At 42.7% G+C, this 115,343-nt stretch carries 86 protein-coding genes and 1 pseudogene (1 of these 87 cut by a window edge); 62 read left to right on the top strand and 25 right to left on the bottom strand.

Annotated elements, in window-relative coordinates:
• Positions 1-105 precede the first annotated feature (105 nt).
• Both GW828_RS04655 and GW828_RS04650 read left to right on the top strand, forming a co-directional pair.
• Positions 106-4,569 (top strand): EAL domain-containing protein, encoded by a 4,464-nt coding sequence (locus tag GW828_RS04655; RefSeq protein ID WP_273057784.1) that lies wholly within the window; start codon positions 106-108, stop codon positions 4,567-4,569.
• A 107-nt stretch (positions 4,570-4,676) separates the two neighbouring features.
• Entirely contained in the window at positions 4,677-6,941 is a 2,265-nt protein-coding gene (locus tag GW828_RS04650; protein ID WP_182723557.1) for a patatin-like phospholipase family protein, read from the top strand.
• A gap of 143 nt (positions 6,942-7,084) precedes the next feature.
• On the opposite strand, the gene hxpB is transcribed toward GW828_RS04650, so the two are convergent.
• Positions 7,085-7,777 carry a hexitol phosphatase HxpB gene (gene hxpB / locus GW828_RS04645; RefSeq protein WP_273057944.1) on the bottom strand — a complete coding sequence of 231 codons (693 nt, stop codon included), beginning with the start codon at positions 7,775-7,777 and terminating at the stop codon, positions 7,085-7,087.
• Positions 7,778-8,179: 402 nt separating this feature from the next.
• Here hxpB and acnB point away from each other — a divergent pair, with 402 nt between their 5' ends.
• On the top strand, positions 8,180-10,777 hold the full coding sequence (acnB, locus tag GW828_RS04640) for a bifunctional aconitate hydratase 2/2-methylisocitrate dehydratase (RefSeq protein WP_124015341.1): 2,598 nt from the start codon (positions 8,180-8,182) through the stop codon (positions 10,775-10,777).
• Between the two features lie 1,422 nt (positions 10,778-12,199).
• On the opposite strand, the gene GW828_RS04635 is transcribed toward acnB, so the two are convergent.
• From GW828_RS04635 to priA, 6 genes are all read right to left on the bottom strand, one after another.
• Entirely contained in the window at positions 12,200-12,586 is a 387-nt protein-coding gene (locus tag GW828_RS04635) for a gamma-butyrobetaine hydroxylase family protein (protein ID WP_124015340.1), read from the bottom strand.
• 172 nt (positions 12,587-12,758) lie between these two features.
• The gene (gene hslU, locus GW828_RS04630) at positions 12,759-14,084 is read right to left on the bottom strand and encodes an HslU--HslV peptidase ATPase subunit (RefSeq protein WP_124015339.1); all 1,326 of its coding nucleotides are present in this window, start codon (positions 14,082-14,084) and stop codon (positions 12,759-12,761) included.
• Between the two features lie 25 nt (positions 14,085-14,109).
• Complete coding sequence (gene hslV, locus GW828_RS04625; RefSeq protein ID WP_124015338.1) at positions 14,110-14,634, bottom strand: ATP-dependent protease subunit HslV; 525 nt, start codon at positions 14,632-14,634, stop codon at positions 14,110-14,112.
• Between the two features lie 169 nt (positions 14,635-14,803).
• Positions 14,804-15,403, bottom strand: a complete 600-nt coding sequence (locus tag GW828_RS04620; RefSeq protein WP_182723554.1) for an SPOR domain-containing protein — start codon at positions 15,401-15,403, stop codon at positions 14,804-14,806.
• Between the two features lie 2 nt (positions 15,404-15,405).
• A complete protein-coding gene (gene argS, locus GW828_RS04615; RefSeq protein WP_124015336.1) occupies positions 15,406-17,151 on the bottom strand; it encodes an arginine--tRNA ligase in 1,746 nt (581 codons plus the stop codon).
• A 180-nt stretch (positions 17,152-17,331) separates the two neighbouring features.
• A complete protein-coding gene (gene priA / locus GW828_RS04610) occupies positions 17,332-19,527 on the bottom strand; it encodes a primosomal protein N' (RefSeq protein WP_182755585.1) in 2,196 nt (731 codons plus the stop codon).
• Positions 19,528-19,608: 81 nt separating this feature from the next.
• Between priA and GW828_RS04605 the strand changes: the two genes are divergently transcribed.
• The 34 genes from GW828_RS04605 (at position 19,609) to GW828_RS04440 (ending at position 61,439) form a co-directional block, all read left to right on the top strand.
• Positions 19,609-20,400 carry a FimV/HubP family polar landmark protein gene (locus GW828_RS04605; protein ID WP_182698938.1) on the top strand — a complete coding sequence of 264 codons (792 nt, stop codon included), beginning with the start codon at positions 19,609-19,611 and terminating at the stop codon, positions 20,398-20,400.
• Positions 20,401-20,689: 289 nt separating this feature from the next.
• Positions 20,690-21,940 (top strand): FimV/HubP family polar landmark protein, encoded by a 1,251-nt coding sequence (locus GW828_RS04600; RefSeq protein ID WP_273057785.1) that lies wholly within the window; start codon positions 20,690-20,692, stop codon positions 21,938-21,940.
• Positions 21,941-22,078: 138 nt separating this feature from the next.
• Positions 22,079-22,291 carry a 50S ribosomal protein L31 gene (gene rpmE, locus GW828_RS04595; RefSeq protein WP_011639173.1) on the top strand — a complete coding sequence of 71 codons (213 nt, stop codon included), beginning with the start codon at positions 22,079-22,081 and terminating at the stop codon, positions 22,289-22,291.
• 466 nt (positions 22,292-22,757) lie between these two features.
• Positions 22,758-24,005 (top strand): malic enzyme-like NAD(P)-binding protein, encoded by a 1,248-nt coding sequence (locus GW828_RS04590; RefSeq protein ID WP_182741426.1) that lies wholly within the window; start codon positions 22,758-22,760, stop codon positions 24,003-24,005.
• A gap of 201 nt (positions 24,006-24,206) precedes the next feature.
• A complete protein-coding gene (csrD, locus tag GW828_RS04585) occupies positions 24,207-26,117 on the top strand; it encodes an RNase E specificity factor CsrD (protein ID WP_182723549.1) in 1,911 nt (636 codons plus the stop codon).
• Between the two features lie 318 nt (positions 26,118-26,435).
• Positions 26,436-27,317, top strand: coding sequence for a biogenesis protein MshI (locus GW828_RS04580; RefSeq protein WP_259395326.1), 882 nt, complete (start codon positions 26,436-26,438; stop codon positions 27,315-27,317).
• Positions 27,314-27,934, top strand: a complete 621-nt coding sequence (locus GW828_RS04575) for a fimbrial assembly protein (RefSeq protein WP_182723547.1) — start codon at positions 27,314-27,316, stop codon at positions 27,932-27,934. Before GW828_RS04580 ends, GW828_RS04575 begins: the two co-directional genes overlap by 4 nt.
• Positions 27,931-28,587: an MSHA biogenesis protein MshJ gene (locus GW828_RS04570; RefSeq protein WP_182698942.1), complete on the top strand. Its 657-nt coding sequence runs from the start codon at positions 27,931-27,933 to the stop codon at positions 28,585-28,587. The genes GW828_RS04575 and GW828_RS04570 overlap by 4 nt, the downstream gene beginning before the upstream one ends.
• Positions 28,568-28,894 carry an MSHA biogenesis protein MshK gene (locus GW828_RS04565; protein WP_404717048.1) on the top strand — a complete coding sequence of 109 codons (327 nt, stop codon included), beginning with the start codon at positions 28,568-28,570 and terminating at the stop codon, positions 28,892-28,894. The genes GW828_RS04570 and GW828_RS04565 overlap by 20 nt, the downstream gene beginning before the upstream one ends.
• A gap of 13 nt (positions 28,895-28,907) precedes the next feature.
• Complete coding sequence (mshL, locus tag GW828_RS04560) at positions 28,908-30,590, top strand: pilus (MSHA type) biogenesis protein MshL (RefSeq protein ID WP_273057786.1); 1,683 nt, start codon at positions 28,908-28,910, stop codon at positions 30,588-30,590.
• Positions 30,591-30,637: 47 nt separating this feature from the next.
• Positions 30,638-31,582 (top strand): ExeA family protein, encoded by a 945-nt coding sequence (locus tag GW828_RS04555; RefSeq protein WP_273057787.1) that lies wholly within the window; start codon positions 30,638-30,640, stop codon positions 31,580-31,582.
• The gene (locus tag GW828_RS04550; RefSeq protein WP_273057788.1) at positions 31,579-32,952 is read left to right on the top strand and encodes a tetratricopeptide repeat protein; all 1,374 of its coding nucleotides are present in this window, start codon (positions 31,579-31,581) and stop codon (positions 32,950-32,952) included. Before GW828_RS04555 ends, GW828_RS04550 begins: the two co-directional genes overlap by 4 nt.
• Positions 32,949-34,709 (top strand): GspE/PulE family protein, encoded by a 1,761-nt coding sequence (locus GW828_RS04545; RefSeq protein WP_273057789.1) that lies wholly within the window; start codon positions 32,949-32,951, stop codon positions 34,707-34,709. Before GW828_RS04550 ends, GW828_RS04545 begins: the two co-directional genes overlap by 4 nt.
• Before the next feature lie 2 nt (positions 34,710-34,711).
• Positions 34,712-35,926 (top strand): type II secretion system F family protein, encoded by a 1,215-nt coding sequence (locus GW828_RS04540; RefSeq protein WP_124015322.1) that lies wholly within the window; start codon positions 34,712-34,714, stop codon positions 35,924-35,926.
• 32 nt (positions 35,927-35,958) lie between these two features.
• Entirely contained in the window at positions 35,959-36,549 is a 591-nt protein-coding gene (locus GW828_RS04535; RefSeq protein WP_124015321.1) for a hypothetical protein, read from the top strand.
• Between the two features lie 109 nt (positions 36,550-36,658).
• Positions 36,659-37,264, top strand: a complete 606-nt coding sequence (locus tag GW828_RS04530; RefSeq protein WP_182741436.1) for a prepilin-type N-terminal cleavage/methylation domain-containing protein — start codon at positions 36,659-36,661, stop codon at positions 37,262-37,264.
• 39 nt (positions 37,265-37,303) lie between these two features.
• Complete coding sequence (locus GW828_RS04525) at positions 37,304-37,810, top strand: type II secretion system protein (RefSeq protein ID WP_273057790.1); 507 nt, start codon at positions 37,304-37,306, stop codon at positions 37,808-37,810.
• A gap of 235 nt (positions 37,811-38,045) precedes the next feature.
• Complete coding sequence (locus GW828_RS04520) at positions 38,046-38,525, top strand: pilus assembly FimT family protein (protein WP_273057791.1); 480 nt, start codon at positions 38,046-38,048, stop codon at positions 38,523-38,525.
• Entirely contained in the window at positions 38,515-39,078 is a 564-nt protein-coding gene (locus GW828_RS04515; protein WP_273057792.1) for a type IV pilus modification PilV family protein, read from the top strand. Before GW828_RS04520 ends, GW828_RS04515 begins: the two co-directional genes overlap by 11 nt.
• Positions 39,078-39,905 carry a PilW family protein gene (locus GW828_RS04510; protein WP_273057793.1) on the top strand — a complete coding sequence of 276 codons (828 nt, stop codon included), beginning with the start codon at positions 39,078-39,080 and terminating at the stop codon, positions 39,903-39,905. Before GW828_RS04515 ends, GW828_RS04510 begins: the two co-directional genes overlap by 1 nt.
• Positions 39,895-40,350 carry an MSHA biogenesis protein MshP gene (locus GW828_RS04505; protein ID WP_273057794.1) on the top strand — a complete coding sequence of 152 codons (456 nt, stop codon included), beginning with the start codon at positions 39,895-39,897 and terminating at the stop codon, positions 40,348-40,350. The genes GW828_RS04510 and GW828_RS04505 overlap by 11 nt, the downstream gene beginning before the upstream one ends.
• A gap of 52 nt (positions 40,351-40,402) precedes the next feature.
• Entirely contained in the window at positions 40,403-44,947 is a 4,545-nt protein-coding gene (locus GW828_RS04500; protein ID WP_273057795.1) for a DUF6701 domain-containing protein, read from the top strand.
• A gap of 192 nt (positions 44,948-45,139) precedes the next feature.
• Positions 45,140-46,189 carry a rod shape-determining protein gene (locus GW828_RS04495; RefSeq protein ID WP_011639153.1) on the top strand — a complete coding sequence of 350 codons (1,050 nt, stop codon included), beginning with the start codon at positions 45,140-45,142 and terminating at the stop codon, positions 46,187-46,189.
• 63 nt (positions 46,190-46,252) lie between these two features.
• A complete protein-coding gene (gene mreC / locus GW828_RS04490) occupies positions 46,253-47,248 on the top strand; it encodes a rod shape-determining protein MreC (RefSeq protein ID WP_273057796.1) in 996 nt (331 codons plus the stop codon).
• Entirely contained in the window at positions 47,245-47,736 is a 492-nt protein-coding gene (mreD, locus tag GW828_RS04485) for a rod shape-determining protein MreD (RefSeq protein WP_124015312.1), read from the top strand. The genes mreC and mreD overlap by 4 nt, the downstream gene beginning before the upstream one ends.
• Before the next feature lie 55 nt (positions 47,737-47,791).
• Positions 47,792-48,379, top strand: coding sequence for a Maf family protein (locus GW828_RS04480; protein ID WP_273057797.1), 588 nt, complete (start codon positions 47,792-47,794; stop codon positions 48,377-48,379).
• Between the two features lie 81 nt (positions 48,380-48,460).
• Positions 48,461-49,951, top strand: coding sequence for a ribonuclease G (gene rng / locus GW828_RS04475; RefSeq protein ID WP_124015310.1), 1,491 nt, complete (start codon positions 48,461-48,463; stop codon positions 49,949-49,951).
• Entirely contained in the window at positions 49,951-54,231 is a 4,281-nt protein-coding gene (locus GW828_RS04470) for a YhdP family protein (protein ID WP_273057798.1), read from the top strand. The genes rng and GW828_RS04470 overlap by 1 nt, the downstream gene beginning before the upstream one ends.
• The gene (locus GW828_RS04465) at positions 54,155-54,985 is read left to right on the top strand and encodes a carbon-nitrogen hydrolase family protein (RefSeq protein ID WP_182696892.1); all 831 of its coding nucleotides are present in this window, start codon (positions 54,155-54,157) and stop codon (positions 54,983-54,985) included. Before GW828_RS04470 ends, GW828_RS04465 begins: the two co-directional genes overlap by 77 nt.
• A gap of 66 nt (positions 54,986-55,051) precedes the next feature.
• Positions 55,052-56,500: a metalloprotease TldD gene (gene tldD, locus GW828_RS04460; RefSeq protein WP_124015307.1), complete on the top strand. Its 1,449-nt coding sequence runs from the start codon at positions 55,052-55,054 to the stop codon at positions 56,498-56,500.
• Positions 56,501-56,699: 199 nt separating this feature from the next.
• On the top strand, positions 56,700-58,133 hold the full coding sequence (locus tag GW828_RS04455; RefSeq protein ID WP_273057799.1) for a TolC family protein: 1,434 nt from the start codon (positions 56,700-56,702) through the stop codon (positions 58,131-58,133).
• Positions 58,123-59,112 carry an HlyD family secretion protein gene (locus GW828_RS04450; RefSeq protein ID WP_124015306.1) on the top strand — a complete coding sequence of 330 codons (990 nt, stop codon included), beginning with the start codon at positions 58,123-58,125 and terminating at the stop codon, positions 59,110-59,112. The genes GW828_RS04455 and GW828_RS04450 overlap by 11 nt, the downstream gene beginning before the upstream one ends.
• Before the next feature lie 12 nt (positions 59,113-59,124).
• Positions 59,125-60,294 carry an ABC transporter permease gene (locus GW828_RS04445; RefSeq protein ID WP_124015305.1) on the top strand — a complete coding sequence of 390 codons (1,170 nt, stop codon included), beginning with the start codon at positions 59,125-59,127 and terminating at the stop codon, positions 60,292-60,294.
• Positions 60,294-61,439 (top strand): ABC transporter permease, encoded by a 1,146-nt coding sequence (locus GW828_RS04440; protein WP_182696890.1) that lies wholly within the window; start codon positions 60,294-60,296, stop codon positions 61,437-61,439. The genes GW828_RS04445 and GW828_RS04440 overlap by 1 nt, the downstream gene beginning before the upstream one ends.
• Before the next feature lie 202 nt (positions 61,440-61,641).
• Here the strand turns inward: GW828_RS04440 and GW828_RS04435 are convergent, their stop codons facing one another.
• The gene (locus tag GW828_RS04435) at positions 61,642-62,154 is read right to left on the bottom strand and encodes a hypothetical protein (protein WP_124015303.1); all 513 of its coding nucleotides are present in this window, start codon (positions 62,152-62,154) and stop codon (positions 61,642-61,644) included.
• A gap of 533 nt (positions 62,155-62,687) precedes the next feature.
• Between GW828_RS04435 and GW828_RS04430 the strand changes: the two genes are divergently transcribed.
• Positions 62,688-63,041, top strand: coding sequence for a hypothetical protein (locus GW828_RS04430; protein WP_182755545.1), 354 nt, complete (start codon positions 62,688-62,690; stop codon positions 63,039-63,041).
• Positions 63,042-63,213: 172 nt separating this feature from the next.
• Here GW828_RS04430 and GW828_RS04425 read toward each other — a convergent pair whose 3' ends face one another.
• The 4 genes from GW828_RS04425 to yjgA form a co-directional block, all read right to left on the bottom strand.
• Positions 63,214-64,104 (bottom strand): LysR substrate-binding domain-containing protein, encoded by an 891-nt coding sequence (locus GW828_RS04425; RefSeq protein WP_124015301.1) that lies wholly within the window; start codon positions 64,102-64,104, stop codon positions 63,214-63,216.
• A 267-nt stretch (positions 64,105-64,371) separates the two neighbouring features.
• Positions 64,372-64,773, bottom strand: a complete 402-nt coding sequence (locus GW828_RS04420) for a YajG family lipoprotein (protein ID WP_124015300.1) — start codon at positions 64,771-64,773, stop codon at positions 64,372-64,374.
• 203 nt (positions 64,774-64,976) lie between these two features.
• Positions 64,977-67,454 carry an Ig-like domain-containing protein gene (locus GW828_RS04415; RefSeq protein ID WP_273057800.1) on the bottom strand — a complete coding sequence of 826 codons (2,478 nt, stop codon included), beginning with the start codon at positions 67,452-67,454 and terminating at the stop codon, positions 64,977-64,979.
• 45 nt (positions 67,455-67,499) lie between these two features.
• Positions 67,500-68,033: a ribosome biogenesis factor YjgA gene (gene yjgA / locus GW828_RS04410; RefSeq protein ID WP_273057801.1), complete on the bottom strand. Its 534-nt coding sequence runs from the start codon at positions 68,031-68,033 to the stop codon at positions 67,500-67,502.
• A gap of 159 nt (positions 68,034-68,192) precedes the next feature.
• Between yjgA and pmbA the strand changes: the two genes are divergently transcribed.
• Positions 68,193-69,572: a metalloprotease PmbA gene (pmbA, locus tag GW828_RS04405; RefSeq protein ID WP_182696886.1), complete on the top strand. Its 1,380-nt coding sequence runs from the start codon at positions 68,193-68,195 to the stop codon at positions 69,570-69,572.
• A gap of 381 nt (positions 69,573-69,953) precedes the next feature.
• Here pmbA and rimO read toward each other — a convergent pair whose 3' ends face one another.
• Together rimO and GW828_RS04395 are read right to left on the bottom strand one after the other, a co-directional pair.
• On the bottom strand, positions 69,954-71,360 hold the full coding sequence (rimO, locus tag GW828_RS04400; protein ID WP_182696885.1) for a 30S ribosomal protein S12 methylthiotransferase RimO: 1,407 nt from the start codon (positions 71,358-71,360) through the stop codon (positions 69,954-69,956).
• Between the two features lie 241 nt (positions 71,361-71,601).
• Positions 71,602-73,041 (bottom strand): methyl-accepting chemotaxis protein, encoded by a 1,440-nt coding sequence (locus GW828_RS04395; protein ID WP_273057802.1) that lies wholly within the window; start codon positions 73,039-73,041, stop codon positions 71,602-71,604.
• Between the two features lie 572 nt (positions 73,042-73,613).
• Between GW828_RS04395 and exeM the strand changes: the two genes are divergently transcribed.
• Entirely contained in the window at positions 73,614-76,229 is a 2,616-nt protein-coding gene (gene exeM, locus GW828_RS04390) for an extracellular exonuclease ExeM (RefSeq protein WP_273057803.1), read from the top strand.
• Positions 76,230-76,400: 171 nt separating this feature from the next.
• On the opposite strand, the gene GW828_RS04385 is transcribed toward exeM, so the two are convergent.
• On the bottom strand, positions 76,401-77,510 hold the full coding sequence (locus GW828_RS04385; protein ID WP_182696882.1) for a phosphoribosylaminoimidazolesuccinocarboxamide synthase: 1,110 nt from the start codon (positions 77,508-77,510) through the stop codon (positions 76,401-76,403).
• A 210-nt stretch (positions 77,511-77,720) separates the two neighbouring features.
• Between GW828_RS04385 and GW828_RS04380 the strand changes: the two genes are divergently transcribed.
• A complete protein-coding gene (locus GW828_RS04380) occupies positions 77,721-78,689 on the top strand; it encodes a DMT family transporter (RefSeq protein ID WP_182741188.1) in 969 nt (322 codons plus the stop codon).
• A gap of 14 nt (positions 78,690-78,703) precedes the next feature.
• Here GW828_RS04380 and GW828_RS04375 read toward each other — a convergent pair whose 3' ends face one another.
• The 4 genes and pseudogenes from GW828_RS04375 to uvrA form a co-directional block, all read right to left on the bottom strand.
• Complete coding sequence (locus GW828_RS04375; protein WP_182696880.1) at positions 78,704-78,865, bottom strand: hypothetical protein; 162 nt, start codon at positions 78,863-78,865, stop codon at positions 78,704-78,706.
• 168 nt (positions 78,866-79,033) lie between these two features.
• Complete coding sequence (locus tag GW828_RS04370) at positions 79,034-80,923, bottom strand: DEAD/DEAH box helicase (RefSeq protein WP_124015291.1); 1,890 nt, start codon at positions 80,921-80,923, stop codon at positions 79,034-79,036.
• Between the two features lie 254 nt (positions 80,924-81,177).
• Positions 81,178-81,909, bottom strand: a pseudogene (locus GW828_RS04365) (M20/M25/M40 family metallo-hydrolase).
• A 292-nt stretch (positions 81,910-82,201) separates the two neighbouring features.
• On the bottom strand, positions 82,202-85,054 hold the full coding sequence (gene uvrA, locus GW828_RS04360; RefSeq protein WP_182741186.1) for an excinuclease ABC subunit UvrA: 2,853 nt from the start codon (positions 85,052-85,054) through the stop codon (positions 82,202-82,204).
• Between the two features lie 255 nt (positions 85,055-85,309).
• Here uvrA and GW828_RS04355 point away from each other — a divergent pair, with 255 nt between their 5' ends.
• Entirely contained in the window at positions 85,310-86,677 is a 1,368-nt protein-coding gene (locus GW828_RS04355) for an MFS transporter (protein WP_182723523.1), read from the top strand.
• 65 nt (positions 86,678-86,742) lie between these two features.
• Complete coding sequence (gene ssb, locus GW828_RS04350; protein WP_124015287.1) at positions 86,743-87,453, top strand: single-stranded DNA-binding protein; 711 nt, start codon at positions 86,743-86,745, stop codon at positions 87,451-87,453.
• A 137-nt stretch (positions 87,454-87,590) separates the two neighbouring features.
• Here the strand turns inward: ssb and GW828_RS04345 are convergent, their stop codons facing one another.
• Entirely contained in the window at positions 87,591-88,337 is a 747-nt protein-coding gene (locus tag GW828_RS04345) for a phosphatase (RefSeq protein WP_182741185.1), read from the bottom strand.
• Positions 88,338-88,654: 317 nt separating this feature from the next.
• Between GW828_RS04345 and GW828_RS04340 the strand changes: the two genes are divergently transcribed.
• The 9 genes from GW828_RS04340 (at position 88,655) to GW828_RS04300 (ending at position 94,471) form a co-directional block, all read left to right on the top strand.
• Positions 88,655-88,873 (top strand): DUF6500 family protein, encoded by a 219-nt coding sequence (locus GW828_RS04340; RefSeq protein ID WP_124015285.1) that lies wholly within the window; start codon positions 88,655-88,657, stop codon positions 88,871-88,873.
• Between the two features lie 294 nt (positions 88,874-89,167).
• On the top strand, positions 89,168-89,941 hold the full coding sequence (locus GW828_RS04335; RefSeq protein ID WP_182696874.1) for an MlaA family lipoprotein: 774 nt from the start codon (positions 89,168-89,170) through the stop codon (positions 89,939-89,941).
• Positions 89,942-89,944: 3 nt separating this feature from the next.
• Positions 89,945-90,346: an ATP-binding protein gene (locus GW828_RS04330; RefSeq protein WP_124015283.1), complete on the top strand. Its 402-nt coding sequence runs from the start codon at positions 89,945-89,947 to the stop codon at positions 90,344-90,346.
• A 6-nt stretch (positions 90,347-90,352) separates the two neighbouring features.
• Positions 90,353-90,682, top strand: coding sequence for an STAS domain-containing protein (locus GW828_RS04325; RefSeq protein ID WP_124015282.1), 330 nt, complete (start codon positions 90,353-90,355; stop codon positions 90,680-90,682).
• Positions 90,675-91,472, top strand: a complete 798-nt coding sequence (locus GW828_RS04320) for an ABC transporter ATP-binding protein (RefSeq protein ID WP_182723522.1) — start codon at positions 90,675-90,677, stop codon at positions 91,470-91,472. Before GW828_RS04325 ends, GW828_RS04320 begins: the two co-directional genes overlap by 8 nt.
• Entirely contained in the window at positions 91,472-92,266 is a 795-nt protein-coding gene (locus tag GW828_RS04315; protein WP_182696872.1) for an MlaE family ABC transporter permease, read from the top strand. Before GW828_RS04320 ends, GW828_RS04315 begins: the two co-directional genes overlap by 1 nt.
• Positions 92,267-92,278: 12 nt before the next feature.
• Entirely contained in the window at positions 92,279-92,728 is a 450-nt protein-coding gene (gene mlaD, locus GW828_RS04310; RefSeq protein WP_273057804.1) for an outer membrane lipid asymmetry maintenance protein MlaD, read from the top strand.
• A complete protein-coding gene (locus GW828_RS04305; RefSeq protein WP_182723520.1) occupies positions 92,728-93,303 on the top strand; it encodes an MlaC/ttg2D family ABC transporter substrate-binding protein in 576 nt (191 codons plus the stop codon). Before mlaD ends, GW828_RS04305 begins: the two co-directional genes overlap by 1 nt.
• Positions 93,304-93,313: 10 nt before the next feature.
• Positions 93,314-94,471, top strand: a complete 1,158-nt coding sequence (locus tag GW828_RS04300; RefSeq protein WP_182696870.1) for a PP2C family protein-serine/threonine phosphatase — start codon at positions 93,314-93,316, stop codon at positions 94,469-94,471.
• A gap of 157 nt (positions 94,472-94,628) precedes the next feature.
• On the opposite strand, the gene hmpA is transcribed toward GW828_RS04300, so the two are convergent.
• Positions 94,629-95,810: an NO-inducible flavohemoprotein gene (gene hmpA, locus GW828_RS04295; RefSeq protein ID WP_273057805.1), complete on the bottom strand. Its 1,182-nt coding sequence runs from the start codon at positions 95,808-95,810 to the stop codon at positions 94,629-94,631.
• Positions 95,811-95,996: 186 nt separating this feature from the next.
• Here hmpA and norR point away from each other — a divergent pair, with 186 nt between their 5' ends.
• Together norR and GW828_RS04285 are read left to right on the top strand one after the other, a co-directional pair.
• On the top strand, positions 95,997-97,577 hold the full coding sequence (gene norR / locus GW828_RS04290; protein ID WP_273057806.1) for a nitric oxide reductase transcriptional regulator NorR: 1,581 nt from the start codon (positions 95,997-95,999) through the stop codon (positions 97,575-97,577).
• 149 nt (positions 97,578-97,726) lie between these two features.
• A complete protein-coding gene (locus GW828_RS04285; RefSeq protein ID WP_235781718.1) occupies positions 97,727-98,473 on the top strand; it encodes a DUF1499 domain-containing protein in 747 nt (248 codons plus the stop codon).
• A 144-nt stretch (positions 98,474-98,617) separates the two neighbouring features.
• Here the strand turns inward: GW828_RS04285 and GW828_RS04280 are convergent, their stop codons facing one another.
• Both GW828_RS04280 and GW828_RS04275 read right to left on the bottom strand, forming a co-directional pair.
• Positions 98,618-100,354, bottom strand: coding sequence for a tannase/feruloyl esterase family alpha/beta hydrolase (locus tag GW828_RS04280; RefSeq protein WP_273057807.1), 1,737 nt, complete (start codon positions 100,352-100,354; stop codon positions 98,618-98,620).
• A 335-nt stretch (positions 100,355-100,689) separates the two neighbouring features.
• Positions 100,690-101,409 carry a FadR/GntR family transcriptional regulator gene (locus tag GW828_RS04275; protein ID WP_310736175.1) on the bottom strand — a complete coding sequence of 240 codons (720 nt, stop codon included), beginning with the start codon at positions 101,407-101,409 and terminating at the stop codon, positions 100,690-100,692.
• A 481-nt stretch (positions 101,410-101,890) separates the two neighbouring features.
• Here GW828_RS04275 and GW828_RS04270 point away from each other — a divergent pair, with 481 nt between their 5' ends.
• From GW828_RS04270 to GW828_RS04260, 3 genes are all read left to right on the top strand, one after another.
• Complete coding sequence (locus tag GW828_RS04270) at positions 101,891-103,570, top strand: FAD-dependent oxidoreductase (RefSeq protein WP_124015271.1); 1,680 nt, start codon at positions 101,891-101,893, stop codon at positions 103,568-103,570.
• A 67-nt stretch (positions 103,571-103,637) separates the two neighbouring features.
• Positions 103,638-103,994 (top strand): cytochrome c3 family protein, encoded by a 357-nt coding sequence (locus tag GW828_RS04265; protein ID WP_124015270.1) that lies wholly within the window; start codon positions 103,638-103,640, stop codon positions 103,992-103,994.
• A gap of 65 nt (positions 103,995-104,059) precedes the next feature.
• Entirely contained in the window at positions 104,060-105,313 is a 1,254-nt protein-coding gene (locus GW828_RS04260; RefSeq protein WP_273057808.1) for an OprD family outer membrane porin, read from the top strand.
• A 204-nt stretch (positions 105,314-105,517) separates the two neighbouring features.
• Here GW828_RS04260 and GW828_RS04255 read toward each other — a convergent pair whose 3' ends face one another.
• Both GW828_RS04255 and GW828_RS04250 read right to left on the bottom strand, forming a co-directional pair.
• A complete protein-coding gene (locus GW828_RS04255; protein WP_124015268.1) occupies positions 105,518-105,925 on the bottom strand; it encodes a VOC family protein in 408 nt (135 codons plus the stop codon).
• Positions 105,926-106,214: 289 nt separating this feature from the next.
• On the bottom strand, positions 106,215-108,005 hold the full coding sequence (locus GW828_RS04250) for a flavocytochrome c (protein WP_273057809.1): 1,791 nt from the start codon (positions 108,003-108,005) through the stop codon (positions 106,215-106,217).
• A gap of 401 nt (positions 108,006-108,406) precedes the next feature.
• On the opposite strand from GW828_RS04250, the gene GW828_RS04245 reads away from it, so the two are divergent.
• The 5 genes from GW828_RS04245 to GW828_RS04225 all read left to right on the top strand — a co-directional run.
• A complete protein-coding gene (locus tag GW828_RS04245; protein WP_273057810.1) occupies positions 108,407-110,374 on the top strand; it encodes an ATP-binding protein in 1,968 nt (655 codons plus the stop codon).
• On the top strand, positions 110,371-111,750 hold the full coding sequence (locus tag GW828_RS04240; protein ID WP_273057811.1) for a sigma-54-dependent transcriptional regulator: 1,380 nt from the start codon (positions 110,371-110,373) through the stop codon (positions 111,748-111,750). Before GW828_RS04245 ends, GW828_RS04240 begins: the two co-directional genes overlap by 4 nt.
• Positions 111,751-111,928: 178 nt before the next feature.
• Positions 111,929-113,332: a TolC family protein gene (locus tag GW828_RS04235; protein WP_273057812.1), complete on the top strand. Its 1,404-nt coding sequence runs from the start codon at positions 111,929-111,931 to the stop codon at positions 113,330-113,332.
• Positions 113,322-114,530 carry an efflux RND transporter periplasmic adaptor subunit gene (locus tag GW828_RS04230; RefSeq protein ID WP_124015263.1) on the top strand — a complete coding sequence of 403 codons (1,209 nt, stop codon included), beginning with the start codon at positions 113,322-113,324 and terminating at the stop codon, positions 114,528-114,530. Before GW828_RS04235 ends, GW828_RS04230 begins: the two co-directional genes overlap by 11 nt.
• A 3-nt stretch (positions 114,531-114,533) precedes the next feature.
• Positions 114,534-115,343, top strand: the 5' portion of a protein-coding gene (locus GW828_RS04225; RefSeq protein WP_273057813.1) for an efflux RND transporter permease subunit. It continues 2,352 nt past the right edge of the window; only the first 810 of its 3,162 coding nucleotides appear in the window; its start codon is at positions 114,534-114,536; its stop codon lies off the right edge, out of view.

Raw genomic sequence — 115,343 nt, 5'->3', positions numbered from 1 at the left:
CTTTTATCTACAGCGTGACTAAACAAGAATATCAGTTTGTATCGGTTTAGGGGACGCTATAACGATGAGTATCAATATTATCTTTTTGAGGTATAGGCTTAATTTATGATCAGAGCGGTAATTTTTGGGGCTGTTAGTCTGATTCTATGTTCGTTAGCCGCTGCGCCTGTGAATGCCGCAGATATTGTTCAGCGAGTCTTTAATGCGCAAGATGGTTTAGCTAATGCCACGATTCAAGATATTAGCTTTGACCATTATGGATTTGTTTGGCTGGCGACTCAGCAAGGTCTGTACCGGGTGAGTAACAGTAAAGTTAGACGCATCGATAAAGTCGGTTTTGATTCAGTTCTGGATGACGAGTTCATTTCTACTGTGGTTAACTCTGGTCAAGATCATTTACTGGTTGGCACCAATTCCTCGTTATATTTATACAGTATTTTAGATAATCACTTTAGTTTGATCCTTAGACCTGAAGATAATGATGCAACCAATATCAATAACAGTATTCACGTAGCGGCCACTCAGCGTCAGCTTGATGGGCGCTTACTCATATTGGCCTTTTCAGGGCAGGTTTATTATTTTGATGACATCACTCAGCAGCTTTCCTTATCCCCAAGCCATACATTAGATCGCAATTTGCCTTGGCGAAATGCGCTTGAGTTACATAATACTAATTATTTGTTTTCGACTAATCATGAGGTACAGCTTCATCATGCCGATGGGACTTTCATTGGGCAATTTCCATGGTCTGATAAAAATGGCACCATTAATAAGTTGTTTCAAGATAAACAACAACGAGTATGGATGTTGACATCAAAAGGAGTCTTTAAGCTTAATATTGATGCGCTTACAGTACAGGCTGTAGCAGAGATCCCTTATTATGTTGAGCAAATGGAGCAAGATCTTAACGGTGATTTATGGATTTCAAGTCGAGCAGGATTGATTTTTTGGAGTCAAGAAAACAATAAGTTAATTATATACCGTGACGAACTTAAGCAACGTGCAAATATTGATTACATCCATGATATGGCAGTCGATTCCGATGGTTTGTTATGGATTGGTGGCTCTGGAGATGGGCTTGCGGTCATTGCCGGTAAGCCTAGTTTTTTAATTGATGATTATTCTAAAAAGCCGCCTTATCAGCTTGATAATGAAATGGTGTGGTCGATATACAGTGAGGGTGACACCGTCTGGTTAGGTACTGATGGTGGTTTGTCAGTAGTGAATACCCATGACCAAACATCAATTATGCTGATCCCTAAGGGTTTTGAACTTAATGACAGTATTTATAAAATTAGTTCTCTAGATGAGCAGCACCTTGTTTTAGCGACGACCAGCGGCTTATATGTGGTCAATAAATTAACTAATATTAGTTCTCGCTTTGCTGATTGGAGTGGTGGCAAAACGTCGCTGGTTGATCGCGTAATCATTAATATTTATCGTGATCAATTGTTTAGTGACGTCATTTGGTTTGCGACCACGAAAGGCTTGTATTATTGGCAAGATGGTAAGGATGAGCTGACGCTACAAGAGATCAATGACGGTCAGCAGTCACTGACTAATGCTCGCTATAGTGCCCTATTAAGAGATACTGAACATCATCTATGGTTAGCTGGAAATAAACATTTTGGCTATTTAACCACAGAGGGTGAATATGTTTCTAAATTAAATCTATTTGCCAATTTTACTATTCTTCCAACGATTACCAGTGTTATGCAAGTGGCGCCAAGTGTGCTCTGGTTTGGTTCATCCCAACAAGGTATTTATCAATACAATACGCAAACTAATAAGATAATCTCACTGGATCAACAGTGGAAAATAGATTGTAAAGTGGTGTACTTTTTACAGGATACTGCAACCGATCATATTGTTGGCTGTGCCAGTGCCATTATCAAGATAAATAAGACGACAGGTAAAGTCAGTTCGTTTAGTCATAAAGACGGTTTTATTTCCGATGAATTTAATGAGTCGGCAAAATTTTATGATCCTGCTAAAGGCTTTTTTATCGGTACCCCAGATGGCGCTATGCTCATCGATCTTGATAAGTTAGCGCCACGAACGGTCAATGATAAGGCGATACTTGAATCTGTATCTGTATTTTATGAGGATAAAACAGCGGTTTATCTTGTTCCAAGCCAGTTATCGCAAGTTGAACCGGGTGCGAGCCTAATTAGCTTCCAAATAGCCATACTGGATTACCTTGATGATAAACCCATGACCATCCAATATCGTTTGGTTGAGAATGGCTCCGATGCGGGAAATTACGTGTTACTGGAAGGGCAGTCACAAATTAATATTACCGGTTTAAGTGCTGGGGAATATGTGCTTGAACTCTTGTATAAAAAAAATGGTGTGTGGACGAATGAGCCATTTCAATATCGATTTACGGTAAAGCAGTTTTGGTGGCGATCACAACAATTTAAAGGTGCATTAATACTGATCATATTGCTAACTGGATTGGCACTATTGATCTTTAGGCAGCGACAGGTTAGCCGCTTTAAACAAATGAATACTGCATTACTGCAAAGTGATGATCGCTTACGCCAGGCACTAAAAGGTAGCGATTCAGATTTATGGCAATGGCATGAGCATACTCGAATGTTTTCATTAGACAATCGCGGTGGTGTACTGGGACCTGAGCCTCATATCGACATAAAGCTAGAAGACATTCCCATTCATCAAGATGATATTGAGCAGATTTCCAAAGCCTGGAATGAATTGATCACATGTGCAACAGACGTGATTGACATCGAGTATCGCTATCACAATCAATATGATCAGCAATGGCATTGGCTGCGAATTAAAGGTCGTGCCACTGATGTCGATCACAGTGGTGGAAAGTTAATACATATTGCTGGTATGTATACCGATATTACCCAGCAAAGAGCGCTTGAAAGTGAGGTCAATTTATTAGCTCAAGCGTTTGAAAATACCTCAGAGGGTATGCTGATCTTAGATAGCGATAAGCACATCAAAATTAGCAATGCTGCGGCCAATTTAATTCTTGCAGCTCAAAAGAGCGATTTAGTCGGAAAACCGTTTGCCAAATTAGTGTTTGAGACGCTAGAACCTTTCGACATGGATGATGTGTTTGACAAGGAGGGCTTTTGGACTGGAGAGTGCGAGTTTAATTGTAACGATGGTAGCCGATGTCCGGTATGGATAAATATCTCAACTATGTTCAACGTGAGCGGCTCAGCATTACATTATGTGGTGGTATTTTCAGATATCACTGAGCGCAAACATAATGAACTCCATCTGCGCCGTTTAGCCAACAATGACATGTTAACTGGCTTAGCGAATCGGGCGATGTTTTCTCGCCGTCTGGGACAAGTCATAGAAACAGCAAAGCAGCATCATGAAAACTTAGCACTGTTATTTTTAGATTTGGACAGATTTAAACATGTGAATGACTCTTATGGCCACAGTATGGGTGATGCCTTATTGGTTGAAGCCGCAAGTCGGTTACAGTCTTGCTTGTCTGAAGAACATTTGTTGTGTCGTTTTGGTGGCGATGAATTTGTTATTTTGCTGCGTGATGCCAAAGACGTCGATACCATCAACCACATAGCCAAACAACTGTTACAACAAATAGAAATGCCATTTAAATTATACGGTCGGGAATTTTTCATTTCGACTAGTATAGGCATCAGTATGTGGTCTGATGATGACCAAACCCCCGAAACCTTGATTAAAAATGCTGATTTAGCCATGTATCACGCTAAAGAAGAGGGACGAGGTAATTTTCAATATTATTCCGCGGAGCGAAATGCTGAAGCCTTATACCATTTACGCTTAGAAGCTGATTTACATCAAGCGATACTTTGCAATGAGTTTGAGCTGTATTATCAGCCGCAGATTGATGTGAATAAGCATAATAGTATTGTCGGCGTTGAAGCCTTGATCCGTTGGAAACACCCAAAAGATGGCATGATCCGGCCTGATGTGTTTATTGGGATAGCCGAATCTTGTGGCCTCATCGTGGAAATTGATCGCTGGGTGCTCACTCAAGCTTGTCTCGACGGTGCGAGCTGGCATCAGCAGTACCAAAGTAAAATAAAAGTGTCGGTTAACGTGTCGGCAATGCATTTTAGGCAGCCAGACTTTATCGACTTTTTAACTGCGACATTACATAAAACTGGCATGCCTGCAAAATATTTGTCGGTAGAAATTACTGAAGGTGTATTGATGAAAGAAGTCGATATTGCCAGCCAACATTTACTCGCGTTAAAGCAGTTAGGCATTGATGTTGCGATCGATGATTTTGGCACCGGTTATTCTTCGCTCGCGTATTTGCGTTCATTCCAAGTCAATATTCTGAAAATTGATCGCTCATTTTTAATCCATATTGACACCCATCAAGCTGACCAAGCTATTGTAAGCAGTGTGATTGAATTAGCACGAAATCTCTCGCTTGAAGTCATTGCTGAAGGTGTTGAAACCGCTGAGCAACTTGCACAAGTTGTCCAACGAGGCTGCCATATTATTCAGGGCTATTATTTTGCCAAGCCGATGCCCAAAGCTGATCTTGAACAAAATATTAAGCGACAAATCAGCATTGAACACTAATGGGTTCTCTGTGATACCACTATCATTCTATAGCGGCTATCCATTTGTATGGCTATTGGTTAAATGTTGTTAGAATGCGTTGTTTTTACTTACTTTCGGAATGATTTATGCAATCAACCTTACGCCTTAACTTATTAATATGGTTTTTGGCTAGCAGTATGTGCCTTTGCCTGGCGGTGCAACCTGCCTATGCAGCAAAAAAAGCGTCTAAAGAAAGGCCCACCATTGGTTTAGTGCTCAGTGGTGGCGGAGCCAAGGGCGCTGCACATATTGGTGTGTTGAAAGTACTTGAAAAATATCATATTCCTGTTGATTACATTGCAGGTACCAGTATTGGTGCCTATGTTGCTGGCATGTATGCATTAGGCTATAACGCCGACCAAATTGAAAAAATTATGCTCAGTGGAGAATGGTCTAAAGGCTACTCAGACACTATTCCGCGCGATAAATTAAGCTACCGTGATAAACAGCAACGTGATCAGTTTAATATTCCACTCACAGTGGGCTATAACAATAACAGTTTAACTTCTCCTAGTGGTTTGTTACGTGGCCAAAGTATGTCGCAATTATTGCGCCACTCGACGGGTTTAGTTGAGCAGTTTGGTGATTTTGATGAACTTGCTATTCCCTATCGAGCAGTGGCGACGGATTTAGCCACTAGTGAAGCCGTGGTGTTATCTAGCGGCAGTGTTGTGCAAGCAATGCAAGCATCGGCAACGGTACCAGGTGCATTGCAACCAGCATTGATTAATGGCCGCTTATTAGTTGATGGTGGCATTGCCAATAATATGCCGATTGATGTGGTCAAAGCCATGGGCGCAGACATCATCATAGCTGTTGATATCGGTTCGCCATTAACTAAGCAAGAAAACTTAGACAGCACCATTGCTGTATTAGAGCAGCTATCAACTATGTTGACTCAAGCTAGCACTGCACGGCAAAAAACCTTGCTGACATCGAGCGATATCTTAATTCGTCCTGCCATTGATAATTTAAGTACCACTGATTTTTCAATTATGCCATTGGCACTAAAATTAGGTGAAGATGCCGCTAAGTTAGAATTAGTGAAGTTACAACCTCTTGGCATTAGTGAACAAGATTACTTAGCCTATCAAGCAAGTAAATTACAACAAAGTTTACTGTGGAACGACCCGCTTAAAAAACCCATTTATAAAATTGCTTTTGATAATCAATCAAAAGTCAGTGAGAAATTACTGCGTGAGCGTTTAGGGATCACTGAAGGTATTATTCTGAGTAAAGAGGAACTCGATTCTGCTCTAAATCGGGTGTACTCATTGAATAAATTTGAGCGTGTTGATGCTGAGTTTGAAGATGTTGATCAAGGGCGAATACTGACCATTACCACTAAGGCCAAATCATGGGGACCAAACTATTTTCAAGCGGGATTTAATTGGGAAGATGATTTCACCTTAGATTCGGCGATTACCTTAAGTTTGGCGTATACCATGACTGACTTAACTGAAAATGGTGGTGAGTGGCGTAACGAATTAGAACTTGGCTTTAAAAAGCGCGTGGCGACTGAGTTTTATCAACCCTTAGATCGTGATCAAACATTTTACAGCTTAGCGAGATTTCAATATGAAATGAAAAACTGGGATCTGTACGATCAAGATATCCGTTATTTTCAACTCGAGAATAAAGTCGCACAAATTGTATTAGGTATCGGTTATAACTTTAATTCTGATGGCATTATGGAATTTGGTGTTATCGCCGAAGATGGCCGTGTTACCAGTGAATTTGGCTTGGTTGATTCAATTAATTTTCATTCAACCGGCGGCTATTTTAAGGTTGCCTACGATAATCTCAACAGCATTAGTTTCCCAACAGAAGGCAATAGACTGACTTTTACCAGCTATTTAAGAGATGAGTCATATAAAGGCTTAAGCAATGTCAGTAATACTGACAGCGATGATTTAGCCTGGCAATTTGAGGCCGATTGGAAAGGCGCATTAAAGCTCGGTAATCATGCCATTGTGGGTAAAATGGAATTGGCAACCACCCAGAATGATGGCGACTTTACTTTGCATGTTGCCGATTTAGGAGGTTTCTTAAACTTATCTGGTTTCCGCAAAGATACCTTGGTCGGCGCCCATAAAGTCTTTGGTGCTGTGATTTACCAGTACGATCTTGGCCGCGATGTGCTGATCACCGATTTGCCTTTGTACTTAGGCACTAGCCTTGAAGCTGGTAATGCATGGTTTAATCGTGATGATGTCGATTTAGGTGATTTGATTTTCGGTAGTAGTTTATATTTAGGTACCGATACCGATTGGGGACCCGCGGCATTAGGTTTTGGATTTAATGACAGCGGCCAGTCTGCATTTTATTTATTTGTCGGCAAAAACTTTTAGGCAGTTATTATTCAATCTAAGCCAAAAACTTAGAGGTTAGAGGTTAGAGGCTAGAGGCTATACAAGCTTACAGCCTAGAAGCTAGGACACTGCAGATGCTATTAAATCTTAGCAGTGTCCCTAGTAGCGCAGCGACCTATAACCTAGCAGGACGCAGTCCGCTCTAGCAGCGCAGCGACCTTGTTAAGCAATGCGGGTAATAATCCTGCGTGCGCCAATTGATGATGCGCAATAACCCATTTGGTTTGTGTCGCGGTGTGAGGCGCAGGAATTGCCACCGTTTGCATGCTGGCAGCACGGGCAGCAATTAAGCCATTAAATGAATCTTCAATCGCAATACATTGGCTTGGTGCTATGTCCAAGCCTTTAGCACAATTCAAATATACCTCGGGATGAGGCTTACCATAGTCTAAATTTTCAGCAGATTCTATAGCATCAAAATAATGACTTATGGCGAGTTTATGCAGCACTGCTTTGATAATTAATGACGATGAAGAGGTGGCTAAACCTATTTTAAGCCCTAAACGTTTGCACGCCTCTAGCGACTCAATCACACCTAACATGGGTTGACCATGTGCGTTTATTTGGCTTACTACTTCATTAACTATGGTATTCGCCGTCGCTGTATTGTCGTAATTTGGCCATGGAAAACGTTGGTGCCAATAGCTAACAACATGATCAATACGCAAGCCTGTGGTTTGCTCCACGTCTTCAAGGCTGAGGTTAAGCCCAAAACTATTCAGCACAGTTTGCTCAGCTAACTGCCAAGCGGGTTCGGAATCAATTAAAATTCCATCCATATCAAAAATAACGGCTTTTATTTGGGTAGACACAATTCAGACTCCATAAACAGCATAACCTTAAGCGCTAATTATTGCTTTGATGCTGTTATGGCGCAATCAAAATAGACTTTTTAAAAAATATTTCATTCAAAAAACAAGATATCTTTTTGTATATAGTTTAATCAGCGGGTACCGCATAAGCTAATGTATTTAAATATTTTTTTAGCTGTTTCAAACTATTGTCTAATTTTAATTTATTGAACTTGGGTTTAAATTGATTTTTAGGTTGATAAATCGCATTGATTTCATACCTCTGGTAGTGTGAGCTGATTCATACTTTTATAAAGCTGTAGTATACTGGTGGTCGGATTTCAAGCCCGAACCAGTGGAATTATCAGCGTAATCATAATGACGCTGAGTTTCGCCGTTAGGCGTCAAACAAAGAGGAATGTTGCCGTGCTAGAAGCATATCGTAAACACGTCGCAGAACGTGCTGCAGAGGGTGTAGTCCCTAAGCCATTAGATGCACAACAAGTGGCTGAACTGGTTAAGTTAATTGAAACACCTCCAGCAGGTGAAGAGGCATTCGTCCTCGACTTGCTCGAAAATCGTATTCCACCAGGAGTAGATGAAGCCGCTTATGTTAAAGCCGCTTTCCTTGATGCAGTCGCTAAAGGCACTGTGTCATCTCCTATTTTAAGCGCAGAACACGCTGTTAAACTGCTTGGCACCATGCAAGGCGGTTACAACATTGAGCCGTTAATTGACCAACTAGATAATGCAGCATTAGCACCTCTATCGGTTACCGCACTTTCAAATACATTGTTGATGTTTGATTCATACCACGATGTTGTTGAAAAAATGCAAGCGGGTAATGATTTTGCTAAGCAGGTTGTTGAGGCTTGGGCTAATGCAGATTGGTTCTTAAACCGTCCAAAAATGGCTGACAAAGTTACCTTAACAGTGTTTAAAGTGTCTGGTGAAACCAACACTGATGATTTGTCTCCTGCGCCAGATGCATGGTCTCGTCCAGATATTCCACTACACGCATTAGCAATGCTAAAAAATGCCCGTGACGGTATTGTGCCTGATCAATCAGGTGTAGTGGGTCCAATCAAAGAAATCGAAGCGTTAAAAGGTAAAGGTCATCCTTTAGTTTACGTTGGTGATGTGGTTGGTACGGGTTCTTCACGTAAATCTGCCACTAACTCAGTGTTATGGTTTATGGGTGATGATATTCCTTATGTGCCTAACAAGCGTGCTGGTGGCTTCTGTTTAGGTAACAAAATTGCGCCAATTTTCTTCAACACAATGGAAGATGCGGGTGCATTACCGATCGAACTAAACGTTGATCAAATGGATACTGGTGATGTGATCGATATCTACCCTTATGAAGGTGTAGTTAAGCGTCACGGCACTGATGAAGTTATCTCTACATTTGAGCTTAAAACCGAAGTATTGTTAGATGAAGTTCGTGCTGGTGGTCGTATTCCGTTGATCATTGGTCGTGGCCTTACTGACCGTGCGCGTGAAACCTTAGGACTTGAAGCATCAAAAGTGTTTGTTCGTCCACAAGACATCGCCGCTTCTAACAATGGCTATACTTTAGCTCAGAAAATGGTTGGTAAAGCATGTGGCGTATCAGGCGTTCGTCCTGGCCAATACTGCGAACCTAAGATGACCTCAGTCGGTTCACAAGACACTACCGGCCCTATGACACGTGATGAGTTAAAAGACTTAGCATGTTTAGGCTTTAGTGCTGATTTAACCATGCAGTCATTCTGTCACACTGCCGCTTATCCAAAGCCAGTTGATGTTACCACTCACCACACACTCCCAGATTTCATTATGAACCGTGGTGGTGTTGCTTTACGTCCAGGTGACGGGGTTATTCACTCTTGGTTAAACCGTATGTTGTTACCCGATACCGTAGGTACTGGTGGTGATTCACATACTCGTTTCCCGATTGGTATTTCGTTCCCAGCAGGTTCTGGTCTAGTAGCATTTGCTGCAGCAACAGGTGTTATGCCTCTTGATATGCCTGAATCAGTGCTAGTGCGCTTTAAAGGCGAAATGCAACCTGGTATTACCTTACGTGATTTAGTTCATGCTATCCCACTAAAAGCAATTGAAATGGGTCTGCTAACGGTTGAGAAGAAAGGCAAAATTAATGCTTTCTCTGGCCGCGTATTAGAAATTGAAGGTCTTGAAAAACTTAAAGTTGAACAAGCATTCGAATTATCTGATGCATCTGCTGAGCGTTCAGCTGCAGGTTGTAGCATTAAGCTAGACAAAGAGCCAATCATTGAATATCTGACCTCTAACATCGTGATGTTAAAGTGGATGATTGCAGAAGGTTATGGCGATCGTCGTACGATTGAGCGTCGTATTACTGCGATGCAAGAATGGATTGCTAACCCACAGTTGATGGAAGCAGATAAAGATGCAGAATATGCTGAAATTATCGAAATCAACCTAAACGACATCAAAGAGCCAATCCTTTGTGCACCAAACGATCCTGATGATGCAGTATTATTATCAAGCGTTGCACAAACTAAGATTGACGAAGTGTTTGTGGGTTCTTGTATGACTAACATCGGTCACTTCCGTGCTACCGGTAAGATGTTAGAAAAGTTTGCTACCACGCTACCAACTCGTTTATGGATTGCACCACCGACTAAGATGGACCGCGATCAATTAACGGAAGAAGGTTACTACTCAATCTTCGGTCGTGTTGGTGCTCGCATCGAGATCCCTGGTTGTTCTCTATGTATGGGTAACCAAGCACGTGTTGCAGAAGGTGCGACTGTAGTATCAACGTCTACACGTAACTTCCCTAACCGTTTAGGTACTGGCGCAAACGTTTACTTAGCATCAGCTGAATTAGCCGCAGTAGCAGCGCTACTGGGTCGTTTACCTTCAGTTGAAGAGTATCAAGAATACGCCAAAGAATTAGATGCAACAGCAGCTGATACTTACCGTTACTTGAACTTCGACCAAATCGATTCTTACACTAAGAAAGCCGACAGCGTGATTTTCCAAGCCGCAGTTTAAGCTTAAACTAGTTAACAATTGATCAAAAATGCCAGCAGAAATGCTGGCATTTTTATTTGGATGGCAGAATTTTTTTTATTATTGAATAGACTTATACCATTAGACATCTAATAAAAGTAATACTGATTAATATTGGGAATTATTTTCAATATTTAAAGTAAACTCTGTGAGTTTAATACTAAAGTGAATTACAATTTTATGGACTACTTTTAAGTAATTATTTTCCTTACTTATTTCGTTATACAAGTTAACATTAAAGCCTCTTCAAACGACTTATTAATTACATTAATATAAGTTCAAAACTTCATTTCAACTAATTGCCTGCCGCAGGCTATCGTGCAGATAATCCAGCGAGACGCCGCAAGCACTTCCATGTGGGCTTAACCAAAACATCCATGTTTTGGATACTCGCTGACTCATCTACACCTGTAATTTTTATCTCTTCGATTTAGCTCTATTTGTGACGATGGCTAAAAAGCAAAAGCAAAAGGCTGGATCCCCGATAAAAGATCTCGGGGATGACGGTTTGAGTGTGGTGATTCAATTCACCTAAATAAAGCGGACTTTATTACAAATAAGGTTAAATCGAAGAGATCGAATATCGGGTGTAAGCGCGGCTGTGACCGTCCATGACATGGACGTCATGGCCGAGCTACAGGGATTTTTTTGTATATAAAAAGTGTGGCGTGTCACAGAAGTGCTTGCACTAAGGCCTGCGGCAGGCAATTGATAACAGTCATGGTATGAACTACAGCAAGTTTTCCAATACGAAAGATAAATGGATATTCGTTGCTGACTTATCTACACCTGTAATTATGCTCTCTTCGATTTAGCTCTATTTGTGACTATGGCTAAAAAGCAAAATCTGGATCCCCGATAAAAGATCTCGGGGATGACGGTTTGAAGGTTTAATTATTAACTCGGACGAGATGATTTTTATTACCTATGAGGTTAAATCGAAGAGATCGAATATCGGGTGTAAGCGCGGCTGTGACCGTCCATGACATGGACGTCATGGCCGAGCTACAGGGGGTTTTTGTATATAAAAAGTGTAACGTGTCACAGAAGTGCTTGCACTAAGGCCTGCGGCAGGCAATTGATAACAGTCATGGTATGAATTAAAACAAGCTTTCCAATACCGAAAAGGTAAGGGTTCGTTTGTTTTCGGGTAAACATTATCAAGGATGTACATTGCAAGGTGTTGCAGAAGTGTTTGCGCTAAACGTCACTCGCACACATCGATAACTTGGGATGTGTTATCACCCAATTTGAAACCTTGTGATGTTGCTCCGGATGGGCGAAGCGCCACGACGTTAGTGGCCGCAGGTCATATCTTAAAAAGTGCAGGGTGGAACCTTGCGATGTTAATTCAAACGAAGTTTGAAAAAGCTGGTGTGGCCGTAGGCCATTGTAAAACAAAGTCTATGAATACTTAATATTCATAGAAATCAGTGGTTCTCGTGAGCCATTCTCTGCCCGCAATCTGGCAAGATATTGCTGCCATAGCTCAGTTTGATTACTGCATAAGTTATGCAGTACCTGCCAAGAATATAAGCCGGTATCGTGGCCATCATCAAAGATGATTTTAACCGCATAATGACCAACCGGTTCGAGCGCTTTGATATTAACGGCTTTCTTATGGGTAACCAATATTGGATTACCATGACGCTGCACTTCTGCAGACGGCGAGAATACCCGTAACATTTCACAGCTGATATTGTAGGTTTGGCCGTTATCGAACGTCACTTCGAGTAACTTAGATTGGCGCTTAAGTTTAATGCCAGTGACAGTCGGCGTTGATTGAGTCATGGGAATACCTATAAAAAAAGGATTAACACTAAATCGCAGATTATCATCATACGCGACTTTGCTGTTAATCCTATTGTTGAAACGTGCATTCGTGATGTTTATTCATATAGAAAAGGTCACGAGCCTCCCATCTGTCATAATCAAATGGGAGGACGCTTGATTCAAATAATGATTATAAAATGAAGCGACTTAAGTCTTCATCTTGTACCAAGGTATCAAGGTGGTCATTGACATAGTCAGCGTCAATCACAAAGGTGGAACCTGATTTTTCAGAAGCATCATAGGAGATATCTTCCATCAGCTTTTCCATCACAGTATGTAAACGGCGAGCACCAATATTTTCAGTACGCTCGTTCACTTGCCATGCGGCTTCAGCAATACGTTCAATACCTGACTCAGTAAACTCTATGGTGACACCTTCAGTGTTCATGAGGGCAATACTTTGCTCAGTAAGTGACGCAAATGGCTCGGTTAAAATACGTTTAAAATCGGCGGCAGTTAGGGCATCTAACTCAACTCGAATCGGTAAACGGCCCTGAAGCTCTGGAATGAGATCAGAGGGTTTAGACATCTGGAATGCACCAGAGGCGATAAACAAAATATGGTCGGTTTTGACCATGCCGTGCTTAGTCGACACAGTACAACCTTCAACTAATGGCAGTAAGTCACGTTGCACACCTTCGCGAGACACGTCGGGGCCTGAGCTTTCGCCGCGTTTACAAATTTTGTCGATTTCGTCTAAAAACACAATGCCATTTTGCTCAACGAGTTCTATCGCTTGCTCTTTCAAGTCTTCTTGATTGACCAGCTTAGCGGCTTCATCTTCAACGAGCTGCTTGTAAGCATCTTTAATTTTAAGCTTTTTGCGCTTAGAGGTGCTTTGACCAAGATTTTGAAATAACCCTTGTAACTGGTTGGTCATTTCTTCCATGCCTGGAGGCGCCATAATCTCAACACCTACTTGAGGTGCCGCTATGTCGATTTCAATTTCTTTGTCGTCTAATAAGCCTTCACGCAGCTTTTTACGGAAAACCTGACGGGTGCTCGAGTCATCTTTTTTGTCGGTATCCCAGTCATCTTTCGGCTTAGGCAATAACGCATCTAAAATGCGTTCTTCGGCAAGCTCTTCGGCACGATAACGGCATTTTTTCATTTGCTGTTCGCGAGTCATTTTAACGGCAGAATCGGTCAAATCACGGATGATTTGTTCCACTTCTTTACCGACATAACCGACTTCAGTAAATTTTGTTGCTTCAACTTTGATGAACGGCGCGTTAGCCAATTTGGCTAAACGACGGGCAATTTCTGTTTTACCCACACCGGTTGGGCCGATCATTAAAATATTCTTTGGCGTGACTTCATGGCGCAATGCAGGCTCAAGCTGCATGCGGCGCCAGCGATTTCGCAGTGCAACGGCTACCGAGCGTTTGGCATTTTGTTGGCCAATAATGTGTGCATCTAGTTCGTGAACAATTTCACGTGGAGTCATTTCAGACATAACTGTTCCTTTATTAACGCTCGAATTAGTAGTCTAACTTTTCGATAGTTTTGAATTGGTTGGTGAATACACAAATGTCACCTGCAATTGTCAGTGATTTCTCTGCAATATCTTCTGCACTTAACTCGGTATTTTGCAGTAGTGCTAAGGCCGATGCATGGGCATAGTTGCCACCAGAACCGATAGCAATAAGATCGTACTCAGGTTGTACCACATCACCGTTACCGGTAATAATGAGTGATTCTTGAGCATCGGCTACCACTAGCATAGCTTCGAGTTTACGTAGCATTTTGTCGGTGCGCCAATCTTTGGCTAATTCGACAGCAGACTTTAATAAATGGCCTTGATGCATTTCGAGCTTAGCTTCAAAGCGCTCAAAAAGAGTAAATGCATCGGCAGTACCGCCAGCAAAACCTGCTAGTACTTTATTGTGGTATAGGCGGCGCACTTTACGGGCATTGCCTTTCATCACGGTATTGCCTAGAGACACTTGGCCATCACCAGCGATGACGACTTGATTATTGCGGCGAACGGATACGATAGTAGTCACGGTAAATCCTCTTCCTAATACATCAACGGCTCATTAGGGTGAATGCAATTGTTGATTGTTAAAATGGATATGGGGCCAAAATGCTAAATATCAAGCGATGGTTAACAAAAAGCCCTGTTCGAATGAACAGGGCTAATATGAGATAAATGTTATCAGCAGACTTGTGGTGTTATTCCCATAACCAAATAATGCAGCCATTTAAACCTGCGCTTTGCATCTTATGCCGGTTATGTTCCGCCTCGCGTTTGTTTGGATAAGGCCCTAACACTACCCGATACCATATTCCGTTGGTGCCTTCACTACGACGAACCTGCGCTTCAGCACCTTGGAAGGCGATTCTGGCTTTCATTTCATTTGCTTGTGATTCTTGTCTAAACGATCCGCATTGCATTTGATAGATACCGCTTGAAACCACTCCAGACTGAGGCAAGTCAATTTCAACTTGCTTGTTTTCAAGCTCCTCCAGATAAGTCCATTCTTCTTGTGGCTTAGGTGGTAATGCATTTGGATCTTTCTTAACCACTTTTTTTGGCGCTTCTACGGTCGCGGTAGATACCGTTTTCTTTTTCGGTTGCTGAACCGGCTCACTTGTTACTGGTGAGTCAGAGCTACCATTAATCGACCATAAAAAGTAACCAAAGCCGCTCAATAATGTGAGTATCACAAACACAGCAAAATAAGGAAAAGAGCGTTTAGGTGCTTTTTTTCGTTGTGGCGCGCGGGCTTTTGCGCCCGCCCGAGGTTTGCGATTTGCGTAGTCACGACTCATGATTACATCCGCTCTAGGGTTTCAATGCCAAGTAGTGACAAGCCCGTTTTTAAGGTCTTTGCGGTTAATTGCGACAACAATAAACGGCTTTGTTTTTCGGCTTCTGTTTCGGCCGCCAGTACTGGACAAGCTTCATAAAAACTCGAAAATTCGCTAGCAAGCTCATAAAGATATCCACATAGTACATGTGGTAAGCCTTTGTCTGTCATGCGAGTTAATACTTCACCAAACTGGGCTAATTTAGTGCCTAAGTCTTTTTCTTTTTCATGTTCGAGCACAATCTTAGCTTGGCTAAGGTCAATATCTGCCGCACGCTTGAAAATACCGGCAACACGTGTGTAGGCATATAATAGATAAGGTGCGGTATTGCCTTCAAAACTGAGCATTTGCTCAAAGCTGAAAATATAATCGCTGGTTCTGTTTTTAGATAAGTCTGCATACTTAACCGAGCTGATCCCAACCACGCGAGCAATTTCAGTAAGGGTCGCTTCATCCATATCAGGGTTTTTGCTACGAACAAGTTCAAGTGCTCGCACATCGGCTTCATCAAGTAAATCAACTAATTTAACTACACCACCAGAACGAGTTTTAAAAGGGCGTCCATCAGCACCGTTCATGGTGCCAAAGCCTGTGTGCTCTAGTGACATTTCTGGGCGAACAAATTTAGCTAATTTGGCGAGACTAAACACTTGCTGAAAATGCAGTGCTTGGCGTAAGTCAACAAAGTACAACGCGCGATCTGCTTTTAGTACGTTTGAGCGATAACGCATGGCAGCAAGGTCTGAAGTGGCATATAAATAGCCACCATCAGCTTTTTGGATGATAACAGGAAGAGGTTCGCCCTCTTTGGTACGAAATGCTTCTTGGAACACCACTTTAGCGCCATTACTTTCGTCCAACAAACCTTGGGCATCAAGATCGCTAACTACTTGAGCAAGGTCGGCATTATAGGCGCTTTCGCCGTGCACATCGGCGCGGGTTAAGCTAACCCCTAAACGTTTATAAACATCATGGCAGTGGCTTAATGAAATATCGTTAAACTCGCGCCATAATTTATTACAGTATTCGTCACCAGATTGTAAAGCGACCACGAGTTGACGAGCACGAGTGGCAAATTCAGTCGACTCATCAAAACGGACTTTAGCTGCGCGATAAAAACTTTCTAAGTCAGACAATTCCATTTTGGCTTGTTCGCCATTGGCTGCGCGTAACTCTTCCATTAGTGCCAGTAGCATACCAAACTGAGTTCCCCAGTCGCCTACGTGGTTTTGACGGATCACTTTATGGCCTAAAAACTCAAGCGCGCGCACTACGCTGTCACCAATAATGGTTGAGCGTAAGTGACCAACGTGCATTTCTTTGGCTAAGTTTGGCGAAGAATAATCAACCACGATCGTTTGCTTAGGCGGTAATATCACGCCTAGGTGGTCACTGTTTAGCGCTTGTTGTAGCTGATTAGCTAATGCATTGTCATCAATAAAGAAATTAATAAACCCTGGACCAGCAATTTCTACTTTGGCCACATAAGATGATGCAGGCAAAGTATCAATGATCAGCTGCGCTAACTCACGAGGGTTCTTTTTAGCTACTTTGGTTAGCATCATTGCCAGGTTAGTCGCTAAGTCACCATGACTTTTATCTTTAGTGCGATCGACCTGAATGCGGGCTTGAAAATCAGCCGGCACAATCCCTTGCTGTTTGAAGGATTCGATGGTTTGTTCTAGTAAAGATTCAATATGTGATTTCATGGGCTTTTGCTTGCACTAATTCGTTAAATGAATGACATGACGGAACCGCATATTTTAGCCGTTTATAGGGGGTGATTGCTATCTGCTTTAACGGAAATATTGGTTTTTTTATGTTGATTATGAACCTAAGTGAAGTTTATCACCGGTATAAGGTCGGTTTACTTCCCGTACAGCAGGCGATTACATCAAATCCTGTGGGTCACGATCGATACTCCAGCGACAACGTTTACTTTCTGGTATTTGTTCAATAAGCGCTAAAACCCGTTCAAATTCGGTTTGTAAACGCTGCCGACTTTTGGCTTGCAGTATTAATTGGCGGCGGTATTTGCCTGCTTTACGATCAAGCGGTGCCGGAATCGGACCAATAATTTCAAAGTCTTTATCTTGGGGGAGTAGTTCGCTAGTGCGTGTTAAAAAAGCATCAGCATCTTCAGCTAAATGTGCTTCAGCGCGAATTAATACCATGTGCCATGCCGGTGGTAATAATGCTTGTTGACGTTCTTTTAGCTGACTACGAGCAAACTCACCATAACCGCGCTTCAACAGGTCGCGCAAAATTGGGTTATCACTTTGATGGGTTTGCAGGAGTACTTTACCGGGTTTATCAGCGCGGCCAGCACGGCCCGATACTTGGGTGTATAGCTGGCCAAATCGTTCTGGTGCGCGAAAGTCTGCACTAAACAGGGCGCCATCAACATCAAGTAAACCCACTAAGGTGACATCAGGAAAGTGATGACCTTTTGCCAGCATTTGTGTGCCAACGAGGATTTTATATTTACCCATGTGTATGCCTTGCAACTGCTGCTCAAGTGAACCTTTACGCCGCGTGGTGTCGCGGTCTATTCGCACTACAGGATATTTGGGAAACAGTTTTACGATTTCTTGTTCCAGTTGCTCGGTACCTAAACCATGGCCCATTAGCATAGTGCTGCCGCATTGGTGGCATTGGCGCGGAATAGCGTATTGATTACCGCAATGATGACAACATATTTCGTTTAAGCCCTGATGGACGGTAAAAAAGGCATCACAGCGATCACATTCATGTAAATGACCACATTCATGACACAGTAGCGCGGGCGCAAAACCACGGCGGTTTAAAAATAGCAGCACCTGATTACCCGCATCAAGGTGCATGCGCATTTCGTTAATTAATGATGCTGACATCCCCGCTTTTAGGGGTTGCGAAGTAATATCAATAATACCTTGTTTCACTTTTTGCGCTGCGCCAGCGCGCTCACTTAATTCAAGGTGATGATAGCGTCCGGATAAGGCATTTTGTAAGGTTTCTAATGATGGCGTTGCTGAACCTAAAACCACCTGAATATCTTCAAGGTGTCCCCGCATTACGGCTAAATCTCGGGCGTGGTAGCGCACACCTTCTTGTTGTTTAAAGCTACTGTCATGCTCTTCATCAAGAATAATTAACCCAGGAAAAGCCATAGGAGTAAAGAGTGCTGAGCGAGTGCCAATAATAATTGCCGCTTCACCGACACGAGCCTGACGCCAAGCTTCTAGGCGTTGATTATCGGTTAGGCCCGAATGGATCACGGCGACATTGACTTCGAAACGGCGTTTGAAGCGATTAATGGTTTGCGGGGTTAAGCCTATTTCAGGCACAAGAATGAGCGCTTGTTTACCTTGTTGTAAAATAGTCTCAAGCAAGGCTAAGTAAACTTCAGTTTTGCCTGAGCCAGTAATCCCTTCTAATAAAGTGCAATGAAAACCTTGCTGCTGAGTGAGTACAGATACTGCGACAGCTTGCTGTTTGTTAAGCTTGTGGGGTGATTCATTCATGATCAGTTGTTGACGCCAACTTAGATCATGGCAGAGCACTTTTTCTTGCCGTTCAATCCAGTGTTTTTGTTCTAATGCTTTTAATGCCGCCTTGCTTAATTGTTGAGTGGTGAACTCATCATGGCTGATGGGATTTGCCAGCAATAACTCGTGCAGTTTTTTCTGTGCCGGAGCGCGTGTTAATACGCTAGGGTCAGCATTGCGTCCTTGCGGGCTTAAATGATATTCAACCACGGCTTGTGGCGTTGCTTCTAAGCCTTTTCTCAATGCCACTGGCAGCGCTTGACTGAGCATTTGCCCTTGAGTGGTAAAGTAATATCGGGCGGCCCACAGGGTTAATTTATATAGCGAATCAGGTAGCAATGGGGCATCATCTAACACAGCTGTAACAGATTTTATTTGATGGGGTGCCAAGTCACAGCTGTCTGTAATTGCGGTTATTAAGCCAATGAGTTGTTGAGAGCCAAACGGTACTTTTACCCTAAGTCCTATTTGTAATCCCGCTTGCTGCTGGTCTTTTACGCGGTAACTAAAGTTTCTGCGTAATGGGACGGGTAAGGCAACTTCAACAAACACGGGCATAAGGTTTCATCATTTTCAATTCTGTAGTGGATTGCGGATCAGTTTACCTCTAAGTGTCATCAAAGAGATAGGGCAACATATATGCGTAAAGGACTTATTGAGGCTATTATCCTAGGGTTTGGATTATTGAGCTATATTGCTACTGCAATGGCTCAAGTTAATCATGTCAGTATTAATAGTCGTCAATTTGAAGTAAATCATTTACCGCAATTAAAAGTTAATGTGGTGGCACAAAATGATGATGTGTCGCGATTAGGATTTTATATCCGCCAGTTAGAGAATAACAAGGTTGAGCAGCAAAAGTTAACGGTGCAGGCCATTAATCGCTTTTTACTTCAACTTAATGGTAGCGAGATCATCAGTGACTCAAATGCGCAGTTAATTATTACTGAAGCCACTTCGACAGGAGCGGTCACCTTGGCTGTTGTGGCTATTTTTGATGCGCCATATTCGCTCAATGGTGCAAAGATAGCGGTCAACAGTGAACATCGGCCAATACCTGACGCTAATCTGCCAGTAATGAGTACTTCCAAACATCAGCAAGTTGATCATCGCGTGGCTCAAGTGCCATCGGTGCCATCATCAACTATTGTACCTACTCAACAAGTTAACTGTTTGCTTGAACGTGATAATAGTGACACCTTATGGCGAATAGCTAATCGTTATAAACAACAGTGGAATACGAGCGTTTACGGTGCGATGTTAGCTATATTTGAGGCGAATTTATTGGCATTCTCTAAGCAAAAAATCCACTTGTTACTTAAAGATGTGCCATTGAATTGCCCATCAACAATGATTTTGGCGCAATATGATAATAAAGCGGTCGACAAAAAAGTATTCGAGGCGATTGAGGCAAAACATGCCAATCAATAAGTTTGATGCTGATCATCTGTGATAAAAACGCTTATGTAGTCGAGTATTTGCTCTTTCTGTCAGTAATTAGTTGCAGCAGATTATGTTAGTTTATATAGTTGCACATGTTAATATTTGTGATGTTAGGCATTTTAAAAATTAAAAAAGTAAACAATAATAATAAATTACAGCGTGATAAACGTAGCATTAACACTTTAACAATCAGTGTATAAATGCACAAAGTATCATGGTTTTTACAGCGTAACTGTATGCTGTATGGAAGCGGTTTATAATCGAAAGGATTGTATTGATGAAACGCGTTAAGATGCTAACAATATTAGCATTACTTGCATTTAACAGTATTTCAACTGTGATCGCTGAAGTCAGTCATATCAGTATTGATACCATTCCATTTGAAAGTGGCCAAACACCTAAATTAACCGTGAATGTTATAACCGATCACCATGATTTATCGCGGCTGACGTTTTACTTACGCCAAATTTATAAAGATAATATCGTGCTAGAAAAGCTCGATGTTGAGCGACGTGATAATGATGTTTTTGTATTAACAGGCACTGAAAAAGTTCGCGATCAAGATGCGGCATTAATTGTATCGGAATTTCGTAATGCTAAATGGCTGCAATATTCCCCTGTAGCTTTATTTTCTCAATCTGTTGTCCAGAGTAAACACCAGCCGGTAGCCATTAAAACGATGAAGTCGTCTGCGACATTATCGACATTAAAACCTACGCCAATAAGTCACCAGACCAGCGTTACACCTCAAGTCGCGACAACGCAAAGAAATCTGAGTGATTGCCAGATTAATCATTTAGCGAGTGATACCTTATGGAAAATAGCGGTGCGCTATCGTAAGCAATGGAATTCAAATATCTACGGCGCAATGCTTGCCCTTTATGAAACCAATCCATCTGCATTCTACCAAGATAAAATTAGCCAATTAAAAGTCGGGAGCGCATTACGTTGCCCATCAGTAGAGATGCTATCGCGCTATCAAAATGTTGCTGCAGATAAAGTAACATTTGATAATGTAGTGGCCAGCCAAGGCGATAAGTCTCAACAAGTATCACCTTCAGATTTGCCTGTTACTGCATCCATGGAGATGCCGCAAGCAACACAGATCGATGATTCGCTTAATGCCGACAGTAAAGAATTAGAGAGTAAGCAACTGCTGGCTGCCATTCATGAAACTCAAACGCTGCCTCAGCCAATTCTGGTTAATGTTGAAACCAAGATGACACTAGCCGAAACCGATCGGCAAAGTCCTGCACTGAACAAGTCCTGCTTACTTGATAAATTGCCTCAAGATACCTTATGGCGGGTTGCTGATCGTTATTACCGACAATGGCAAATCAGCGTATTTGGTGCGATGCTGGCGATTTATGATGCCAACCCCAATGCGTTTGCTAATCAGAAAATATACTTACTGATGTCTGATAGCCGTTTAAAGTGCCCATCTGAGGAGATTGTGCAGCAATATCAAAATTCATCTAATGCCCAAGCTACTTATGATGAGCTAGTGTTGTCGCACAAGTCTTCCTAGTACTGTGTAGAAATTCTACTTGTTTGTGTACCTGAGACCCTGTATTATTCCGCGCCTAAAACATATTGTTATTAACTGCATGTGGTGCTCAACTTCGGGTTGGGAGAGCGACATGGCCTTCAATTTAAGGTACTCCAAATGAAAACAGGTATACACCCAAATTACGCTGAAATTACTGCAACTTGTACTTGTGGTAACATCATCAAAGTGAACTCAACTGCAGGTAAAAACCTACACTTGGACGTATGTGGTGCATGTCACCCATTCTACACTGGTACTCAGAAAGTTGTTGATACTGGTGGTCGTATTGACAAGTTCAACAAGCGTTTTGGTATGCTTGGTAAAAAGTAATTGCATTGCAATTGACTTGAATAAGGCGCCTTCGGCGCCTTTTTTATTTTCTACAACTAGCATAATTCCATTTCTTAACCTGAGTTATCCTAAAATAGTGTTGTGCTGAGGCGGAAACTAATTTTTTAGTAGTAAACAATGTAAAAAAGCATAAACAGAGCTTTATTGTTATTTAGACAAAATAAACTGCAAATATCGTCGTCTTTATCCGTTTATTATCGTAAATCTTGTTATTTTCCTACACTTTTAACTTATTGATTTATATATATTCATATTCAATTAGTTAGATTAATAAAACCTAGCCTCTATTCTTACTCACAACACCTCCTATCATTGAGTTTTTGATTTATATCGTTTGAGTATTAGCGTATTGTTATTAAAATTTTAGAGGGTTAGCAAGGTGCTAATTGATGGGCTCCCTACATCATCCTCTCCGTCATATATAGCGTATTTCAGGATGTATACAATGTCAGATATTCGTCAACAAGCTCTGGATTATCATGAATTTCCAGTACCAGGAAAAACGGCTATTTGCCTAACTAAACCTGCTCAATCAAGTCACGATCTTGCTTTAGCATACAGTCCCGGTGTTGCAGAGCCTGTTAGAGAGATCGCTTCTAATCCTGAAAATGCTTATCGATATACCAATAAAGGTAATACCGTTGCGGTTATAACCAACGGCACTGCTATTTTAGGGCTAGGGAATTTAGGTCCATTGGCGTCAAAACCTGTGATGGAAGGCAAATCATTACTATTTAAACGTTTTGCGAATATTGATTCGGTTGATATTGAAGTGAAACATCGCACCACTGAAGACTTTATCAATACTGTTGAGTCGATTGCCGATACGTTTGGTGGCATTAATTTAGAAGACATCAAGGCGCCTGAATGTTTTGAAATTGAACAAGAGCTGATTAAGCGCTGTAATATTCCTGTGTTTCATGATGATCAACATGGCACCGCTATTGTTACGGCTGCAGGTATGTTGAATGCCCTCGAAATTCAGGGCAAAAAAATTGACGATGCTATCTTTGTTTGTTTAGGTGCCGGTGCTGCTGCCATTGCGTGTATGACAATGATCGTTAAATGTGGTGCATTACGTGAAAATGTTTATATGCTCGACAGACAAGGCGTTATCCATACCCGCCGTGAAGATTTAAATGAATATAAAGCCTTATTTGCCAATAATACCGATAAACGCACTCTGCAGGATGTAATAAAAGATGCCGATGTATTTTTAGGGTTATCGGGGGCGGATTTATTAACCGCGGATGATATTGCGTTAATGGCACCTAATCCGGTGATTTTTGCCTGTTCAAATCCTGATCCTGAAATTAAACCTGAATTAGCTCATAACATTCGTAAAGACCTCATTATGGGTACGGGTCGAAGTGACTATCCAAATCAAGTCAATAATGTATTGTGCTTCCCGTTTATCTTTAGAGGTGCACTTGATGTGCGCGCTGCGGTCATTAACGATGAGATGAAGTTAGCGGCTGTTTATGCTATCGCAAACCTCGCGAAAGAGCCGGTTCCAGTAGAGGTATTGGCTGCTTATCCCAATGTGTCATCGTTGAGCTTTGGTGCTCAATATGTGCTGCCAAAACCAATGGACCCAAGATTATTGCCGCTGGTTGCTCGAGCAGTATCGCAAGCTGCGATTGATTCTGGTGTGGCTAAAATCACCACATTACCGACAGAATATAAGGTATAAGCTGCTCGGGACTGGGTATCTGCTGCTGCTCTGAGTCTGAATGAATTCATCGCATGATTAACGTAAGGGGCTTGGCCCCTTTTTTTTAGCTATCATACCCGTATAAGTAAAAACGATTAGTGAACTTGTTGGCACAATGGTTATACTGGATGAAAATTAACTTGTTAATAAAATAAGTAAATCCAGCAGGATAGCGGATAAATGAAGCTTACCAAGATCCTTACCAAAAAACTGACTAGCTTTTGGCTGCTTTCATTGGCTGCGGTGGCCTTTGTGTTTTTACTGTGCGCGGTAATGGGTTTTACTCAGTTAACCTATACTTTTCAGCAGCAGAAGGTGGCTGAATTAGAGACCATGTTAGTTGCTGACTATCAACAACATGGCAATAAACAATTTTCTACTTGGTTACCCCCTTTACTGACTGCTTATAAGGCGGTTGATTTTTCCTTGTCGCATAACAGTCAATTAATTTATCAATTTCATCATGAGCAACCCTCTGCATCTAAAAGCAGTTTAACTCTTTATAAAAGCTCGCTAAGTAAAGGGCAGTTACTCATGACGATGACTTTACCGCCACCATTTTCGTTACGTAATTTTGGCTGGCATGAGCTCGTTATTCTGCTTATTGGTTTTACTAGCATCGGTTTTTTTGTCCGCTTTGGTTACGGTTGGTATTCCAGAGAGCTAGATGGGATAGAGCAACTCGCCCAGCGCAGTAAGCTCATTCTCGATGGTCATTTAAAACAAGCTGCCGATGTACCTACTAACGGTAAGCCTCGAATGATTAATCGTGCCATCAGTAAATTACTTGCAGAACTCGATGATGCTCATAAAGAACGCGGCCGTTTAGATCAATTTATCCGTAAAGATACTTTTTTAGACAAACAAACCCAAATTGGTAATCCTATATTTTTTCAAAACCGTCTTGATGGATTAAGTCACCACCAGAAAATGGTTGCCCATGGTGTATTGATGCTCATTGAGTTTGATGATGTTGATTTAGTGGAAGACCAATTCGGTGAAGGTGGCGTTAAGGCCATGCTTTCATTGACTACAGAAGCCATTACAGCGGTATTAATGCAATATGAAGACAGTATTTTTGCGCGGCGTAGCTACTCACAATTAGCCATTGTTGTACCACAGTTATCTTTGCTTGAAGCCGATCAGTTAGCACAGCGAATACTCAAAACCTGCATCGCATTGCCTTTTTATGGCATTGGTAATCCTGATAATTTCTTTCATTTAGGGTGTGCTTTTTTTAAAGCTGGCGATCTACAGTTACAGCTTGTTGAAGAAGCTGAGATGGCCCTCCGAGCGGCACAACTTCAACGAGTTAATAACTGGTTCATGTACGATAAAGGTGCACTCGATGAGCAAATCGCCAAAGGCTCTGTTCGATGGCGCAGTTTTATTGAAAATGCATTGGTATCAAAACGATTTTTCACCTTACAACAAGCCATTGTAGATAGTGATAATCAAATTATGCACTATGAGATTTTTAGTCGTGCCCGAGATTTACAGGGTAATGATGTGCGCGCCACTCTGTTTATTCCAATGGCTAATAAATGTGGATTGATGCCGCAGATTGAGCGACAAGTATTGGAACAAGTACTTTTTAGGCTAATGTCTGACAATACATCAAGCTACAGTATCAACTTGAGTCTTGATAGTTTGACCAGTAGAGCATTTGTTCGCTGGTTACAATCGACTTTATTAGAGCATCGACCCTTAGCCGCGCGACTGATTTTTGAGGTGTCTGAAGACATTATTGTTAAAAATCAGGAAAATATCTCACTAGTTAAGACTCTGGATATGCTGAGGAAAATGGGCGCTAAATTGGCTGTAGATAATGTTGGACAATCTGTTGTCGGGACTCACTATATTCAGGAGTACCATTTTGATTTAGTGAAATTACATCGCTCTATTGTACGCCGAGTCCATCAACGTTCCGAGAATCAATTATTCATCCGTAGCCTGATTGGCGGCCTTTATCGAGCCGAAGTGAAAGTGATTGCTGAAGGCGTTGAATGTTTCGAAGAATGGCAAACGTTAAAAATTCTCGGTGTAAGTGCTGCACAAGGCGAGTTTTTAGAGCAAAGATCTGAAGTTTAGGTGTTAAAATGCTATGTTTGCTGTAATTGATTGGCCTTATACCTTGTTTATCAAAAGATTACTCTCTATCTTAAACGTATATACACTTTGTTAATATATGGCTTAGTTGTTATTTATTTGTTGTTTTTGCGTTATTATAGCTTGATTTTTTATCGATGTGACTGGTGACACTGGCAATCAAGGTTAAGCAGATTGCCTTAACGTTAGATGCTTAAATAGTAGAGTTATCGTGTCGTTTTTTGATGACATGTCTCTAATACCAATTCTATGAATGAGTGATGTTACACACTTAATATGTTAGCGAATATGGGCAACGCAATGAACAATGGTTTTTTGAGTAAACTCGCCTTTTGGCAAACATCAGAGTTGATGGGTAGTGTCGGCGTATTTATCGCTGATAATTCATTGTGGGCTTGTAAACTCCAACAAGGCCAATTAGCACCTGTTATTAGCCAGTTTTCAGTACCAAAAAATAATTGGTCTCAAGCCTTTGAAGCACTAAAAAGCCAGTTTGGTCGAGTTCGAGTGCAATTAGTGCTGTCACATCAGTATTATCAATTGTTACAAGCTGAAAAACCGAATGTTGAGCCAGATGAAGTGACTCAAGCGTTGATCTGGTCTGTGAAAGATATGGTGTCAGAACCTGTGGCCAATATCCATTTAGATTATTTTGAGTCTAGTTTTATTGTCAGTTCAAAAGTGAATGTCGTGGTCAGCAGTCGACAGTTTCTAGCTCAATTAGCCAGTGCTTGTGATGCCAATGGATTAGACGTTGCTGGTATCAGCATTGAAGAGTTGGCATTAAGCCATGTTTTAGTTAACGACAATATGGCCCACATGCTGGTGGCTCATTTGCCTGAGCAAGAATTGTTGTTATTAATTGTTAAAGCTGGCGAAGTATTGATGCAACGTCGCGTCAGAGGCTTTAATCATCTGAATAAAGCAACTTTAGAAGAGTTGAAACATGGCTTAGCCGATAATCTCAGTTTGGAGATCCAACGGTCTATGGATTATTTTGAAAGCCAATTACGTCAGGCACCTGTGGGATCCATTAGCATATTGGCAGATGGTGACAATTCATCATTAGCTAATCTCGTTGGTGCTAACTTTAATCAAAAAGTGCTTGCCGTTGCCCACGACGGCGTATCGAACTTACTCGCTCAGTTAGCGTTACAGGAATTAACGCGAGGTGAAGTGTGATAAAAACCGCGGTTAATTTATATAGCACTGATCTACTGCCTAAAAAACAAAAGCTAACCTTTGCAAGAATGATGTTGGCTTTGGGCTTATTCTCAGGATGCTGTGCACTACTTTATGCAATTGGTCTGTGGCATAGCCATGATTTGCAAACCTTAAGTGAGCAGGTAAGCAGAGAGAGAAATCGTTTAAATGATCAAAAGACTCAGCTAGAACTACAAATCGCTGCTCGTCAGCCTGATGCGAACTTAGTTGCAAAGGTCGAGCTTGAACAACAGCGCTTAGATCTTAAAAAACTGTTAAAAGATGAGCTAAGTCAGCGCAATACTCTGATTAGTCAAGGTTACTCCCCAATGTTAACCGACTTGGCAGCAGTGGCGGATGCCAATGTATGGTTGAGCCATATTACCATTGAACAACAAGATACTGATGTTCAGCGCATTGAGTTTGAAGGTTATGGGCGTAATCCACAGAGCATTCCACTGTGGATAGATAAACTAAAAACCACTTCAACGCTTAAGGGGTATGCGTTTTCAGCGATGACAATGGATCGCGGCGAAGCACAACCACTGGCGTTTAAATTAATCAGCCAGCCCATTGCTAAGGAGCTCGCACAATGAAGCAGCAATGGCTTGTATGGTCGTCAAAATTTAATGAGTTAAGTCAACGTGAGCGTACATTGATTATGTTCGCTTTATTTGTTGTGGTCGGCATGCTGTTGTTTATGCCATTAGAGTCGGTTTGGAAGCAGCAGCAAAGCTTGCAAACTCAGCTTAAAGGATTAGCACAAGAAAATTCAATTTCCTTACAACAAGTGGCTCTCTATGAAGAGCGTTTACAACTTGACCCTAATCAAGATTATCATCAACGGCTAAAGTTGATTACTGAACAAATGCAATTAGTTGATGCTGATCTTACTGAACAAATGGTTGATATGGTTCCTGCGGACTACATGCCAACAGTATTAGCTAACCTGCTGGGTAATGTTAAAGGTGTATCGCTGATTTCATTTGCTTCCATAGCGCCTAAAGCCTTATTACAAGTGGGCGATGGCAGTAAAGTTAACCTTTACAGCCACGGTATTAAGCTGACGTTACAAGGCGACTACTTCGCGATTTTAGCGTTTATTAAAGCCGTTGAAAGTATGCCTGATAAATTGTACTGGAAACGTTTAGATTATCGTGTTGAATCTCATCCAGATGCGTTAGTTGAATTAGAACTTTACACACTGAGTGTGAATAAGGACTTTATCAGTGTTGCAAAACAAGATTAATGCCATGGCGTATGCATCCTGCCTAATGATGCTATTAATGTCAGCGGCGAATGCACAAACATTACGTGATCCGACCCTACCGGGTCAGGGGTTTGTGGCTGCGATAACCAAAACCGATAATCAATCTTTAGTGTTAAACAGTATTGTCAGCGGCCAGAATACCTATGCGGTGATTAATAACATCATTCTGTCGGTGGGTGACACAGTTAGTGGCAGTGGCTTACGAGTATCAAAGATTAATAAAGACTACGTCACCTTGTCAGATGGACGAAAACTTCAACTATTTAAGTCGATAACAGAGCGATAGGATAAGAATAAAAATGAATGTGATTAAATACGTTACTCCTCTGATGTCGCTGTGCTTAGTTGCTTGTCAAACGACGGATAGACCTGATCCACAAACCGCAAAAGCAGCCTTGAATGAGTCAAGACAACAAGCTGCAGCGGGTCAAACTATTATGCCACCCCCAGCGGCAATGCCTGAAGATGTTCAGCGTGAGCTTAATGGCGATAATACACTGGGCCAAGCGGCAAGAGCCCTTCCCGCTGAGCGTCGTATTGACGTATCAGCAAACGAAGTTGATGCCAGAGTATTTTTCCCCAGCTTAGTCAAAGACACCCCATTAAGTGTGGCGGTTCATCCGGATGTGCAAGGCAACATTTCATTATCATTAAAAGCAGTCACCTTGGCAGAGGTTATTCAAGTCGTTGAAGATATTTACGGTTATGAAGTTAAGCGTGAAGGGCGTATTTTACGTGTTTATCCCGCGGGAATGAGAACCGAAACTTTTCCCTTAAATTATATCTATATGCAGCGTGAAGGTTTGTCATTAACCTCCGTGAGCTCAGGGCGCATTTCAGACCAAAATAATAATTCAAGCAATGGCAGTAATGGCAGTAACAATAGTAATAGCAGCAGTAACAGTAGTAATAGTTCAAATAGTAATAGTGGCAATGGTAATGCTAATAGCAGTGATAATACTAATGGTACTTTTATTCGCTCAACCACTAAGACGGATTTCTGGGGTGAATTACAAGCCACATTAATGTCTATCATGGGTGAAACCGGTGGCGGGCGACAAGTTGTAGTCACTCCTCAAGCCGGTCTGGTTACCGTTCGAGCTTTTCCTGATGAGTTACGACAAATTCGAAGTTTCTTACAAATAGCAGAAAGCCATCTGCAGCGCCAAGTCATTTTAGAAGCAAAAATTATTGAAGTAACCTTATCGGATGGTTATCAGCAAGGGATCCAGTGGGAGAATGTCTTAGGTCACGCTGGTAATACCAACATTAACTTTAGTACTTCAGCAGGACAGGGGCTAAGTAATGCGATTACGTCTGCCATTGGCGGAGTAACATCGATTAATTTCACTGGAAGTGATTTTAGTTCCATCATTAATTTGCTCGATACTCAAGGTGATGTAGATGTGCTGTCAAGTCCTCGAGTCACCGCATCGAATAACCAAAAAGCAGTGATTAAAGTCGGTAATGATGAATACTTTGTCACGGACGTTTCATCCACCACAGTGGCAGGTACTACTCCGGTGACCACGCCACAGGTTGAACTCACGCCATTTTTCTCTGGTATTGCTTTGGATGTGACCCCGCAGATTGATGAAGATGGCAATGTCATACTGCATGTTCATCCTTCGGTGATTGATGTGACCTCACAAACCAAAGAGATTAAAATCAGTGATTCAACCTTGGAGTTGCCATTAGCGCAAAGTGAGATCCGCGAATCGGATACCGTTATCCGCGCAGCATCTGGTGATGTGGTCGTGATTGGCGGGTTAATGAAGAGTGAGAATATTGAAACTGTGTCTAAAGTACCATTTTTAGGTGATATTCCTTTTCTGGGTGAAGCATTCACCAGCCGCAGTAAATCTAAAAAGAAAACTGAATTGATTATTATGTTAAAACCAACCGTGGTCGGTGGTGACACATGGAAGGACGAGTTAAAGCGCTCACAAGATTTGATTGAGCGTTGGTATCCTTCAAAGTAGTGATCGTTCACGTTTGGCTTAACATTAACAAGGGATAGCCGGTAATTATGTATTTGCAGCATTTTGGCTTAAGTCAGTTGCCCTTTACGCTGACCCCTAATACCGGTTTCTTTTTTGGGTTGGCGCCGCATGTGGAAGCGTTGCAAGTGCTGCAAACAGCATTAGAAACAGGTGAGGGTTTTATCAAGGTCACTGGAGAAGTGGGTACAGGTAAAACCTTAGTGTGTCGTAAATTGTTGAACGATTTACCCGCTCAATACCATTGTGCATATTTACCCAATCCTTATTTAAATCCTAAGGAGTTACGTTGGGCTGTGGCAGCTGAACTTGGTTTGTCTTTGCCAAATAAAGTCGATCAACAACAACTGACAAGACTTATCCATGAGCGTTTGTTAGCGTTAAATCATCAAGGATTTCATGTGGTATTAGTGTTGGATGAGGCGCAATCGTTACCGGATGAAAGTATTGAAGCATTACGGTTATTTACTAATTTAGAAACCGAAAATCGTAAGTTATTGCAAGTGGTGCTGTTTGGTCAGCCTGAATTAGATCAACGTTTAGCGCAATCTAAGTTTAGGCAGTTACGACAACGTATTACCTTTAGCTATGGTTTACGTCCGTTAACATGGGACGAAATACACGCTTATATTCGATACCGGCTAGCGATTGCGGGTTACCAAGGGCCAGAGTTATTTACTGCCGCGGATATTAAGCGTATTGCCAAAGCTGCTCGTGGCATTCCGCGTTTGGTGAATATTTTGGCACATAAAAGTTTATTGCTATGCTACGGCCAAGGTGAAAAAAAGGTCCGAACTCGGCATTGTTTGGCTGCGATAACCGATACGGAAGATATTAATTTACAACATAAAGTGAGTGTATCTCGGCTCAACATCTTGCTTGTTGTGCTCCTTGCTGCAGTGGTGTTGGTTATTGGGTTAAATAGTGACAGTTGTTGTGGTGAATGGGTGACACAAATAAGTGAGATTAAATGAGCGTTATTATCAATATGCTGAAAGATTTAGAACAGCGTCAGCAGCCTGAAACCGATAATCCTTCGACACAAGCTGTGGGTGAATTTGTGCGTCCTCAAATTCAATATCAAACTGTTGCTAAATCACGTTCACCGCTTATTAGTCTCATTGTTGTTGCAGTACTATTGATACCTACTTTGTGGTTTGGTGTGTCAATGTATCGCCAAGCCAATATGCAAATCGCAAATCAACCTAAAGCAATCAGTGACGCTGCTAGCACAGACACTGAATCGCTAACGCTAAGCCAAGCACTTAATCATAACGACCTTGTGACTGAACCCTCTGAGTTAGCCTTAAATGCCAGCTCGACAATGACGCCTAAATCTATTGAAGCGTCAAGGCAGCCCGTCAGAGCCGATACGACTCAAGACAATATGCCTGTTACAAATGAAACATCATTAACCGATTTGACTCAAGTGGACATAGCATCAAAGGGTGACGCTGAGCAGATTGATACTTCTTCACCCTCGGCACAACAAGCTAGCGTGCAAGAGCCTGAAACGGTCAATAGTCACACCGTAGTCGCCGCCACAGTTGCTAGCAAAACCTCGTTAGATAAGATCAGTGTATCCAGCGCGAGTGAGCCGATACCTGATCAAATTGCATCCAACCAGACGGCACAGAACAATCCTGCATCAAATAATGCTGACACCGCTAAAGCCATCACTGCAACTCAATCATCTGGCTCGTCTGAAGCCGCTGTTGTTGAGAAAAAACCTGCGCAGATGTCGGTAAAAGAGGTCGTTATTAGTAAGGCACAAATGGCACAGTTGCAATACCGTAAAGGAATGGATGCCGAGCAGGCACGGCGACTTGATGATGCGGCTGGTTACTATTTAGAAGCGATCATTTTACAACCGAGCTTACACAAAGCGCGTATCCAATTGGTTGAAATTTATTATGCGCAAAATAATATGACTACTGCGATGGGATTACTCGAAAGTGGCATCAGTATGTTTCCGCAACAATGGGAGTTTTATGTGATTTTGTCGCGGATTCAAACCGAAATTAAAGCTTATGATGCTGCATTAGCGACATTAGCGATGATCCCCGATAATTCAACGTGGGCTCGAGATAAGTGGATAGCGCAAACCGATTTGGCCCAAACTTCGAAGAACTTTACCCTAGCTGAAGCGGCTTATCGTAACCTATTGGTATCCGAATCGACTCAATCTCGCTGGTGGATGGGGTTAGCTTATGCGCTCGACTCACAAACAAAATACTCGCAAGCCGCTCAGGCTTATCGTTCAGCATTAAGCTATGAAGGGTTATCGACTTCAGCTATGACATTTATTGAAAAGCGTTTAGATCAGCTAGGAGAAAACCGATGAAGCCTAAGTTAAAGATGCGGTTGGGAGATCTTCTTGTTCAAGAGCTGATTATTACTGATGTACAGCTACAACAAGCATTAGCGGAGCAGCGCAATTCAGGTAAAAAGCTTGGCCGTACACTGATTGATTTAAACAGTATTACTGAAGATCAGTTACTTAAGTTTTTATCTCAACAACTTAATTTACCGTATTTGGATATTAGTCGTCGCCCAATTACTGCCGACGTGGTCAATATTCTTCCTGAAGTACAAGCTAGGCGTTATCGTGCCTTAGTGGTAGAAAGTCATGCTGATCATGTGTTAGTGGCCATGAGCGATCCAGCCGACTTACAGGCTATCGATAATATTGAAGTGTTGGTTGCGCCTAAACAGTTAATGATTGCCGTAGCACCAGAACAACAATTACTCGATGCATTTGATAACCTCTACCGCCGCACCGGACAAATCGCCGAAATAGCCGGTAAGCTCGATGAAGAATATGCCGCTGATGACATGTTCGATTTGGCTAATTTAACCCAAAGTGATAGTGATAACGAAACCACAGTGGTCAAGTTATTACAGTCTATTTTCGAAGATGCGGTGCAAATGCGTGCGTCAGATATTCACATTGAACCCGGCGATAAAGTCTTGCGCATCCGCCAACGTATTGATGGTCAATTGCATGAAAATACCCTAAGTGAAGTTAATATTGCATCGGCCCTGGTATTACGACTGAAACTGATGGCTGGGTTAGATATTTCAGAGAAACGTATGCCACAAGATGGTCGTTTTCATATGGAAATCAAAGGTCATAAAATCGACGTGCGGATGTCGACCATGCCAATTTATCACGGCGAATCTGTGGTGATGCGTTTATTAGATCAAACAACTGGACTGCGCACCTTAGATGAAACTGGCATGCCACCGCATATTGTGGCTCGAATTCGTAAACAGATTAAACGCCCTCACGGTATGTTGTTAGTGACCGGGCCAACGGGTAGCGGTAAAACCACCACTTTATACGGTATTTTAAGTGAGCTTAATACGGCTGACAGAAAGATTATCACCGTAGAAGATCCGGTGGAATATCAATTACCACGCATTAACCAAGTTCAAGTTAACCATAAGATTGGTTTAAATTTTTCCAATGTGCTGCGTACCACTCTTCGCCAAGATCCCGACATTATCATGGTGGGCGAAATGCGTGACCAAGAAACCGTTGAAATTGGTCTTCGAGGCGCATTAACCGGTCACTTTGTATTGTCGACCTTGCATACCAATGACGCGGTGACCAGTGCGTTACGATTACTCGATATGGGCGCAGCCAGCTATTTGGTGGCGAGTGCACTGCGCGTTATTATTGCTCAGCGTCTTGTTAGGCGTGTTTGTCATAATTGCGCCATTGATTATCAGCCTTCCGCCGCGGAGCGCAGTTGGCTTAGTAGTGTGACTAAAAAAGATATTAGCAGCGCGACATTTAAAGTAGGCCGTGGTTGTCAAACCTGCAATGGTTCGGGGTATCGTGGCCGAATCGGTATTTTTGAAATACTTGAGCTTGATGACAACATGATTGACGCCATGCGTACTGGTAATCCTCAAGATTTTGCTCGTGCAGCGCTGCGCAGTCCTAATTTTATCCCACTGGCCCATTCTGCGATGGAGTATTTATTCCTTGGTACGACAACACTCGAAGAAGTATCAAAACTGGTTGAAGATGTTAGTGAGTCGACAGTGCCGTTGTCGGAAGATTTGGTTAGTCAACAAGATATTGGTGCATAACAATGCCAATATATCAATATCGAGGTCGTAACTCACAAGGGCTGGCTGTTAGTGCACAGCTTGAATCTGCTAATGAAAGTGCCGCTGCCGACGCTTTACTTTCTCGTGGAATTATTCCACTGGAATTACGTGAAGTAAAAAATAAGCAGTCATTTTCAATGAGCTTATTTCGCAGTAAAGTGTCATTAGAAGAGTTACAAATTTTTAGTCGACAAATGTACTCATTAACTCGTTCGGGTATTCCCATTTTAAGAGCTATTGCTGGTTTATCTGAAACCACTCATTCCGATCGAATGAAAACAGCCTTAGATGATATTTCAGTTCAGCTTACTTCAGGTCGACCACTTTCTTCGGCAATGAATCTTCATCCAGATATATTTGATTCATTGTTTGTGTCGATGATCCATGTCGGTGAAAATACCGGTAAGTTAGAAGATGCCTTTATCCAGCTATCTGGCTATATCGAGCGTGAGCAAGAAACACGTCGACGGATTAAAGCGGCAATGCGTTATCCCATGTTTGTGTTAATTGCCATTACCATCGCAATGATTATTCTCAACATTATGGTTATCCCTAAATTTGCCGATATGTTCTCTCGTTTCGGCGCAGAGTTGCCATGGGCGACAAAAATATTAATTGGTACGTCTAATCTGTTTGTTAATTTCTGGCCTCATATGATAGTGCTGTTAATTGCTGTGGTAGTGGCGATTCGGTATTGGCATCATTCGGAAAAGGGTGAGAAGCAATGGGATTTATGGAAACTGCATATTCCTGTGGTGGGTTCCATTATTGAGCGCTCAACGTTATCGCGTTATTGTCGCTGTTTTTCGATGATGCTCAGTGCTGGTGTGCCTATGACTCAAGCATTAAGTTTGGTTGCTGATGCGGTCGATAATGCTTATATGCATGATAAAATTGTCTCGATGCGCCACGGTATTGAATCAGGCGAATCAATGCTCAGGGTATCTAATAGCAGTCAATTATTCACTCCGTTAGTATTGCAAATGGTGGCGGTGGGCGAAGAGACGGGGCAAATCGATCAACTATTAAATGACGCTGCTGATTTTTATGAAGGTGAGGTCGATTATGATTTAAAAAATCTGACGGCTAAATTAGAGCCTATTCTTATTGCGTTTGTCGCTGGCATTGTCTTGATACTGGCACTGGGTATTTATCTGCCTATGTGGGATATGCTTAATGTGGTCAAAGGCGGTTAGCATATAATGCAAGTTATTCATTGGGTTCCGGTATGTTGAGCCAACAAAAAGCAGATGATGACCTGATTAAAGTGTATGGGCGAGTCATTGCTATTGTGGTGGTGTTAGTACTGTTGAGTATTGTTGGCATACGTTCTTTTAATTCCACCTCCAATATAGGTGGCCGTGGTTTAGAGTTTGAACATAATCGTTTTTTAAATGTCTTAGCTATGGTGCGCAGTCAATGGTTAGCTTCTGGCAGGCCACACCGGATGCAATTATCTTGGCATAACAAGGTGCCTAATGTGACACCAAGTAAGGTCGCAGATGACAATCTTGATTCAGACTCTCAAGCTGACACTATTAGAAATGATAAGATTAACGACGATTTTGATGCCGATTTAGTCGGTACCGATAATTGGGTGTCTTTATCTAACCAAGGTTGGCCAATTATTGATACCAATGATGTACAAGGTTGTGCACAGTTGTGGGCGCAGTTATTGGCCAATAATGTTCAAGAGCTCAATATTGCGGTAGATTATCAGTCTGATGATCATGTGTGTCGCTACTATTCAAATAACAAAGCCAGTTTGAGTTATCAGCTCCAGACGGGCAGAGTCATTTTTTTGATGAGTGACAGATAAAATTTGTATCATCCATGTTAAAATTTAAATAAGCTGCTAATATCAGTGAAGTTATCGCTGAACCAGTATGTTTCCCTGTTGTAGGCACTATAGAGAAGAGTAAGATATTATGAAATTGAAACAACAAGGTTTTTCATTGATCGAGTTGGTCATTGTTATTGTTATTCTCGGTTTATTGGCTGCAACGGCAATTCCGCGTTTTTTGAATGTCACCGATGATGCTGAAGACGCCAGTGTTGATGGTGTTGCTGGCGGTTTAGCCACAGCGGTGAGTTTTGTGCGTGCACAATGGGAAGTTGATGGTCGCCGGAATAGTAATGTGATTTTAGACGGGACGAATGTGTCGTTAGATACGCGGTTTGGTTTTCCTACCGGGACCACCAACACCGATGCAACAGCCATGACAAATGAAACATGTCAGGAAGTATTTAATGCAGTGTTACAAAACGCACCTAGAAATGTGCTTTTTAACCAAGATGCTCGTCAACAACGTTACACCGTAAGAATGCAAAACGGTGTCGGTGGCTCATCTACGAGTATTGATGGCCAAATCGTTGCAGGGCTTGATTTGTGCGTTTATCATCAAGTTGCGACGTTAGCGCTTAATCAAACATCGGGAGTCGCAACACCCACTCCAGATTTAGATACCGTCGGTGCAAACGGAATTACATACAATGCCGGTACGGGTCAGGTCGTATCATTTACTAACAACTAATTTGATTTACTTATTTATTTTCTATAGAGGTTATTTAATATGCAAAAACAACAAGGTTTTACATTAATCGAATTAGTGGTTGTGATCATTATTCTCGGTATTTTAGCGGTAACAGCAGCGCCTAAGTTTATAAATCTTCAAGGTGATGCTCGCGCGTCGGCGTTACAAGGTTTGAAAGCCTCTATTCAAGGTGCAAATACGCTTATTTATTCTAAAGCAGCTTTAGCTGGTGTTGAAAGAAATACTAGCGCTACTAATGTGACAATTGGAACTGGTACTAATGACAATGTATCAACAATTTTTGGATACATGGATTCTACAACGACAAACTTTACCAGAGCTTTGGATATAAGTGCTGAAGTTTTAACTGCTGTTCCAGCAAGCGGTAATGTAACATCAACAGGTGATTGGGCTATTGCTGTTAATACTGGAGTTGTAAGTTTTTGGCAAAATGGTGCGCCATTAGCTTGTACCTTTACTTATACCCCAGCAACAGCAACGACTCTTCCTTCGTACAGTCCAATGCCTGCTGCATCAGATTGTTAATGAGTGTTAATAGAAAAAACCTGCTTAGGCAGGTTTTTTTTTGAATATTTTGAGTTAAAAAAGAGATTAATTGACTCACTTGGTTTTTCTGTAAAACGGTACAAGGTAATAAATAAACAGACAGTATTGGCTGTATTTGCCATACTAGATAAACTAGTATAAGTCTATGACACTACTACGGTTTAATGCTGTTAGGTGTCGAAGTGTTCAACGGATACAATGAGGACATCACTCTGTGAGTCAACAACGCAACATTCAGCTTGGGTTTACCTTGGTTGAATTGGTTACCACCATGATTGTGATTGGTATTATTGCCGTGACTGTGTTGCCACGTCTGTTGTCTGACTCTTCTTATAGCGCCTACAGTTTACGTAATGAATTTATCAGCGAATTACGCCAAGTCCAGCTTAAAGCAATGCAAAATACCGATCAGTGTTATCAAATTGATGTGATAGCAAGCGGGTATACTTTGCGCCATTTTAGCGGAAGAACCGCTAGCTTATGCACAAACCAAGTTCGCATAGAGCAATCACAAATCTTCAGCGGTGGTGCCTATATCGCGTTAGCCAGTAATGCGAGTCAGGCTTTTTCAATCACCTTTGACGAGCAGGGCCGTATGGTATCTCCAGCGTGTTCAGGTAATTGCTTTAATGCTGTTGCAGATGAAACATTAGCTATTGCGGTTGAGTCAGAGGGGTATATTTATGCTCAGTAAGTCGCAATTGTGTCAACATGATCAACATCAACAACGCTTGCAACTATCTCGACGTCAGCGTGGCTTTACCCTGATTGAACTCGTTATCGGTATGATAGTGATTGGCATCGCGATTGTAATGATCACTAGCATGTTGTTCCCTCAAGCAGATAGAGCTGCGACGACATTACAAAGAGTGCGCTCTGCTGAGTTGGCGCATTCGGTTATGAATGAGATTTGGGGCAAGCGTTATGATCAAAAGACCAATCCCAATGGTGGTGTTCCGGCGTGCAATGCTCCTACTGGGGAAGTTTGTACCGCGGCCAGTTCCCTAGGCCCTGATGGTGAAGACCGCGACGATTTCAACGATGTTGATGATTATGATGAGTTAGATCAAACACAAAACATGCTCAATTCAAGCCAAACCTATGCCCAAGCTTATCCCAATTATCGCTTGAACGTGTCAGTAGCCTATCTTGACTCGTCAACGCAGGCGCAAAAATTAATTACTGTAGATGTTACAACCCCTGCTGGTGAAGTGATCACTTACCAAGCGGTAAGGAGTAACTACTAATGCAGCAGTATCGCCATCCAAAAATAGCGGGATTTACCTTAATTGAAATGGTTACGGTTATTTTAATTTTAGGGATTATTGTGGTTGGAATAAGCAGTTTTGTTGTTTTTGGTACTCGCATTTTTGTTGAATCAAGCGCAGTTGATCAGGTACTCAGTCAAAGCCGTTTTGGCATTGAACGGATGACCCGCGATATTCGCCGCGCAGTTCCCAATAGTATGCGAGTGCTAACAGCGACTGATGGCAGTTATCAATGCCTGGAATTATTACCTATTAGTGCCAGTACATCGTATATTGATGCGCCGTTTTTCCCGCAACCAGTGCAAAATACGTTAACCGCGATTAAAAGTGTTCGTTCAATTAATGCTGCTCAATCAGTGCTGATTTACCCTTTAACCGCTAGCGAGGTTTATAACCCTCAAGGATTAACAGCAAAGCGTTTTCTGGTGCAAAGTGTGGCTGAAAGCGGAGATCTCCTGACGATTAGCTTAACCCAAAGTATTCGCTTTACCGAAGCGTCGCCATTAAAACGCTTGTATGTTGCCCAGAGCCCACTCAGTTACTGTTTTATTAACACCGCGGGTAATGTTGATTTACGCTTATACCAACAATATGGCTATAAGGCTGTGCAGCCCTCTCCAGCGGATATGGGGAATGGCGTCTTGATGGCACAAAATATTACTAATACTTTAACCATTAATCCGGCAATCATTTTAACGCCAGCAACATTAGTGACTAATGCTATAGTGCATTTACAGCCTAGATTTAGGGTGAATGGCGAAACATTTCAATATCAACATCAAGTGCAGGTGATGAATGTACCCTAAACTGAAATTGCCGCAACATTCTCAACAAGGCAGTGCATTAATCATTGGTATTTTTGTGCTGACAGTGATGTTTTTGCTGGCGGCGAGTTTAATCCGCATTGTTAGCGATGCCGATGAGTCGGTTAATATGGAAGTCTGGGGGACTCGAGCTTTATTTAGTGCCAATAGTGGCGCTGATGCTGCTCTGTCTCAGTTGTTCCCCCTTAGTGGTGTTAATGGAAGTTGTAGCAATGTGAGTTCAACTTGGTCGCCGCCAACAGGAGGAAATGGATTTCATAACTGTACTGTGTTGGTTAGCTGTAATGCTACAACTGTGGCCAGTGTTACTCAGTATCGAATTAACAGTTTAGCGGTATGCGAGACAGGTAACTGTGCTGGTAACTCAGATAGCTCAACATGTTTGCGAGTGAGTCGCCAAGTAGAGGTAGAAGCCCGTGGTAATTAGACTACAAAAAATATTTTGTGTGCTTACCTTGATGCTAATAAGTAACCACTGTATGGCTTTTAGTGTTATTGATGAGTCGGTTACATGGGCAAATGTTGCGCAAGGTCATCATCAATATGGTAATCCTAGACCTTCATCTTGTTCAGGTATTACATCTACTCAATTGGTATTAAATAACAGTGCCAAAATTCGCGGTACTCTTGGAGTGTCACTCGAATATTGCTCTGTAAATGATGGTGCAGGGCTTCCAAATGATAGCTGTGATGACATAAATGGCGGGGGACATAAGTGTAGTGTTACTGGGGCTGATGTTATTGGTTTAAACCTTACAGGGGGAAATGCCTTTAAAACGAGTACAGGTGCAGATGGTGGCATTGGTTATTGCAATAAAGATGACCGTTTAACGTTAGGTCAAGACGGTAAGAGCCAATTTAATAGTGTTAGTTTATATTCGGCATGTACATTAACTATGTCTGCCAGCCAAGGTGAATATCGTTTTAAATCTTTAGCTATCGGTGGAGGGGCAACATTAGTTTTAACCACAGGAGATTATTTTTTTGAATCGTTAACTCTCAATGATAGTTCAAAAGTAGAATTAGTAGGTGATGTTCGGATATTTATTAAAGACAATAGCCTTTTTAATGGGACATCGGTTAACTCAGCCAATCTGTATAAATTACTGATAGTGGGTTACAGCAATATTAGTTTGACGGGCGCGGCTAATATTAGTGCAAATATTTATAGTAATGAAACCTTATCACTGAGTAATAGTTCGGTCATCAATGGGCGAGTTTCTTCTCGTTATTTAGAAATGAACTCTTCTTCTTCCATTATTGATTCCAAGTCATCCGGATTGGCTTTTCATATTCAATATGGCAAGTCATCTGTGAGTTCAGGTGTTACATCCAAAAGTGTGGTGTTTGATGAGCCATTTCAAACTGGCGTTGTACCGTTAGTCTTTGTGATGCCGACTGTGTCAGAAAATAACCCTGTTGCCAACGATGGCCCTCAAAGTGTGTTTTTATCTTCAATCAGTGAAAGCGGTTTTACTTGGGAGCGAAAATCGCCTGCTGGTAATAATGTCCCTGTGGCCGATATACCAGAAGTGCACTGGATTGCAGTGACCCAGGGGCAATTTGATTTAACCAATGGCACTAAATTAATGGCTGGTTCAGTGTTGCAGAATAAGGCCTTAGTTGGCTCGAACAATCAATATATCAGCGTATCTTTACCCAGTACCCAAGATGTGGTGCTTAACCAACTACAAACCCAAAATAATAATTGCTGGTTAACCAGCACATCGCAATTTACCTCAAGTGGTGTCGAACTTGCGATGGATACTTCTGAAGTGACCAGTAACTCAGGGAAATGCGAGCCGAGTAAATTAAATGCCAATAATTTACAATATGAAAAAATTGCCTACTTATCAGTAACGTCTGGCAGTGGCCCGCTAGTGCTGGAAGGTAAAAATGTCAATTATCATTTTGGTCGTTCGACCACCTTTAAGACAAATGTGAACAATACCCAAGACGTCAATTTTCAATGTACTAATTTACTCACACCATTAAATGGTTTTACTAGTGTGCCAACATTGGTAGCCAGTAAAAACAGTCGTTTGGGTGGTGATGGTGGTTGGTTAAGACGCTGTAAATTGACCAGTAACTCAGTCAGTATGGTTAATGATGAAGATACCTTCAGTGATAGTGACCGTAGTCACGTGTGGGAAAACTATAGTTTTATTGCCATAGAAAAACTCGCCCCTGTGCGCCAGTGTTTTACTGATAATTTTGAACGGGCAAGCTTAGGCAGTGACTGGGTTGTGGCTCAAAGTTCGGGTAACTTTACCCCTTCAATAGTTAACGGCCGCTTACGACAAACTGAAGCGAGAACTAACCAAGCAACATCGACAACTTATCAGCGTTTATTTCCTGCGGTTAATAATAAAGTCGAAATTGAGTTTGATCATTATGCCTATGGTGGTAACGGTGCCGACGGTATTGCTTTTGTATTATCCGATGCTTCTATTACCCCGCAGCCTGGCTCTGCTGGTGGTCCAATGGGATATGGTGCACGTTCTAATGTGAATGGTTTTGCTGGTGGCTGGCTAGGTTTCGGGATTGACGAGTACGGTAACTTTTCTGCTGAAGGTGGTCCTAGCGGTCCAGGCCGACGTCCACAATCGGTATCGATTCGAGGTTCAGGTTCTGGTACTTCTGGTTACCCTTATTTACGCGGGACTTGTAGTAATGGCACCACTAATACCGGTAGTTGCTTATCTCCGAAAGTGGATAACAATAATGTTTCACCTGCGCATCGGTACCGTATTACTGTTGACTCATTACTCCCTAATCAATCAATCGTTAAGGTTGAACGCAATAGTGGTAGCGGTTTTGTTGAAATTATTCCCGCATTTAATGCTGCCGGCATCTCTTCACAAGCTGCGATACCTGAGAACTTTTTGTTGTCGTTAACGGGATCAACTGGCGGATCCACTAATAATCATGAAATTGATAATGTTGAGATTTGTGCGCTCAACTCTAGCCCTATTGGAGTACAAATTGATCATTTTGAGTATTCCTATTCTGGTCAAGGGATCACTTGTGCACCCAAAACATTATCGATTAAAGCCTGTGCTAACGCAGATTGCAGTGCGACTGTGCCTGATACTGTCACGGCGACGCTCAGCCCTGCAACAGTGACAGGCGGTGGCGGTTGGGTTGGTGGCAATGTAGTAACGTTTACTGGGGGGCAAAAATCAGATTTACAGCTAAGACATAATACTCCCGGCACTGTGACTTTAGGTGTCACCGGGTCTACGCCAAGCACTAAAGCATTCAGTAAAACCTTGTGCCGTGTTAATGGCAGTGTCGCAAGCGAGGCTAACTGTAATTTAGTTTTTGCCGATAGCGGTTTTATTTTTGAGGTACCGGATAAGTTGGCCAACAAACCAACAGGTAATATTTCTATTAGTGCAGTGAAAAAATCGGATAGTACTCTGCAATGTATCCCAACGTTTGCTAGCATCACCAAAAACGTCGGTTTTTGGAGTACCTATATTGAGCCGACGACTCCAATTAGTGGTCAATCAGTAACAGTGAATAATACCGTGGTAGGTAAGCAGAGTAGCGCCGCAACCACGCTTGCGTTGGCATTTGATGCACAAGGAAAAGCCAATATTAACGTCAACTATCCAGATGCAGGAAAAATGCAGCTAGATGCAAAGTATACTGGTACAGGTGATGAACAAGGCTTGGTAATGGTTGGTTCCGATCCGTTTGTTAGCTTTCCGGTAGGTTTATGCGTTACCCCCAAAGAGAGTGTTGCAGAGTGTTCTGCAAGTATTAGTAGTACGTGTAATCGATATAAAAAAGCTGGCGAGCCATTTGAGTTAATTATTCAAGGTAAAGCATGGCAAGCGGATGATGATACAAACTACTGCGATAATATAAATACCCCTAATTATGTCCATAACAATATAGCATTAGGCAATCAAATTATTTCACCATCGGATGGTGTGCTAGGTGCTGTAGGTACGACGGCATATAATCATGTTGCGCAAACCACGAGCAGTAATACCGTGTCGCAGACAGTGACTGAAGTGGGCGTGTTTAAGTTTACCGCTGATCCACCGAGCGAATATTTAGGCTCAAGCTTTTATAATATTCCACAGGCGGCATCGCCTAATATAGGGCGCTTTGTACCCGACCGCTTTGTTGTGAGTAGCTCGAGTGTGCTGCCATCTTGCGGCAGCTTTAGCTATATGGATCAACCTTTTGCTCTCGCCTTAACCTTAGATGCAGTCAATACTGGCACTTATGTCACTCAGAACTATCAAGGCGCCTTTGCTAAAGCGAGTGCAAGCTTAGTGGGTGAAGATGCCAATAATGGCATTGATTTAAGCAGCCGATTAAGTGCTTTACCGGTTAATGCTGGCTCTTGGGTTTTGGGCCAAGCAAACGTAGGATTATCTTATCAAGCTAATTTCAATCGTACAGTGGCCCCTGGTGTGGATGGCCCATTTAGTCAATTAGCTATCGGTGTACAAGCCTTTGATAACGATGGTAGTGTGTCGTTTATTGCATCAGCTGATATGCGCGCAGACAGCAGTGGTATTTGCGCCGACAGCAACAACTGCAACGCCAAACGATTATCGACGCAAGACTTACGCCACGGCAGAGTTGTAATGGATAATACTTATGGTCCTGAAAATGAAGTATTAGACATGCCAACCTATGCCCAGTATTGGAATGGCAGTAGCTGGGTAACGAATACTGGCGATAGCTGTACTCAAGTTATCGTTCCGCTTGACGGCAGTGAAATATACGCGCCATTATTAGCGTCTGATCAGTTCGTTACTCGTACCAATAATGGCGCATTAGTTAACAACGGCCAGTCAACCTTGTTATGGCAAAATAAAGGTTCTACAGCATATCGAGGTCAGGTGACTGCCCCGTTAAAAGTAGAGCCATGGCTTCAGTGGTATTGGAATTGGGACCAAACAAGTCCGGCCCAGCTTTATGACCCAAGAGCAAGTGCCTTCTTTGGTCGTTACCGAGGCCATGATAGGATCATTTATTGGCGTGAGGTGGGGCAATAATATGCATGAAAAAGCATCAAATTTGGGCTTTTTTGATTTAAAACTGCGCGGATGTTGATTTTTTAACAGCTTTTACAAAAAAAAACGCTAGATTAGCAATTGTTAACCTGTTCGGTATTGTAGAATGGGGGTGTCATTGATAAAGTTAGCTGATTTTTCTTCTTCTGACTCAACAGAATACAGGCCTGATACATGTTCAAAAAGTTGCGCGGCATTTTTTCTAACGACCTATCGATCGATTTAGGTACGGCAAACACTCTTATTTATGTTCGCGATGAAGGTATCGTGTTGAACGAACCCTCAGTGGTTGCCATTCGTGGCGAACGCAATAGCAATGGGCCAAAGTCAGTTGCTGCAGTTGGCAGAGAAGCAAAACAAATGCTAGGCCGAACGCCTGGTAATATTCAAGCTATTCGGCCGATGAAAGACGGCGTAATTGCTGATTTCTATGTGACTGAAAAAATGCTTCAGCACTTTATTAAGCAAGTGCATAACAACAGTTTCTTTCGTCCAAGTCCTCGTGTTCTGGTGTGTGTGCCAGTGGGCGCAACTCAAGTTGAACGCCGCGCCATCCGCGAGTCCGCTATGGGTGCAGGTGCTCGTGAAGTGTACTTGATCGAAGAGCCTATGGCAGCAGCAATTGGTGCTGGTTTACCGGTATCTGAAGCAACAGGTTCAATGGTTGTTGATATCGGTGGCGGTACTACCGAAGTGGCGATTATTTCGTTAAACGGTGTAGTGTATTCTTCATCGGTACGTATTGGTGGTGACAAGTTTGACGATGCGATTATTAATTATGTTCGCCGTAATTACGGTAGCTTAATTGGTGAAGCAACGGCTGAGCGTATTAAGCATACCATAGGCACTGCATACCCAGGTGACGAAGTACTTGAGATTGAAGTGCGTGGTCGTAACCTTGCTGAAGGTGTACCAAGAAGCTTCACCTTAAACAGCAATGAAATTTTAGAAGCATTACAAGAGCCATTATCTGGTATTGTCAGTGCGGTAATGGTTGCCCTTGAGCAATCACCACCAGAACTGGCCTCAGACATCTCTGAGCGTGGCATGGTATTGACTGGTGGTGGTGCATTACTACGTGACTTAGACCGTTTATTAATGCAAGAGACAGGAATCCCGGTGATGGTTGCCGACGACCCATTAACCTGCGTTGCTCGTGGTGGCGGTAAAGCCCTTGAAATGATTGATATGCACGGTGGTGATTTGTTCTCTGAAGAGAACTAATTATCATCTGCTGAGCGGCTTTGTTAATGGCATTTTATGGGTTAACAGAGTTGCGAACACTTTATGAAACCAATTTTCGTTCGTGGCGTCTCTAGTCAATTCCGACTGACACTGGCAATTATTTTGTCGGTGGCATTGCTGATGACTAATTACCGTCTTGATCCTGTTCGCCAGTCTTTATCCTCATTATTAAGTCCACTGCAGTTTTTGGCCAATGTGCCAGGTATGATGCTCGACTGGTCTGCCGAAGCCTTTGCCACGCGTAATATGCTCGAACTGCAAAACAAAGAACTCTTACGCCAACAACTGGTGATGTCAGAACGTTTACAGCGTTTTGAACATGTCCGCCAAGAAAATGAGCGTTTACGCGCATTACTTGGTTCTCCTGTGCACATGGATTCTCGTAAAATGGTCGCTGAAGTCATGGAAGTTGCCAGCGATCCTTTTCGGCAGTTTGTAGTGTTAAATCATGGTTTACAGAACGGCGTTTATGTCGGTCAGCCAGTGGTGGATGCCAAAGGTGTTGTAGGGCAGGTGACTGAAGTGAGTGAGTTTACTAGTCGCGTGTTGATGGTGTCAGATAGCACTCATGGTATTCCGGTGCGTGTTACTCGTAACGATGTGCGGGCAATTGCCAACGGTACCGGTGATATCGACCAAATTGAATTACGCAATGTGGCTAAAAGTACTGACATTATTGTGGGTGATTTATTGGTAACGTCAGGTTTGGGAAATCGTTTTCCTGAGGGATATCCCGTCGCTCGTGTTATCAGTGTATCGCGTGATGATGGTCAGAGTTATGCCGTTATTAATGCCCAGCCCTTAGCTGCGCTTGATCGTATTCGGTATGTTTTGCTTATTTGGCCTGATGAAACCAAACCTTTTACGTTGCCTGCTGAGGTCCAAGGGCTGATGAACGAGGCGGCTGATAGTGCTGCAACGAATGGTGAAACGGAAACCATACCTAACCAGACTAGTGATAATGCATCGTCATCTCAAGTTGGTACTCCGCCTTCACAAACAACGACTTCACCAACAGTAAGCGAGGAAAACCAATGAGCGCGCACATTGCTAATGGTCGCTTAGTGGTATGGCTGACTTTATTTATTGGTATGATGTTTCAGATCATGCCGCTACCGGAAGTGGTCGAAGCATGGCGACCAGACTGGCTCCTTATGGTCATGATGTATTGGGCGATGGCGTTACCGCATCGTTACAGTATTCTCACTGCGTGGTTGCTAGGGGTCATGCTTGATGTGTTATTGGGGGCCCATTTAGGCATCCGTTCACTCGCATTGTCGTTAGTGATTTATATTGTCGTGTTGTTGTCTCAACAGTTACGTAACTATCCTCGCTGGCAACAATCATTACTCCTAGCATGTTTTATCTGTATTTATCATTTGGTGATATTTTGGATTCAGTTTGTTGTTGTCGGTGCGACACCATTTGATGTTGAGATGTTTTTACCCGCTATTTCGAGTTTATTTATTTGGTGGTGGGTGTTCTGGGTTCTGCGTAACATGCGCCGCCATTACAAAGTACGTTAATCAATCTGATAACGTAAGAATTGTTTTAATGTACACTAATAAGAGTAACTAACCGATGGCATGGGTACTGGCTTCAACATCACCAAGAAGAAAAGAATTACTGGCGCAAGCTGGCTTTAGTCAGGCAGATTTCTCATTTCAGCTAGTCGCACCCGATATCGATGAAACCCCCCGGTTAACTGAAACAGCGCAACAATATGTGTGCCGTTTAGCCGTTGAAAAAGCCCAAGCGGGTTTAGCCCTGAGTGGCCATATTATCGCCCCAAAAGTACTCGGTTCAGATACAATAGTGGTATTGAACGATCAAATCCTCGGTAAGCCAATAGACCAAGATGATGCCAAGCGTATGTTGACATTATTATCTGGTAAAACTCATGAAGTGATGACCGCGGTGGCGTTAACAGATGGTGAGCAAACCTTTAGCCGCCTGTGTCGAACCCAAGTCAGCTTTTGTGACTTATCTGTTGCCGACATAGACGCTTATGTGGCATCAGGCGAACCAATGGATAAAGCTGGCGCATATGGCATACAAGCTTTGGGTGGCTGTTTTGTTCAATCAATTAGTGGCAGTTATTCAGCCGTCGTTGGTTTACCGCTAGTAGAAACGCGTGAATTATTAGCCTGCATGATGCAGCAAACTTAACTTTTGCTTTAATCGGTCATCTACGGTGGTGCAACTGCTGTCAACATTACGATTGGAGCATGACCCAGATACTGGTGGCCTATGAACATAAAAACTCAACGTAAAAAAGGCACAGAATTACTCATTAATGTGACGCCAACAGAAGCGCGTGTAGCATTAGTCGAGCATGGTGTTTTACAAGAAGTGCATATTGAACGTCGCATGAAGCGAGGTTTGGTCGGCAATATCTATAAAGGTAAAATCAGCCGTGTACTTCCAGGCATGCAAGCCGCATTTGTTGATATTGGCTTAGACAAAGCCGCCTTTTTACATGCTTCCGATATTGTTCCGCATACTGAATGTGTTGCCGATGTTGAAAAAGGTAACTTTGTGGTGCGCGATATTGCCGAGCTTGTTCGTCAGGGCCAAGACATTATGGTGCAAGTGGTCAAAGACCCGCTTGGCACTAAAGGCGCCCGCCTCACTACCGACATTACTTTACCTTCCCGCTATTTAGTTTTTATGCCTGGTTCTAGCCATGTTGGGGTATCGCAACGCATTGAACTGGAAGAAGAGCGCCAACGCCTCAAAAATATTACCCTTCCTTATGTTGATGATGATGGCGGTTTTATTATTCGCACAGCCGCTGAAAATATTGGTGAAGATGAGCTGGCTCAAGATGCAGCATTTTTGCGCCGAGTGTGGGCCAAAGTCAGCGAACGTCGCAAGCGCAAAGGGGTGATATTACTCTATCAAGACTTAGCGTTACCGGTACGGATTATTCGTGACTTTGTGGGAACAGAGCTTGATCATATTCAAGTTGACTCACGCCGTACATATGCTGAACTTCAACAGTTTGTGCAAGAGTTTATGCCTGAGATTGCTAACAAAATTGAGCATTATGCCGGCCCAGCGCCTATTTTTGAATTGTATGATGTTGAAAATGAAGTTCAACGCGCTTTAGGTCGCAAAGTTGAACTCAAATCGGGTGGATATTTAATTATTGATCAAACCGAAGCTATGACCACAGTCGACATTAATACCGGTGCATTTGTTGGTCATCGTAATTTAGAAGAAACCATATTTAATACTAACCTTGAAGCCACTCAAGCGATTGCAAGACAGCTGCGATTACGTAATTTGGGTGGGATTATCATTATCGATTTTATTGATATGTTAAGTAAGGAACACCAAGCACGGGTGTTAGAAAGTTTAAATGCGGCCTTGGCGTTAGATAGAGTCAAAACCAGCGTGAGTGGATTTTCTGGCTTGGGTTTAGTTGAAATGACCCGTAAACGTACCCGCGAAAGTTTAGAGCATGTGGTATGTGGTGAGTGTCCATCTTGTAAAGGCACTGGCACCATGAAAACGATTGAAACTGTGTCGTATGAGATTTTTCGCGAAATTATTCGATTAGATCGAGCTTATAAAGCCGATGAGTTTTTATTGTATTGCTCACCGGCTGTGTACATGAGTTTTAGCGGCGATGAATCACATTTGTTGGCAGAATTAGAAGTCTACATTGGTAAACGTATTCGTTTGCAAAATGAACCGTTATACATTCAAAGTAAATATGATGTGGTGATGATGTAGTGTCGACAACTCGTACGGGAACGATCAACAGAGTATTTTGGCAGATTTTGGCTATTACACTGGTGCTTTTTGCATTGGCGGTGAGCCTTATTCGTGGTTTATTGCCTCATATTCCTGAAGTCCGTACTGAGTTAATTGATTATCTTGATAGTGAGTACCAACTGCATGTGCAGATGGATAAGCTCAGTGCTGAATGGCAAGCATTTGGGCCTGCATTGACCATTAACAATTTAGTCCTACCGCCACAGGATAATCTGCCAATTACAGTTGTCAGCAACAATGTGCATATCAAACTCGATTTTTGGCAGTCGCTACTAACCTTGAGCCCGCAGGTTGAAACCGTTGTATTTGATGGTCTTAAGGTGGCGCTCAATCTCGATCAGTTAACTGCTACTGACGATAATACCAAGCCTAGCGATAAAGCCACTCTTGACTGGTTATATGCCCTGTTATTGGAGCAATTAGGTCATTTTTCAATAACCGATGCTTCCCTGCAACTGGTGAGTAAACAGCATGATTATCGGCCGATTTTTATCGATAATTTATTGTGGCAAAACAGTACTAATCGTCACCAAGCACAAGGCATCATCTATGTTGATCCACAGCAGTCAAAGCAAGAACAGTTAACGTTACGTATTGATCTTAGCGGTGATGGTTATCAAGCGGATTCTATAGCTGGTCAACTTTACGTGGCCGCAGACTCATTAGACTTAGGAAAATGGGCTTCTAGACAACATAATGCGCAAACCGACGCCGATAATATTGAGTTTCAAGGGGTCATAAATCTTGATGCATGGATGACGTTTGCACATCGTCAAATTGAAGATGGCATACTGGTTTTTAAACCTAGCTGGTTACAATGGCAAGATGCGGACAGCCAGCAAAAGTTTGCAATCAATTCAGGTTCATTGCAATGGATCCCACAACCTGATGGTTGGCGAATCGACAGTCACAATTTAGATTTATCCACCAATGATCAAACTTGGCCATTACTCACCTTGGCTATTGGCAGTGGTGATGGTGATTTTTTTGGATATGCGAATCAAATTATCCCGACCTTGCTTAAGCCTATGTTGCCATTAGTGCCAGGTTTAGGCATGCAGCAAGTACGCAGTTGGCAGCAGCTTAATCCTCAAGGAAAAATTGGCCCTATTCGGCTGTATAAACAGGCAGAAAAAGCCCTTATCGCTAAAGTTGAAGCACAGCAATTACAATGGCAGCCCTATGAGTCTATACCAGGTATCAGCCCTTTCGATGCCCAATTAACCTGGGCAAATAATCAACTTGAATTTAGCTTGCCTGAGCAAAAATACCAGCTCGATTTTAGCGATAATTTTAGTCAGCCAATAATACTTAATAGCAGTGCCGTCATGGGCCGATATGATGTTGGCCAGCAGCGCTTGACCGTGGCTAATATTGAATTGAGTAATAGTGATCTTACTCTGCAAGCGGGCCTTAATCTTGAGTTTGCTGAACAGACTCATATGGGATTAGCTGCTCACGTGACCATTAATGATGTGGCTCATCTTGGGCGATATTTTCCATTAATGGCGATGAGTCCAAACTTAATTAGCTACCTTAATGACGGCTTAGTCGCTGGGCAAGTGAATGATGCGCAGTTAGTCTGGCATGGGGATTTAGGTGGCTACCCCTATCAAGACAGCAGCGGAGTCTTTCAAGCCGCTTTTACTCTTAATAATGGCAATTTTAAGTTCCAACCTGATTGGCCTGCTGTGAGCGATCTTACTTTATCAGCCTTGTTTGAAAATGCGATGATGGATTTACATATTGATCAGGGCAAACTTGATGACGTTACGGTAGACGGCGCGCGAGTGTCTATTCCACATTTGGGGGAAGCGTCGTTGTTAAAGGTTGAAGCCGATATTAATACTGATGCTCAAGCTGCAACTAAAGTAATTAATGCTTCACCGTTACATGATTCTGTCGGGTCTACGTTAGACGTAGTGCAAATCCAACAACATATTAATACTCGATTGGATCTGGCGATTCCCTTATATGAAGGCGGCGAGCAACTCATTAAAGGTCAAGTCACATTTAATAATAACCCAGTGTTTATTGATACTCCCGGTTTAGATTTACAGGGGGTGACAGGGCAAGTGAGTTTTGTTAATCAAGTAATTGAAGGTAAAAATATTAAGGCTCGATTATTTCAACAGCCTCTCACGTTTAGCTTGAGTACCGGTAAGCGCAACAACAATATTGCATTAAATGTTGCGCTGAAAGGACGCTGGGATCTTGATGCCCTACCTGACAGTTTAGACAATCCACTGACTGAAACCTATCACGGAAACATGGACTGGAATGGCCAGTTAACTATGATTTTTGATCCTAGTGGCTACAGTTTACAAGTTTCTGCAAATTCCGATCTTGTTGGAACATCATTAGATTTACCTATCCCTTATGAAAAATCGGCAGCGGAACCGAAAACGCTCAGTGCAGAACTGATTGGCGATAACAAACAATCATCACTGAGCATTAAACTGGGTAATGATGTGGAGTTTTGGGGAGGATTTAATGCCGATAATGGCAGTCAACTGGCTTTTTATGATGTGATGATAGGTCGCCATTTTAGATTGGGTGACAGATTAAATAAGCAGTATGGGCACATACATGTAGATCTGCCTAAAGTCGACTTAGCGCAGTGGCTACCACTGATTAATCGCTTTAGTGCGACAGCAGAACCTGAAGTCGTGACCTCTTTGATACGAGACCGTATTTTAACTGTCGCCGAGTTGCCTGATACTGAGTTGCAACAACCCATTTCGCCTGCGGTTGATGCTAACCTTGCGACTCCGGCATTTCCACCATTAGCCGGTATTCATGCCAATATTGGCCAATTAACGGTACTTGGGCAATCATTCGATAAATTGCATTTCGATGCTAAGCCAACCGAACATGTATGGCGCTTTGATGCTCAGTCACAACAGTTTGATGGCCGTATCGATTTTTATGCTAATTGGCGCGATCAAGGCATTAAAGTTGTAGCAAGCAAACTGCATTTATTGCCAACAGCCAGTGCAACAAAAAGTGATGATTTATCCCCGACTGTTATGCTACAAAATCTGCCTACGTTAGCGATAGATGTGGATGATTTTAGTGTAAATAATTTATCGCTCGGTCATTTAGTATTGCAAGGATTACCCGTAGAACAAGGCTACCAATTCCAGACTCTTTCACTGACTAAGCCAACGGTAATATTGCAGGCAAATGGCTTATGGTCAGTTGATAATGGCACTGAAAAAACCTCGTTTGAGGTCAATTTACAGGCCGATAAGTTTGATGACCTCTCGACGATATTGAACATCAACCCTGGGCTAGAAGATGCGCCATTAGATCTCAATGGTCAGTTATCATGGCAAGGTGCACCTTATCATTTCATGCTCGATACACTTAACGGCCAGCTAAAATTTGAGTTAGGTAAAGGCCATTTATCGGAAATAAGCGATAAAGGTGCACGGGTATTTTCATTATTTAGTTTAGATTCATTATTACGCAAATTATCATTAGATTTCTCGGATGTGTTCGGTGAAGGCTTATACTTTAATCGCTTCAACGGCAACCTTGCGATTGATGATGGTGTAGTGAAAACCACAGATTCAGAAATGGATGCTATTGCGGGCAATATGCGCATACGCGGTTATACCGATCTCACCAGTCAAAGCTTAAATTATGATATTCGGTTTGTGCCGCAGCTTGCGTCGAGTGTACCAACCGTGGTGTTATTGAGCACCAGTGCATGGACTTTAGGTTTAGGGGCATTTGCCCTGACAAAAGTGTTAGAGCCCGTGATTGAAGTCATTTCTGAAATTCGTTTTCGAGTGACCGGCACCATGGACAATCCACAACTTGAAGAGCTTGAGCGTAAGAGTAAAGAAATTGAAATTCCACAAGCTATTTTACCGCAAGCCAATGAGTCGAGTGTTGAAACTCAGATTAAAACTGGAGTTGATTCTAATATCGAGCCCAAGCTTAAAAGTGATACCAAGGGCGAAAATGAAACTCAAGCCCCAGAGCAGAATAGGCAAGATAATGTACCGCCCAAAACCACAGGGGCAATTAGCTCAATACCAACTAATCAGGTTTCTCGAATGATAAAGGCGCAAATGTACACTGACGCTTTATCAAGGGGCCAACACGCAGGTGAGCCATTGGCTCATGTCGTTTCGCTACCAGGAGTGAGAGATGCAAATCAGCTTATTACAATGCCAAAGCAGTCGCGATGTCCAAGCCAATCTCGCGTTTGTCGACTCGCAGCTTAAAGACTTACCCCGAGAAGCCAATGAACCACAATTAGTGGTGTTACCTGAGTGTTGTTTATTGTTTGGTGGTCACGAAAGCCAGCAGCTTGAATATGCAGGTAGCCAGCATCAAAGCGAACTTAAAAACGCGTTAGCTTCGATGGCTAAAAAGTATCAAGTGTATTTTATTGCCGGCACTATTCCTATGCGTGCCGATGATGGTCGAGTCTTCAGCCGTTGTTATTTTTTTGATGATCATGGCGTCACCCTAGGTCATTACGATAAACTGCATTTATTCGACGTTGAGGTGAGTGATAACACCAAAACCTATCGTGAAAGTGATACCTTTCATCCAGGCGATCATATTAGTGTGATTGATACTCCGTTTGGCAAAGTCGGCTTAGCCATTTGTTATGATATTCGCTTTGGCGACATGTTTCGGGCTTTACGTTTAGCTGGAGCAGATTATATTGCTCTACCTTCTGCATTTACCAAAGTGACTGGGGAAGCGCATTGGCAAGTGTTATTGCAAGCCAGAGCGATTGAAACTCAATGTTATTTATTGGGCGCAGGCCAATGGGGACAGCATAATCAAGGCAGTCGAGAAACATGGGGGCACAGTATGATTGTTGATCCATGGGGCAGAGTTATTGCTGAACGAGCGACGGAATGTGGCTGGGTACAGGCTAAAGTCGATTTAGCGGAATTACAGCGCATTCGTCAACAAATGCCGCTGATGGGCCATAATCGATTTAGAGAGCCACAGCTGAAATAATACTGGCTGAGCCACGACTAACACTGAATTCGCAGTACGCGTTACCAATTAATAAAGAGAATTTTAATGCCATTTTTAACCCAAGTAGAGCAGAGTTTATTGCAAGATGGATTAACCTTAGACGGATTGCAAGGTTACTTAAATACCATTCATCAACACAATATCGATTTTTCAGACCTGTATTTCCAAGGTAGCCGTCATGAGTCTTGGGTTTTAGAAGATGGCATAGTCAAAGAAGGCAGTTTCCACATTGAGCGTGGTGTGGGTGTACGTGCTATTAGCGGTGAAAAAACCGGTTTTGCTTATGCCGACGAGATTACTCCAGCCGCTCTTGATGCCGCAGCAAAAGCCGCTCGCGGCATTGCTAGTGCCGGTGAGCAGCACAAGGTACAAGCCTTTAAGCGTCAAGCGGCACATAAACTCTATGACAGTGCCGATCCAATTGCGGCTATGGACGAAGTGAAGAAAATCGACTTGTTAAAGCAAGCCGATGCGTATATCCGTAGTTTAGACAGCCGTATTATTCAGGTTGTGGTGAGTTTATCTGGCGTACATGAGGAAATATTGATCGCTGCCAGTGACGGTACATTGGCCGCAGATATTCGTCCATTAGTGCGTTTTAACTGTAGTGTTATTTTAGAAGACAACGGCAAGCGTGAACGCGGTAGTGCCGGTGGTGGTGGTCGTCACGATTACAGTGCCTTCTTAGCCACAGATGAAACTGGCTTACCACAGAGTTTTGAATTTGCTCGTGAAGCAGTGCGCCAAGCTCAAGTGAATGTTAATGCCATTGATGCTCCAGCAGGTGAAATGACCGTAGTGTTAGGTAACGGTTGGCCTGGTGTGTTATTGCACGAAGCGGTAGGTCATGGCTTAGAAGGTGACTTTAATCGCAAAGGCAGCAGCGCCTTTAGCGGTAAAATGGGCCAGCAAGTGGCATCGACATTAGTCACCATAGTCGATGATGGTACATTGGAAAATCGTCGTGGTTCATTAAGTATCGATGATGAAGGCGTGCCAACTCAAAAAACCACTTTGATTGAAAATGGTATTTTAACCGGCTACATGCAAGATAAGTTAAATGCGCGCTTAATGGGACAATTGCCTACGGGTAATGGTCGCCGCGAATCTTATGCTCATTTACCTATGCCACGGATGACGAATACTTATATGAATGCCGGTGAATCAGACCCTGCAGACATTATCAAGTCAGTGAAGAAAGGCATCTATGCGCCCAACTTTGGTGGCGGTCAAGTCGATATCACTTCAGGTAAGTTTGTGTTCTCAGCTTCTGAAGCTTATTTGATTGAAGACGGTGAGGTAACTCAGGCAATTAAAGGTGCAACTTTAATTGGTAATGGCCCTGAAGCCATGGGATTAATTTCCATGGTTGGTAATGACTTAGCTCTAGATAAAGGCGTAGGCGTGTGCGGTAAAGACGGACAAAGCGTGCCTGTTGGCGTGGGGCAACCAACATTGAAAATTGATCGTCTAACGGTTGGCGGTACAGCTTAAACGTTAGCCTATTTAGCCGTAAGTAGCCGGCTTACTGAGTGTTATGACTTGGTAAGCCGTTGTATATTTAAGGCTTATTTTGATAGTCTTGTTTATTTAAGGATATGTATAGTCAGGTTAATAATCTATGTGGCTGTGAAAATAACTGTTTTAAGTTATACTTCATCAAGGAATTAGAGTATTAACTCTAGAGGTGTTTATGGTTGCAAAGCGTCATAGTAGTCCACATAGCCAGAGGCGATTGAGCTTGGTGTTGTGTTCGAGTGTTTTTTTTGTTCATCTTAGTGTTTTCGCTGAGCCCATTACGTTTAGCAATGCTTGGCAGCAATTAACCCAAGTAAGCGATCATCTGCAAGCCAAAACCCAGCATGTTAACCGCGCCAAAGCCGAAGAAGACGCTGGTGATGCACTGAATTTCCCATCGTTGAATATTGCCGGTAGTTATACCCGTCTTGAAAAACCGATTGAACTTGACCTCAATGATCTTAATCCACTTGCCTCGCTTGATAGCAGTACCTTACCGCCAGCGCTTGGCGGTGCCCTAGCCAGTATTCCTAGTTCATTGTTTGTTACCCCTTTTACTGAGCAAGATGTATTTCGTGCCAGTTTGCAAGCCATGTGGCCGATTTACACTGGTGGTAAAATTACTGCTGCGCAAGGGATACATGCAGCACAAGTTTCTGAAACTGAACAAGAGTTGGCCCTAGCTCGGCGGGAGTTATTTCTGCAGTTAGTTGATCGTTACTATGCGGTGTCGGTGACAAAAACCTTAGTTGATACTCAAAATCAGTTGGTAGATTCGTTAGCGTTACATGTCAGCCATGCACAAAAATTGGAGCAACAAGGGCAAATAGCCAAAGTTGAACGCTTAAATGCCCAAGTCGCGTTAGAAAATGCCAAGGTCAATAGGGGTAAAAGCCAGCGTCAATATGAGATGGCCGAAATAGCTTTAGCGCGGATGTTGCATATTCCCTCAGTCGATCCTATTTCAGCGCTGTTTTTACTGGAACAGCAACCGTCATTGCCACAACTTAGCCAGCTGACGTTAACTCAGCATCCGGCATTAAAACTGCTTGAGGCTAAAGAAGCTCAAGCCAATGGCTTAGTGGACCTAGAAAAGGGCAGTTATTACCCCACAGTGTATTTATACGGTAACTATACCTTGTATGAAGATGACAGCTTATTTTCACAAGTGGAACCTGATTGGATGGTAGGTGTGGGTATGAGCATACCGCTGATAAGCCGTGATGGGCACAGTGGTAAAGTACAAGCCGCCAAAAGTGCTTTATTGCAAGCTCGATACACTAAAGCACAAACAAAACAGGATTTAAGTTTACTGATCGATCAAAGTTATCGGCAAATGCTGCAAGCTAAAGAAGAAGCCGATGCGCTGAATACGTCGTTAGCGTTAGCGACTGAAAATTTACGTTTACGAGAGTTATCTTTCAATCAAGGCTTATCCACATCAATTGATAGGATCGATGCAGAGTTAAGCTTAACGGCGGTTAAAACTCAGCAATTAGGGGCTAAATATCGCTATATTCAAGCCTATGCCAAAGTGATGGCCATTAGTGGTCAAGTCGATGAATTTATTAACCGAACTCAACTTCAGGGGGCTGCTTATGCGGGCTAACAAGATCATCGCGGTCATTGCATTCGTGTTACTTATATTACTGTTGGGCTATGGCGTCATGCTGGCCTTTACGCCGCAACCTAGCGTGTTACAAGGGCAAATAGAAGCTCGTGAATACAACATCTCTTCTAAAGTGCCAGGGCGGGTAGAGCAGGTCTTAGTGCGCAAAGGCGATCAGGTTGATGTGGGCGATATTTTGTTTGCCATCAGCAGTCCTGAATTGGATGCTAAGCTAGTGCAGGCTCAAGGTGGTCTAGAAGCCGCAACCGCAATGCAGCAACAAGCGAATAATGGCGCAAGACAACAACAAGTCACAGCCGCTAAAGAGCAATGGTTAAAAGCTCAAGCTGCCACCGAGCTTAGTCTAAAAACATATCAGCGCATTGAAAATCTATTTGATGAAGGTGTTGTCGCAAGGCAAAAGCGCGATGAAGCTTATACCCAATGGCAGGCCGCTAAATATACTGAACAGGCAGCTTATGCCATGTATCAAATGACCGACGAAGGCGCACGCGATGAAACCAAAGCGGCTGCGGCAGGCAAGACTCGTATGGCAGAAGGCGCAGTTAACGAGGTGAATGCCATTTTAGCTGATAGCCAAATGCGTTCACCTAAAAAAGCTGAGGTGAGTGAAGTACTGTTACAAGCGGGTGAGTTAGCACCGAGTGGCTTTCCGGTAGTGAGCATTATTGATATGAGTGATGCTTGGGCTGTATTACAAGTGCGAGAAGATCAATTATTGCAATTTAAACAAGATCAAAGCGTGATGTTAGATATCCCTGCATTGCAGCAGCAAGTTGAATTTACCGTGTCGCACATCAGTGTGATGGGCAATTTTGCCACTTGGCGCTCCACTGAAAGTGGCCATGATTTTGATATGCGTACATTCGAGGTGGAACTGACACCGAAGCAGAAAATAGCCGATTTACGCGTTGGGATGTCGGTATTATTTCGCGCCGACAAGCTCAACGAACATTAATAAGGCTTGCTGATGAGGCATCTATTTCGGCGTGAATGGACAGTGTTATGGCATTCGCCTTGGCAACTCGCCTTGGTGAGCTATATTCCGCTCATCGGCGTACTTGCGCTGTGGTGGTTGTTCAGTGCAGGTTTGCCAAGACAGCTTCCGGTTGCCGTAGTTGACTTAGATAATAGCCAAATTAGTCGTATGCTTACCCGGCAATTATCGGCAAATGCCGTAGTTGCTCCTCGCGCATATGCTAATGAAGCATCAGCGATTGACGCTATGCGTAAAGTGGAAGTTTATGGTTTAGTTATTTTGCCTTATCAGCTTAACAAAGACCTATTAACATCCAAACAACCCACGATTGATATTCGCTATAACAGTCAATTTTTATTAGTTGGCAAGTTACTCTCTAGCCAACTACAACTCAGCCTTGCTGAGGGCTTAACGCATATTGGTGAAGTAAATTTATTGCTCAAAGGAGCCAATAAAGCCACAGTCGATGTGAGTTTAACGCCTATTAGTAATCAAACCACGGCACTATTTAATCGCAATAATAACTATGTCGGATTTCTGGTTCCTCCTATATTGATTGCATTGTGGCAGTTGCTGTCGATGCTGGTTTTTGTCAATAGTGTCAATGCGGAGCTGCTCCCGCAGGGTGAGCGTAACTATTTAGCCAAAGATTTTTGGGCTAAGGTGTGGGTTAAAATCCTGTTCTACAGTCCCATTATGCTTATTCATGGTGGCTTTATTCTGCTGTGGTTATACCATTATTTGGCGATGCCGATAGCGGGTTCGTTATGGCTTTTGGTATTGGCGCAGATGTTCATGCTCATGGCGTTGTGGTTGATCGTGTTATTTATTTTTATGCTGATGCGTGACAGTGCGCGGGTGGTCAGCTTTTGTACTGCCTTATTTGCTCCTGCGTTTGCGTTTATGGGGATTACCTTTCCAGTTAATGATATGCCTTTATTGGCTAAATGGTGGCGCTTGATTATGCCATCAAGTCATTATATCGACTCTCATGTCAGTGTGGTGAGCTACGGGGTGAACTTGCCACAAGTGTTACTGCAAATCAGTTCATATTGGGGCTTTTTACTATTAATCCCTTTGCTTTATGTGTTGGGGCGTCATGCTCAGAAAATACCGCCTCAAGTTCCCGTGAGCAAGTCAATTAGTCTGGGAGTCAAGTGATGAACTTCTGGCAGTTAATGGTTGCAGAATGCAAAGCGATACTGGCTGATAAAGCCATAGTCGTGACCTTATTTGGTGGCGTGTTATTTTACTCAGTACTTTATCCGTTACCGTATCTGCATCAGGTGCCGACAGAGCAGCAGATTGTGGTCGTTGATCATGATAATTCATCTCTCAGCCGATTGGTGACACGTCATGCCGATGCCAGTGCCAAGATAAAAGTACTCGCTAATGTAAACAGTATTGACCAAGCCCAAGCTTGGATTGATGCTGGTAAAGCGCACGGTTTATTGGTTATCCCAGCAGATTTTAGGCGTAATTTGTTATTGGGCAAAGGCGCGACATTAAGTTACGGCGGTGATGCGAGTTACTTTTTAATTTATTCTGCGATTGTTGAAGGCTTAGTTTCTGCAGGTATTGATGCCAGTAAACACGTGCAAATGATAGGTTTGCTCGCCCGTGGACAAAACCCAGAGTTAGCGCAGCAAGCTGTTAATTCTATCCATATTAATTCGGTGCCGGCTTTTAACCCCAGTTTGGGTTATACCCCCTATGTGGTACCGGGTTTATTTTTATTAATTTTGCATCAAACCTTATTAATTGGCACAGGTATTTTGGGCGCAGGCCAATGGGGTAAACAGGGCTACTGGCAGCAAGTCCGGCCAGTGACCTTAGTGCTTGCAAGGCTTAGTGTGTTTATGATGATTTATGCATTATTCAGTAGTTTCTACTTAGGCGCTTGTTTTTATTGGTATAAAGTCAGCGTGGTTGCCTCTGTGATTGAAGTAGGCTTATTTATGTTGCCCTTTTTATTGGCTACGGGTTCGTTAGGTATTTATCTCAGTAGTTTGTTCCGCCGGCGTGAATTACCCACCCAATTGTATTTACTTGTCTCTATGCCAATTTTATTTGTGGCAGGATTTGTGTGGCCAATTGCGTTGATTCCACAGCCATTGGTAGTGGCATCGCAAGTTATTCCTGCTGTGCCAGCAATTATGGGGATGCTCGAGTTAAATCAATTAGGGGCAGGTTGGTCGGCCGTGTTGCCTAAATGGCTGCAACTATGGGGCCTATTCGCCATTTTTGTCACTATGGCAATAGTGGCCATTGCACGTAAACAGCAAGATGTTAATACTCCATCATAGTATCGTGTGTAAACTTAGTATCGAGTGTAAACGACAAAAAGGCTGTAGCAGTCTCACGTTCGGTCAATAAATTCTGCTAACAAAAATAGACAGGTATCGTATTGATTGACCTGTCTATTACTGCACATTCAGCAAGATGTACTAACAAAAAACTGTTTGGCTGATTGCATTGAACCGTGACGGTTTTTTGGTCGGGGTCCAATTACATCATTCCGTCTTGTGTGCTGGTTAATGATGCTTGTAAACGTTCAACGTTATGCTGATAAATACTGCTGTTATCCACTTTTGCCGCATATTTAAAATCAGCTAATGCACCTAATTTGTCATTATTGATTAACTTCATTATGCCGCGATTATTGTAGGCATAAGCACGCTCTACCATTGATGCAATTGCGACTTGAGTACGGGCACTTTTCACTGCAGCATCACAGGCTTTTTCGGCATTTTCCATGTCAGATAATTGTACGTAACCTGCACATAAGTTCACATTGCGAGAATAGTCATCCACTGTGTATTTACTTGCAGACAATGTTGCTGTGAGCCCTTGCTGAACATCACCAGATTGCAATGCGTTAACACCTGGTACATCTTCAATTAATACCATTTTGTAGGCATTGCTATTGATGTGATGGCCTTGTTCGTCAGCCATAACACTTGTCGATGCTGTCAGTATTAATGTGGCACTCATTAGGCCGTTAACTATGCTTTTTTTCATGATGTCGCTCCCTTAAACGTTTACGTAGCGCCGCGCTACAGATGAACTTTAGTCAAAAGGACTAAAGCCGACAAACGATAAAAAACGCATTAATAGATTAAAAAAATTCACTTATATCGACAAGTTAATCGAGCTTAGTGCAGTGATGGTGAGCGACTTAGGTATTTTATCGTGTTTATCTTGATTGATTGTTGCGATGCTTTATTTAACATCACTCAATAGATACTGCTGATCGGTGGCCCGTACTTTTGTTTATGACTTGATGCCACAGTCAAGTTGTTGGCAAAAATAGTCATTTATGCTGAGGTTTGCTTTTTTGGAGTGAATCTTAGATTATCAAACTAGACATGTTGCTCCTCTCGCTTTCTTTTTGCGCTGACCATTTTTAAATATCAAGCATGATATTGACCGCCAAAAAATTGCTAGACTTTGCCATACAAAAGAAAAACAAGAAGGACGAGACAGACGATGTTCGCTGCCTCTTCACTATATTTAGCCACTGCATACAGCGGTATTTTATCAGCGGAAACATAATGAAACTTTTGTATAAAATTGTATTTTCGGTAACTGTTTTTTTGGTTGTGCTCTATTACTCGAGTTTTTATATTTTACCGAGTATCACAATAGTAAATAATTCGGGAGCCGAGATCACTCTGGCTGAAATTGATTTACCCAGTACTCATTTGGATTTTGGCTCAATTGAACAAGGCACGAGTAATACGCTTCATTATGCTCTAACGCAACAACGAGATGGGGTCTATACCTATAGAATCGACGCTAAAGATTTAGCGGTGTATCACGGTAGTTGTGGTTACGTTACCAATAACGAACTTCATAAGCGTGTTGTGATTTATATCGCCAGTGATGCGCAAGTTGTGTGTAAATAGGTATAAAAAAGTCACATTACTGCGAGTTTTAATCGCTAGGATTGCTTAATTCAACCTATGACAAGCCGTTATTTTAGCTGCACCACGATTTTTAATCATTTTCATGGCTCATGTGAAAACTGCTTTTATCTCAATCTGAGCCAGATATCCTAAGCCCTTCAACTTTTGACACCTAACGGCTTTCATCGTGAAAGCTTTTAAGGATCCAGTCTATTAGCAATTGCACTTCTGGGCGCTGCTGTTCATTGGAATGGCGGGTGAGGTAATAGCGGTCATGGCTATAAAGTGGCTGGGGGAATAATGGAATCAGGATTTTGTTATCAAACCACGCTTGGCTGATAGGCAGGGGTATTAATGCTACACCAAGCCCTTGCTCTGCTGCTCGCGCGACACTGAACATACTGTCTAATTGAATAATTTGTTTGGGTTTGAATTGCTCAAAGCCGATATTGTCAGCCCATTGATGCCATGCGTAGGGTCTGGCTTTATGTAATATCAACGGCACCTTGGTTAACGCTTTAAAGCCTTGTGATGATAGCTCAGAGTGGAGCTGTGCATTACATGCTGGCATATACGTTATTGGAAATAGGTCATATACATTATCGCTAGGCTGCTGTTTACCCGAAAGCATAATCGATACATCAGTGTGTTTTATCACATCACTGCGCGATTTAATCGTTTCGAGTTTAAGGTTGATATTGGGGTATTTGGATGACCAGCCAATAAGTTTAGGCATAAACAGCTCGCTAGCGAAAAACTCAGGCATTGAAATACTGACTTCGAGCATTCTGTCTGATTGATTAAATTCACTGACAGTGTTGACCAGTTGCTGCATCACTGGCTCGATCGCTTGGTAAAACCGTGCACCAACTTCAGTTAATGCAACCGAGCGGGTTTGACGGATAAACAAGCTTAGATTGAGGGTTTCTTCCAATTGCTTAATTTGGTGGCTAACGGCAGATGGTGTGAGGTACAGCTTTTTAGCCGTCTCTTTAAAACTTAAGCATTCAGCTGCGACGCAAAAGCAACGTAGGCCACGCATTGAGGTGTGTAAAGGAAGCATTTAATTCTCAGCAAGGACTAATTAAGTCATTTAATGGAGTAACAGTGTCGACTAAGCAGTAGTGCATTTTTATTATCATTATTGTGAAAGCAAAGATCAGACCATGCTTTAAAGTCTTATTTAAACAAAGTACTAACACATGTGGTATTTATATTTTGAGTTGCTTTAGTGCTTAAACTAATAAACATCGCACCATCTCAGTGCAATGTTTTTAGCACTTTGGTCATCAGGAGGTAAGCAGGGCTAGGGCTTATGGCTGCTACTCGATTAGAAGTACAATGTTTCTAGCTTAGTGCCATCAATAAAGATATCGCACTTATCAGCGGTGCTTGATTTTGCAGATTGGATAATACTCGCTACCACGCCAAAGCTACCGCCTTGATCGCCTAATACCGAACCGAAATAGCAATCACCTTTTACAGCCATGCCTTTGAACTTAGCGTTAAGATGCTGGGTTGGGGTCATTGGTGGGAATCGACCTTGCATGATCGTGTCACCATTAGCGATTAACTGTAGCTTGTTTTTTTCTTTGTCGTATATGCCACCAAAAATGATGGTTTGGTCATTCACTACCACAGTTTTGTTTTGTGCAACGATAGGGGGTTTAGCGGCACAAGCGCTAAGAAGCACGCCTGCGGTCAAAGTAGAAAGTATAAAAAGTTTGCGCATTATTATTCCTTAGTATGCGTCGAGAGGCGTATTCTGGCCCTCGAATGAGTAAACTAGCCCTGTTTACCTATTTGGATTCAACGTTATGCACAGTGGAGTTCCATAGTGCACAACGTGCTTATTGTAACAACTTATCAACGAATTCCAATAATAAAAACAGCCTGCTAAAAGAGCAGGCTGTTTAGTCACTCTAGAGCAGTCTTTTATAACAAGCTGACATAAAACTTCAGTTCAGTGACCACACCTTTAGGCGTCGTTGCTGTCAGTGTTACTTGGCTGGTGCCAGGTGTACCGATATTTTTGAGGGTAAAGGTGGTTGATGTTCCCCCCGCCGATGTTGCGTTCGGTACGCTGTAGCCAGAGAACTGCAACTCACCTTCAGTGCTGGCAACGGTTAAGATGGTACCTGAAGGTAATATTTGCTTGGCACTATCTGTTAACACCACAGTAAACGTCGATATTGCATTTAATCCGATAGGTTGAATATCACTGGTGTAATCGTTAATCACAGCGTCATCTTGACTCACAACAAACGTCGCATTAGAGCCTGACATAGTTAACACCAATGCTTTACGAATATAGGTGGTCGTGGCAGTGCTATCACATAAGCTGCCTTCACACTGAGGGCCGTTAAATTTACCATCAGCCGCTTGATACGCAGTACTGGCTTGAATATTAAAATATGGCTCACCTAAGTCATGGGTGCGAGACTCATTGTCATCCCTAAAGGCATCAGGTAAATCAACAAAGCCACTGTTATGGTAAGTTTCAACATCCATACCATCACCATTACACGCAATTGACGTTGTGCCATTTAAACAACCATTAACCACGCCGCCATCAGCAGCATCAAACACATTGTTACCGTTGGTATCGAAAAAAGTTTCGTGTCCTAAGGCATAAGCCATAATCGTGACACGGTGATCGCTTACTCGTGGCGATGCCGATGTCCAAATAACTGAACAGCGACCATCTGCAATAGTACACGATGGCTCAATTTGTCCACCTTCAGCGGTGAAGTTGATGGTCGTGTCATCTGGTGCCGGGTTACCAAAACTGTCAGAGGCATAAGCGGTAATGGTCACTTGCTCGCCATTGTAGTCACCCGCTTCAGGATTACCGTTTGACCTTGAAATACTAAAGCCTAGTTGCTGTGGTATTCCGGTATTGACGGTGAGTTGCTCTGATTGGCTGGTAATGGTTTTATTCGTGTCAGCATCAGTTGTTGATGCCATTACCCGAACCGGTGTTGGAATCGTACCGGCTTGAACGCGAACGCTGACCAAGCCTTGGGCGTTAGTAATACTGCTATCTGTTACTGCGCCATTAGCAAACTGTAAACCGCCAACGGTAGTATCTAGACTAAAGTTTACTTGTTGTTGAGCAGCAGGTTGACCATTCGCACTAGAAACTAAAAAGGTGACTAAAGATGATTCAGTTGAGCCTGTGCCGCCTGAACCTTTGATACGGATTTGGCTTGGGTCAGCTGACACAAAACTCACGTTAGATAAGGTCTGGCGGGCTAAGATAAAAGGTAAGCTTGCGCGTAAACTACTGCCATTAACAGTAGTGGTCGCGATGATAGTGTCATTGCGTTCACTATTACCACTGCAACTAACATCAGAAAATGTTGAGCTTGCTGAGCCAGATAAGCTGGTGATAGGTGAATCGAGTGAGGCATTATCATTGAAGGAACAGTCTGAACTAAAGCTAATACTGGTCGGGCTTTGTAAGCGAGTCATATTGCCAGCTATGTCTTCGCTGACGAGCGTCGCGGTAACCCCAAAAGTGCCACCGGCGCTAATGGTATAACTACCATCCGCTGCTGTTAGTGTTGTGGCTAATTCTCCTTCGACAAACTCACCATTAGCATCAATGGATCCCATTTTTACGATGCCGGCAGTGGCAATGTCGTCAGTCGCTAACACTTCATAAGCGCTAGTACTGCTGAGGGTTACCCCTTGATATTCTGTTGTGGCTGTTAATAAACTGGCGCCTAACTCTGATGCTGACGGAGTATAATTAAGAGTGGCGATACCTGAAGCTTTAGTCAGAGCAGTCGCGGGCGTTAACGTCGCACTACCGGCATTGAATGTGACAATTTGGTTAGCAATACCTTGGTTATTGCTGTCGGTAAGTAACGCGCTAAGTTGCACTGTTTTATCAAGATTAAAGCGGGTAATTGGACCTGTAGCATCTGTAATTGAAGCTGTTAATTGAATCGCTTCAGCAGGAATACTTGTGGTGTATTCTTTAAATTGATAATTGCGACTCGCGCTAACTGAGTCAGCATCGCTTGGTGAATAAGTTGCGCTAAGAATGCCAGCCTCGATGCCGCCAGACGTGACAATCGTAGTCGCAAGGCCGGAAGATAATGTTAATGCGCTAGCGGGTGTGACTGTGGCAGTGCTAGTACTGAATGTAATCAGGGCTCCGCTGACGTTAGCATTACCGAGTTTGAGATGTGCAACGGCACAAAAACTGCCATCGATATCAAAAATCAGAGATTCAGTACTGGCATCACATTGGCCATTGACGACATTTTGATAGCCTACAGTAATACTGTAACTGCCATTTGACGTGTCAGCATCGGTGCCATCCGCAGCACCGTTGCAACCTGTAAATAGCAACACTGAAGTTAATAGTAACATTAGTGTGCGAGTCATCATTTTTAGCCGCATTAGCAATATCCTTATTCTATTAAACAGACTATTTTTGAAATGGCCCTAGTCTTTGATTTCAGCTCTTAAATACTTATATAGCTCTTTAGACGATTTTGATTCTGGGCCTTTAGCCAGTTCTTTATTCGTTTGGCGGATCAGTTGACGCAGTTTTTGACGATCAAGTTGTGGATGTAAATTCAGAAGTACTTGAACCTCGTCATCACCATTTGCTAATAAACGCTCGCGCATCTTTTCAAAAATCTGTATTTGAGCAGCTTCATTATTGTTTTTGTTCAACACTTTATCGAGTGCTGCTTCAATAGGTTCATGCTCGTATCCACGCATCAATTTACCAATGTATTGCAAGTGGCGGCGATAGGCTTCGGTTTTTTGCTTAATCAGTTTTGATTTTAGAATCGCATCATATAAGAATTCATCTAAACCCATTTTGTCTAATTGAGTTTTGCTCAGGGCCACTAAACGCATGCCAAGTGCTTGAGCATCCTCACTTTCTTTTTTAACGCCTGTTCTGCTGACATAGTTGTCATCATTATCATAGGGCTGCTGAAACAGTTCAGAATCGCCAACAATTTTCATAGTCATAAACCTCAAGTCAATATGCGTTAATGATAGCATTTATTTGGCCTAGAATATGCAGAATTTATTGATGATAGTGAGCGATATAAATGCACGGTTATCAATCGCCAATTGAATTTGATATGCTAGCGGCAACTAGACTAATCAAAGAGTAATTTTGTGGCTTCTCATCCTTCTTCAGCGCCTAGCGCAACTGAACCAACACCTAGAATTGATTCTGAATTATCTGCGTTAAAAGATGCTGTCGCTGTCGCGTTAGAATACGCAAAAGTGTTAGGCACTTCGGCCGCTGAAGTGGCTATTAGTAAGCAGCAAGGTTTGTCGGTTTCTACCCGTGAAAAAGAAGTTGAAACCGTTGAGTTTAATAAAGACGGTGCGTTAGGCATTACCATTTACCGCGATGGTCGCAAAGGCAGCTCATCAACCTCGGACTTAAGCCCAGAGGCGATTCGCCAAGCGGTAAAAGCCGCCGATGGTATTGCAAAATATACTTCAGAGGATCCTTTTAGTGGCTTGGCTGATCCCGCTTTGATGGCGCAAGATATTCGCGATTTAGAGTTATACCATCCACACGATATCGATGCAGAAGAGCTGGCACAGCTGGCTATTCGCGCTGAAGAAGCCAGTTTATCAGTTGATAGTCGTATCCGAAATTCAGACGGCGCCAGCGCTAATGCGCATACAGCTGCCAGAGTGTATGGCAATAGCCATGGGTTTCTTAATGGCTATTGCAGCTCTCGCTACAGTTTGAGCTGTGTGGTGATAGGCGAAGAGTCTGATGGCAATTTACAGCGTGACTATGACTATACCGTTGCGCGTAAGTACAGTGATTTATTGTCTCCAGAAGCCGTTGGTTTGCAAGCGGCAAACAAAACTTTAAGCCGTTTAGATGCACGTAAAATTGCCACCGCGAAAATGCCGGTGCTATTTGCGCCAGAAATTGCTACCGGCCTGATGGGCCATTTAATTGGTGCGATCAGTGGCAGCAGTATTTACCGCAAGTCGAGCTTCTTAATGGAGGCATTGAATACCCAAATATTCCCAGACTGGTTTAGCATCGAAGAGCAGCCACATTTGTTAGGTGCTTTAGCCAGCGCTAATTATGACAGCGAAGGTGTCGCTACCCAAGATCGGCGTATTATTGATCGCGGCCAATTAGCAACTTACTTATTAACCAGTTATTCTGCACGTAAGCTAGGTATGACCAATACTGGTCATGCTGGTGGTATTTATAACTGGACCTTAAGCCATTCAAACCAAACATTTGATGACTTGGTCAAAACCATGAATACTGGCTTAATTGTTACCGAAGTAATGGGCCAAGGCGTTAATGGCGTTACGGGTGATTATTCTCGCGGCGCGGCTGGCTTCTATGTTGAAAATGGCGAAGTGCTATACCCAGTAGAAGAGATCACCATAGCGGGTAATTTAAAAGACATGTTTATGGGAATACAAGGTGTAGGTAAAGATCGCGATTTACGTTCATCAATCCGTACCGGTGGAATTTTACTGAGCGAGATGAAAATTGCGGGGAATTAACCCCTTTTGCTGATCAACGCATTTATGGTTTAAATGCAAACAATAAAAGCCTCTTATCTAATTGATTAAGAGGCTTTTTTTAACTTCAACTTGGCTCTTGACGCTTTATATCTTTACTTTACCTTTCCTGATAGTCGTTTACAGGCAAGGGGTGTCATAACTCTTGCAAATGTAACTAGATGGTTAATAGAGTAAATATGTTTAACAAAAAAATAAGTCGATTGATGACAATGTCTGCAATGGGGGCCTTGTTATTAGGCTGTGGCTTAGACAGTGAAGAGAGTAGTGATGATATTGCTTGATGAGTAAATAAGCTCAAACAAAAAGCCGATATCAATGATATCGGCTTTTATGTAGAGCATGTATTACAACTGAGGAGGATTAATCTTCGACTTTCACGCCCCACACGTCGTGCTCATCGGCATGAATAATCTGTACCCATACTTGATCACCTGGCTGGACGTCAAACTCGTCGGTTAAATAGACCTTTCCGTCAATTTCTGGCGCGTCCATGTATGAGCGGCCTACTGCGCCTTCGGTGTTTACTTCATCAATTAGAATGAGATATTCTTGCCCAATTCGAGCTTGCAATTTGTCGGCACTAATTTGTGCTTGCACAGCCATAAAGCGCTGTAATCTGTCTTCCATAACATCATCAGGGACATGGTCTGGTAAGTCGTTGGCCTTAGCACCTTTAACCGGCGAGTATTTAAAACAACCGACGCGATCAAGTTGTGCGGCTTCTAAAAAGTCGAGTAACTCTTCAAACTCTGCTTCAGTTTCACCCGGGAAGCCAACAATAAAGGTCGAACGAATCACTAATTCTGGGCAAATCTCGCGCCATTTAGCAATGCGTTCTAATACTTTGTCTGAACTACCAGGACGTTTCATTAGTTTAAGTATGCGTTTATTAGCATGCTGAAACGGAATGTCTAAATACGGTAAAATACTACCTTGTGCCATAAGTGGAATGATGTCATCCACATGTGGGTAAGGGTAAACATAATGCAAACGAACCCACACACCTTGTTTGGCTAACTGCTCACAAAGCTGCTGCATATGGGTTTTAACTGGCATACCATCCCAAAAAGCAGTTTTATGTTTTACATCAACGCCATAAGCCGAGGTGTCTTGTGAAATAATCAGTAATTCTTTCACGCCAGCATTCACGAGACGCTGCGCTTCACCTAATACGTCACCAATAGGGCGAGAGTCTAAATCACCGCGCATTGAAGGGATAATGCAGAAAGTACAGCGGTGATTACAGCCTTCGGATATTTTCAAATAGGCGTAATGTTTAGGGGTCAGTTTGATGCCGTGATCAGGCACTAAATCAATTAATGGATTATGTTTTGGTTTCTCAACATGCAGGTGAACTTGCTTTAACACTTCATCATAAGCATGAGGGCCAGTCACCCCTAAAACATTAGGATGAAGTTCGATAATTTCGTCTTTCTTTACCCCTAAACAACCCGTCACTAACACTTTACCGTTTGCCGCTAATGCTTCACCTATGGTCTCTAAAGACTCTTGTACTGCACTATCGATAAAGCCACATGTATTGACAATTACCAGATCGGCATCATCGTAACTGTTGGTGACATCATAACCTTCAGTGCGCAACTGTGTCAGGATCCGTTCAGAGTCGACAAGGTTTTTGGGGCAACCCAATGAAACAAATCCAATACGATTACCGGTGGTTTCTGTGTTCAGGCTATTGGCCTTAAGTGTTTTTACCGGAATGTCTAACGTGGTGGTTTGCTTGGGTTTAAAAGTTTCAACTGTCATATGATCTCACACATAAAGTTAACGATATTGGTGGGGATGTCAAAGTGGGCGGATTATACCTGAACGGGCTAAAAGGTATAGATCCATTTAGCGTGAAAAGTATACTCATAAACAGTATGTAAAGTATAGGTAATAGCGGACGTTAGCTGATGGCAGAATAAAAAAACGACGGATAATGTTAACCATTACCCGTCGTTTTTAATCTTGCATAGATATAGGAGTAAACCTATTTGTAAATAAGTTAATTTGTGCGGTATTGGCTTAAAATCTTACCTAAATCACTTGATGCTTTTGATAGTTCTTTAACACCACTTGAAGACTGTTGCGATAAACCTCTAATAATATTTGATTTCTGTCTTATTTCAGTCAGTTCTTTAGCAATATCATTGGCTACGGCACTTTGTTCTTCTGATGACGTTGAAATTTGGAAGCTCATGTCCATAATCGATTTCGATGATTCTGAAATGGCATTAATATCGGTACCAATATTGGTAATTAGATCGCTACTGGTCTGTGCTTGCTTGACGGTATCGCGAGTAATACTGTCGATATTAAGTGTTTCAGTTTGCAGTAATTCGATCATTTTATGAATTTCAACCGTTGCTGCTTGAGTACGACCGGCAAGGGTTCTTACTTCGTCTGCAACCACAGCAAAACCACGACCCATTTCACCAGCGCGCGCCGCTTCAATGGCTGCGTTTAATGCCAGTAAGTTGGTTTGATCTGAAATGGCATTAATCGTGGTAATGACTTCATTAATATTGGTGGCATTGACTTTTAAGGTCGTGACCGAGTTTGAAGTTTGTTCAATGTAGCTAGATAACTGCTTAATCTCATTAATGGCACGTTTTGCTCGGTCATAACTCTGGCGTGTATATTCTGAATCTTGTTCCACTCTTTGGGTCGAATTACGGGCAATATTCGACACTTCTGCCGCAGATGCGGTCATTTCTTCCATTGCCGTAGCGACTGAGTCGAGCGAAGCATACTGTAAGTCAATTTGTTCAGCACTTTGTACTGCATCATTGGCAAATGAGCTGGAAGTGGTTTGCAATGTTCCGGCACTTTTTTTCACAGCAACGACAAGTTCAGTTAATGTGTCCATGGCTTTGTCTAGTGCGCAGCCAATGGTACCGAACTCATCACGACCAGGATGGAAACCTAAACGAGAGGTTAAATCACCTTTGGCAATTTTTTCTGTGGTACTCCACAACACCCATAGGGCACCACCAATAAAGGTGGCATTCCAGTAAATCACCAATGCAAACGGTAACACCCACAAGAATGATAGCAATAACGAAACTAATGCCGCTTGCTTAGCCGTAGCTTCTTGGCCATAGACTGATTCACTCATCGCATAATATTGGTTATTTAATGTATAAACGGCAGTAACAGTATCTTGTTGGCGTGAGCTGGTTTGCAAACGACCCGATACTTGTAAGCCGAGACTTGAGGCTTGATCTAGCTGATTGGTCGCATCAAGTGCTTGTACTGTAGCGGCCGTTTTTTGCTCTAAAACATGCAGAGATTGCTGCTCAATGTTGTCTATTTTACTAAAGTAACTGCTAAACGATACGCTTGATAAAATGATGAGGAATAGTCCGAAAATCGTCCAAAACTTATCGTTAATGGACATTTTGATGAAGAGTTTATCGATATTTCTAAAATCAACTTCTTTCATGGTTTTAGTACCTAAACCTGTAAATACAATAAATTTGAATACTAGATGAGCCGTTAGTGTTTTGATACTAATAGTCAGCGTGGCAGTATTTTTTTGTGACCAATATGGCATTGGTTCATGTTCAATATCGACAATAACACGAATAACTTAAATGAATTATCTATGTCGACAGCTCATCCGGTGTCTGCCATGTCAATCAGCCAATATTAGCGTAATAGTTAGCTAAAAGCCTTACATTTTCAAGCTGATGTTACGCCAAAAAATCCAATATGAAACAAATAATTCTATTTTTAATTTTATTTTCAACAGAATTGTTACAAAACTTATCTTGTTAAGTTGTCATTATGTCTAGTCGTGTTCTGAGTCTAGTTATTGTTTTATTTGATGTATTTCTTTTATTCTCATATGTCGTTTTTCTATAAGGATAAAATTACTTGTTAATCAATCAGATATCAAATTTATTTACCTCATTAATGTGATCTATGTTCTTTTTTCTGTAAACAAACTTTGGGACAATCGCGCCGCATATTACAAAAAAATAGCATTTATATTACAAAATATGGGGTTACAAAATGAAAGGACTGACTAAACTAACGGCGGTTTCACTCGCAGTTGCTGCAGCATTGCCTATGATGGCAAATGCAGATGTATTGATAAGTGAATACGTTGAGGGTAGTGCAAATAATAAAGCGATTGAACTGTACAACAACAGTGATGTTGCGGTTGATTTAACAGGTTACAAATTAGTTCGTTATAAAGACGGCGATACAGCAGCGCTAGATATGGTTGAGTTAACCGATTCGATAGCAGCAAAAAGTGTCAAAGTGATTTTGCACCCAAGTGCAGCGATTACCTTACCGGCAGCCACAGACTCTATGACTGGCAACTTGTACTTTAATGGTGGCGATGCTGTTGGTCTATTAAAAGACGGTGTGTTAGTTGATGTAATTGGTGAAATTCCAACGCCAAGTGGCTGGGGGTTAGATGCCACCTTCCAACGTAATTTAGATAACTTAACGGCTAACACTACCTATGATGCTACCCAGTGGGTTGAATTAGAAAAAGACACTTTCAGTGGTTTAGGTTCGCTTGATGCTGCGGTTGCGCCAGAGCCATCTACATTTACCTGTAATGGTGCAACGCTAACTAATATTTATGACGTTCAAGGTGCTGGAGATGCAAGTCCTTTACTTGCCGAGGGGAGTTTTTCATCCGCTAACGAAGTAACCGTAAAAGGGATAGTTACTGCCAGAAGTGACAGTTTATACAAAGGTTTCTTTATTCAAGACATGCAAGGTGATAACTCACCTTATACTTCTGACGGTATTTTTGTTTTCATGAACCAAGCGGCACCAGACACGATTCAGCCCGGCGCTGAAGTGTGTGTGCAAGGTAAAGTCAGCGAGTATTACGGCTCAACTCAGATAGACATTAAAGACGATCAAAAATTTGAAGTGGGAGCAATGGGTGACGTACCTGCTGCCAGTGCATTTTATGTTGCCGATGGTGAAACGCTTGCACAAGCATTAGAACGTGTTGAAGGCATGAAAGTGAAGCTAGATGCTGGTAGCGAGATGAAAATTTCTCGTACCTTTAGTTTCGATTATGATTCATACCGCAATAATATGATGTTGTCTCATAAAGCGCCATTAATGAAGCCTACTCAAGTGTTTGAACCGAATTCAGCCGATGCAATCGCACTCGGTAAAGCCAATGCGGTAAATCAGTTATTTGTAGAGTCTGACTTCAAAGCAAAAGACGGTGAAGTGCCTTACTTCCCTGACTTTAATGCTGAGACCGGTTATATCCGTGTGGGCGATCAGCTCACAAACCTTGAAGGCGTGATTGGTTATAGCTACAACTCATACCGAATTTTAGCGACCAACACCATTACTGCGGGTGATTTTATCCGTGTAAATGATCGCACTGATGCGCCGACTGTGGCAGACATGGGTGATATTCGCGTCGCTAGCTTTAACGTATTGAATTTCTTTAACGATGCTGTTGGCGGTGATGCCAATCCATCAAACAGTAACCGTGGCGCGCTAACGGAAGAGGAAATGGTTCTGCAACGCACTAAGATTGTGTCTGCGCTAGTGGCCATGAATGCTGATGTTGTTGGCTTAATGGAAATCGCTAACAATGGCTTTGGTGAGCTAAGTGCAGTGCAAAATTTAGTTGATGCACTGAATGCTGAATTAACCGATGAGCAAGCATATCGCTTTATCGAAATTGCAGATGCGGACAAATACGACGGTAAGTTTATTGGTACCGATGCCATTACCGTTGGTATGTTATATCGCCCAGCGCGCATCACTTTAGACGGCGCAGCAAAAGTTATTGCAACGCCTGAGCAACATGCTGCAGAAGGCGCTCAAACTCGCGAGAAAGATGGTGTGGTTGAGAAAAGCCCTAGTTCTGATAAGTTCCAACGTCACAGCTTAGTGCAAACGTTTAGTATTAATGATGAAAAACTGACCGTCGTTGTTAACCACCTAAAATCGAAAGGTTCAGGTTGTATCGAAGACTGGGCTGAGTTTAATGAAAATGCTGAGCCAGCAGACATGCAAGGCAAGTGTAATGCTTTCCGTGTATCAGCGGCTAAAGTATTGGGTGAGTCATTAAAAGATGTCGAAGGCGATATACTGGTTATTGGTGATTTAAATGCTTATGGCAAAGAAGATCCAGTTGCTGTATTGACTGACTATGATGCGTCAACCACAGATCATGTTATCCGCACCGCGTCTTGGACCACTTTAAACGGTAAAGTGTACGAGCGTGAAGGCAGTGTAATTGATAAAGGTTATGGGTTAATTAACTTAAACACTCAAGCTCATGGTGCAACGACTTACTCATACAGCTACAACGGTGAGTTAGGTAACTTAGACCATGCACTAGGTAATGCGAGCTTAGCAGCTAAGTTAGTCGATATTGACGACTGGCACATAAACTCAGTTGAATCTAACCTGTTTGAATATGGTAGTAAATACACTGGTGATTTGGTTAAGTCTGAAAGTGCATTCTCAGCTTCTGACCATGACCCTGTGATCATTGCACTAAGCTACCCTGCGCCAGTAACACCAACGCCTACGCCAACACCAGAGCCTGTTCAAGACAGTGACGGTGGTAGTTTAGGTTACTTCGCATTGATGTTATTAGGTGCACTAGGCTTACGCCGTCGTAGTTAATAATGATGTGTTAATCGGTATCGTAGTTAATTGATGATACATAAAAAAGGATGACAATTGTCGTCCTTTTTTTATGAGCCATGGTGTATAAACCCGTTACTACTATTGCGTACTATGTGCAGATTTGCACACATAAAAAAAGGCGCCTAAGCGCCTTTTTGTTAAGCAAACTTAGATTGATTCAATTAAATCATACTGTTCACGTAACACTTTAATAATGTCAGCTTTTGGATTCGCAGGTAATGGAATCGTGGCTCCAGTTACTTTTTCAGCCACACCAATATAAGTGCGTGATACGCTCATCATAGCCTCTAACGGCAAGTCGTTGTCACGGGCAAGCGCTTCACGTTCTGGCATTCTGTCTTTGTTTAATAAAATGTCGGCATCGTCAAAATGGTTTAACAAGAATTGACGGAAACCTTCTTTGGAATTTTCAACAATCTTACCTTCGCGATAAGCTGCGCCATCCCAAATACGTGATGAATCAGGGGTGCCAACTTCATCCATGTAAATGAGTTTAGCGTTGCCGTCTTTATCGTTGACATAGCCAAACTCGAATTTGGTATCGACAAACACTTGGTCAAGCTTGGCTAGCGCATCAGATATTACCTTAAAGCCTTGCTTGAGCAGAACTTCATATAGGTCGATATCTTGTGGTTTTTCAAAGCCAAATGCTTGGTAGTTGGCTTCAATATCACTGCGGCTAATATTGACGTCATCCTGTGCTGGCACACCAGGAATACCGGTTAAAATACCTTTGGTAGACGGGGTGATTAGCAGTTCAGGTAGTTTTTGATCTTTGCTTAAGCCTTCTGGCAGGGTGATGCCACAAAAGACTCGTTCACCTTTTGAATAAGCACGCCACATCGACCCCGTTATGTACTGACGGCAAATAGCTTCTACTTTAATCGGGCGAGCTTTTTGAACGATCCACACAAAAGGGTGTGGAATGTCTAAAATGTGGCTATCGGCTAAACCATTTTCAGCGAACAAGCCAAACCAATGATTAGAAATGGCATTGAGTGCTGCTCCTTTACCTGGGATCCCCTGCAAGTTACCTTCGCCATGAAAAATGCAGTCAAATGCAGAAATGCGATCACTGATCACCATAATCGCCAGCGGAGTATCTTCAGGTACATCGTAACCTTTGTCGCGAATTAAGCGGCGGCTATCAGCATCTGTTAGCCAGTAAACACTGCGAACTTTACCACTGTGAACAGGCTTGTCGGTACGGATAGGTAAATCATTGTTAACTGCAAGAACGGAATCAGCAAGACTCATGCGAGTGTTCCTTAGGTTGAAGGGCGTATAGGGTTTTTATGGCGGCTATTTTACCTGCATTAAACGGGTTTGCCACGGGAAAGGGTGAGTTGAAATAGGCTTTTTTGTTATGCGAACAATCTTTGGGTAGTTTAGCAATATCTTGTTCAAGACTTTGTGAGGTTAATCAGGCAAAATTCAGTTCCTAAATAGTGTTTGGAATAACAACAATTGAACAGCGAACAAGAAAATATTAATAACCGTTTGGGGCTGATATTCGTGTCTATTGCGGTATTTTTCTGGGGTATTTTGCCTATTGCGTTAAAGTTATCCGGTGGTTTTATTACCCCAGTTACCCTGACTTGGTTTCGGTTTGTTATGGCATTAGTGGTGACCTTGTTAATTCAATGGCGCTTAGGTGCATTACGCCAATTTGCAGGACTGCCGGCAGCGATATGGATGAAATTGGTATTAGCTGGGGTATTGTTGATGTGCAACTATGTATCGTTTGTGTATTCATTGGGCTATTTAGCCCCAGGTACTGCGCAGCTTAATTTTCAAACCGCGCCGTTTTTTTTAGCCTTTGGCGGGGTGCTGTTTTTTAAAGAACGCTTTAACGCATTTCAACTGAGTTGTTTTGCCACCCTAGGATTGGGGATGTTGATGTTTTTCCATCCACAGCTCGATTTAAACCAAGCCAGTGATCATCAGGTATTGATTGGCATTATGATTGTACAGTTTTCGGTGATGTCTTGGACCAGTTATGCATTATTGCAGAAATCGGTAAGTCAGCGGTTATCACCCAGTAATGTGCTGTTATTTATTTACGCATTAGGCATTGTGCTTATGGCGCCATTTAGTGATTTTAGTCAGTTTGAAGCAATGACATTAAACCAATGGTGGATCGTCCTGTTTTGTGGTGCCAACACCTTGATTGCATATGGCTGTTTTGGTCAAGCAATGCAATATTGGCCCACGGCACAAGTCAGTGCCATGTTGGCATTAACACCGGTATTGAGTTTTACTGCGACAGAAGTTGTGGTCAATCTTGGTTGGTGGAGCGGGGTATTTGCCGGTGCCGATATTGATGTTTTGTCATTTGCTGGCATCGTTATGATTGTGTGTTCGGTGTTTGCCGTGCAAATTGTCCCCTTGTATCAAAAGCGTAAGCAGGCCAAAGCGTTCAGGACTGTACTGTAAATAGTCGCTAGGCATTAACTATGTTGCGCGAGGTAATAAAGCATTAAACCAAATGCGCTAAATAGTGTGCCGCCAATTATCATCATCCATAGCAAGGTTTTATCTTGCTTGGCTGATTTTGTAGCGTCAAGGAATGTCGAGCCAAATATCTGTGCAACGACGAGTAAAAAATCCATTTAGATTACCTATCGGGTTAATTCATTCGAGAATGATAATATTGCCTACATTCCTGTTGTAGGCAAATTAATTAGTGATAACTGTTAGTTTTTTTGAACCAAGACTATGTTGTAGAAAACAAAAATGGAGCCCTTAGGCTCCATTTTTTGTGTCATTCAACTGAATGATTAACCGTTGTCACGTGGCTTACGTGGACGACGTTCTGCACTTGCAGGGCGGTCACTAGCCGGACGATCACCCGCTGGGCGGTCAGTACGTGGACGGTCACTACGAGCACGATCACTACGTGGACGACGTGGAGCGCCTGCGCCGCGAGTCGTGTCAGCGAACACTTCATCACCCGCTTCACGAATGTTTAAAGGACGACCACAAACACGCACTTTTCTTAGGTGTGAAAGGATGTCTTTAGGCATTCCGTCTGGTAAATCAACTGTTGTGACTTGATCAAACAATTGGATTTGACCAATGAAACGGCTGTCGATGTTTGCTTCGTTAGCAATTGCACCAACGATGTTACCTACACCAACACCATTTTCACGACCTACATCGATAACATAACGATTCATTTTCACGTCTGGGTTATCTTTTAAGCCTTCTGCATCACCAAAGCTGTTTGGTGCTGGACGGCTGCTACGCTCGCCACGGTCACTGCGTTCACGACGTGGACGATCGCCACGGTCGCTATTGCGGTCACCACGGTCGCTACTACCACGTTCGTCACGTGAATCACGTTGACGCTCGGTAATAGTCGGTAACTGTAGTGGACGTTCTTGCTGTACTTGTTGTAACAAAGCAGCAGCCAGTAAATCGGTATCAACTTCAAGTTGTTGACATAATTCTGCGACAGCGTTTTTCATGAAATCTAAGTCACCGTTGATGGTTTCTTGGATTTGCTCGCCTAAACGAGATAAACGACGCTCTGCAACTGATTCAGGGCTAGGTACTTTCATTGGTGAAATACGGCTGTTTGTAGCACGTTCGATAGTGCGTAACATGCGCATTTCACGATTGGTTACAAATAGAATTGCCATACCAGTACGACCAGCACGACCAGTACGACCGATACGGTGTACATAGGCTTCTGAATCATAAGGAATATCGTAGTTTACTACGTGACCAATACGTTCAACGTCTAGACCACGTGCCGCAACGTCAGTCGCGATTAAAATATCTAACTTGCCGCGCTTAAGCTGCTCTACAGCACGCTCACGAGCTTGCTGATTCATGTCACCATGCAATGGCGATGAAGCATAACCACGGGCTTCTAATTTTTCTGCTAATTCAACACAGCTGTTACGGGTACGAACGAAGATGATAATACCTTCAGTATTTTCAACTTCTAAAACACGTACTAACGCTTCTAGTTTATTGTGTTGTGATACTTGCACATAACGTTGGTCAATAGACTCAACCGTTGTCTGGCTAGACGCTATGCTGATATTCACTGGGTTAGATAAGTGCTTAGCTGCAACGCGCTTAATTTGCTCAGGCATAGTCGCTGAGAATAATGCAAGTTGGCTATCAGCAGGCTTGTGCTCTAATACCCATTCGATATCGTCGATGAAGCCCATTTTTAGCATTTCATCGGCTTCGTCTAATACTAATGCTTTTAAGCTATCTAGTTTTAATGTGCCACGACGCATGTGATCCATTACACGACCTGGAGTACCAACAATCACTTGTGGTCCACGCTTAAGGGCGTTTAATTGTTGTTGCATGCTTTGACCACCGTAAATCGGTAGTACGTGGAAGCCTTTCATGAATTTGGCATAACTACCAAATGCTTCGGCAACTTGAACCGCTAATTCGCGGGTTGGAGCTAACACCAAAATCTGTGGAGCATTGATTTTCATGTCGATTTTGTTTAGTAAAGGCAGGGCAAATGCGCCTGTTTTACCAGTACCAGTTTGTGCTTGACCGATAATATCTTTACCAGCCATAAGCGGGTCGATACTCGCAGCTTGAATTGGAGTTGGGTTTTCATAACCTAACTCGTCAAGCGAACGCAACAAAGACTCAGACAGGCCGAGTTCGCGGAAAGTTCTTTCAGATGACATTGAGTTGTAGCCTTGTGGATGCGCACGAAGTTCGGAAGCTCGTGCTAAAGTTTCACAGACAGAAAATCAACCCCGTGTCGATTTCCCGCGCCGATAAGGGGGCGTATTATAGCAGCAAGATTGCAAGTTGACCACGTAAAAACTGAAAATAAACATTAATTTGGCCATTAAAGTTGAAGATTGGCCTGATTCTTGATTTTTAAAATCTGTTAATTGGTTGAAAAGTGAACACTTGTTGTCGCAGATTAAGCGATTTATGGGGCTTTGGTCAGCTTATCGATACTGATCATTTGATACACTGTTTCAGCAACCGCCACGATAAAGTCTATGTCTAAAGTATCGATTGTGTCTTCGGGTGTATGGTATTGAGCATGCGGTGGCACCCCAAAGTACACCCAAGGATAACCCGCTTGGTGAAATGGATAATGGTCAGATGCCCTAAGCCAGTCGGTTTTATTCATCCTTCCACTTAACAAATTGCTGTGATGAGTCTTAATGCATAATTGAGTTTTTTGCATTAATTCTTGCTCAATCGATTCAAAATCAACTAGGTTTTTCTGGCCTTCCATGTAAATGGCTTTGCGACGATCGGGATGACCTATCATGTCTAAATTGATGCTCAGTTCAATTTCCATTTGTGGATATTGTTGTAATCAGGCAACTAAAGCATAGCTACCATATAGGCCTGGCTCTTCTGCGTCAGTAGCCACTAGCATTAAGTTCACATCATCTAACGGCGGATCACCTTGCCATTGGGCTGCAATCGCCATCATTCCTGCAATACCTGATGCATTATCATCGGCTCCTGGATAGCGTTTACTGGCTGTTTGACCTAAGTGATCGTAGTGGGCAGTAATGACTCGCCATCGGTTGGAATTGGTTTTTGCTGCAATAGTGGCAATGATATTGACTCCTGAGGCGGTCGAAAATTGATAATCATAACTAAATGGTACGGCAAATGTTGCTTGCCAGGGTTGTAATCCCATTTCAGCAAAGCGTTTGATTAAGAACTCTTGCGTGAGGCGAGCACCTTGCGTGGCGGTTTTGCGCCCTTGAAATTCTGCAGTGGTTAAGATTGAGATATCTTGGGTGATTTGTTGATGAGCATCGGGCCAGCTGCTTAGTATAGCTGATGAGCATTGGCGCGGCGTTTGACTACAGCCGCTGAGTAAGGCTATTGATAAGCCACACCATAAGCCAAAGCTAACCACCTTAAAACAAGTTTGAGCAGTAAACATGGGTGTTATCTCCTCTTATTTGCTTAAGGTGGCGGCTTGGTTATTTCATTTTTGCACGTTGTTTGTGAAGCGCCAACATTGGCTTTAAAAATCTAGCGGTATGCGATTGAGGATGTTCAGCTACATCTTCTGGAGTGCCAGCAGCTAAAATCATGCCGCCGCCAGCGCCACCTTCAGGGCCTAAATCAATAATCCAATCTGCGGTTTTTATCACATCTAAATTATGTTCAATCACTACCACAGTGTTGCCATGAGATTTCAAGCGATGCAGTACATCTAACAATAGTTGAATGTCGGCAAAGTGCAGCCCTGTAGTGGGTTCATCCAAAATATATAAGGTTTTTCCGGTATCGCGTTTAGACAACTCTTTAGCCAGTTTTACTCGCTGAGCTTCACCACCAGACAAGGTCGTTGCACTTTGGCCTAAGCGAATATACGCCAAGCCGACATCGATTAAGGTTTGCAGTTTACGCGCAATAGAGGGGATGGCATCAAAATAGACGCGAGCATCTTCAACGGTCATCTGCAGTACTTCGTGAATGTTTTTGCCTTTGTATTTTACTTCTAAGGTTTCACGGTTATAACGCTTACCTTTACACGAATCGCAAGGCACATAAACATCAGGTAAGAAGTGCATTTCGACTTTAATTAAACCATCACCTTGGCAGGCTTCACAACGACCGCCTTTGACGTTAAACGAGAAGCGCCCCACTTGATAACCCCGGGTACGTGATTCTTGCGTGCCAGCAAACAGCTCACGGATTGGGGTAAAAATACCGGTATAAGTAGCAGGGTTTGAACGCGGTGTGCGACCAATGGGGCTTTGGTCAATATCAACGACTTTGTCACAATGCTCCATGCCTTCAATGCTTCTATAAGGCGCAGGTTCATCGACGGTAGCGCCATTGAGCATCCTATGGGCTATTTTAAAGAAGGTGTCGTTAATCAGTGTCGATTTACCTGAGCCAGATACCCCGGTAATACAGGTAAATAAGCCAACAGGTATGGTTAAATCAACATCTCTTAGGTTATTACCCGATGCGCCAAATAGTTCAATCACTTGTTTCGGGTTCATCGGCGTGCGCTCGTCACTAATGTGAATTTGCTTTTTACCGGAAATATACTGACCCGTGACCGATGCTTCACAGTTAAGAATGTCTTCTAAGGTACCGTCACAAATTACTTCGCCGCCATGCACACCAGCACCTGGGCCGATATCAATAACATGGTCTGCAAGGCGAATAGCATCTTCGTCGTGTTCAACCACAATGACGGTATTGCCTAAATCACGTAGGTGAATAAGAGTTTGCAGTAAGCGTTCATTATCGCGTTGATGCAAGCCAATCGACGGTTCGTCCAGCACGTACATTACGCCCACTAGCCCGGCACCGATTTGGCTGGCCAAGCGAATGCGTTGCGCTTCGCCACCTGATAAGGTTTCTGCTGATCGCGATAAGCTCAAATAGTTAAGGCCAACATTAACCAAAAAGCCTAAACGTTGGCTGATCTCTTTTAATATTTTTTCGGCAATCTGTGCACGTTGCCCTGCAAACTCAACTGTGTCGAAATACTGTTTGGCTTCGCCAATTGACCAAGTGGTGAGCTGCGGTAGATTGAGTTCGCCAATAAACACGTTACGGGCTTCTTCACGTAAGCGCGAACCACTACAGCTGTTACACGGTTGCATATTAATAAATTTAGACAGCTCATCGCGCACCGAATTACTTTCGGTTTCGCGGTAGCGGCGATCCATATTATTTAAAATGCCTTCAAACGGATGGTTACGCACCACCACATCACCGCGATCGTTGATGTATTTAAAGGCAATACTTTGTTTGCCTGAACCGTATAGAACAATCTTTTTGATTTTGTCACTCAGCTCGGCATAGGGTTTTTCAACGTCGAACTTATAATGTTCAGCGAGTGAGCTGAGCATTTGAAAATAATAAAAGTTGCGTCTGTCCCAACCTCTAATGGCGCCACCGGCTAAGGATAATTCATCGTTAGCGATCACTCGGTCGGGATCAAAAAACTGCTGTACACCTAAACCGTCACAGGTTTGGCACGCCCCAGCGGGATTGTTAAACGAAAAGATCCGCGGCTCAAGTTCTGCCATCGAATAGCCACAGTGCGGACAGGCAAAGTTAGCCGAAAAAATCAGTTCTTCTTTACTGCTATCTTCCATACTGGCTATTTTGGCAATACCGCCAGACAGCTCTAATGCGGTTTCAAATGACTCCGCTAAACGCTGTTTCATGTCTTCACGTACTTTGAAGCGGTCAACGACCACTTCAATAGTGTGTTTAATGTGTAAATCTAATGTTGGTGGATCGGTTAAGTCACACACCTCGCCATCAATACGCGCACGGATATATCCCTGTGCTGATAAGCTTTCCAGCAGTTTAACGTGTTCGCCTTTACGATCATTAACCACAGGCGCGAGCAGCATTTGGCGACTGTCTGCTGGCATGGCCAACACTTTATCAACCATTTGGCTAACCGTTTGCGCCGACAAAGGCTGATTATGTGTTGGACAGCGTGGTTCGCCCACTCGGGCAAACAACAAGCGTAAGTAGTCATAGATTTCGGTAATAGTACCGACCGTTGAACGCGGATTATGTGAAGTGGATTTTTGTTCAATTGAAATGGCGGGGCTTAAGCCTTCAATATGATCGACATCAGGTTTTTCCATTAAGCTCAAGAATTGACGTGCATAGGCCGACAGCGATTCAACATAGCGACGTTGGCCTTCTGCATACAAGGTATCGAAGGCTAATGATGATTTTCCTGAACCGGATAACCCAGTTATCACAATAAGTTTGTCACGGGGAATGGTTAGATTGATATTTTTAAGATTGTGGGTTCGGGCACCGCGTATTTCAATTTTATCCATCGTTTCACTCTATGACTTATGTAAATAAAACAGCGATCAGTATCGCATAGTTTGTTAGCTGACTTCATATCAATTTTGATTAAGTCGATTTTATGGTACGCATCGAACCGCGCTAAAGTTCAGGACTAAAATTTAACATGTACAAATAAAAGACCTTATATACAAAACTGTGATTTCCTTTTGAGCTAATTTATGACGCTGTGATAATATGCGCATCTTATAATATTGTTGAATGACTTATCGAAGGGCAACAGCATGGCCAGTAATGGACTGTCGGGTATGGAGAAAAAGGTCGCATTTTCGTTAGCCAGTGTGTTTGGCTTACGCATGATGGGCTTGTTTATGATTATGCCTGTCTTCGCGCTGTATGGTCAGCATTTAGAAGGTTTCTCGCCGCTTTGGGTTGGTATTGCCATTGGTGCCTACGGATTAACTCAAGCTTTTTTACAGATCCCTATGGGGATTTTGTCCGACAAATACGGACGAAAGCCAATTATTCTTGGCGGTTTAGTCTTGTTTGCCATTGGGAGTTTAATTGCTGCATCGTCTGACCATATTTACGGTGTGGTGTTTGGCCGCGCAGTCCAAGGTATGGGCGCCATTGCTGCGGCAGTGCTAGCACTTGCTGCCGACTTAACCCGAGACGAACAACGTACCAAAGTCATGGCCATTATCGGCATGTGCATTGGTTTTTCATTCGCCTTGTCATTATTGGTTGGACCGATTGTAGCGCAATACATGGGCTTAACTGGGCTATTTTTGTTAACTGCAGTGTTAGCGGTATTGGGGATGTTGATAGTGCAGTTTTTTGTGCCTAATCCTATTCGCCATGCGCCTAAAGGCGATACCGTCGCGACACCGACAAAACTTAAACGTATGTTGCAAGACCCGCAGCTGTTTCGTTTAGATGCTGGGATTTTTATTCTGCATTTAGTGCTCACCGCTGTGTTTGTTGCATTGCCGCTCGATTTAGTTGATGCCGGCTTAGTGAAAGAAAAACATTGGATGCTCTATTTCCCCGCTTTTGTTGGTGCCTTTTTCTTAATGGTGCCATTAATCATTATTGGGGTTAAACGCAACAATACTAAAACCATGTTCCAAATCGCGTTGGTCATCATGATGGTATCACTGGCGGCGATGGGGCTTTATGCCAACAACCTCTGGGTGTTAAGTGGCGCCGTGGTATTATTTTTTACCGGTTTTAATTACCTTGAAGCATCATTGCCGAGTTTAATTGCTAAGTTTTGTCCTGTCGGCGATAAAGGGTCGGCTATGGGCGTGTATTCAACCAGCCAGTTTTTAGGTGCATTTTGTGGCGGCATGTTAGGCGGCGGAGCCTATCAACTTGTGGGCGCTTCTGGGGTGTTTTTTGTCGCATTAGGGCTAATGTGCGTGTGGTTATTGTTAACTATAGGCATGCAAAAACCTGTGTTATTGAAAAGCTATACGCTTGAAGCAACAGTAAAAGATAAATCCGACGCACAAAATATGGCCAGTAGTTTGTCGCAGCTAATCGGTGTTGTCGAGGCCATAGTCGTGCTTGAAGATAAAGTGGCTTATTTAAAGGTCGATGATAAATTCAATTTAAGCGAAGCGCGAGCTGTGTTAGGCTCTGTGAATTAGATCGTGTTGATCGTACAGCTTAGTATTCAGATAAAGTAAACAGATAAAAATCTCAGGAGATTTCGATGGCCAGTCGTGGTGTGAATAAAGTAATTTTGGTAGGTAACTTAGGTAAAGATCCTGAGGTTCGTTACATGCCAAACGGCAACGCCGTAGCCAACTTTACTATAGCGACAAGTGAGTCGTGGAAAGACCAGCAAGGTCAAATGCAAGAACGTACTGAGTGGCATAACATTGTGATGTATCGCCGTCTTGCAGAAATTGCTGGCGAGTACTTAAAAAAAGGCTCTAAAGTTTATTTAGAAGGCAAATTGCAAACCAGTAAATGGCAAGATCAGGCTACCGGTCAAGACCGTTACAAGACTGAAATTAACGCCATGGAAATGCAAATGTTAGACAGCCGCAACTCTGGTGATAACAGCGGTGGTGGTCAATATCAGGGACAAGGTCAAAGCTCGGGACAAAACATGGGACAACAACAGTCTCGCCCAGCACCGGCTCCTCAAGCTCGTCCGCCACAAGCACAATACAATCAAGCAGCACCTGCCACAGGTAATGCAGCTTACCAAGCTCAGCCAAATGCCGGTCAGCAAGGCGGTTATCAGCAACAGGCTGCGCCAGCACAACAAGCTGCACCAGCTTACGCACCAAAGCCAGCGGCACCACAGGGTAATTTCCAACCACAAAATGCCCCTGCACAGCGTCCAGCTCCACAACCACAGCAAAATTTCACCCCAGATTTAGATGAAGGTTGGGATGACGATATCCCGTTCTAGGACACATGATTTATCGTGTTAACTAAACCTTTAAGGCCTGCTTTTGCAGGCCTTTTTTATGTCAGATAACTAAGATAGATGCGCCTGTCACAGTATTTTGAGGGTCAATGTCACAGTGCCGTTTGGAATAGGATCTGCTAGTCGATTAAAGCAGAGTATTCGTCAAGTGACTTATGACCTCTAGCCGTCAGAAAGCTCAACAACGCTTCAGGGCTTCGGTTTAGTAAGCGTTCAATTGGAAACGCGACTGTTTCAATGACCTCAACAGCTTTTTCAAACTCGCCTAAGCTAAACGCGACATGAGAATCAGAGCCCATAACCAGCAGTCCACCGGCTTCTTTTACGGCATTAGCAATTTCAATACAATTTGGTGCACTGCCTTTTCTTGAGGCTAAAAAAGAGGAGTTGTTTATCTCTAGTGCCACGTTATATTTTGCTGCGGCCGCAGCAACACGCTGAATATCGATGGGATACGCGGGATTGCCAGGATGAGTAATGATGTCGACATTACCGCTTGCAATTGCATTGATTAGCGCCGTGGTGTGAGCCTCTTTGGTTGATGGTGGAAAAACGGGTTCATGAAAACCTGCCAATACAATATCGAGTTCTTTTAAATAATCGCCAAAAAAGTCAATTTCGCCATGCTCATTTTTGATATTAGCTTCAATGCCGCGCAGTACACCAATGCCATCAACAATTCGAGGTAACACTTTCATATTCACAAAGTGCCAAAAATGGGGAGCGTCAGCCATATCTGGACCATGATCGGTAATGGCGAATAACTTAAGCCCTTTGGTTTTCGCAACAGACAGGTAATCGTATAAGGTACTATAGGCGTGAGACGACGCTATAGTATGAGCGTGAGTATCAACAAGGAATTTCATGGCGAGTCTCATTGTCCAAATTAAAGAATGTAGATATTCAGTCTACTCCGTTACGTGACTGTTCTCTATGATCACTCCAGCTAAAATAGTAAACCCTCTCATTAAATGAAACGTTATATTAATACTTCGACGACAAGTATAACGATGATTTAACAGTTTATTTATTGTTTAGCGTTGATTACTTTTTTAGCATAGTTCTGTTGATTATTGTATTGGTTACTCTAAGGCGATGTGCTAAACATAGCACTATCTGTGTATCAGATATTAATAAGATATAGGCTATTTTTAGTCAGTTAATTTTAAGTGAAGAGGACATAATTAGAGCCGAACTAAGAGCAAAAATCATCGAAGTGTGTGATAAGAAAATGGCCTTGAAGGGCGATAACGTCGGTTTGTCATTTTATGCTTTCTTTGCCAATAAAAATGATAATCCGGCACTATTGATGGAAGCGGCAACATGGTGGATTGAAACCCATCAATTAGATCATTTTGTCAAAGCCCATAAAATTAAACACATGGTGAATAATGGCTTGTAATCATCTGCAGCACTTATACGCTATGGGTCATCATTAATTCAATAGGCCATCTCGATAGTAAGCCTACTGATGCCTTGATTGATGAGCGGTTCCATATTGTGAACTCAATGATCGAATAAATTATTTTTGAACGATCAATCAAATTGTATTTATCGTTTGCATGGTTTTAATGTTATATTTTCAATCTTGAGCGCAATTAGCTGAGCTAAATATAATGCTCACTACCAATATAGGTAGCAGATTTTTTCAATTTAAAAGCTGGAGTTATGAGTGGAAGTGATGGGGCGATTAGTTGTGATTATAGGCACTTTACTCTTGTTAAGTGGGTGTGCTAGTACCTCAACACCGGGCGATCCGTTCGAAGCGGTTAATCGAAAAAGCTGGGATTTTAATTACCAGGTTATGGATAAATATGCGTTAAAACCAGCAGCCCAAGGCTATGAAAACGTTCCTCAGCCTATCCGACAAGGGGTGACTAACCTTTTATCAAATCTCAGTGAACCGCTTTACGCATTAAATAACCTCTTGCAATGGAAAGTGACTGACAGTGGCAGCAGCGTGTTACGTTTTGTCGTCAACACAACAATCGGCTTAGTCGGTATTTTTGATCCTGCTACAGACATGGGACTGGCTAAAAAAGAAGAAACATTCGCACAAACCTTTGGTGTTTGGGGGATCGGTAATGGACCATTCATTATGTGGCCTGTTTATGGGGCCAGCACTGCACGTAATACCGTCGGTGATTTTGTTGATATTTTTGTCTATCCCTTGTCTATTCTGACATTTGAGCAAAGAGCGGGGAAATTTGTGCTTGAAGGGTTAGACAGTAGGATTGAATTTCAGCAATATGAACCTATCTTAGATAAGTCATTAGATCCTTATGGCTATGTTAAAGACGTCTATCTACAGCGAGATGCACACTTAGTCAGTGACGGAAAAGTAGATGAGGCTGATACAGAAGAATTTGATCTAGAGTTCGATGACGAACTATTAGATGATGAGCTATTAGATGAAGCTCCAGTAGATAAAAAAATAGGCGATCAAACTGATATAAAAAATACGGACTAGCCCATGTCAAACATCAAAACGTTTTCATCTTGTACAAGTGAATTAAAAAATATTCGCCAATTTGTGGAACATGCTTGCCAAGACTTTCCCTTTCGCGAAGATAAAGTTAATGAAATCGTATTAGCCGTTGATGAGGCTTGCGCCAATGTGATTCGCCATGGTTACCACATGTCGAAAAAAGGCTGTTTAGAGATAGAGATCAGCAGTGACCATGAACATGCGCGATTTGTGATTAAAGATGTGTGTTCGCAGATTACTGATAAACAATTAATACCGCCAGAAAACAATTTATGTGAACCGGGTGGCCTAGGCCTTTGCTTGATCCATTATGTGGCAGAAACCGTAAGATTGCTTCCACATAAAGGTAAAGGTAATTGGTTAGAATTGACGGTTAAATTTGAGTGATATGAAATGAATATTGAAATTGAGCAACAAAATAATTATCAAGTCGTTAAGCTTTATGGTGAAGTCGATTTGAGCAATTCACGCAGCATTAAACTCGACATCATCAAATTAATTAAGAGTAAAAATAACGTTATTGTCGATTTTACCCATCTGCAATATATCGATAGCTCAGGAATGGCGTCATTAGTTGAGGCGTTTAATGAGGCCAAAGAAAACCATACTGAGTTTCATATTGTTGGTGCTAATGGTTCGCCGCTTCAAGTATTGCAATTAACCCGCCTAAACACAGTGTTTAACTTAGCGGATTCAGTAGGTGCTGTAACTCACAATGGTTAAGCCTATTATTACCGTAGAGCATTTGTTTGCCCAGTATGGTGACACCCAAGTACTTAAGGATGTCAATTTAGAGGTCAACCCCGGAGAGATTCTGGTGGTGATGGGCGGTTCAGGCTCAGGTAAAAGTACTTTACTCAATCACATGCTTGGGCTTAAAACACCGGTTTCTGGCACTATCATGATTGATGGTGTGAATATTTTTACGGCTAAAAGCAAACAATTACGTCATTTACGTCAAAAAATGGGTGTCGCTTTTCAAGGTGGCGCACTGCTGAGCTCGTTGACTGTGGCCGATAATGTCAGGTTACCCTTAGAGCAGAATACTTCTTTAGACACCCAAACTATCGATATTATGGTGCGGATGAAGCTTGAACTCATGAATATGGCCGGCACTGGTCATATGATGCCCTCTGAATTATCGGGTGGCATGTTAAAGCGTGCCGGCTTAGCTAGAGCGGTTATCATGGACCCTAAGTTACTGTTTTTTGATGAACCGTCTGCAGGACTAGATCCGACTACCGCAGTAGAGTTGGATGAGCTTATTTTAACCTTAAGAGATGCCATGAACATGACCATAGTGGTGGTGACTCATGAGCTTGAAAGTGTGTTTAAAATTGCCGATCGTGTAGTGGTATTGTTTAACGGCGAAGTCGTGGCAAATGGCACGGTTGACGAGATTAAAAATTCGCCAGATGAACGTATTCAAAATATGATTAACCGCCAACCTAATACTTACCGAGACGATGGCGAGGTTTACTTCAATCGACTGTTAGATAAGGACAATATTTAATGACCGCCTTATTTAATGCGATCAGTAATCTGGGCGCCGCAACACGAAAAAATATCGACAGTTTAGGCCTAGCGACAATGTTTTTACTGCGCATTGTCAGCAGCCTATTTACTGGGCTGGTGTCATTTAAACAAGTGCTCAAGCAAATATACTTTATCGGTAATCGGTCTTTAATCGTCATTATTGTCGCAGCATTATTTACTGGCATGGTGGTGGCGCTGCAATTTTACGACACCTTAGTGCGCTTTGGATCGGTGGATTTGTTGGGTTCGGCAGTGGCCTTGAGTTTGATTAAAGAACTGGGCCCGGTAATGACTGCATTGATGCTGATTGCGCGAGTAGGCTCTGCTACCTGCTCTGAAATTGGTATTATGCGCAATGAGCAGCAGTTTGATGCGCTTGATTGCATGGCGATTAACAGCTATCGCTATGTAATGTTGCCACGTTTACTTGCTGCGTTAATTTGTGTGCCTATTCTAACGGCAGTGTTCGACCTGGTTGGGATAAGCGGTGGTTATATCGTTGGCGTTCACATCCAAGGCGAAAACCCTGGTGCATATATTCAAGGTGTGCTGGATACGATTAGCTTTAAAGATGTGCTGGTTGGTCAAATAAAGTCGTTGGTATTTGGTTTATTTATTATGTGGATACCTTTGTATTACGGCTTTTACTTACACCTGAATCAAAAAAATATGGGCGCTGAAGGCGTCAGTAATGGCACCACTCAGGCAGTGGTAATGAGTGCAATTATTATGCTATTTAGTGACTACATCGTTAGCTCATTAGCGCTATAACTCGAGGTAACAATGAAAAACAATTACGTCAATTTTCTCGTCGGCCTGTTTGTGCTGTGCGGGATTGGAGCCTTGGTATTTATGTCTGTTACCATTGGCGGGGCATCTATTTCTAATAGCGGTCAATATACCTTAGTCGCTAAATTTGAAAACTCTTCAGGTTTAAAAGAGGGGGCTTTTGTTGAAATGTCCGGTGTAAGGGTTGGATTAATTAAATCGATTAAGTACGACCCTAAAGCGTATGAATCTGTGGTTACAGTGTCATTAGACAACAGCATTACCGTGCCAGATGATTCCGTCGCGTCTATTCGTACATCTGGGATTATCGGTGACAGGTTTCTTAAAATATCCAGCGGTGGATCAGACATCAATATGGAAGATGGTGAAGAGTTTATTGATACAGAGTCATCAATTAGCATCGAAGAATTAGTTAGTAAATATATGTTTAGTCAGGATAAATAATGAAATCGATAATAGCTTTAATCATAATGTTAGTGATGTCGTCTGTAGCTTTAGCAGCACAAGGACCGACAGATCGGGTTAAATTGGGTGTGTCAGATATCATTAGTATTGCTTCTGATAGTGCTTTGTCTGTTGAACAAAAAAAACAATCGCTCAGTGATGTGATTGAAAAGCATGTGGATATTCAAGCTTCTGCGCAACGCGTTTTAGGTAAGTATTGGAGAGAAGCCAGCGACAGCGAAAAGCGTCAATTTATGGTGTTGTTAAAAGGCGTGTTAGTCGATACTTATATTGTATTGTTAGAAAAATATGATAATGAAACCGTTGCTTACACTGGCGAGACCATCAAGAAAAAAGTCTATGCAACGGTAGATACCGACATTCATACCAAAGACAATATCATTCCAGTTTCTTACCAGCTTTATCAGCGCAATGATGAATGGAAAATTTACGACTTTGTAGCGGAAGGTTTATCAATGATCCGTACTTTTAGTAAAGACTATCAAAGTACCTTAAAGAAAAGTGGTGTTTCTGGTTTAAATGAAGCCCTTGCTGCTAAATTAGCCCAAAAGTAAGGTCTTCCCTTTGAGTATAGACAGAGCATTAGCTAATAATATCATTGATGAAACCTTGTGGTTTAAAACCACCTTGGCGCTGACGTTAACTGAGTTTAATTATTATCTCATTAAGAAAAATGGCCAAATTAGCTGTAATTTTTCATCCTTGTGTGATCAACATTACACTAACCTGTATAAACAGTTTCAAGCATTGTCGTTACAGCACAGTACCATTGAGATATTGCCATTAAATGATGATGGCAAGACGTCTTGGGCACTGCCTTTTGGTAAAGATTCGAGCTTATTTGACTGTATCATTTTGCTCGACTTGCCTGCCAATGTAGAGTCGCATCATGTTAGTGCATTGTATTTCAAGCTTTTATACCAGCTAAAAAGTTTTCAATTTTCTGAAGCATCTTCACAGCTCAATGCCGCTCAAGTATGGATCCGCGATGAGATAGAAGAGATTACCCGCTTACAACAGCTAATGTTGCCAGACAAAGGTATTGAACTCAGCTCCGTTAAAATGGCCTACACCTACAAAGCAATGAAAGGCGCTGGTGGCGATTATTTAGATATTGTCGATCTCGGCAAAAGTCGTCCTGACATTCAAGGTGATATAGGAATGATTATTGCCGACGTATCGGGGCATGGCCCAGCCGCTGCCGTAGAGACAGCAATGATAGATGCGATTTTACGCACCTTTGAGCCGAAGAACTTATCCAGTAGCTCTTCAGAAGTACTCAATTATATCAATCAACACTTTTTCACTAAAAAGCCCCGCGGCAGTTTTTTAACTGCCACAGTGCTTCGTTATAATTGTAAAGACAAAGAACTCATTTATGCCAATGCTGGCCATCCGCATGCGTACTTGAAAAAAGCCAATCGGCTGGTTGCTCTAGATCAGGGCGGGATACCGATAGGTGTACTGCGTGAGCAAAATTGGGATACCTACAGGGTTAGCGTGGATGTTGGTGATATTTTGTTTGTTTATACTGATGTTGTCATCGAAACTCAAAATGCCCAAAAAGAGCTATTTGGCTTTGATCGCTTAGAAAAAGCCATTAGTGCCGCCCCCGATGAACCCGAAGCTATGCTGGAGTATCTTGAACAGCAAATGAAACTATTTTGCGGTTTTTCAGAGTTTCAGGATGACTTAACCATGTGTGCTATCCAGTTTATTTAAGTTAATAGAGTATTTTATCATTGAGAAGATGAAGATTGGGATGACGATATCCCGTTTTAGGGCATATCCAGTCGCAGGTTTAATCTTTTTTATCGATAACTAAAAAGCCCTGAGTTAACGCTCAGGGCTTTTTCTATCTTACGGGTTTGTTGGGTGATTAAGCGCTTAATGCTTCAGTTGGGCCAAAGAATTCATAATGAATTTGGTTTTCTGGTATACCTAAGCTGGTGGCGATAGCTAATGCTGCTTTCATAAAGCCAGTAGGGCCAAGTAGGTAAAATTCTACATCGCGGTCTGCAGGCAGTTGCTCCGCAATCAATGATGTATCGATGAAGCCTGTCGCATGAGGTTGGCAATATTGTCCTGGTTGGCTGTAAACATACAACGGCTTGATGTGGTCATGGGTTAAGGCTAGTTGATCAACATGGTGTTTAAACGCATGAACATCACTATTAAGAGCTGCATGAATAAAGCGAATATCACGGCCTGAACCAGCTTCAGTATTGAGCATACTAATCGCAGGCGTAATGCCCACACCGCCGGTGAGTAAAATTAACGGTTTGGTATTTTTGCGTAAAGTGAAATCGCCACTTGGGGCACGTAATTTCACTTTATCACCTAACTGAATGTGGTTATGTAAGTGATTTGATACCACACCATTAGGTTCACGCTTGACGCTAATTCTTAAGTAATCTTTGCCTGCCGCGTCAGATAAACTGTAGTTACGACGCATTGATACGCCATCGATATCATCAAATACCAAGGTTAGAAATTGACCGGCTTCAAAACTTGGCAAACCTTTATCATCAAATGGTTGAAAGTAGAATGAGGTAATCACTGAACTTTCATCTACACGTTTTATTAAAATAAACTCACGCTCGCCGCGCCAGCCACCAGTTGTCTGTTCGTTCTGTGTATAAATTGACTCTTCAGCCGCAATTAATATGCTGGCTAACTGACCGTAAGCTTTGGCCCAAGCATCAATCACTTCGTCTGTTGCAGCATCGCCGAGTACGGCTTTAATGGCCTGTAATAAACAGCTGCCAACCGCATCATATTGGTGCGGCAATATACCTAGTGCGGTATGCTTTTGGACAATTTTACTGACCGCAGCGCTTAAATTACCTAGCTCATCAATATTGGCACCATAAGCAATCACAGCGTTAGCCAGTGCTTTAGGTTGAGTGCCTTTAGCTTGGTTAGTTTGATTGAAATAAGGCAATACTTCAGGATGCTGGGCAAACAGTAATGGATAGAAATGGCTGGTAATGTCATTGGCGTAAAGTTGTAACGCGGGGACAGTGGCCTTAATAATTTGAACAGTTGCAGTGTCTAACATTCATGATTCCTTTTTGGGGAGTAAATAGCGATAAGCTTCAATCAATTACCTTGTATACCTAGACATTACACAGAACGTGCCAACATTTATCACACTGATTTTAAACATATAAATTTTATAAAGGTTAAATTGACCTAGATCAATAAGTGTGTCAAATTAACCTAAATTAGGTTTATTTGACTTATTATGAATATTGTTCCCTTTATCGACATTGTAGAAGACTTAAATCGTGACTTAATAAAATCGGAGCGTTACTTGCGGCTGATTTTAGCGATTCAACGCGCCATTCCGTGCGATGTTGTAGCCTTACTGAAGCTTAAACAGGATCATTTGGTGCCTGTAGCTGTGGTGGGCTTAAAGCAAGAAGCGTTAGCGCGACAATTTTCGATTAACCACCATCCACGCTTGCAGCAAATTTTAACTAACCCACACATTACCCGCTTCGATGCCGACTCAACACTGCCCGATCCCTATGACGGTTTAGTCGATGATGGCAGTGAACAATTGCACGTGCATGACTGCATGGGTAGCACCATTTATATCGATGGTAAAGCCTGGGGCGTTTTAACCTTAGACGCTATGCAAGCAGGTAGTTTTGATTCGCTTAATCCAACTGAAACCCGTGCTTATATTGCTGCTGTGGCCGCTGCGATTAGTACCAGTGAACATATTGAAGCGTTAGAAATTCAAGTTGAACGTAATCATCAAGTGGCACAGTGCATGTTAGCGACTGCAGGGCCGTCGAGCATTATTGGTAACAGTGGCGCAATTACGGATTTATTGTCAGAGATAAATACTGTTGCCGCCAGCGATCTATCGGTATTAATTACCGGGGAAACTGGTGTGGGTAAAGAGTTGGTTGCCAAAAGCATTCATCAACAATCACGTCGTAGCGAGCAACCGTTAGTGCAAATTAACTGTGCAGCACTGCCAGAAAGCATCGTTGAAAGTGAACTCTTTGGTCATGTAAAAGGTGCCTATTCTGGTGCGGTAAGCGATCGTCGGGGCCGCTTTGAGCTTGCCGATGGCGGCACATTATTTTTAGATGAAGTGGGTGAATTACCGTTAGCGGTACAAGCTAAGTTATTGCGTGCATTGCAAAATGGTGAAATTCAGCGTGTTGGTAGCGACAATATTATTGTGGTGGATGTCAGAATTATTGCTGCAACTAATCGTAATTTGCAGCTAGAAGTTAAAGAAGGTAGGTTTAGAGCTGACTTGTATCATCGTTTAAGTGTTTATCCACTGCCTGTGCCAGCATTACGAGATCGCGGTAAAGACGTTATTTTATTGGCAGGCTATTTTTTAGAAAAAAGCCAACATCAACTTGGGGTCGCGAAACTGAGGTTGCAACAAAGCGCGATTAATCAATTAGCCCAATATCATTGGCCCGGCAATGTGCGTGAGTTAGAGCACTTGCTTAGTCGCGCTGCCTTAAGGGCCATTAGTGAACAAGGTCGTCATGCTAGTATTATTAGTATTAGCCCTGTGCATCTGGGGTCAGAGTTTATGGCGAGTCATTCTGAAGTACCACAGCAAACCGCGATGGAGAATCAATCCACCAATGATTCAACGGCTACGTTATCCCAAGTGATAACCCAAGGACTGCGTGATGCCACCGATGAGTATCAGCGGCAAGTCATACAAACAGTATTCTTGACTGAGCGAGGTAACTTAGCTGCAGTTGCAAGGTCCTTAAAGCTAGATAGAAGTAATTTAATTCGTACCATGCGTCGTTTAGCGCTTGACCCTAATACGGGTGAGTAAAGCGAAACAATACTGGTTAAGTCAGTAAACGGTTCGAGCTTATCTTATTGAGTCAGCATATTTTTTGTTGTTTGAGAAATTTATTAGCATAAATACAGGTCAATGTAAGTTGAGTGAGATAAATTAGGATTACCTAAAGGATGAATGTGATGCAAAAAAGCAGTTTAAGTAATATTGCGTTAGTGGTGGCATTGGTTGCAGTGGCACTTGCCGTATTAATGGTATTTGGATCGACAATAGGATTATGGGATCCCATAGTCGGCTTCATGGCCAGCCGTAATTACAATAACTTGCTGGGATATGTTGTCGTCGTGATTGGGTTAGTTGCATTAATTACCAGCTTTACCATTAAGCAAAACAGTCGTGCTAAGGGTAGAGGGCTTATCAATTCGACCATAGCATTAGTGCTTGGATTAGGCATATTGGCGCCGAGTATTGTGGCATTGGTTATTGAGCCAGTTAAATACCCACCTATTCACGATATAACCACTAATACCCAATCGCCACCGCAATTTGAATTTTTAACTGACAGCCGTGAAGGCGCTAAAAACAGCTTAGTTTATGGTGGACCCGAAATCGCTGCGCAGCAACTGCAAGCTTTTCCTAATATTAACCCTATAGTGTCAGACTTAACCGCTGATGCGGCTTATCAAAAGGCACTTATGGTTGCGGAGTCAATGGGTTGGACTATTGTCGCTCAAGACCCAAAGGCACGTCGTTTTGAAAGTACCTCAAGAACCCCATTTTTTAACTTCGCAGACGATATTGTTGTGGTCGTGTCTGTATTAGAGCAGGGTAGCCGTATTGATTTACGCAGTGTATCGCGGGTTGGAATCGGCGATCGCGGTGTCAATGCACAACGCATTCAAGAATTTAGCCTGCGGTTTGCTGAATAAATTAAGTCGCAGGTTTTAACAAGTAAAAGGAGCATAGAATGCTCCTTTTACTTGTTAGCTATTAAATAAAGAGGTGCCCAAATGCGTTACAGTGATGGATATCTTGTTCCACAATCTAGTGCGTCATTATGTTGCTTATTGTTTCTATTGCTCAGGAGTCACGCAGATAAAGTTAACTGCATCTTCCATGTTACCTGTACCGCTATAGGTTGCCACTTGTGGGAAAGGGCATAATGGTCTTGTCCGTGTTTTAGACCAGTTAGCGGGTAACTCAGTATTTTCAGAACGAACAGAAGCATTTATGCTCTCAGGTGCTTGCCCTTGTTCTACCCATGCAACGAGAGAGTCAAGCATGTCAAAGCGGTCTGTAGCTAACCCCTTACCGCAATGGTTCATACCAGGGACTAAATATAAGCGAGCAAACTCGTCGGCTTGATTTTCATTGACGTTTTGCAAGCCTTTGTACCAGTTAACTGTATCGTTAGGTGAAAATACTGCGTCAGAAGTACCATGAACGACCATTATCTTAGCGCCTCGATCTCTCAATACAGTTAGATCAGTTGGATTTGGTGGTGTCATGAATGTCATTCCTGACTGGGTGTAAGTATCATCAATCGCATAAATACGCTCAACATCGGTATCCATATCAAAAGGCATCACAAATTCATATGCACCGAGTTCCGTTGAACCATTATAAGGGGTTGGTGCGGTTGAGAATATAAATGCCACAGCGCCTGGATCTCTCATCATCGCCATGAAAAATTCCCAGTTATAATAATCATTGGTGCCCATGCCTGCATCATAGGGGAAGTCTGAATAAATGGCCGCATCTGTATTGCTATTACGTGGCCCAGACATAATGTTTGTCATTACAGACTTCTGCGCAGCAGTTAAACATGTGCCATCTCGGTCAGCTGGACAGGTTGGCACATCTCGATCTAAATCAAATGCATCTTGGCAACCATAAGTATCTTGTACCATTCCGTCGCTTGCACCATCTAATGCATCACATTGCTGTGCGACTTTACTTGCAACGAGTGCAAACTCTTCTTGGGTGAAGCCATTTTGTAAAGATGCGAGCACATTTTCGACGTCAATATCTACTAGGCTTGAATATTGCTGAATACCATAAAGCTGTGAAACAGCTGCTTTGGGTAAGTTGAACCCTGGGTTACCCACTAAGAAACCATCATATAAATCGGCATAGCGTGTTGCGGCAACCATGGTATGGCGTCCACCGTTTGAGCAACCTCCAAAGTAAGAACGATCAGGCTGTTTACCATACGCGGTTTCAATTAAAGATTTAGCCATTGGCGTGAGTTCGGCAACCGCATTGTAGCCATAATCTAAGCGTGCCTGAGGATCTAGCCCAAACATGGGTGTTGCTGATGCGTGTCCGGTGTCGGAACTGATGACTGCAAAGCCTTTGTTTAGCGCACCAGAATCCTTGCTTGCAGATGTAAGGAAACGACCAACGGCTTTTTGCACTTTACCATCTAAGCCGCCATTGGCTTGGTAATAAAAACGGCCATTCCAGTCTGACGGTAAACGCATTTCAAAACCAATAGCGTACTCGGCATCACCATCCATCCCTATGCCAGTTCTTTCGTTCATTTTCCCTGTGATTAAACAATGTGAAGGAGACGGGTAAATTTCGCCTGCGTCATATTCCACATCACCCGCGGGGATAAGTTCTGCACTGATAATTGTAGTGTCGGCATAATTGAACTCAGTTGCGAGTGTGGCACAACTGGTGATACTTGCAGGTATGGCGGCCTCAAGTTGTGGAATGCCTTCCGTAGATGAGTCACTATTGCAGCCGTAAAGAGCAATACACAAAGGTGCTAAAGCTAAGGGAATCCATAGATTTTCCGTTTTCATATTAATCCTCATTATTCATACCTGAATGGTAATATGTTAAACGTATAACATATGATTTGCAGGGTAAATACTGATAAGAATTTAATGACTAATGGGTCTCAGTTTCTACATTGTTGGGAAATAGATCGCAGTTGGTTTGACAAAACAGAAATTTAAGCAGCTTTTAACTAAGATAAATACTTTGCTAGCAATGTGATAATGTCATTTGGATTGGCTGAGGTGTTTTGTACAGAGGCTGCAAATCTTGTTGAGCTTTGTTTTACTATGGGTATAAAAAAAGGCTCATGAATAAACATGAACCTGCGTATAATCAAGACTGTACAGTATAATAATGCTTATTTTTCAGTGTCTCTATAATCTTTTTCTACAGCGTTGAGCCTTAGGGTAAATGCTTGTAAGTGTGTGCGCATTTCTGCCTCAGCTTGTTGACCGTCTTGTGCGATAACCGCTGCAATAATTGCGTCATGCAGGCCTACTGGATGGACTTTGTCATGGCTAGGTTCAAATTTTGAAGTTGCATTACTGATAACTTGCAACAGAGATTTGACGATAGCCGCGAGAAAACGATTTCCTGACATATCAGCTAAAATATAATGCACTTTCTGGCGTGAATAAACGGTATCAGAATAGTCTAATATGTGTTCTTCACAGCGAGAGGCCTCACGTAATTTTTCTGCCAGTTCAGGGGTGCAATTTTGCGCTGCTAATTTAGCCACCATAGGCTCAATTTGTAATCTTGCCTCGCAGACTTCGGCGAATGACATTTTTTCCATGATGAACAATTCCTGACACACATTAGTCAGTCGTTCAAATGTCATCAGTTTTACGAAAGCGCCACCCATCGCACCTTGTTTAATTTCTACAAGGCCACTCGCTTCAAGTCCCTTGATTGCTTCTCGCACTACAGTGCGACTTATTTGAAACAATTCAATGAGTTCTCGTTCGGATGGTAGTTTATCACCAGCTAAATACTTACCTTCAAAAATAGCATTCTTTAGTTGGTTTCCTATTTCATCGGAAGCTTTCATGTGTTTGACGGAGGTAAAGTTAACCAAGTTCAGTGTCCTAAATTTGTTCTGGTTTATATTCTATCATGCTCATACATATGCTTAATAGTTATGCTGATGAAATATCCTTGTTTTCCCACTCCTATTTATGCGTCACAACTGCTTGTAAGTATATGACTCAAATTCGATTATTTGCTTTCTGCTGATATTCATCTGTTGAATTTCTCTCATCGGTAATGCCTATTATATTTTTGTTGTTAGAAAGTCACAAAATCACTTTTTTTTGAGAGCTACTCCAAAGATGCAATAACTATCCCTTTATGGGTAATATCATATGTCATACATTTAACGTATCAAATTTGGGGTTAACATTAACTATTATCATATTAAGACTTTTCCCCACTTTCTGAGCGAACCCTACTTTTGATGCAAGTAGAACACAGTAGCTCTGTACGGTTATGAGCGGGTCCAATATCGCAGTTAATGCTGTTGGCCCCATTGTGACAGTGAGGGCAAAAGGAGTATGACAATGAGTAATAATGATTCAAAGAAGCCGGAAGCAATCGATCAATACACCGCGAATGTCCTGCAAAATGGTATTTCACGACGTAGCTTTTTAACTCGTGCTGCAGTGGGTACTGGCGCAGTTGCATTTACCGGTCTAAGTGGCGGAATGGCTTCTGCTGCAACAGATGAAGCCTGCCAAAACGCAGCTAAAAGTTCAGATGGCGGCGCAACGTTAGAGTTTATGCCTAAGCCGAAACCGATTTCTGACAGACTGATCGTATCGACACAAACGTTCGACGTGGTTGTGGTTGGTGCGGGTGCTTCAGGTGTTCCTGCAGCACTATCAGCGGCTGAGAATGGCGCTAAAGTTGCGGTATTACAAAAGCAAGCGATTGTCGTTTCTCAAGGTAACACAGGTTCTGGTATTGATTTGGCCAACAGCGATAAGGCTGGTGTCGAAGCCATGGTTAGCCGTTTAATGAGCGACAGTGCTCACCGTTGTCACCCTGAACTTGTTAGAGAATGGGCGTATAACTCTGGTGAGGCAGTTTCTTGGGTTATCGATCGTGCTAAAAAAGGTGGCGCGCAAATCGTAGACCAAGGCACTAAAGTGCAACATGGTATCCGTGGTGTCACTGAACATAAGCTCAATTTTGTGACCTCATTTTGTGGCCCTAAGCCATATACCACAGGTGACGGCATGCGTGATTTAGCTAAAGTAGCTGAAAAAGCGGGTGTTAAATTCTTCTTCAACATGCCTGCACAACAACTAATCCAAGATGAATCTGGCAAAGTTATTGGTGTTATTGCCAAAGACCGTGATGGCAAATACCACAAATACCTTGCTAAAAAAGGTGTGATTTTGTCGTCTGGTGATTATCAGAATAACGAAGCAATGTGTAACTTCTTCATTCCTGATTTGAAGCATTTTGAACGCAAGCAAATGGATCGTACTGGCGATGGTTTCTCTATGGCTTACTGGGCCGGTGGCGTAATCGAACCTATCGGTCATACCAAAATGTTGCACGATTTTGACGCCGGTCCAGCTTCAATGTGTGATATGCCATTCCTTGCTGTTAACCGCAAAGGTAATCGTTTCGTCAATGAAACGGTTGAAATGTCATTGATGAATAACTACCTACGTGATGCAGAAAATGCGGGTAACTACTCTCAAGTCTTTGATTCTAATTACATGGACCAAGCTGCTAACTGGCCTGGAAAACTGTACTCACCTGAAGAAATGAAAATCTATATGCCTGAAGATCCAGCGCCTAAGGTCGGCGTGTTTGCATCTCAGACAAATACCTACTCAGCCAATACCTTGGAAGAGCTTGCAGTAAAACTGGAATGTGACCCTAAAACCTTCGTTGCCAATGTTAAGCGCTATAACGAGCTTTGCAAAACCGGTAAAGATGACGATTTTGGTAAGCCTTCATCAAAAATGCTTCCTGTTGTTAAAGCCCCTTTCTATGGCATTCACCGCCGCATGCGTATCTCAACCCTTTGTTCAGGAATGCTAGTCGATAAAAATCATCAAGCGCTTGATGCTGATGGCAACAAAATTGGCGGCTTATTCGTTATCGGTAACTTAGGTGGTGGCTTCTATGGTGGCGTTGATTACCCACTGACTGTATTCGGATTGTCACTAGGACGTTGTTATACGTTTGGCTACTTAGCAGGTAGGTATGTGGCCAAGCTATAAAACGAACACCCAGTTAAATGGATGCCTGACACTTGGCAACCTTCCCAATGAATAATGGAATAACACAATGAAGAAATTAACACTGCGCAACATCATGCTTTGTCTTGCATTGAGCTTTTTCGCAAGCGGTGCAATGGCAAACAATAACACCTTATTGGATCAAACTCATGCGGCTAAAGGACTCAAATGTGCTAGCTGCCACGGTAAAGCTGAAATTCGTGAACCTGTGACTATGTCTAAATGCGTGACATGTCATAACACCCAAAAGCTAGCAGCCAAAACCAAGAATGTGAAACCTACAAATCCACATGAAAATCGTCATTTTGGCACTGAAACTGACTGCCTTAAATGTCACAGCGTACACCAAAAGTCAGAGAACTACTGTGGCAGTTGCCACCTTCGTTTTGACTTTGTTGTGCCATAAGTCGGCCATTTGGCACCTTAATATCTCGACCATAAGAAAAGTTAACAATAATTAGGATGAGAAAAATGATGATGAAAACAAAACTACTACCTTTGGTTGTGGCATGCCTAGCAGCAAGCCCAGCCTTTGCGGCCGAGCCAATGGCCAATTTATTTAATGACGGCAGTGTAAATGGTCAATTTCAATTATTTGACTTCCAACGTAACTTTGATGGCGATAGTACTGATCGACGTGATACATCATTCGGTGGTCTTTTCTACCTGCGATCCGGAGAAGCTAACGGTATAAGCTTTGGCAGTTCATTTGCTTCAGCTAACCCAATTTGGGATGCAAACGATGATGGTCTGTATGGCCTTGTTGGTGGTGGAGCGCCGGGCTCTAAGGTTGAACGTACATCTGTTAACCGTTTGCAAGAATACTTTGTTAGCGGCAACTGGTACGACACTAAAATAGTGGTTGGTGCGCAAGAGTTACGAACTCCCATGATGAACCCGTTCCCATTAAGAGCAATCCCGTTCACCTATCGCGGTGCCAGTATTAAGAATACCTCAATTGAGAACTTGGGCGTGTCAGCGCTGTATATCACTGATTACATGGGCTGGACCAACGAAGAGTTTGCTAGTGTGGCTGATGGTATCCGGGGGGAATTTGCACGTAAGGGCGTTTTCATCGATGTTGAAGACAACCCTATTTACGCCTTAGGTTTAGATTACAATCTGCCGTTAAATGCGGTCAAAGCCAAAACCAGTCTGTGGTACTACTCCATGGAAGACGTTTACAATCAGTATCATGTGAAATTGGACATGAGCGGTAAAATGGGCGCTGCCAACTGGTACTTCATTCCGTCTTATTTAAAACAAGACTCTACAGGTAAGCTAGATCAGAGCGCTGCACAGTTTGATACTTACCAGGCTGGGTTCCATTTAGGGATGAAATGGAGTGGGTTTGATGCCACGATTAAGTACGCAAAAACCGGTGATGGCGATGTTGTTGCCCCATTTGGTGATGAAAAAGTGATCATTCAGCAGGTGATTCAGTCTTCGCGTGCTAATGAAGAAGGTTACGGTGCTCAGCTAGCATACAACTTTGCACCTGACTCTGCTCTCAGTGGTGTGAGCACATATCTTAACTGGGCTAGTTATCAGATTGATGGTGATTCAAGTAAAGACATTGATGAAACCGACTTGTCTGTTACTTACGATCTTTCTCAGTTTGTAAATGGTCTAAGTGTACGCGCACGTCATGCCATTGTTAATTACTCTACAGGCGATGACCTAACTGACACTCGTTTTTACGTCTACTATAAATTTGCTTTGTAATTGGGTTACAGCATATAGACTAGCTCTAAAATAGAGTGACGTTTTGTTAAGCCAGTTGGAATATCCAACTGGCTTTTTTATGTCAGTTAGCTTGCAGAATGCGTGGTTTAGGTTGTCAGCATAGAATGATCGATGCTGATTTCCTCGGTGTAGAAATCAAGTGTGTCGTTATAATTTTGCTGGAATTATGAATGGATTAATTATCTATTTCGGATGTTTATCATTTAACTGCAGTAAATCCCAAAGATTGCCATAAAGATCTTCAAATACCGCCACAGTGCCATAGTCTTGCTCTTGAGGCGGGCGCACAAACTTAATCCCATCAAGTTGCATGCGGTTATAGTCGCGCCAAAAGTCATCGGTATTCAAAAAAAGAAATACCCGTCCGCCAGCTTGGTTACCAATAAAATCATGTTGCTCTGGTTTTGATGCCCGCGCTAACAGCAAAGATACCCCGTTTGAACCCGGAGGTGCGACTACAACCCAGCGTTTGTCTTGTTCTGCTTGATAGGTGTCTTCAATCAATTCAAACTTCAATTTATTGACATAAAAATCGATGGCTTCATCGTAATCATTCACCACTAGCGCGATGTGAACTATAGACTGTTTCATTATTATCCTTTGATAGCTTTGTAAGTTAGCGTTGTATATTAGCTAGTGAGTTAATGCAAAATTTACTGTGCCATCGATTATGCATTAATTAATCTGAACTCGGGATAACAAATACCTCGCAAACAGCCCTTTGCCTTGCTAACTGCGTTATTTTTTACATGAGAAGACTTGCAACAGGCCCGCTATTGACGCGTTAATTGGTCAGGTTTGGTGATCTTGACGCATAAAAAAAGCCACAGTAATGAACTGTGGCTTACTGATACTAGCGAGTCAGTTAATTCTAAATCGATTAGTTCTTTTTAGAATATTTTGCCGCTTCTTCACCTGCTAAGCGACCGAAGGTGATGATGCCTGAAATTGCATTGCCACCTAAGCGGTTAGCACCATGAACACCACCAGTGACTTCACCAGCGCCATACAAGCCAGGTATAACCTGTTTCTGAGCATTCATGACTTCAGTTTTAGTGTCGATCATCACGCCACCCATAGTGTGGTGAACCCCAGGTGTCACTTCGATTGCATAGTAGTTACCTTCGTTTAGTGCACGAGGTAGATTTGGACGCTCAAAATCAGTGTCTTTACCGCTGCTCACTAAGCTATTATAACGTGCAACTGTTTCGGTTAACGCTTTACCGTCAATACCTTCCATCTTGCCTAATTTCACTAAGCTGTCTGCCGATGGTGCAACACCTAAACCAATATACTTATCGATTTTAGACAGTGATTTACGTACAGAGTCATCAAAAATCAAATAAGCTGATTTACCCGTTTGCGCTAAGATTGCCGCTGATGCTTTATCACGAGTGGTAATTTCGTTAACGAAACGCTTACCTTCACGGTTAACCAAAATCGCACCATTACCACGTACCGCTTCAGTGACCATTACGCCACCTTTTACTGATAGTGTTGGATGAGCTTGGATGTATTCCATGTCTTTCAAAGCGCCACCGGCATTTTCAGCCACATCCAGACCATCACCTACAGCACCAGGTTGGTTAGTAGAGATAAAGCCTTTTAATGAAGGATCAAGCTTAGCGACACGTTCGTTATTTTTAGCGAAACCACCCGTTGCTAAGATGACTGCATCGGCTTTCACCCAGTAGTAACCTTTATACATTCCCTTAACCAGAATACCTTTCACTTTGCCGCTGTCATCTTTAAGCACTTCAATGCCACGAGTGTTCATGCGTAAGTCGATATTGCGTTTTACGGCATTATCATAAAGCACTTGAACAACATGAGCACCCACACCTGCGCCACCAGTTGGACGGTGTGCACGCTTAACCGATGCACCACCCATCATGCCAACATCGGTTAAATCGGCGCCCATTTTGGTCATCCAATCAACTGAGCCTTTAGAGTGCGAGCTTAAGACTTCAACTAATGCTGGATCGTTTATATCGCGGCCGCCTTTCATGGTGTCTTTGAACATTAGCTCAGGGCTATCTTTAATTTCTTTGGCTTTTTGTTGATCAGTCCAAGCAGCGTTCATGCCACCTGCAGCCAATTTAGCGTTACCGCCGATAACAGGCTCTTTTTCAATCAGAATGACTTTCGCACCATTATCTGTTGCCGATATTGCCGCAGAGAAACCTGCGCCACCAGAACCGACAACCACTACATCAACCGTATCGTGAGGTGCACTAGCAAGAGCAGCCTGACGTTCTGTTTTATCTTTGGCCAGTTCAGCAATAGTGGGTTCGTCACGTTTCCATTTTTTAGCATATGGCATATTGAAATCGAAGCTGTGGCAAGAATCACAGTACACCATCGATTTTTCGTGCGCGCTGTGACATGAGGTACAAGCCACTTCACCAGGAAAATGTGAAGCATGGGCATTGTAATGTTCATGTTTTGTGGTTTCAGCCACTTTAGCTAAAGTGCCATGGCAAGAAACACATTGGGCATTTTCATAGGTTAAGCTGTCGTTTGATAGCTCGCCATCTGGAGTATGACAGCTATCACACTCTTGGTTTTGCTCATGGAATTCAGCTAAGTTATCAGCCGCAACAGCGTTGCCCATTAGGCCTGCTGTGCCCATTAGCGTGGCAAGGCAGACTGCAAGTTTCATTTTTTTCATTTTTGCTCCTCCTTCTAAACCTAATGATGCTTAGTTGATTAGGTATAAAAGCCAGTTATTGTTTTAGTGTGGCTGAAGTGAGATCACTTCACTTTAAAAGTTCGGTCTAAAATTAGGTGTTAAGTTGTTCAGCGGTTACTTCTGCTTACCTTAATCTTTATCCATGCCACTAAAACCAGCAATAAGATAAACACCAGCAGTGACAGAAATGACAACTCAATCACAAGCATGAAAAGGTGCTATGCAAAGATGCATAGCTATAAGGGCGTGTATGCACTTTTGCATAGCTTATGTGGCGCTAGATCACATCGAATTAATATTTAGGTAAAAGGTACATAATGATTTACTAATTCGCGGAATGCGGCACAGTTTCAAATGAGCGAAATAGTTAACATCGCAGTATGAAGATCCTATTACTATTAGTTATTACCCTCACTTTTCCTGCATTCGCGCAAGACAGCATTGTGCTAGGTGTGCATTCAAAAACAGCGCCATTAGAGTGGCGTAATAACGGAGTGGATCAAGGATTTAACATTGAGTTGATGGATAGAATTGGTCAGCTTACTAACAAGCGCATTCTTGTGCGGCGTAAGAGTTTTCAGCAATTAGTTCAAGATGTGTATAACCCTAACAGCGATATTGACGTGATTGTTGTGGTGAGCCCGGTGAACATGGATCGTAAGTTGGCTCAATCTGATCCTATCTATGCCACCCACGCTAAAGCTTATACTTTGCAGGGTAAGGGGTTAATTAACAGTTGGGCAGATTTGATTGGTAAGCGGGTGGCCATTAAAAAAGGCGCTTTTGTTGATGTTTTTTTATCTGATCATCTGCAAAACTTTGATCGCGTGGATGTTGATTTGTATGAAACCGGTTTTCAATTACTGATTAAAAATCAAGTCGACGTGGTGATTGCTGAAAGCTTTGTTGCGCGGCGTTTACTTCCGTTGTATCCATCGGTGCGCAGTTCGAGTGATGCCCTCATTTATGGCGCGTTTAATTTTGTCGCTAATGAGTCGAAAACTGAACTCATGTATCAAATTAATGAAGCGCTTAGGCAGTTAAAATTATCAGGCGAATACGACAGACTGGTTAATAAATGGTTTGGTACCGGGCGTGAAAAAGTGGATTTAACCTCTTCTGAAAAGCGCATGTTTGCTCTAGCCATTTTAGTGGCGATTATTTCTGCTATCGGGATGATTTTCACCGGATTGATAAGCGCTAGTTTACGCCGTCATACTAAAGCCCTTGATGCCGAACTCATTCAGCGCAGGCGCATTGAAGCTGAGATATCTGAATTATCTAAACAGTTCCAATCTGTTCTCGATGGCATCCCCAATGGTGTAACCATAGTAAACCAAGACTTGCAGCATTTATGGAGTAACGATAACAATATTCATTTGTTAGATTCAGCAGCATTTTACTATATCGACAACCATGCATTTGTTCTTAAAACGGCGGTGCTCGAGGTACTCTCTAGCCAAACCCCCTTGATTGCAGAGATGCGCTATCAACAGCAGTTTTGGCAATTACAAATCCATCCTATTGCAGAAAAACAAGTGGTGATTCTACTTGAGGAAACCACTGAGCAGCATAGATTGAGGCAAGCAAATGAAGAAGTTAGCCGCTTAGCGTCACTAGGGGAGTTGTCTGCGGGAATTGCTCATGAAATCAATAATCCAACCGGCCTGATTGTGCATGCGGTATCATTATTTACCGCGGCCTTAAAAGACTTAACCCCAGCAGCAAGGCATTATCAGCAACAAAATCCTTTTTGGCTTATTGCAGGATTACCCCCAGATGTTGCCATTGAAGAGCTTCAGTACAGTTGCGGCTCTATTGAAGAGGGCGCCAAACGTATCAGCCGAATTGTTAATGATTTAAAACGTTATGCCATGCCGCATATTGCCGATCAATATGCTCGAGTAAGCCTAAATGACGTGGTTCAAGTTGCCCAGCGTCTTACCGCTAATCAAACCAAGGTCCATCAGATCAGCATGAGGTTATGTCAACCTAGTCCTATAATTAAGGGCGATGCGCAACAGTTACATCAGGTATTAATCAACCTTATTCAAAATGCTTGTCATGCCTGCACTGAACAACATGGCGAGATTATTATAGAAACTCGCATTGCTGGCAATACGGCAATATTGAGCATTATCGATAACGGTTGCGGCATGAATAGCGCCACGCTCAAACGTATTACCGAGCCCTTTTTTACCACCCGTCGCAACGAGGGCGGCAGTGGTTTGGGTTTATCGGTATGCAGCAAAATAATTAAAGAGCATCAAGGCGAAATGCAGATGCAGTCGAGTTTAGGCAAAGGCACGCAAATTAGTCTGATTTTTGCATTGGAACAACACATATGAAATTGGCCAGAAATATTCTGTTAATCGACGACGAAGCCGCCTGGTTACGCACACTCGCGATAACCCTTAACCGTCTCGTTCCTGAGGCTGACATAGATACTTGTTTAGACAGCCGTCAAGTACACAGCCGCTTACAAGTGGGTGATTATGCGCTAGTACTGGTCGATCTTACTATGCCATTTCACTCTGGCGAAGAGCTGTTAGCGATGATCCGCAGTGACTTTCCCAATACTCGGGTGATTATTGTGACTGGGGTGAATGAGGTTGATACCGCAGTGCGCTGTATTAAAAATGGCGCTTATGACTACTTCATCAAAACAGACAATGTCGATAATCTCGCGCGTACGGTACGCCGAGCGCTAGAAGTGGTTGGGCTTGAAAGAAACTACCTGTATATCAAAGAAAAATTCTTAAGTCGTACTCTAGATAACCCGCAAGCGTTCAATAATATTTTAACTTGTGAGCCACAGTTATTAGATCAATTTCGTTATCTTGAAGCCGTATCTTGTAGCCCTGAACCCTTGCTAATTTATGGTGAAAGCGGCACTGGCAAAAGCGAGTTCGCCAAATCTTGCCATGCGCTTTATAACCCGAATGAACCTTTTATTAGCATTAATCTTGCCGGTATTAGTAGCGAGTCCTTTGAGCAAAAAATGAGTGGCCAGCTGTATCATCACCATAATGGCGAGCTTGAAGCGGTTGCAGGCCTATTGCATCAAGTAGGAAGTGGGGTGCTGTATTTGAATGAAATAGGCGCGTTGCCTCTGGATGCACAAGTTAAGCTATTAGCGCTGTTAGAAACTAAACAATATTACCCTTTAGGCAGCGACACCGCTTATCCGGTTAAATGTAAGTTTGTGGTATCGACTCAAGATGACTTACTCAAACTACACCAAGCTGGTGAGTTTAGAAGCGATTTACTCTACCGCTTACGGGCTCATAAAATTAAATTACCACCGTTAGCAGAACGGCAGTTAGACATTGCTATGTTAATCAATCATTTCATCGCCCTTGCTGCCGCTGAAATGAATCTACCTGCGCCTATTCAGCCTCCCGATTTAGCGCCCAAACTCGCCAGTTATGATTTTCCTGGTAACCTTCATGAACTCAAAGGCATGGTTTTTGATGCTGTGAGCCGAAGTGATGGCATAGCGCTTAATACCTCTGCTTTTATGGAAGCGATTAATGAACACAAGTCATTAACGGCAGCGCCACAAGACCGCGTTATTTTCCCCAAACAACTGCCCACGATAGCGCAGATGAACCAAGCATTAATGGACGAAGCCATGAGCCGCACTGCCAATAACCAAACCGCAGCAGCGCAAATACTGGGTATTAGTCAAAGTGCGCTGAGCCGCCGGCTTAAAGGGAGTTAGCTGTAAATACAGAATATTTATAAAACATAATTTTGTTCCTATTTACGCTTTTCGCATTTCAATATGGCTCTTTGAGAGATTCATTTACCTAACAACGTTCACCTTAACCTCGCCTTAACCCCTCCATCGGTATGCTGGTGCCATTATTGTGTAATACACAGGTTTGGGGATGCAGTTGATGATGGTAAAACCGGCGCTACGAAAAGCGATGCTGGCACTGATGGTGACGAGCCTGTTGGGCTGCAGCAGTGTCGATAATGTCAATTACGCTGACCGAGCCAGTCAAGCTGAGGCGAATACGAGCCAACGTTTAATTGAGCAGTTGCTGCTGGCCTCAAAGACACAAGATGTGCCGACACAATCGATAGCGCGTTTAACTGACTTAGTTAATGTGCCTGAGTTGCAAAGCTTTATATCTGCTGCTCTGCAGAATAACCCTAGTTTGCAACAAAGCGTAGTGGCATTGAAAATGGCCTATGCCCAACACGGTATTACTTCTGCTAGCCGTTTGCCGTCAGTAGATGCCAGCTTTAGCGGCACTTCAACCGAAGACAGCGATGACAGTTATACCACTGATATTACCGTGAGTTGGGAGCTAGATTTATGGCAAAAAATTGCTGACAGCAGCAACGCTGCATTAAAAGACATTGCCAGCACGCAAGCCAGTCTTCAAAGCGCGCAAGACTTAGTCGCCGCCAACGTGATGCGCAGTTGGTTAGACATTAGCCTTAAACAACAACTTGTGGCGATTGAAACCCAGCGTTTAACGGTATTAGACAACAATAAAGCACTTATTTTAGCGCGTTATCGTGTTGGCTTAGGCAGTTTAGAAGATCTCGATAATGCCAATACTAGTGTCGCCAGTACACAAGCTACCTTAGCCGATTATCAACAACAGCTTGCCCAAAGCAAGCGCGATTTGACCTTGCTTACAGGGCAATGGACCGGCAACGATTTAGCGGTAAACATTACTGCGGAATTTCCTGCAGTGTTGAATCCTATTAGTTCACTAGGGCAACAAAATCTAAGTCAACGTCCTGATATTAAAACTGCATTTTACAATATTGAAGCCGAAGCATTACGTACCGATGCCGCCTATAAGGCTATGTTGCCGTCGATCAGTTTATCAGCCAGTTTGACCGACATGGCGCAGTCGCCAACAGATGCATTACTCACCGGACCTTTATGGAGTGTGCTTGGGCAATTATCTGCGCCCTTGTTCCAAGGTGGCAAATTATCATCACAAGCTGAGTTAGCCCAATTAACCACAGAGCAGCGCTATTGGGTCTATCAAGAAACCCTATTAAATGCGGTTAACGAAGTGGAAAATACTGTGGGCCAAGAATACTCCCTCGCCAAACAACAACAGCATTTAATCGAAGCGCAACTCAGCGCCGAGCGCAGTTTTGTCAGTTACGAGCAAAAGTATCGTCAAGGCTTAGTCGACATTTTTGATTTACTAACCGTGCAACAGCAAACCTTTGATGTTGAAGCGCAACTTGCTAACACCATTTATAACCGTCTTATAAACCGTATTGATTTAGGCCTAGCGTTGGGCTTAGGGGTATTACATGAAGCTTAATCGTCTAAACGTTATTGTCACCGTATTATCATTGGGCAGTATTTTTGCTGCCTTAGGTTATACCGTCTCGCAATTACCGCCTGCGCCTAACCAACAAGCATCTACTACAGAGCAACCTATTAACCCAGTGGCGAGTACAGCAGCAATCTCATTATTACCTCAAGTGGGGGTAGTGGCTGTCAACGGACAACAATATCAAGCTGAAGTCATCGGTTTTGGTGAAGCAAGACCACGTTATGAACTTACGTTAAGCGCCGAAGTAAGCGGTAAGATTGACAGTGTTCATCGTCAGTTTGAATCCGGTCTGGTGATTAAAAAAGGCACAGTATTAGGCCAAATTAATGATATCAGTTATCAGCAAGCATTAACGCAAGCGCAAACCGATGTCGCCCAGGCTGAGCTCGATTTACTCGAGGAACAACGCCAAGGTGAACAAGCAAAATCAGAATGGTTACGTTCAGGTTTTTCTGGTGAGCCTGAATCACCGTTAGTGCTCAGAACACCACAATTGGCCCAAGCGACTGCCGCATTAGAAAATGCCAAGTTAACCCTTAAAAAAGCTAAGCAAGATGTGGCCTATACCAAGATTACTGCGCCATTTGATGCGCTAGTGGTGAGTCGTGATATTCAGCCCGGAAGTTATGTACAAACCGGCACCCAACTGGGCACTTTATACAGCGTTGCAGACGTTGAAATTAATGTGCCATTGTCAGATTTACAGTGGCAAAACCTGCCAGAGTTTGACAATGCACAGCTTGCTAAAACCCCTTGGGATGTCACCTTGTACAGCGCCGATGGTCGTAACCAGTGGCAAGGTTATATTGAGCGTGTTGAACAGCATTTAACCCAAACTAGTCGTCAACGTTCATTAATTGTGGTGGTCGACAATCCACTCACGCAACAAACTCACTTGTATCCAGGCACCTTTGTTAAAGCACAAATCAACGGCAAATCATTAAGTGATTTATGGCAATTACCGTCGTCGGCTATTTCACAACAAGGTGATATTTGGTTTATCAATGATAGCAGTCAATTGGCTAAATCAGCTGCCAATATCGCCTTTGAAAAAGACGGTTTTGTGTATGTATTGCCTATTGTTAGTGAGCAAAGAGGTCGACCGAGCTTAATCCAAATTGTTAAGCGCCCTTTAAGCAGCTTTAAAGTGGGCACTAAGGTGCTTGCTAAGTTAGAGGTTTAAGCCATGTCGGGATCTCAATCTACACACTCAGGGGCGATAGCCTGGTTTGCTAGAAATTCAGTAGCGGCTAACTTGCTGTTAATTGCCATGATAATCGTGGGTCTTTTCTCCTTAGGCAGCTTACGCAAAGAGGCCTTTCCGAGTTTAGAACCCGACAGGGTGACAGTGTCGGTGACTTACGACAGTGGCGACCCAGTGCTGGCTGAAGAAGGCATAGCAATTAAAATTGAAGATGCATTAGAAACCGTGCCGGGCATAAAACGGATAACGTCAACATCCAACGCCAATGGCAGTAGTGTGATAATTGAGAAAACCAGCGCTTATGATTTAGACACTTTACTCACTGATATTAAAACCAATGTCGATGCGATTTATAACTTTCCTAGTGAAGCTGAAAAACCCGTTATTGATAAAATGCGCATGCAAGATCATGCCTTGTGGATTGAGATCTACGGCGATGCTGACCGCGCGACGTTGCAGGCATTAGCCGAACAACTTAAATCGGATTTATTAAGTCAGTCAGCCATTCACGATCTCGAGATTAAAGCCAAAGCCGAACCGATGATTTCTATAGAAATTGATGAAGCTAAGTTGCAAGCCTATGGACTGACGTTTGCCTCCGTGGCCAGTGCTGTGAATGCCGAATCGTCAGCATCCATTTCGACTAGCCTATATAACGACGACAAAACCGTGCGGCTAAAAGTATCACAGCAAGCTTACCAATTAGACGATTTTATGGCGATTCCGGTGATCACCAACAGTCAAGGTTCGCTGATAACCTTAGGTGATATTGCGACTATTAAAGACGGTTTT

The organism is Shewanella vesiculosa (assembly GCF_009994065.1).
GTDB lineage: Bacteria > Pseudomonadota > Gammaproteobacteria > Enterobacterales > Shewanellaceae > Shewanella > Shewanella vesiculosa.
The sequence above is the reverse complement of the archived record's forward strand: the minus strand, read 5'-3'. Positions and strand labels throughout refer to the sequence as shown.

Excerpts from the sequence above, each read along its gene's own strand:
- GW828_RS04620 (WP_182723554.1), bottom strand. The coding sequence starts at position 15,403 with ATGAGTCGTGACTACGCAAATCGCAAACCTCGGGCGGGCGCAAAAGCC.
- GW828_RS04515 (WP_273057792.1), top strand. The coding sequence starts at position 38,515 with ATGCTCAGTAAGTCGCAATTGTGTCAACATGATCAACATCAACAACGC.
- mlaD (WP_273057804.1), top strand. The coding sequence starts at position 92,279 with ATGAAAAACAATTACGTCAATTTTCTCGTCGGCCTGTTTGTGCTGTGC.
- GW828_RS04330 (WP_124015283.1), top strand. The coding sequence starts at position 89,945 with ATGTCAAACATCAAAACGTTTTCATCTTGTACAAGTGAATTAAAAAAT.
- GW828_RS04265 (WP_124015270.1), top strand. The coding sequence starts at position 103,638 with ATGAAGAAATTAACACTGCGCAACATCATGCTTTGTCTTGCATTGAGC.
- GW828_RS04655 (WP_273057784.1), top strand. The coding sequence starts at position 106 with ATGATCAGAGCGGTAATTTTTGGGGCTGTTAGTCTGATTCTATGTTCG.
- GW828_RS04345 (WP_182741185.1), bottom strand. The coding sequence starts at position 88,337 with ATGAAATTCCTTGTTGATACTCACGCTCATACTATAGCGTCGTCTCAC.
- GW828_RS04550 (WP_273057788.1), top strand. The coding sequence starts at position 31,579 with ATGAGCGTTATTATCAATATGCTGAAAGATTTAGAACAGCGTCAGCAG.
- GW828_RS04285 (WP_235781718.1), top strand. The coding sequence starts at position 97,727 with ATGCAAAAAAGCAGTTTAAGTAATATTGCGTTAGTGGTGGCATTGGTT.
- GW828_RS04415 (WP_273057800.1), bottom strand. The coding sequence starts at position 67,454 with ATGCGGCTAAAAATGATGACTCGCACACTAATGTTACTATTAACTTCA.
- hmpA (WP_273057805.1), bottom strand. The coding sequence starts at position 95,810 with ATGTTAGACACTGCAACTGTTCAAATTATTAAGGCCACTGTCCCCGCG.
- GW828_RS04480 (WP_273057797.1), top strand. The coding sequence starts at position 47,792 with ATGGCATGGGTACTGGCTTCAACATCACCAAGAAGAAAAGAATTACTG.
- GW828_RS04600 (WP_273057785.1), top strand. The coding sequence starts at position 20,690 with ATGAAACGCGTTAAGATGCTAACAATATTAGCATTACTTGCATTTAAC.
- GW828_RS04505 (WP_273057794.1), top strand. The coding sequence starts at position 39,895 with ATGTACCCTAAACTGAAATTGCCGCAACATTCTCAACAAGGCAGTGCA.
- GW828_RS04455 (WP_273057799.1), top strand. The coding sequence starts at position 56,700 with ATGGTTGCAAAGCGTCATAGTAGTCCACATAGCCAGAGGCGATTGAGC.
- GW828_RS04430 (WP_182755545.1), top strand. The coding sequence starts at position 62,688 with ATGAAACTTTTGTATAAAATTGTATTTTCGGTAACTGTTTTTTTGGTT.
- mreD (WP_124015312.1), top strand. The coding sequence starts at position 47,245 with ATGAGCGCGCACATTGCTAATGGTCGCTTAGTGGTATGGCTGACTTTA.
- yjgA (WP_273057801.1), bottom strand. The coding sequence starts at position 68,033 with ATGAAAATTGTTGGCGATTCTGAACTGTTTCAGCAGCCCTATGATAAT.
- GW828_RS04235 (WP_273057812.1), top strand. The coding sequence starts at position 111,929 with ATGATGGTAAAACCGGCGCTACGAAAAGCGATGCTGGCACTGATGGTG.
- argS (WP_124015336.1), bottom strand. The coding sequence starts at position 17,151 with ATGAAATCACATATTGAATCTTTACTAGAACAAACCATCGAATCCTTC.
- GW828_RS04525 (WP_273057790.1), top strand. The coding sequence starts at position 37,304 with ATGCAAAAACAACAAGGTTTTACATTAATCGAATTAGTGGTTGTGATC.
- GW828_RS04590 (WP_182741426.1), top strand. The coding sequence starts at position 22,758 with ATGTCAGATATTCGTCAACAAGCTCTGGATTATCATGAATTTCCAGTA.
- rng (WP_124015310.1), top strand. The coding sequence starts at position 48,461 with ATGAACATAAAAACTCAACGTAAAAAAGGCACAGAATTACTCATTAAT.
- GW828_RS04535 (WP_124015321.1), top strand. The coding sequence starts at position 35,959 with ATGTTGAGCCAACAAAAAGCAGATGATGACCTGATTAAAGTGTATGGG.
- GW828_RS04250 (WP_273057809.1), bottom strand. The coding sequence starts at position 108,005 with ATGAAAAAAATGAAACTTGCAGTCTGCCTTGCCACGCTAATGGGCACA.
- priA (WP_182755585.1), bottom strand. The coding sequence starts at position 19,527 with ATGCCCGTGTTTGTTGAAGTTGCCTTACCCGTCCCATTACGCAGAAAC.
- GW828_RS04255 (WP_124015268.1), bottom strand. The coding sequence starts at position 105,925 with ATGAAACAGTCTATAGTTCACATCGCGCTAGTGGTGAATGATTACGAT.
- GW828_RS04280 (WP_273057807.1), bottom strand. The coding sequence starts at position 100,354 with ATGAAAACGGAAAATCTATGGATTCCCTTAGCTTTAGCACCTTTGTGT.
- mshL (WP_273057786.1), top strand. The coding sequence starts at position 28,908 with ATGAATGTGATTAAATACGTTACTCCTCTGATGTCGCTGTGCTTAGTT.
- GW828_RS04650 (WP_182723557.1), top strand. The coding sequence starts at position 4,677 with ATGCAATCAACCTTACGCCTTAACTTATTAATATGGTTTTTGGCTAGC.
- GW828_RS04230 (WP_124015263.1), top strand. The coding sequence starts at position 113,322 with ATGAAGCTTAATCGTCTAAACGTTATTGTCACCGTATTATCATTGGGC.
- hslU (WP_124015339.1), bottom strand. The coding sequence starts at position 14,084 with ATGTCTGAAATGACTCCACGTGAAATTGTTCACGAACTAGATGCACAC.
- GW828_RS04570 (WP_182698942.1), top strand. The coding sequence starts at position 27,931 with ATGAAGCAGCAATGGCTTGTATGGTCGTCAAAATTTAATGAGTTAAGT.
- GW828_RS04245 (WP_273057810.1), top strand. The coding sequence starts at position 108,407 with ATGAAGATCCTATTACTATTAGTTATTACCCTCACTTTTCCTGCATTC.
- GW828_RS04320 (WP_182723522.1), top strand. The coding sequence starts at position 90,675 with ATGGTTAAGCCTATTATTACCGTAGAGCATTTGTTTGCCCAGTATGGT.
- GW828_RS04305 (WP_182723520.1), top strand. The coding sequence starts at position 92,728 with ATGAAATCGATAATAGCTTTAATCATAATGTTAGTGATGTCGTCTGTA.
- GW828_RS04435 (WP_124015303.1), bottom strand. The coding sequence starts at position 62,154 with ATGAAAAAAAGCATAGTTAACGGCCTAATGAGTGCCACATTAATACTG.
- uvrA (WP_182741186.1), bottom strand. The coding sequence starts at position 85,054 with ATGGATAAAATTGAAATACGCGGTGCCCGAACCCACAATCTTAAAAAT.
- GW828_RS04555 (WP_273057787.1), top strand. The coding sequence starts at position 30,638 with ATGTATTTGCAGCATTTTGGCTTAAGTCAGTTGCCCTTTACGCTGACC.
- GW828_RS04385 (WP_182696882.1), bottom strand. The coding sequence starts at position 77,510 with ATGAGTCTTGCTGATTCCGTTCTTGCAGTTAACAATGATTTACCTATC.
- exeM (WP_273057803.1), top strand. The coding sequence starts at position 73,614 with ATGAAAGGACTGACTAAACTAACGGCGGTTTCACTCGCAGTTGCTGCA.
- GW828_RS04465 (WP_182696892.1), top strand. The coding sequence starts at position 54,155 with ATGCAAATCAGCTTATTACAATGCCAAAGCAGTCGCGATGTCCAAGCC.
- GW828_RS04420 (WP_124015300.1), bottom strand. The coding sequence starts at position 64,773 with ATGCGCAAACTTTTTATACTTTCTACTTTGACCGCAGGCGTGCTTCTT.
- GW828_RS04260 (WP_273057808.1), top strand. The coding sequence starts at position 104,060 with ATGATGATGAAAACAAAACTACTACCTTTGGTTGTGGCATGCCTAGCA.
- GW828_RS04635 (WP_124015340.1), bottom strand. The coding sequence starts at position 12,586 with ATGACTCAATCAACGCCGACTGTCACTGGCATTAAACTTAAGCGCCAA.
- norR (WP_273057806.1), top strand. The coding sequence starts at position 95,997 with ATGAATATTGTTCCCTTTATCGACATTGTAGAAGACTTAAATCGTGAC.
- GW828_RS04375 (WP_182696880.1), bottom strand. The coding sequence starts at position 78,865 with ATGGATTTTTTACTCGTCGTTGCACAGATATTTGGCTCGACATTCCTT.
- GW828_RS04500 (WP_273057795.1), top strand. The coding sequence starts at position 40,403 with ATGGCTTTTAGTGTTATTGATGAGTCGGTTACATGGGCAAATGTTGCG.
- GW828_RS04450 (WP_124015306.1), top strand. The coding sequence starts at position 58,123 with ATGCGGGCTAACAAGATCATCGCGGTCATTGCATTCGTGTTACTTATA.
- GW828_RS04425 (WP_124015301.1), bottom strand. The coding sequence starts at position 64,104 with ATGCTTCCTTTACACACCTCAATGCGTGGCCTACGTTGCTTTTGCGTC.
- GW828_RS04355 (WP_182723523.1), top strand. The coding sequence starts at position 85,310 with ATGGCCAGTAATGGACTGTCGGGTATGGAGAAAAAGGTCGCATTTTCG.
- GW828_RS04445 (WP_124015305.1), top strand. The coding sequence starts at position 59,125 with ATGAGGCATCTATTTCGGCGTGAATGGACAGTGTTATGGCATTCGCCT.
- GW828_RS04315 (WP_182696872.1), top strand. The coding sequence starts at position 91,472 with ATGACCGCCTTATTTAATGCGATCAGTAATCTGGGCGCCGCAACACGA.
- GW828_RS04240 (WP_273057811.1), top strand. The coding sequence starts at position 110,371 with ATGAAATTGGCCAGAAATATTCTGTTAATCGACGACGAAGCCGCCTGG.
- mreC (WP_273057796.1), top strand. The coding sequence starts at position 46,253 with ATGAAACCAATTTTCGTTCGTGGCGTCTCTAGTCAATTCCGACTGACA.
- GW828_RS04325 (WP_124015282.1), top strand. The coding sequence starts at position 90,353 with ATGAATATTGAAATTGAGCAACAAAATAATTATCAAGTCGTTAAGCTT.
- GW828_RS04580 (WP_259395326.1), top strand. The coding sequence starts at position 26,436 with ATGAACAATGGTTTTTTGAGTAAACTCGCCTTTTGGCAAACATCAGAG.
- GW828_RS04370 (WP_124015291.1), bottom strand. The coding sequence starts at position 80,923 with ATGTCATCTGAAAGAACTTTCCGCGAACTCGGCCTGTCTGAGTCTTTG.
- tldD (WP_124015307.1), top strand. The coding sequence starts at position 55,052 with ATGCCATTTTTAACCCAAGTAGAGCAGAGTTTATTGCAAGATGGATTA.
- GW828_RS04540 (WP_124015322.1), top strand. The coding sequence starts at position 34,712 with ATGCCAATATATCAATATCGAGGTCGTAACTCACAAGGGCTGGCTGTT.
- rpmE (WP_011639173.1), top strand. The coding sequence starts at position 22,079 with ATGAAAACAGGTATACACCCAAATTACGCTGAAATTACTGCAACTTGT.
- GW828_RS04545 (WP_273057789.1), top strand. The coding sequence starts at position 32,949 with ATGAAGCCTAAGTTAAAGATGCGGTTGGGAGATCTTCTTGTTCAAGAG.
- rimO (WP_182696885.1), bottom strand. The coding sequence starts at position 71,360 with ATGACAGTTGAAACTTTTAAACCCAAGCAAACCACCACGTTAGACATT.
- GW828_RS04605 (WP_182698938.1), top strand. The coding sequence starts at position 19,609 with ATGCGTAAAGGACTTATTGAGGCTATTATCCTAGGGTTTGGATTATTG.
- csrD (WP_182723549.1), top strand. The coding sequence starts at position 24,207 with ATGAAGCTTACCAAGATCCTTACCAAAAAACTGACTAGCTTTTGGCTG.
- GW828_RS04510 (WP_273057793.1), top strand. The coding sequence starts at position 39,078 with ATGCAGCAGTATCGCCATCCAAAAATAGCGGGATTTACCTTAATTGAA.
- GW828_RS04495 (WP_011639153.1), top strand. The coding sequence starts at position 45,140 with ATGTTCAAAAAGTTGCGCGGCATTTTTTCTAACGACCTATCGATCGAT.
- GW828_RS04530 (WP_182741436.1), top strand. The coding sequence starts at position 36,659 with ATGAAATTGAAACAACAAGGTTTTTCATTGATCGAGTTGGTCATTGTT.
- GW828_RS04440 (WP_182696890.1), top strand. The coding sequence starts at position 60,294 with ATGAACTTCTGGCAGTTAATGGTTGCAGAATGCAAAGCGATACTGGCT.
- GW828_RS04270 (WP_124015271.1), top strand. The coding sequence starts at position 101,891 with ATGAGTAATAATGATTCAAAGAAGCCGGAAGCAATCGATCAATACACC.
- GW828_RS04395 (WP_273057802.1), bottom strand. The coding sequence starts at position 73,041 with ATGAAAGAAGTTGATTTTAGAAATATCGATAAACTCTTCATCAAAATG.
- ssb (WP_124015287.1), top strand. The coding sequence starts at position 86,743 with ATGGCCAGTCGTGGTGTGAATAAAGTAATTTTGGTAGGTAACTTAGGT.